Annotated in this window: 99 protein-coding genes, 5 pseudogenes and 1 riboswitch (2 of these 105 running past the window's edge); of the genes and pseudogenes, 38 read left to right on the top strand and 66 right to left on the bottom strand. The window is 50.3% G+C overall.

The genetic code is table 11. The annotated features are described in order from the left end of the window. The 5 genes from RFN81_RS06875 to dinG all read right to left on the bottom strand — a co-directional run. Positions 1-517, bottom strand: partial view of an HlyD family type I secretion periplasmic adaptor subunit gene (locus tag RFN81_RS06875; RefSeq protein WP_264498377.1) — the 5' end (the start) only. The gene continues 812 nt to the left of window position 1, outside the view; the window shows 517 of its 1,329 coding nt (coding positions 1-517); the start codon lies at positions 515-517; its stop codon lies off the left edge, out of view. A 21-nt stretch (positions 518-538) separates the two neighbouring features. After that, positions 539-2,266 carry a type I secretion system permease/ATPase gene (locus tag RFN81_RS06870; protein WP_264498376.1) on the bottom strand — a complete coding sequence of 576 codons (1,728 nt, stop codon included), beginning with the start codon at positions 2,264-2,266 and terminating at the stop codon, positions 539-541. Between the two features lie 17 nt (positions 2,267-2,283). Continuing rightward, positions 2,284-2,595, bottom strand: coding sequence for a protease inhibitor Inh/omp19 family protein (locus RFN81_RS06865; RefSeq protein ID WP_264498375.1), 312 nt, complete (start codon positions 2,593-2,595; stop codon positions 2,284-2,286). Between the two features lie 113 nt (positions 2,596-2,708). Continuing rightward, on the bottom strand, positions 2,709-4,139 hold the full coding sequence (locus RFN81_RS06860) for a serralysin family metalloprotease (RefSeq protein WP_264498374.1): 1,431 nt from the start codon (positions 4,137-4,139) through the stop codon (positions 2,709-2,711). A gap of 470 nt (positions 4,140-4,609) precedes the next feature. After that, positions 4,610-6,709: an ATP-dependent DNA helicase DinG gene (dinG, locus tag RFN81_RS06855; protein ID WP_264498373.1), complete on the bottom strand. Its 2,100-nt coding sequence runs from the start codon at positions 6,707-6,709 to the stop codon at positions 4,610-4,612. Between the two features lie 286 nt (positions 6,710-6,995). Here dinG and RFN81_RS06850 point away from each other — a divergent pair, with 286 nt between their 5' ends. After that, on the top strand, positions 6,996-7,115 hold the full coding sequence (locus tag RFN81_RS06850) for an AraC family ligand binding domain-containing protein (RefSeq protein WP_264498372.1): 120 nt from the start codon (positions 6,996-6,998) through the stop codon (positions 7,113-7,115). Positions 7,116-7,509: 394 nt separating this feature from the next. Here the strand turns inward: RFN81_RS06850 and bglX are convergent, their stop codons facing one another. Then, positions 7,510-9,816 (bottom strand): beta-glucosidase BglX, encoded by a 2,307-nt coding sequence (gene bglX / locus RFN81_RS06840; protein WP_264498370.1) that lies wholly within the window; start codon positions 9,814-9,816, stop codon positions 7,510-7,512. 340 nt (positions 9,817-10,156) lie between these two features. Beyond that, positions 10,157-11,503, bottom strand: a complete 1,347-nt coding sequence (locus tag RFN81_RS06835) for an aspartate aminotransferase family protein (protein ID WP_264498369.1) — start codon at positions 11,501-11,503, stop codon at positions 10,157-10,159. A 412-nt stretch (positions 11,504-11,915) separates the two neighbouring features. Between RFN81_RS06835 and RFN81_RS06830 the strand changes: the two genes are divergently transcribed. The 5 genes from RFN81_RS06830 (at position 11,916) to RFN81_RS06810 (ending at position 17,291) form a co-directional block, all read left to right on the top strand. Then, the gene (locus RFN81_RS06830; RefSeq protein ID WP_264498368.1) at positions 11,916-12,935 is read left to right on the top strand and encodes an ABC transporter substrate-binding protein; all 1,020 of its coding nucleotides are present in this window, start codon (positions 11,916-11,918) and stop codon (positions 12,933-12,935) included. 75 nt (positions 12,936-13,010) lie between these two features. Beyond that, the gene (locus tag RFN81_RS06825) at positions 13,011-14,021 is read left to right on the top strand and encodes an ABC transporter ATP-binding protein (protein ID WP_264498367.1); all 1,011 of its coding nucleotides are present in this window, start codon (positions 13,011-13,013) and stop codon (positions 14,019-14,021) included. Then, a complete protein-coding gene (locus RFN81_RS06820) occupies positions 14,018-15,670 on the top strand; it encodes an ABC transporter permease subunit (protein ID WP_264498366.1) in 1,653 nt (550 codons plus the stop codon). Before RFN81_RS06825 ends, RFN81_RS06820 begins: the two co-directional genes overlap by 4 nt. 31 nt (positions 15,671-15,701) lie before the next feature. Continuing rightward, positions 15,702-16,472: a DeoR/GlpR family DNA-binding transcription regulator gene (locus tag RFN81_RS06815; protein ID WP_264498365.1), complete on the top strand. Its 771-nt coding sequence runs from the start codon at positions 15,702-15,704 to the stop codon at positions 16,470-16,472. A gap of 132 nt (positions 16,473-16,604) precedes the next feature. Next, positions 16,605-17,291: a glutathione S-transferase family protein gene (locus RFN81_RS06810; RefSeq protein ID WP_264498364.1), complete on the top strand. Its 687-nt coding sequence runs from the start codon at positions 16,605-16,607 to the stop codon at positions 17,289-17,291. 83 nt (positions 17,292-17,374) lie between these two features. Here RFN81_RS06810 and pbpG read toward each other — a convergent pair whose 3' ends face one another. From pbpG to dusC, 8 genes are all read right to left on the bottom strand, one after another. Then, positions 17,375-18,322: a D-alanyl-D-alanine endopeptidase gene (gene pbpG, locus RFN81_RS06805; RefSeq protein ID WP_264498363.1), complete on the bottom strand. Its 948-nt coding sequence runs from the start codon at positions 18,320-18,322 to the stop codon at positions 17,375-17,377. Between the two features lie 149 nt (positions 18,323-18,471). Next, complete coding sequence (locus RFN81_RS06800; RefSeq protein ID WP_319800202.1) at positions 18,472-18,981, bottom strand: DUF6622 family protein; 510 nt, start codon at positions 18,979-18,981, stop codon at positions 18,472-18,474. A 63-nt stretch (positions 18,982-19,044) separates the two neighbouring features. Then, positions 19,045-19,401, bottom strand: a complete 357-nt coding sequence (locus RFN81_RS06795) for an FMN-binding protein (protein ID WP_264498361.1) — start codon at positions 19,399-19,401, stop codon at positions 19,045-19,047. A 59-nt stretch (positions 19,402-19,460) separates the two neighbouring features. Next, entirely contained in the window at positions 19,461-20,003 is a 543-nt protein-coding gene (cyaB, locus tag RFN81_RS06790; protein ID WP_264498360.1) for a class IV adenylate cyclase, read from the bottom strand. A 377-nt stretch (positions 20,004-20,380) separates the two neighbouring features. Beyond that, positions 20,381-20,929, bottom strand: a complete 549-nt coding sequence (locus RFN81_RS06785; RefSeq protein WP_264498359.1) for a hypothetical protein — start codon at positions 20,927-20,929, stop codon at positions 20,381-20,383. A gap of 16 nt (positions 20,930-20,945) precedes the next feature. Then, on the bottom strand, positions 20,946-21,896 hold the full coding sequence (gene mmuM / locus RFN81_RS06780; protein WP_264498358.1) for a homocysteine S-methyltransferase: 951 nt from the start codon (positions 21,894-21,896) through the stop codon (positions 20,946-20,948). Further along, positions 21,886-23,298, bottom strand: coding sequence for an S-methylmethionine permease (gene mmuP, locus RFN81_RS06775; RefSeq protein WP_264498357.1), 1,413 nt, complete (start codon positions 23,296-23,298; stop codon positions 21,886-21,888). Before mmuP ends, mmuM begins: the two co-directional genes overlap by 11 nt. Before the next feature lie 180 nt (positions 23,299-23,478). Continuing rightward, positions 23,479-24,411 carry a tRNA dihydrouridine(16) synthase DusC gene (dusC, locus tag RFN81_RS06770; RefSeq protein WP_264498356.1) on the bottom strand — a complete coding sequence of 311 codons (933 nt, stop codon included), beginning with the start codon at positions 24,409-24,411 and terminating at the stop codon, positions 23,479-23,481. Positions 24,412-24,619: 208 nt separating this feature from the next. Between dusC and RFN81_RS06765 the strand changes: the two genes are divergently transcribed. After that, entirely contained in the window at positions 24,620-25,291 is a 672-nt protein-coding gene (locus RFN81_RS06765) for an epoxyqueuosine reductase QueH (protein ID WP_264498355.1), read from the top strand. Positions 25,292-25,368: 77 nt separating this feature from the next. Here RFN81_RS06765 and rhlE read toward each other — a convergent pair whose 3' ends face one another. Further along, complete coding sequence (gene rhlE / locus RFN81_RS06760; RefSeq protein ID WP_264498354.1) at positions 25,369-26,751, bottom strand: ATP-dependent RNA helicase RhlE; 1,383 nt, start codon at positions 26,749-26,751, stop codon at positions 25,369-25,371. 388 nt (positions 26,752-27,139) lie between these two features. Between rhlE and hlyD the strand changes: the two genes are divergently transcribed. The 4 genes from hlyD to RFN81_RS06740 are packed head-to-tail and all read left to right on the top strand — an operon-like array spanning position 27,140 to position 32,208. Further along, positions 27,140-28,168 carry a secretion protein HlyD gene (gene hlyD / locus RFN81_RS06755; protein ID WP_264498353.1) on the top strand — a complete coding sequence of 343 codons (1,029 nt, stop codon included), beginning with the start codon at positions 27,140-27,142 and terminating at the stop codon, positions 28,166-28,168. Continuing rightward, on the top strand, positions 28,161-29,903 hold the full coding sequence (locus RFN81_RS06750) for an ATP-binding cassette domain-containing protein (RefSeq protein WP_264498352.1): 1,743 nt from the start codon (positions 28,161-28,163) through the stop codon (positions 29,901-29,903). The genes hlyD and RFN81_RS06750 overlap by 8 nt, the downstream gene beginning before the upstream one ends. After that, positions 29,896-31,071 (top strand): ABC transporter permease, encoded by a 1,176-nt coding sequence (locus RFN81_RS06745; protein WP_264498351.1) that lies wholly within the window; start codon positions 29,896-29,898, stop codon positions 31,069-31,071. Before RFN81_RS06750 ends, RFN81_RS06745 begins: the two co-directional genes overlap by 8 nt. A 9-nt stretch (positions 31,072-31,080) precedes the next feature. Next, complete coding sequence (locus RFN81_RS06740; protein ID WP_264498350.1) at positions 31,081-32,208, top strand: ABC transporter permease; 1,128 nt, start codon at positions 31,081-31,083, stop codon at positions 32,206-32,208. A gap of 25 nt (positions 32,209-32,233) precedes the next feature. On the opposite strand, the pseudogene RFN81_RS06735 reads toward RFN81_RS06740, so the two are convergent. Then, positions 32,234-32,398 (bottom strand): annotated as a pseudogene (locus RFN81_RS06735) (IS630 family transposase); the annotation flags it as partial. A gap of 327 nt (positions 32,399-32,725) precedes the next feature. On the opposite strand from RFN81_RS06735, the gene RFN81_RS06730 reads away from it, so the two are divergent. Beyond that, a complete protein-coding gene (locus RFN81_RS06730) occupies positions 32,726-33,520 on the top strand; it encodes a DUF4225 domain-containing protein (protein ID WP_264498349.1) in 795 nt (264 codons plus the stop codon). Positions 33,521-33,871: 351 nt separating this feature from the next. Here RFN81_RS06730 and RFN81_RS06725 read toward each other — a convergent pair whose 3' ends face one another. The 9 genes and pseudogenes from RFN81_RS06725 to moaA all read right to left on the bottom strand — a co-directional run bounded on the left by RFN81_RS06725 (position 33,872) and on the right by moaA (position 39,109). Next, positions 33,872-34,213 carry a hypothetical protein gene (locus RFN81_RS06725; protein WP_264498348.1) on the bottom strand — a complete coding sequence of 114 codons (342 nt, stop codon included), beginning with the start codon at positions 34,211-34,213 and terminating at the stop codon, positions 33,872-33,874. A gap of 71 nt (positions 34,214-34,284) precedes the next feature. Next, positions 34,285-34,764, bottom strand: coding sequence for an Hcp family type VI secretion system effector (locus tag RFN81_RS06720; RefSeq protein ID WP_264498347.1), 480 nt, complete (start codon positions 34,762-34,764; stop codon positions 34,285-34,287). 154 nt (positions 34,765-34,918) lie between these two features. Beyond that, a pseudogene (locus RFN81_RS06715) lies at positions 34,919-35,032 on the bottom strand (IS5/IS1182 family transposase); the annotation flags it as partial. 504 nt (positions 35,033-35,536) lie between these two features. Further along, positions 35,537-36,244 (bottom strand): Bax inhibitor-1/YccA family protein, encoded by a 708-nt coding sequence (locus RFN81_RS06710; protein ID WP_264498346.1) that lies wholly within the window; start codon positions 36,242-36,244, stop codon positions 35,537-35,539. A 112-nt stretch (positions 36,245-36,356) separates the two neighbouring features. Continuing rightward, positions 36,357-36,809 carry a molybdopterin synthase catalytic subunit MoaE gene (moaE, locus tag RFN81_RS06705; RefSeq protein WP_264498345.1) on the bottom strand — a complete coding sequence of 151 codons (453 nt, stop codon included), beginning with the start codon at positions 36,807-36,809 and terminating at the stop codon, positions 36,357-36,359. Positions 36,810-36,811: 2 nt separating this feature from the next. Next, positions 36,812-37,057 carry a molybdopterin synthase sulfur carrier subunit gene (gene moaD, locus RFN81_RS06700; protein WP_264498344.1) on the bottom strand — a complete coding sequence of 82 codons (246 nt, stop codon included), beginning with the start codon at positions 37,055-37,057 and terminating at the stop codon, positions 36,812-36,814. Next, a complete protein-coding gene (gene moaC / locus RFN81_RS06695; protein WP_264498343.1) occupies positions 37,054-37,548 on the bottom strand; it encodes a cyclic pyranopterin monophosphate synthase MoaC in 495 nt (164 codons plus the stop codon). The genes moaD and moaC overlap by 4 nt, the downstream gene beginning before the upstream one ends. An 18-nt stretch (positions 37,549-37,566) precedes the next feature. Then, positions 37,567-38,085: a molybdenum cofactor biosynthesis protein B gene (moaB, locus tag RFN81_RS06690; protein ID WP_264498342.1), complete on the bottom strand. Its 519-nt coding sequence runs from the start codon at positions 38,083-38,085 to the stop codon at positions 37,567-37,569. A 34-nt stretch (positions 38,086-38,119) separates the two neighbouring features. Continuing rightward, entirely contained in the window at positions 38,120-39,109 is a 990-nt protein-coding gene (moaA, locus tag RFN81_RS06685; RefSeq protein ID WP_338539456.1) for a GTP 3',8-cyclase MoaA, read from the bottom strand. Further along, positions 39,097-39,245: riboswitch (molybdenum cofactor riboswitch) on the bottom strand. It overlaps the preceding gene by 13 nt. A 285-nt stretch (positions 39,246-39,530) precedes the next feature. Between moaA and yvcK the strand changes: the two genes are divergently transcribed. Next, a complete protein-coding gene (gene yvcK / locus RFN81_RS06680; RefSeq protein ID WP_264498340.1) occupies positions 39,531-40,466 on the top strand; it encodes a uridine diphosphate-N-acetylglucosamine-binding protein YvcK in 936 nt (311 codons plus the stop codon). A 38-nt stretch (positions 40,467-40,504) separates the two neighbouring features. Here yvcK and uvrB read toward each other — a convergent pair whose 3' ends face one another. The 9 genes from uvrB to bioB form a co-directional block, all read right to left on the bottom strand. Beyond that, a complete protein-coding gene (gene uvrB / locus RFN81_RS06675; protein WP_264498339.1) occupies positions 40,505-42,517 on the bottom strand; it encodes an excinuclease ABC subunit UvrB in 2,013 nt (670 codons plus the stop codon). Between the two features lie 863 nt (positions 42,518-43,380). Next, positions 43,381-43,809: a hypothetical protein gene (locus tag RFN81_RS06670; protein WP_264498338.1), complete on the bottom strand. Its 429-nt coding sequence runs from the start codon at positions 43,807-43,809 to the stop codon at positions 43,381-43,383. Positions 43,810-43,845: 36 nt separating this feature from the next. Continuing rightward, the gene (locus tag RFN81_RS06665) at positions 43,846-44,292 is read right to left on the bottom strand and encodes a hypothetical protein (protein ID WP_264498337.1); all 447 of its coding nucleotides are present in this window, start codon (positions 44,290-44,292) and stop codon (positions 43,846-43,848) included. Beyond that, complete coding sequence (locus RFN81_RS06660) at positions 44,293-44,985, bottom strand: hypothetical protein (RefSeq protein WP_264498899.1); 693 nt, start codon at positions 44,983-44,985, stop codon at positions 44,293-44,295. A gap of 102 nt (positions 44,986-45,087) precedes the next feature. Next, positions 45,088-45,567, bottom strand: a complete 480-nt coding sequence (locus tag RFN81_RS06655) for an Hcp family type VI secretion system effector (RefSeq protein WP_264498336.1) — start codon at positions 45,565-45,567, stop codon at positions 45,088-45,090. Positions 45,568-45,885: 318 nt separating this feature from the next. After that, positions 45,886-46,560 (bottom strand): dethiobiotin synthase, encoded by a 675-nt coding sequence (gene bioD / locus RFN81_RS06650; RefSeq protein WP_264498335.1) that lies wholly within the window; start codon positions 46,558-46,560, stop codon positions 45,886-45,888. After that, entirely contained in the window at positions 46,553-47,317 is a 765-nt protein-coding gene (gene bioC / locus RFN81_RS06645; protein WP_264498334.1) for a malonyl-ACP O-methyltransferase BioC, read from the bottom strand. Before bioC ends, bioD begins: the two co-directional genes overlap by 8 nt. After that, entirely contained in the window at positions 47,298-48,455 is a 1,158-nt protein-coding gene (gene bioF, locus RFN81_RS06640; RefSeq protein WP_264498333.1) for an 8-amino-7-oxononanoate synthase, read from the bottom strand. The genes bioC and bioF overlap by 20 nt, the downstream gene beginning before the upstream one ends. 36 nt (positions 48,456-48,491) lie before the next feature. Continuing rightward, entirely contained in the window at positions 48,492-49,529 is a 1,038-nt protein-coding gene (gene bioB / locus RFN81_RS06635) for a biotin synthase BioB (protein WP_264498332.1), read from the bottom strand. 95 nt (positions 49,530-49,624) lie between these two features. On the opposite strand from bioB, the gene bioA reads away from it, so the two are divergent. From bioA to RFN81_RS06610, 5 genes are all read left to right on the top strand, one after another. Beyond that, the gene (gene bioA, locus RFN81_RS06630; protein WP_264498331.1) at positions 49,625-50,929 is read left to right on the top strand and encodes an adenosylmethionine--8-amino-7-oxononanoate transaminase; all 1,305 of its coding nucleotides are present in this window, start codon (positions 49,625-49,627) and stop codon (positions 50,927-50,929) included. A 423-nt stretch (positions 50,930-51,352) separates the two neighbouring features. After that, entirely contained in the window at positions 51,353-52,144 is a 792-nt protein-coding gene (locus RFN81_RS06625) for a GH12 family glycosyl hydrolase domain-containing protein (RefSeq protein ID WP_264498330.1), read from the top strand. Between the two features lie 251 nt (positions 52,145-52,395). Beyond that, positions 52,396-52,803 carry a CidA/LrgA family protein gene (locus tag RFN81_RS06620; protein ID WP_264498329.1) on the top strand — a complete coding sequence of 136 codons (408 nt, stop codon included), beginning with the start codon at positions 52,396-52,398 and terminating at the stop codon, positions 52,801-52,803. Then, entirely contained in the window at positions 52,803-53,498 is a 696-nt protein-coding gene (locus RFN81_RS06615) for a CidB/LrgB family autolysis modulator (protein ID WP_264498328.1), read from the top strand. Before RFN81_RS06620 ends, RFN81_RS06615 begins: the two co-directional genes overlap by 1 nt. 181 nt (positions 53,499-53,679) lie before the next feature. Then, the gene (locus RFN81_RS06610) at positions 53,680-55,377 is read left to right on the top strand and encodes an NAD-dependent malic enzyme (RefSeq protein ID WP_264498327.1); all 1,698 of its coding nucleotides are present in this window, start codon (positions 53,680-53,682) and stop codon (positions 55,375-55,377) included. 45 nt (positions 55,378-55,422) lie between these two features. On the opposite strand, the gene gsiD is transcribed toward RFN81_RS06610, so the two are convergent. From gsiD to RFN81_RS06590, 4 genes are all read right to left on the bottom strand, one after another. Then, entirely contained in the window at positions 55,423-56,328 is a 906-nt protein-coding gene (gene gsiD / locus RFN81_RS06605; protein ID WP_264498326.1) for a glutathione ABC transporter permease GsiD, read from the bottom strand. Between the two features lie 9 nt (positions 56,329-56,337). Next, complete coding sequence (gene gsiC, locus RFN81_RS06600; RefSeq protein WP_264498325.1) at positions 56,338-57,258, bottom strand: glutathione ABC transporter permease GsiC; 921 nt, start codon at positions 57,256-57,258, stop codon at positions 56,338-56,340. Positions 57,259-57,401: 143 nt separating this feature from the next. Continuing rightward, entirely contained in the window at positions 57,402-58,949 is a 1,548-nt protein-coding gene (gsiB, locus tag RFN81_RS06595; RefSeq protein WP_264498324.1) for a glutathione ABC transporter substrate-binding protein GsiB, read from the bottom strand. Positions 58,950-58,974: 25 nt separating this feature from the next. After that, positions 58,975-60,819 (bottom strand): dipeptide ABC transporter ATP-binding protein, encoded by a 1,845-nt coding sequence (locus RFN81_RS06590; protein WP_406626434.1) that lies wholly within the window; start codon positions 60,817-60,819, stop codon positions 58,975-58,977. Positions 60,820-61,394: 575 nt separating this feature from the next. Between RFN81_RS06590 and moeA the strand changes: the two genes are divergently transcribed. The 4 genes from moeA to RFN81_RS06570 all read left to right on the top strand — a co-directional run bounded on the left by moeA (position 61,395) and on the right by RFN81_RS06570 (position 65,795). Beyond that, entirely contained in the window at positions 61,395-62,630 is a 1,236-nt protein-coding gene (moeA, locus tag RFN81_RS06585) for a molybdopterin molybdotransferase MoeA (protein ID WP_264498322.1), read from the top strand. Positions 62,631-62,632: 2 nt separating this feature from the next. Then, positions 62,633-63,385 (top strand): molybdopterin-synthase adenylyltransferase MoeB, encoded by a 753-nt coding sequence (moeB, locus tag RFN81_RS06580; protein WP_264498321.1) that lies wholly within the window; start codon positions 62,633-62,635, stop codon positions 63,383-63,385. 104 nt (positions 63,386-63,489) lie between these two features. Next, on the top strand, positions 63,490-64,089 hold the full coding sequence (locus RFN81_RS06575; RefSeq protein WP_264498320.1) for a nitroreductase family protein: 600 nt from the start codon (positions 63,490-63,492) through the stop codon (positions 64,087-64,089). 230 nt (positions 64,090-64,319) lie between these two features. Beyond that, on the top strand, positions 64,320-65,795 hold the full coding sequence (locus RFN81_RS06570) for a sensor domain-containing diguanylate cyclase (RefSeq protein WP_264498898.1): 1,476 nt from the start codon (positions 64,320-64,322) through the stop codon (positions 65,793-65,795). A gap of 49 nt (positions 65,796-65,844) precedes the next feature. Here RFN81_RS06570 and RFN81_RS06565 read toward each other — a convergent pair whose 3' ends face one another. From RFN81_RS06565 to RFN81_RS06525, 9 genes and pseudogenes are all read right to left on the bottom strand, one after another. After that, complete coding sequence (locus tag RFN81_RS06565; protein WP_264498319.1) at positions 65,845-66,012, bottom strand: YqaE/Pmp3 family membrane protein; 168 nt, start codon at positions 66,010-66,012, stop codon at positions 65,845-65,847. 181 nt (positions 66,013-66,193) lie between these two features. Beyond that, entirely contained in the window at positions 66,194-67,255 is a 1,062-nt protein-coding gene (locus RFN81_RS06560; RefSeq protein ID WP_264498897.1) for a diguanylate cyclase, read from the bottom strand. Between the two features lie 178 nt (positions 67,256-67,433). Further along, positions 67,434-68,313, bottom strand: a pseudogene (gene licT, locus RFN81_RS06555) (BglG family transcription antiterminator LicT). Between the two features lie 455 nt (positions 68,314-68,768). Then, positions 68,769-70,910, bottom strand: a complete 2,142-nt coding sequence (locus RFN81_RS06550) for a YjbH domain-containing protein (RefSeq protein ID WP_264498318.1) — start codon at positions 70,908-70,910, stop codon at positions 68,769-68,771. After that, positions 70,907-71,689: a capsule biosynthesis GfcC family protein gene (locus RFN81_RS06545; protein ID WP_264498317.1), complete on the bottom strand. Its 783-nt coding sequence runs from the start codon at positions 71,687-71,689 to the stop codon at positions 70,907-70,909. The genes RFN81_RS06550 and RFN81_RS06545 overlap by 4 nt, the downstream gene beginning before the upstream one ends. Positions 71,690-71,698: 9 nt before the next feature. Next, positions 71,699-72,376, bottom strand: a complete 678-nt coding sequence (locus RFN81_RS06540) for a YjbF family lipoprotein (protein ID WP_264498316.1) — start codon at positions 72,374-72,376, stop codon at positions 71,699-71,701. Between the two features lie 76 nt (positions 72,377-72,452). Further along, a complete protein-coding gene (locus RFN81_RS06535) occupies positions 72,453-72,743 on the bottom strand; it encodes a hypothetical protein (protein ID WP_264498315.1) in 291 nt (96 codons plus the stop codon). 458 nt (positions 72,744-73,201) lie between these two features. Further along, a complete protein-coding gene (gndA, locus tag RFN81_RS06530) occupies positions 73,202-74,608 on the bottom strand; it encodes an NADP-dependent phosphogluconate dehydrogenase (RefSeq protein WP_264498314.1) in 1,407 nt (468 codons plus the stop codon). Between the two features lie 185 nt (positions 74,609-74,793). After that, positions 74,794-76,245: a M20 family metallo-hydrolase gene (locus RFN81_RS06525; protein WP_264498313.1), complete on the bottom strand. Its 1,452-nt coding sequence runs from the start codon at positions 76,243-76,245 to the stop codon at positions 74,794-74,796. Positions 76,246-76,751: 506 nt separating this feature from the next. On the opposite strand from RFN81_RS06525, the gene RFN81_RS06520 reads away from it, so the two are divergent. From RFN81_RS06520 to RFN81_RS06510, 3 genes are all read left to right on the top strand, one after another. Further along, positions 76,752-77,654, top strand: a complete 903-nt coding sequence (locus RFN81_RS06520; RefSeq protein WP_264498312.1) for an omptin family outer membrane protease — start codon at positions 76,752-76,754, stop codon at positions 77,652-77,654. 160 nt (positions 77,655-77,814) lie between these two features. Beyond that, the gene (locus RFN81_RS06515; RefSeq protein WP_264498311.1) at positions 77,815-78,714 is read left to right on the top strand and encodes a hypothetical protein; all 900 of its coding nucleotides are present in this window, start codon (positions 77,815-77,817) and stop codon (positions 78,712-78,714) included. Between the two features lie 54 nt (positions 78,715-78,768). Further along, positions 78,769-79,758 carry a hypothetical protein gene (locus RFN81_RS06510; protein WP_264498310.1) on the top strand — a complete coding sequence of 330 codons (990 nt, stop codon included), beginning with the start codon at positions 78,769-78,771 and terminating at the stop codon, positions 79,756-79,758. Between the two features lie 71 nt (positions 79,759-79,829). On the opposite strand, the gene RFN81_RS06505 is transcribed toward RFN81_RS06510, so the two are convergent. Further along, complete coding sequence (locus RFN81_RS06505; RefSeq protein ID WP_264498309.1) at positions 79,830-80,729, bottom strand: sugar phosphate nucleotidyltransferase; 900 nt, start codon at positions 80,727-80,729, stop codon at positions 79,830-79,832. Between the two features lie 235 nt (positions 80,730-80,964). Between RFN81_RS06505 and rfbA the strand changes: the two genes are divergently transcribed. The 3 genes from rfbA to rfbD are packed head-to-tail and all read left to right on the top strand — an operon-like array spanning position 80,965 to position 83,214. After that, a complete protein-coding gene (gene rfbA / locus RFN81_RS06500) occupies positions 80,965-81,834 on the top strand; it encodes a glucose-1-phosphate thymidylyltransferase RfbA (protein ID WP_264498896.1) in 870 nt (289 codons plus the stop codon). Position 81,835: 1 nt separating this feature from the next. Then, positions 81,836-82,372 (top strand): dTDP-4-dehydrorhamnose 3,5-epimerase, encoded by a 537-nt coding sequence (rfbC, locus tag RFN81_RS06495; RefSeq protein WP_264498308.1) that lies wholly within the window; start codon positions 81,836-81,838, stop codon positions 82,370-82,372. After that, positions 82,369-83,214 (top strand): dTDP-4-dehydrorhamnose reductase, encoded by an 846-nt coding sequence (gene rfbD / locus RFN81_RS06490; protein WP_264498307.1) that lies wholly within the window; start codon positions 82,369-82,371, stop codon positions 83,212-83,214. Before rfbC ends, rfbD begins: the two co-directional genes overlap by 4 nt. Before the next feature lie 208 nt (positions 83,215-83,422). Here rfbD and RFN81_RS06485 read toward each other — a convergent pair. From RFN81_RS06485 to wecA, 11 genes and pseudogenes are all read right to left on the bottom strand, one after another. Then, positions 83,423-83,784: pseudogene (locus RFN81_RS06485) on the bottom strand (ISAs1 family transposase); the annotation flags it as partial. Between the two features lie 44 nt (positions 83,785-83,828). Next, on the bottom strand, positions 83,829-85,049 hold the full coding sequence (locus tag RFN81_RS06480) for a flippase (RefSeq protein WP_264498306.1): 1,221 nt from the start codon (positions 85,047-85,049) through the stop codon (positions 83,829-83,831). After that, complete coding sequence (locus RFN81_RS06475; protein ID WP_264498305.1) at positions 85,033-86,073, bottom strand: glycosyltransferase family 4 protein; 1,041 nt, start codon at positions 86,071-86,073, stop codon at positions 85,033-85,035. The genes RFN81_RS06480 and RFN81_RS06475 overlap by 17 nt, the downstream gene beginning before the upstream one ends. Before the next feature lie 2 nt (positions 86,074-86,075). Then, positions 86,076-87,224 (bottom strand): oligosaccharide repeat unit polymerase, encoded by a 1,149-nt coding sequence (locus RFN81_RS06470; protein ID WP_264498304.1) that lies wholly within the window; start codon positions 87,222-87,224, stop codon positions 86,076-86,078. Between the two features lie 2 nt (positions 87,225-87,226). After that, a complete protein-coding gene (locus tag RFN81_RS06465; protein ID WP_264498303.1) occupies positions 87,227-88,096 on the bottom strand; it encodes a glycosyltransferase family 2 protein in 870 nt (289 codons plus the stop codon). Next, the gene (locus RFN81_RS06460) at positions 88,087-89,865 is read right to left on the bottom strand and encodes a hypothetical protein (RefSeq protein WP_264498302.1); all 1,779 of its coding nucleotides are present in this window, start codon (positions 89,863-89,865) and stop codon (positions 88,087-88,089) included. The genes RFN81_RS06465 and RFN81_RS06460 overlap by 10 nt, the downstream gene beginning before the upstream one ends. Before the next feature lie 636 nt (positions 89,866-90,501). After that, positions 90,502-91,329 carry a glycosyltransferase gene (locus RFN81_RS06455; protein WP_264498301.1) on the bottom strand — a complete coding sequence of 276 codons (828 nt, stop codon included), beginning with the start codon at positions 91,327-91,329 and terminating at the stop codon, positions 90,502-90,504. 45 nt (positions 91,330-91,374) lie between these two features. Continuing rightward, positions 91,375-93,537, bottom strand: a complete 2,163-nt coding sequence (gene wzc / locus RFN81_RS06450) for a tyrosine-protein kinase Wzc (RefSeq protein WP_264498300.1) — start codon at positions 93,535-93,537, stop codon at positions 91,375-91,377. 15 nt (positions 93,538-93,552) lie between these two features. Next, the gene (locus RFN81_RS06445; protein ID WP_264498299.1) at positions 93,553-93,987 is read right to left on the bottom strand and encodes a protein tyrosine phosphatase; all 435 of its coding nucleotides are present in this window, start codon (positions 93,985-93,987) and stop codon (positions 93,553-93,555) included. An 8-nt stretch (positions 93,988-93,995) separates the two neighbouring features. Beyond that, positions 93,996-95,132: a polysaccharide export protein gene (locus RFN81_RS06440; RefSeq protein ID WP_264498298.1), complete on the bottom strand. Its 1,137-nt coding sequence runs from the start codon at positions 95,130-95,132 to the stop codon at positions 93,996-93,998. Between the two features lie 158 nt (positions 95,133-95,290). Beyond that, entirely contained in the window at positions 95,291-96,346 is a 1,056-nt protein-coding gene (gene wecA, locus RFN81_RS06435; protein WP_264498297.1) for a UDP-N-acetylglucosamine--undecaprenyl-phosphate N-acetylglucosaminephosphotransferase, read from the bottom strand. 749 nt (positions 96,347-97,095) lie between these two features. On the opposite strand from wecA, the gene RFN81_RS06430 reads away from it, so the two are divergent. After that, positions 97,096-98,682 (top strand): TerC family protein, encoded by a 1,587-nt coding sequence (locus RFN81_RS06430; RefSeq protein WP_264498296.1) that lies wholly within the window; start codon positions 97,096-97,098, stop codon positions 98,680-98,682. A gap of 45 nt (positions 98,683-98,727) precedes the next feature. Here RFN81_RS06430 and asmA read toward each other — a convergent pair whose 3' ends face one another. From asmA to udk, 3 genes are all read right to left on the bottom strand, one after another. Beyond that, on the bottom strand, positions 98,728-100,578 hold the full coding sequence (gene asmA, locus RFN81_RS06425) for an outer membrane assembly protein AsmA (RefSeq protein ID WP_264498295.1): 1,851 nt from the start codon (positions 100,576-100,578) through the stop codon (positions 98,728-98,730). A gap of 60 nt (positions 100,579-100,638) precedes the next feature. Beyond that, positions 100,639-101,220 (bottom strand): dCTP deaminase, encoded by a 582-nt coding sequence (dcd, locus tag RFN81_RS06420; protein ID WP_264498294.1) that lies wholly within the window; start codon positions 101,218-101,220, stop codon positions 100,639-100,641. 115 nt (positions 101,221-101,335) lie between these two features. Then, positions 101,336-101,977 carry a uridine kinase gene (udk, locus tag RFN81_RS06415; RefSeq protein WP_264498293.1) on the bottom strand — a complete coding sequence of 214 codons (642 nt, stop codon included), beginning with the start codon at positions 101,975-101,977 and terminating at the stop codon, positions 101,336-101,338. Positions 101,978-102,207: 230 nt separating this feature from the next. Here udk and RFN81_RS06410 point away from each other — a divergent pair, with 230 nt between their 5' ends. The 5 genes and pseudogenes from RFN81_RS06410 to RFN81_RS06390 form a co-directional block, all read left to right on the top strand. Continuing rightward, positions 102,208-103,395, top strand: a complete 1,188-nt coding sequence (locus RFN81_RS06410; RefSeq protein WP_264498292.1) for a hypothetical protein — start codon at positions 102,208-102,210, stop codon at positions 103,393-103,395. 27 nt (positions 103,396-103,422) lie between these two features. Next, positions 103,423-103,641: a YecA family protein gene (locus RFN81_RS06405; protein ID WP_264498291.1), complete on the top strand. Its 219-nt coding sequence runs from the start codon at positions 103,423-103,425 to the stop codon at positions 103,639-103,641. Next, complete coding sequence (locus RFN81_RS06400) at positions 103,638-104,426, top strand: hypothetical protein (RefSeq protein WP_264498290.1); 789 nt, start codon at positions 103,638-103,640, stop codon at positions 104,424-104,426. The genes RFN81_RS06405 and RFN81_RS06400 overlap by 4 nt, the downstream gene beginning before the upstream one ends. A gap of 238 nt (positions 104,427-104,664) precedes the next feature. Continuing rightward, complete coding sequence (locus tag RFN81_RS06395) at positions 104,665-104,952, top strand: helix-turn-helix domain-containing protein (protein WP_264498289.1); 288 nt, start codon at positions 104,665-104,667, stop codon at positions 104,950-104,952. 16 nt (positions 104,953-104,968) lie between these two features. Next, positions 104,969-105,139, top strand: a pseudogene (locus tag RFN81_RS06390) (type II toxin-antitoxin system HipA family toxin); the annotation flags it as partial. A 113-nt stretch (positions 105,140-105,252) separates the two neighbouring features. Here the strand turns inward: RFN81_RS06390 and apbC are convergent. Beyond that, positions 105,253-106,362 (bottom strand): iron-sulfur cluster carrier protein ApbC, encoded by a 1,110-nt coding sequence (gene apbC / locus RFN81_RS06385; protein WP_264498288.1) that lies wholly within the window; start codon positions 106,360-106,362, stop codon positions 105,253-105,255. A 221-nt stretch (positions 106,363-106,583) separates the two neighbouring features. Here apbC and metG point away from each other — a divergent pair, with 221 nt between their 5' ends. The 4 genes from metG (at position 106,584) to fdnI (ending at position 113,596) form a co-directional block, all read left to right on the top strand. Beyond that, on the top strand, positions 106,584-108,614 hold the full coding sequence (gene metG / locus RFN81_RS06380; protein ID WP_264498287.1) for a methionine--tRNA ligase: 2,031 nt from the start codon (positions 106,584-106,586) through the stop codon (positions 108,612-108,614). A gap of 385 nt (positions 108,615-108,999) precedes the next feature. Continuing rightward, on the top strand, positions 109,000-112,047 hold the full coding sequence (gene fdnG, locus RFN81_RS06375; protein WP_264498286.1) for a formate dehydrogenase-N subunit alpha: 3,048 nt from the start codon (positions 109,000-109,002) through the stop codon (positions 112,045-112,047). A gap of 12 nt (positions 112,048-112,059) precedes the next feature. Then, entirely contained in the window at positions 112,060-112,968 is a 909-nt protein-coding gene (fdxH, locus tag RFN81_RS06370; RefSeq protein WP_264498285.1) for a formate dehydrogenase subunit beta, read from the top strand. Then, positions 112,961-113,596, top strand: a complete 636-nt coding sequence (gene fdnI, locus RFN81_RS06365) for a formate dehydrogenase-N subunit gamma (RefSeq protein ID WP_264498284.1) — start codon at positions 112,961-112,963, stop codon at positions 113,594-113,596. Before fdxH ends, fdnI begins: the two co-directional genes overlap by 8 nt. Before the next feature lie 90 nt (positions 113,597-113,686). Here the strand turns inward: fdnI and pgl are convergent, their stop codons facing one another. Together pgl and purK are read right to left on the bottom strand one after the other, a co-directional pair. Continuing rightward, positions 113,687-114,685 carry a 6-phosphogluconolactonase gene (gene pgl, locus RFN81_RS06360; RefSeq protein WP_264498895.1) on the bottom strand — a complete coding sequence of 333 codons (999 nt, stop codon included), beginning with the start codon at positions 114,683-114,685 and terminating at the stop codon, positions 113,687-113,689. A gap of 229 nt (positions 114,686-114,914) precedes the next feature. After that, positions 114,915-115,343 carry the 3' portion of a 5-(carboxyamino)imidazole ribonucleotide synthase gene (gene purK / locus RFN81_RS06355; protein WP_264498283.1) on the bottom strand. It continues 642 nt past the right edge of the window, so only the last 429 of its 1,071 coding nucleotides appear in the window; its start codon lies beyond the right edge, outside the window; its stop codon occupies positions 114,915-114,917.

Below are 115,343 nucleotides of genomic sequence, written 5' to 3'. Positions count from 1 at the left end.
TGCCCGAACGCATGCCATCCGCTTCAAGATTGAATGACTGCCGACGGCTACGCAGTAAATCTTGCTGTACTGCCGAGATCGCTCGCATTTCCGGCCTATCTGCGAGCGAATGCAGACGAGGCGTCATTACCATGTCACTACGATGCTGCTGCTCGGCGAGCAAGCGCCCTTCCCGCGCCGCCAACTGAAGATATTGCGCATCCAGCCCTTCACTCGCTGAACGCGCATCAACCTCATTCAACGTTAATAAAACCTGCCCTGCATCAACCCTGTCGCCCTCTCGCACGCGAATGCGATCGACCATACCGCCCAAATTATGCTGTACGACCTTACGATTGCCGGAAATCACCACGCTGCCATTCACCATGACGCCCTTATCCAGCGGCGCACAGAGTGACCATAGAAGAAATCCGCCGAAGCCGACAAGTACCAGCCCCCATCCCAGCTTCACGGCGCGCTTTTCCTCATGCTGCGCCATCTGCCTCATTCTCTCTTCACTTATTTCAGATGCAGACATGTTCTTCCTTGTTCTTATCACTTACTGCCGCGCGGCGGCAGACGGCACCATTGGCATCGGATTCGCGGCACGGCGCGGTTGCAACTCGCTCAGAACATCGCGTGCAGGCCCGAAGCGCTGTTGCCGCCCCTGATTGAGCACCAAGATCTTATGCGCTAGCGTGGTCAGTGCCGGTCGATGCGTAATGAGAATCACCGTCGCTCCCCGTCTTTGGAGATGAGATATCGCCTGTGCAAGGGCCAATTCACCGTCGTTATCCAGGCTGGCATTAGGCTCATCGAGCACCAGCAGGCAGGGATCGCCATATACCGCTCGCGCCAGGGCAATGCGCTGACGCTGCCCGCCCGACAACCCGTTGCCGTCAGCGCCAAGCGGCGTGTCATACCCTTGTGGCTGGCTTAAAATCATGTCGTGTACGCCCGCCAGTTGCGCTGCCGCCACAATTTTTTCCGCATTGTGTTCGCCAAAGCGACAAATATTCTCTGCCAACGTGCCTTTAAAGAGTTGTACGTCTTGTGGCAAGTAGCCCATAGCCGGGCCAAATACGGCTTTATCGATCTGGCTGAGATCGGCGCCATCCAGCCTCACTTTGCCGCGCGTCGGGGCTTGGGTTGCAACGAGTAAACGCGCCAATGTGGATTTACCGGAACCCGAAGCCCCCAAAATCGCCAGCGTTTCGCCTGCCTGAAGCGAAAAGTGAATGTCCTGCAACCGAATCCTGCCTTGCGGCGTCTGCAACACTACATGCTCAACGCTGAGTTGGCCGAGTGGCGCAGGCAACGCCATGACCTCAGATCTGGGCGGATAGGCTGTCATCATGCGGTTCAATCTATGCCAGGCTTGTCGCGCACTGCTCAATGGTTTCCAAATACCGATCAGTTGGTCAATAGGACTGAGCACGCGCCCCACCAGAATGGACCCTGCGATCATCATCCCCGGCGTAATCTCCCCTTTTATCGCTAACATGGCACCCACGCCAAGCATCAGCGATTGCAGTAAGATGCGAGCATGTTTTGACGCCGCGCCAATAACGGCGGCGCGTTCACTCGCTTGGTTTTGTAGCGTAATGAATCGGTAGTGTTGTCCCAGCCAGCGGCGGCGTAAATCAGGTAACATTCCCATTGATTCAATAACTTCCGCATTACGCAACTGCGTATCCGCAAGCTGGGTAGCCTGTAAGGCCTCATGGTTAGCCGCGGCCAAAGACGACGTGGTGAGAAACTGATTTAACCACGCCAACAACACCAGTACGATCGTTCCCCCCAGAGCCAGCAGGCCGAGCATCGGGTGAATCAGAAATAACACTAATAAAAAGAAAGGAAACCAGGGAAGATCGAAGAAGGCAAACAGCGAGTTGCCGGTAATAAACTGCCGTAATTGTGTGAGGTCATTCAGCGCCTGAGCGGCGCTTGCCTCGCCCGCGGCCAGATTGCGCTCAAATGTGGCGTTGAATACCCGTTGGTTCCATTGCAGATCGAGTCGTGTGCCGAGTCTGACAACGACCAGACTCCTTACCCACTCTAACGCCGCCAGAAAGAGCGCGACCCCAGCCATCAACAAGGTAAGCATCAACAGCGTCGTTTCGTTCCCCGAGGCCAGAACACGATCGTAAACCTGAAGCATATAAAGAGACGGCGACAACATCAGTAAATTCACAATGGCGCTGAAAACCCCGATGCTCCACATGCTGCGCCGAAATGGCCGTAATATACTCAACCACGAATGCGCCTGATTGGAAAGTTGACTCACTGCGAGTGTCTCTCCTTTCAGCGCTGTTTGAGCATAATATAAATACGCCCCTCTGGTAGCCGGTGAATATAGCCCTCTTTTTCCTTGCTAAAGAATGCCACCGACTGACCATGCTCTCTCGTCAACGTGATACCGTCCGGCGCTGGCCGCCAACCCACGGGTACAGAGGCGAACAACGCATTTAAACAATGTGCATCACCTTCAAGACGCCAGATACCTTCGGCTAGCCGTGTATCGCGTAGCACAATCTCGCACTGTTGCTCTTCACTACGCAACTGCCACTCGCCGCTCAGTTCATTGGCTGAAGGCAATTTCAAACTACTTGCCATAGCTCCTCCGCTTATTGCACTTAACATCGCCGCGATGATTAACGTTTTCATAGTGGCTCCAGGTTGATGATCGAAAAAGGACGGGGTACCCCGTCCTTACTGTCTTAACTGTCTTACACGATAAAATCGGTCGCCGCGGAAGGCTGGCCGACAATGTGCACCACAAAGTCTGGCGTGGTCTGACCGGCAAAATTCAGCCACAGGTTAGTCACATTGTTACCGGCGTCCCAGTCGAGCAATGCTTCATTGTGCTGCCCGGTAAACGTATCAACAAACTGTAAATCCCCTGTCTGATTCAGCGCGGACAGATCGATTTTGTCGATACCGCGTTCAAAATCCGTGATGGTGTCATAACCGGAGGTATAGGAGGAATCGCTCGCACTGGCGTAAACGAAAATATCGCGCCCCGCCCCCCCCGTCAGCGTATCGGCTCCCCCGCCGCCGTAAATGACATCGTCCCCCGCGCCGCCTTGCAAAATATTATTCGCCTCATTGCCGATAATAATATCGTTGCCAGAACCGCCTATCGCGTTTTCTATCGTCACCCCATGAGCGATGGACACATTGCCTTTCAGGCCACCGACATCAGAGAACCCCCCTTCATTCAGGTTGATGCGCTGATCGTCCCTGTAACCAGAGAAATCAAACGTATCATTGCCGCCAGCATCCCAAACGGAAAAGATCAGTTTGTCGCTGTTACTGCTCGCAGAGTAGAAATCACGATCGGTATTGGAATGGAACCCGTAAACCGTATCATCGGTACGCGTGTTCATATTGGCGCCATAAAGCGTTTGGATCGCCGCAATGTCATCAATCAGCGGGCCTGCGGCATAGTGCCACTGGAAATCGCCCCCGGTATTTTGCTCACTCCAATAGCTCATCAGGCTGAATTGGCGTGTATCCTCTGCATAGGTGACATCACGGTAGGACGGGTTACCTTCGCCCGCATTGTAGTCACCAGGGTGATTCAGGCCGAGCGTATGCCCGATTTCATGCGTCAGCGTCTGCTTACCGTATTCCGTCGTCGGGTCACGCACGGTATCGGAATTGTAGTTAAACCACGCACTACCCGATGCCGGGTGCTCGCCAGGCATATAGGCGTAAGCCTGAGTGTCATAGTCCATCCGGCCACTGGAATCACGCGTGTAGTTACCAAAGGTGATCGTCGCATTTTGATCAGGGCTCACCTGAGTAAAGGTGATATTGGCGACGTCCGCCCACGATTGCAGAGACAGCTTAGCCTGATGCTCCTGAGCGGGGCTGAATTTCATAAAGCCCTGATCGCCGGAAGGAATCGATCGCACGTTCTGTAAGAACGAATAGGTCAGATGGGCAGGTTGACCAAAGACATTAGCCCCATTCCAGGTCAGGCCATCGCGCACAATTTCGTGCGCGGCCTGCTCGCTGGTGAACGATGGTTTGCCATTAATCTGGCCGTCGCCGCGGGCATGGTAATAATACAAATCATATACGTCACGATACCCCGAACCGCTGGCATGCAATGCAGGTACGGCGGTATCCTTATCTTTATCTTGTAAAGCCATCTTTTCTTCTCCATAAGTCTGATCGGGATGATCAGAATCCTGAATCCCTTCATGCAATGGCGATATTGCAATTGCGTACCATAAAATACGATAGCGGGATAACCGTTTCCTGGTTTAATAATATTGTTCCAATTTTTTATCGCAGAAAATAATTGGCTATCGCATCCACCCTATTCGTTATTATTGAATAATAAATATCGAGCTATTTTATTGGCGGCAATAATATAAATAGTGAAATTGACGGATAATTACCGAAATAACACATTGAAAAACAATGTGTTTTATATTATCAATATTGTGATGCGACATAATACCTCTCCCTGGTGGATAAAAAAGGCGGCATAACCAAACTTGGTGTCAATCCTATTTACAGCATCCTACTGTCACAAGGAAAATCTAACAAATAAGATTAAAAAAATATAGCGCTAAATAGGGGGTAATTGCCCCGTTATTCTTCGGACGGAGATGCGTTACGTTATTTCCCGCTGTTCTATCGGGAAAACGGGAAGCGCCGCCAGCAACTGCGCACCATAGCCTTTGGTCAACAGTCGCCTATCGTAAATAACGATTTCACCGAAGCAGTCATGGCTGCGTATTAAACGGCCGACCTGTTGGATAAGGTTAAATGAAGCACTGGGCAAACTTTGTACGATAAACGGGTGGCGTTTGAGGCTTTTTAGCCATTCGCCTTCCGTCAGAATCACCGGGCTGTCGATGGGGGGAAACGCAATTTTATGGATATGTACCTGCGAAAGCAGTTCTCCTTTCAGATCCAGCCCTTCGGCAAAGGATTGTAACCCGATCAGCACGCTGGTCTGCCCTTCCTGTACGCGTTGACGATGCAACTCAACCAACCGGTAGCGTGGCTTATCGCCCTGAACCAAAAGCATCAAGCGTAAATCGCTGACCTGTGTTAAAAAAAGCTGCATAGCTCGCTGGCTGGCAAAGAGCATCAGTATTCCCTTATGCTTAGCCTGCTTTAATTCTGCCCGAAAAAACTGCGCCATTTCCGCAATATGCTGCGCTTCAAACGCCATAACCGGTTCATAGCGCATTTTCGGGATAACCAGACGCCCCTGCTCACGATGATTAAACGGCGAATCCAAGGCGATAAACGTGTCCCCTTCCTCCTCACTCAGGCCGGAAAGTTCCTGGATACGTGCAAAGCTATTGAGCGAGCGCAACGTCGCCGAGGTCACCACGACATGCGACACCTTACTCCATAGCAGTCTTTCAAGCTGATCGCAGACGCGTATTCCCGCGCAATGCAAATGAAGATGCGGATGGTTGTCGCGCATTTCCTGCGTGATCCATTTCGACACTGGCGCATTGGAGGATTTTTCCATCGCCGCTAGCCGCCACAGTTTACTCATCGATTCGAGGTAGCCCAGTTGACGACTCATTTTCAGCAACAGGTGGTAGAGCCGCGCGACATCATGCTTTCCGGTTTTTTCGCTGAGATCGTTGAGCATAAATTCCACTAATGCCCGAAGCGTGTCAGTCAACTTGAACAACCGCGCGCAGAGCTCATGCATATCATCCGGCATCTTGCCCATTGCAAACCGGTATTCGGTTTCCACTCCGTCAGACGGTAAAAATAATCCGCACATTTGTGAAAAGGACAATATGCACTCACGGATCTCCTCACAATGGCCGATTAACCGTTCGCTGTTCGCGAGCCGCGGCGGCGATTTAGGCGCGAATTGCGCCATACATTGCCCGATAAGCTGTACCGCTTGTTCGAGTTGCGTCATGACATAGGCGGGATGAATGTCACCGGACATCTCCAGCGTATCGCGGGCAACGTCGGGAATATGGTGCCCTTCATCGAGCACGAGCAGGAGGTTCTTAGGCGCTGGCAGCACCGATTCACTCTCCATTGCCGCCATCACCAGCGCATGATTGGTGACGACCACATCGGCCTGTTCGATCTCACGTCGCGCGATGAAGAAAGGACATTCGCGATAGTAAGGACAATTGTGCGCAAGACAATTCGCTTTATCAGTACACAATTTCGACCATAAGCTGTCGTCAATCGTCTCCTGGTAATGATCGCGCAGCCCATCCCATTCACGACGTTGTAACGCTTTTTCCAGCCGCACGCAGATGCGTTTTTCCTCGTTATTAGCGGATACCCGTTCATCATCGAGAAAGAGCGGCAAATCCCCTTGCGCGTCGGGATCGGTCGCCAGCATGGCTAAATTGCGCGGACACAGATATCGACGACGCCCAAATGCGGCAGTGAATGTTAATTCGGGGATAACTTTTTGCAGTAGCGGCAAATCTTTACTGTAAATCTGATCTTGCAACGCCACATTTGCCGTACTGACCACCAGCGTTTTCTCTTCTGCCCGCCCCACGGCAATCCCCGGAATCAGGTAAGAGAGCGTTTTACCGACGCCGGTTGGTGCTTCGATAGCGAGATGGCGCGGGTAATCACCAGCCAACGTTTTCGCCACGGCGGCAATCATTTGTCGCTGCGGCGCGCGAGAAATAAAATCCGGGATTTGCGTTTGCAGGGCCTTATACCATTGACCAATCTGCAATTTTATTGCGGGGGACAGCGTCATGCTCACTCTGTATCTGCGTAACCTGGCGGCTATTGTCCCACAGACGCCCAACGACGTCAGCCGTTATCACGGGTGATGCCGGTCTCGACAATCGTCCTTGCAGCAATTAAGGTAACGCCTAATTTTCATGCACAGCCACCATATCGTCGATAAATTATGATCCGCTCGACTGATCAATCGTACTGGTTTTCGCCACACTTACCGCATGTTGAGCTCCGAAGCACGTACCATAGCCATCATTGCTTATAAGACTCACAGCCATGCTCAATTCTCGATTGGGGCCATCATGGAAGGTGAGACGCAGTGCCACTACCGTCACACCCGCTATACGCTACGCGTCGGCGAGATGATTCTTATCGATCCCCAGCAGCCACACAGTTGTAACCCGTTGGCTTCAGTCAATTGAACGCGGAGCCGGTGTCATTCTGATTTTTTTTGGTCTGCTGTTATTACTGCGGTGACAAGGTTGAAACATAAGCGCCCTATTCCACCTTGTTTCATTGATGGAAGGCATTATAATCCTAAGCAATTAACAAAAGGATAACCTGATGACGCTGCAAAAACTCGGTATTATCGGCCTCTTTGCCATACTCGCTTTAGGAGGCATTTCCGGCATGATGTTGGTCGGTTACATTATCATCGTGCATTCAGGTTAAGGGGTTCCTGCCAGCGCGTTAATGACGATCGTGAGACCGTTCACCTGCGATAATCTGCTAATCACTCTCCACATTACCCCGCCGCCGGTATGATGGCAGCGGGCGAAGGTTGTTGTAGTAACGTAGAACGAAAACCGTGTGAAATTATAGCAGGGTAAAACTGCCATGCTTCACGCGTTGCGAATCCAAACCAATCATCACGTCGAATTTACCCGGCTCGACAACCTGCTGCATGCGGGCATTGTAAAATTTCAACGCGTCCTGGTTAAGCGTGAAGGTCACCGTGCGAGACTCCCCTGGCTGTAGCATGACTTTCTCGAAACCGCGCAGTTCTTTCACTGGACGACTGATGGAGGCAACGACATCGTGCAAGTAGAGCTGCACGACAGTTTCACCAGCACGCTTACCGGTGTTTTTTACCGTCACGCTGGCATTGATTGTGCCGTTACGCTTCATGGTCTGACTGGACAAACGCACGTCTGAGACGCTGAATGTCGTGTAGCTCAGGCCGTAACCAAACGGATAAAGCGGCCCGTTGGCCTCATCATAATAATGAGAGGTATATTTACCGGGGTTTTCCGGCGTATAAGGTCGACCGGTCGGCAAATGGTTATAGTAGATAGGAATCTGACCGACGGAACGCGGGAAAGACATGGGTAGCTTGCCGGACGGGTTATAGTCGCCGAATAATACGTCGGCAATGGCGTTGCCGCCTTCCGTGCCGCTGAACCAGGTTTCCAGTAACGCATCGGCCTGTTGATCTTCATGCACTAGCGCCAAAGGGCGACCATTCATCAGCACCAAGACCAGCGGTTTTCCCGTGGCTTTCAGCGCCGCAATCAAATCGCGCTGGCTTTGCGGCAAGTCGATATTAGAACGACTGGAGGCTTCATGCGCCATCCCGGCGGCTTCGCCGACCACCGCCACCACGACATCAGCCTTCTGCGCGACCGCCACGGCTTCATCGATCATCACCTGTGGTGGACGTTTATCCACCTGCACAGCCGTTTCATATTGATTGAGGAAGTCGATAATGCCTTTATGATTACTGACATTGGCGCCTTTGGCGTAGAGGATGGTGGCTTTATCGCCGACGGCATTCTTCAGCCCCTGATAAACGGTAATCGTTTGTTTTGCCACACCCGCGGCAGACCAGCTTCCCATGGTATCGCGCTGGCTGTCAGCCAATGGCCCGACGACGGCAATCGTCCCCTGCTTTTTCAGCGGCAGCGTTTGCAGGCGGTTTTTCAACAACACCAGACTTTTCCGCGCCACATCACGCGCCTCCAGCCGATGTAACCGACTTTCTGCATTGGTGTCCACCGGATCGGAACCTACTGGTCCCAGGTGGCGATAAGGATCGGCAAACAGCCCCATATCGTATTTTACGTTCAGCACCTGACGGCAGGCATCATCGATTTCCTGCGGGCTCACTGCACCGCTTTTCACCAGTTCGGGCAGGTAGCGCGCAAAATACTCGTCGCTCATGCTCATCCCGATACCCGATTTGATCGCCAAACGCGAAGCATCACGCGGACCGCTGGCGACGCCATGTTTAATTAGCTCTTTGATTGCACCATGGTCGGTAATCGTAATCCCCTTGAAATGCCAGTTATCACGCAGAACATCTTTCAGCAACCAGCTATTGGCGGTGGCGGGCGTGCCGTTAATGGAATTCAGCGCCACCATCACGCCGCCGCTGCCCGCGTCAATCGCTGCTTTATAGGGCGGCATATAGTCCTGGAACATACGCTGAGGGCTCATGTCCACCGTGTTATAATCGCGTCCGCCTTCAACCGCGCCATAGAGCGCGTAATGTTTTACACTGGTCATCAGCGAATGACGGCCGGTGACATCATCTCCCTGAAAGGCTTTCACGACCACGCCGGCGATTTTACTTGTCAGCCAGGTGTCTTCCCCGAAGCCTTCCGACACCCGGCCCCAGCGCGGATCGCGCGTGATATCCACCATCGGCGCCCAGGTCATATTCAGGCCGTCTTCCGTCGCTTCATACGCCGCCACGCGTGCGCTTTTTTCAATCGCAGCCATGTCCCAGCTCGACGCCAGCCCCAACGCAATCGGGAAAATGGTACGCTGCCCATGCACCACGTCATAGGCGAAAAACAACGGGATCTTCAGGCGGCTGAGTTGCATCACCTGATCCTGCATAGCGCGAATATCCGGGCGAGTTACCGTATTAAAAATCGCGCCGACCTGGCCGTTTTTGATCATCTCCCGGATGGCGGCTTTCGGATTATCAGCCCCGACACTGATTAATCGGAGCTGACCGACCTTCTCTTCCAGCGTCATTTTCTTCAGGAGATCGGTAACAAAGGCATCGCGCTGCGAATGTGAGGGGGATAAAGAGGTCGGCACAGGTGACAATTCCTGCGCCGCTAGCGGATTACAGGCAAGTCCTATTGCCATCGTCAGTGAAATCAACCATTTCATTCGTTATATAGACCCAATCAATCCAGATCTCCGCGCAAATTAGAACCGAGCGCTGGAGCACAGGACAGGTTAAAAATTCCGACGGCCGCATCCTTTCTCTGGCAAGGCGAGGAACGCCTTGCCCTACCCTGCGAAAAGGCTATCCATAGTGGTTGCCGCACCGACGCACTCAAATACACTGCGCGTAATATAGTGCATTGATTACAGTTTCATTGCATCAAAACCGTAAGAATAATGCCGAGCGACACGCCACATTGCCATGCAATCCGTGCGATTGGGGGAAAGTTAGCTGCGTGCAGACGTCAGACAACGGCCGACGCCTGCATATATAAGGGGGATGTTAACGCTGAGGTGAAAGCAGGCTCAGTGCTCGGTCGAGCGCGCCGACAAGCCAGTCGATATCCTGTGCCTGAAACGCCAGCGGCGGACGCAGCTTCAACACATTGCCGTGCGGGCCAGCCACTGACGTAAGGACATGATCGGCCCGAAGTTGCTCGACCACATCCAACGCCAGCGCTTTATCCGGCGTTTTGGTTTCGCGGTCGCTGACCAGTTCAAACCCGATGAACAGGCCCGCGCCGCGTACATCGCCGACACACGCGTGGCGCTCGGCAAGGCGCGCCAGTTCGCGCGTTAATTGTTCGCCCACCACTCGACTATGTTCCTGTAAACCTTCCTCTCGAATCACGTTGAGCACCGCCTGTGCGGCCGCTATCGATACCGGGTTACCACCAAAGGTATTGAAATAGGGAATTTCATCGCTGAACGCCGCTAGCACATCGTCTTTCGCTAACAGCGCCGATACCGGTATGCCATTCCCCATCGGTTTACCTAACGTCACCACATCAGGCACAATGCCATGACGGCCAAACCCCCAGAAATGTTCGCCAGTACGGGCAAACCCCGGCTGAACCTCATCCGCGATGAAGATCCCGCCATTGGCATGCACCACTTCTATCGCGGGTTGCAGATAGCCTGCGGGGCCAGGTAGTACGCCATCGGAAGAAAAAATAGAATCCGCCAGAAAACCAGCGAATTTAATGCCGTTCGCGGCCATATCATCAATTTGTATCTGGATTTGCTGCGCGAACCAGGTGCCCAAATCCGGCGCATTGACGCGATAGCGATCGGGCGCTGGCACAAGCCGCGTGGTCGCCGCCAGCGGCTGCCCACTGCCAAGCGCGGGCGACGCGCCAGAAGTTAATTCGCTGGTTCCGTGGTACGCCTCGCGGCTGACAATAATTCCCGTTCCGCCGCTGTAGGCACGCGCTACGCGAATCGCCAGATCGTTGGCTTCCGAGCCGGTACACATGTACATCGCCTTATTAATCTCGGCCGGTACGGTGCTGAGAATATCCGCCGAATAATCCAGAATGCGTTCGTGCAAATAGCGGGTATGGGTATTCAGTAAACACATTTGCTGATGCACGGCATCGATGACTGCGGGGTGGCAGTGTCCGATGCTGGCGACATTGTTGTAGACATCCAGGTATTTATGTCCCGCGGCATCCCACAAATATTGTCCCTCACCGCGAACCAGGTGTACCGGGTTACGGTAGAACAAGCGGTATGAGTTCCCCAACACCTGGGAACGCCTGTCCGTCAATCTGCGCGTATCCGCATCCAGCGCCTGCGCATGCTCGGTACGAAAGCTGTTGGTATCCATGATGGTAGATCGTGTCGCCATAATGACTCCTGTAACAAAAATAGTAGCCCGACTACGTCGCACCTAGGGAACGCATCGCGCAGGTTCAGATAATACTTACCCTACACCAAAAGCAACAAAATACACAAATACAAAAATATGCACTTCTTTAATGCACGTGAATGCCAAAAAAGTGCAACAAAAGCGTCATAAAAAATTAATTTCATGTCTATGCTAGCGGTCTATTTGCTTCAGACCATACCTATAAAATTAATAATGCATTGATTTATATAAAATATAAATCACAACATTTGACCAGATAAGATTTTGGCATGCTTCGTGCTAATTCGTCAGACGCCGCGCGATAAACACAAAAATGCACACCATGAGCTATTGACGTTCGCCGCGGGGAAAATAGCGATGCCCATATTTCCACAACCGTAGGGGAACCTGTATGAACCGTTCTTTATTTTGCCGCATTAGCCTGCTCGCCGTGTTGAGCTGTGCCACACTGTTTAACGCCGCCGCATATGCTGGCGCCATCACGGTCTATACCTCACTGGAAGAGGACGAGATTAAAGATTATGTCGCTCAGGCCAAAAAAGATTTACCCGACCTGACAATTAATGTGCTGCGTTTGTCCACCGGCGACCTTGGCCCACGGATTCTGGCCGAATCCAAGAATCCGCAACATGATGTCATTTGGGGTTGGGCGGTAACCAGCGTGATGGACCCGAGAATATCGGCCTTGCTGGAACCCTATGATGCCAAAGGCAGTGAGCAACTCCCGGCACGCTATCGGGCGGCGGATCATAAATGGTTTGCGGCGACCGGCTACATGGCGGCCTTCTGTGTCAACACTGAAGTGCTCAAAGCCAAAAACCTTCCTGTGCCTGCCTCCTGGCAAGATCTGACTAACCCAATCTATAAGGGTGAAATTGTGATGCCCAATCCTGTCTCGTCCGGTACGGGTTATCTACAAATCGCCGCATTGCTGCAAGCGAAAGGGGAACAAGACGGTTGGGCATTTCTGAAATCACTGGATGGCAATATCGCCCAATACACCAAGTCGGGCTCGCGTCCCTGCAAGGCGGCGCGGACGGGCGAATATGCCATTGGCATATCGTTAGCGTTTGCCGCCATGCAGTCGATTGAAGAAGGCTACCCACTCAAAATGGTGATTCCGCACGATGGCGCTGGCTATGAGTTGGAGGCTTCCGCCCTGATGGCCTCAGCGAAGAACAAACCGGATGCCAAACGCTTTCTTGACTGGACACTGTCTAGCCATGCTGCCGAGCTGTACACCAAATACAAAGAGATCGTGACAATCCCCGGCGTTGCGCAGTCTAAAGCCGCGACAATGGCGGGGCTGCCCGCCGACCTCTCATCGGTGCTCTACCCTGTGGATTTCACCCAAAGCGCCAACAGTCGCCACGCGACATTGACAACCTGGCAAAAAACCATCGGCCGATAATGGTCTGTATTCGCAGTAAACGCTGCCGCCCAACCTGTCTGACCCCGGCGGCAGTCGTGATTAAAGGGCATAGTTATGGCACTGGTTATTCACAATCTCTACAAAAGTTTTGACGGGTATGTCGCACTCGACCGCATTAATTTAGCGATCGAAAATGCCGAGTTCGTCTGTCTTCTTGGGCCCAGCGGCTGTGGCAAAACGACATTGCTGCGTATCATCGCCGGGTTACTCAGCTGCGATGGCGGGAAAATCACGCTGGACGATCGCGATCTGGTCAATGTTCCTGCCAAGGAGAGAGGATTTGGCATCGTCTTCCAATCCTATTCCTTGTTCCCTCATATGACGATTGCGCAGAATATTGGCTATGGGCTAAAAATTCGCCGGGTTCCCGCTGAAGAAATAGCGGCCCGTGTTAGTGACCTGCTGGACACCGTGCGGCTCAGCGGATTTGGCGATCGTTACCCTACTCAGCTTTCTGGCGGACAGCAGCAGCGCGTCGCTATCGCGCGGGCCTTGGCAGTCAACCCTGCGCTGCTATTGCTGGATGAACCGCTGTCGGCGCTGGATGCACGTGTGCGTGCCGGGTTGCGTCAGGAATTACGCGAGGTGCAACAGCGACTCGGCATTCCCACCCTGATGGTGACGCACGATCAGGAAGAAGCGATGAGCATGGCGGATAAAATCATTTGCATGCAAGCAGGCCGCATCGTACAGGAAGGGACACCGTATGAACTGTATACCCGACCGCGCACGCGTTTCGTCGCCGAATTTATGGGACACAGTAACCTGTTGTCGCGCGACGTTGTCGGCACGCTGATGCCGGAACTGCTCTCTCCGCCGCAGGAAACGGCACCGCCGGACGGCGCGGAATTATTTATTCGCCCAGAAAGGATCACACTACAGAAAACGGAAGGCGCAGCGGGAAGAGTCATCAATACCAGCTTCCTTGGCAGTATCCAGCGCGTGCAGGTGATGTGGAAATCGCAGCCGCTACTGGTCGAGACCAGCAGTACCAGACACTGGCATATCGGCGACCCTGTCCATCTCTCTATTCGTGCAGAAGACTGCGCCTGGGTGCAACCATGAGTCAGACCATGCTTCCTCCGCAAACGTCTCGCGATCGCTGGCTTTCTGGTCTATGTCTGTGGATCCCGCTGCTGACGTTACTGATGTTTTTTGCTATTCCGATGCTGAGTATTGTCTGGCATAGCCTGTTGGACGATCAAAACGGCAGTGTTGGGCTCGCCAATTATCGGGCGCTGATGGACTCGCCCGGTATCTGGCAGGCGACGCTCAACAGCCTGATTCTTGGCGTCATCACCACGCTGGTGACGCTATTTTTGGGATTTATTGTCGCCTATGGATTGGAATGCACCGTGATGCCCGCAAAACGCTTTATCGCCTTTGCGACCTCGTTGCCTATACTCGCCCCCTCGTTAGTGTTGGGGCTGGGTTTGATTTTTCTACTGGGGAGAAACGGTATCGTCGGCAATCTGCTTGGCGTGCGATTAGAGATTTATGGCTTCTGGGGGTTATTAATCGCCAATGTGCTTTACGCGCTACCGCAAGCGATCCTGATTATTCGAGCCACCCTGCGCCACAGCGATACGCGTCAGTATGAAGCCGCGAACGTTCTTGGCGCGTCTGACTGGCGACAATTCCTGGATATTACGCTCCCCGGCCTGCGCTATGGACTACTGAGTACAGCCTTTGTGGTCTTTACGATCACCATCACGGATTTCGGCAATGCCATGGTGATCGGCGGCAACTTCTCCGTGCTGGCAACCGAGATCTACAGCCAGGTCAGCGGCCAAATGAAATTCGGAATGGGGGCGGTCGTCGGGATTCTGCTGCTGTTGCCTGCGGCAGCGGCGATCTGGATAGAACGCGCGACAACCCAGCGGCAAAAAGCGATCGGGACGCAGGCGGCGATCCCCCACGTGCCACAACCGCTGCGCACGCGGGACATGTCGTTCTACCTGGCAACCATGACCATCGCACTGATGATTGTCGCCGTGATCGGCACCGTCATTATCGCCAGCATGATTCGCCTGTGGCCGTACCGATTGGATCTGACGCTTAAACATTACAATATCGATCTCGCGGGAGGCTATGCGCCTCTGTGGACATCCATCTGGATATCGGCGCTGACCGCGGTGGTTGGTACTGCGCTTCTCTTTCTGCTCACCTTCGGCATTCATCGCCAACCGGGTAAGTTGGCTAATGCCGCCGCGCTTCTTAGCGCCTTACCGGTGGCCGTACCAGGCCTGGTGTTGGGGTTGTCCTACGTATTCACGTTCAATACGGCCGATCTCCCCTGGGGCATGCTGTATGGATCGGCACTGCTGGTGGCACTCTGCAACTATTACCATTATCACACACAAGGCTACACCACGATGATGATGGGAATACGCCATGTTCCGCCTGCGATGGAAGACGCGACGACCGTTTTAGGCGGCGGCGTAGGGCGTATTATGCGCGATGTCTATCTCCCTGCGATGCGCGTAACGCTAATTTCGGTCGCCCTGTTTTTATTCATGCGCGCGATGGTTACACTGTCGGCGGTCATTTTTTTGGTCACGCCATCGTTGCCTTTGGCTGCCGTCACCGTCATGCGATTAGATGAAGCCGGTTTCACCTCGCAGGCGGCGGCTTTTTCGACCTGTATTATGGGTATCGTGGCCATGACCGCATTGCTTTTGCATCTGGTGACAGAGAAGTGGCAAGCGCGGTAATCGGTATTAGAACATCAATGAATGGACAGCTATGTTAGAAGAAACGCGGTTACATCGCATTCAGGCGTTGCTCTCGACGTTAAACCGGGTGAGTACTGAGAAAATCATTCAGCACCTTGGGGTTTCGCGCGAAACCGTCCGGCGCGATATTCTCAAACTGGAGGCGGCAGGGGTATTACGTCGCGTTCACGGCGGCATTGTGGCCGCCACGCTGGCGCCGGAACCGCCATTGTCTATTCGTAGCGCCGTGCGCGAGAAAGAAAAGCAGGCGATTGCTCAAGTCGCCGTGCAACAACTCAAAGCGGGGCAAACGTTGTTTATCGATGCGGGCAGCACCACGGCGCTGCTCGCCGACGAACTGCTCTCTATGCCCGGAATGACGGTGATTACCAATAGCCTCACCGTCGCCCAAAAGCTCAGTGCGACAGAGTCGATGGCGCAGCATAGCGTCATTCTTCTTGGCGGATATATGGGCGCGACGGCACAGGCCACCAGCGGCGATATTACGCTCAACGAGCTGGCGCGCTACCGTGCCGATGTCGCGCTACTTTCTCCCGTCGGGATTGACGCGGCCTCCGGCGCCACCAGTTTTGCCCACCATGAAGCCGCTATCGCCAGATCGATGGTGCAATATGCCAGAACACGCATCATCCTCGCGGATCACAGCAAGATCGGCGTCACCAGTCGGGTGGTCTATGCCACCGTACAAGAAATCGATATGGTGATCACCGATGCATTAAGCACGGAAAAAGCGGCCCTATCTTTACTACAGGCGCATTGCCAGCAGGTGATCGTGGCCTGACGCATCTTGATAGATCACCTTTTTCATCACTGCCATAGACTTAGAGCCTATCTCAATAGGAGACAAGATGCCGAGTGATTTTCACCGCCTTTCGTGCTAATGGTAATGCTCTCAGCATAAGGAGCATCAGATATGTATCAATTGTATATCGCTAATAAAAACTATTCGTCCTGGTCATTGCGTCCGTGGGTATTGTTGAAAACGCTGGCGATTCCTTTCACAGAGCAACTCGTCGCCTTTGCTCCAGGCATCGAGCAACCGGCATTTAAGGCTTTTTCGCCAACGGCAAAAGTTCCCTGCCTGATCGATGGCGAAACTACCGTGTGGGATTCATTGGCGATTACCGAATATCTGGCCGAACGACATGAAGGCGTGTGGCCGCGCGATGCCAACGCCCGCGCCTGGGCACGCTGCGCCGCTGCGGAAATGCATTCCGGCTTTACTGCGTTGCGTAATCACTGCGCCATGAGCTGCGGCGTGCGCGTAAAAATGAACGCTATCGCCCCGGCGCTCAGCAACGACCTTGAGCGTCTTTGCGAGCTGTGGCAGGAGGGTTTGACGCGCTTCGGCGGGCCATTTCTGGCAGGAAACGCGTTCACGGCAGTAGACGCCTTTTTTGCGCCCGTTGTCTTCCGTATCAACACTTATCAACTTCCCGTTTCTCCGCAAGCCGCTGCCTATGGCGCACGTCTATTAGCACAGCCCGCCATGCAGCGCTGGCTAGCAGATGCCTTAGCGGAAACCTGGCGTGAAGCCGCACATGAGGAAGAGGTGAAAAAGGCGGGTGAGGTGATAGAAGATTTACGCGCCCACGCGTAATGACGCCAAAGGCGGCAGATTTGTTCTCTACCGCCATGATGTCGCCACCCGGCCATCACCTCGGACAAATCATGAGTACGGGTCTACTCGGCTACGTTATTCGCCATACGCTGTGGTTGGCGGTAAGCCAATGATTTCTGTTTCTTATAGTTCAAAGCAACCGCAGGCACCTCACTTACCTTGCCCGTTTCCATCCATTTGCGCAGTCGGTTAGCGTCTGCAAAGTGCGTATACTTGCCGAAAGCATCCAACACCACCAGCGCCACCGGGCGCTGATTAATGATCGTGCGCATCACCAGACAGTGGCCAGCCTGATTCGTGAAGCCCGTTTTGGTCAGTTGAATGTGCCAATCTGCCTTGTAAATCAGATGATTGGTGTTTTTGAACGGCAAGCTATACGTCGGATGAGAAAACGTCGCCGTTTTCTCCCGCGTGGTGCTCAGTTGACTGAGCAGTGGATATTGCTTACTGGCAATCAGGAGTTTGATTAAATCACGGGCGGTCGAGACGTTGTGGATAGATAACCCAGTCGGCTCAACATAACGCGTATGGGTCATCCCCAGCGCCTGCGCTTTGGCGTTCATCGCACGGATAAACGCCTGATAGCCGCCGGGATAGTGGTGCGCCAGACTGGCAGCCGCGCGATTCTCCGATGACATTAGCGCCAGTTGCAACATGTCACGGCGGCTGATCTCGCTGTTGAGACGCACACGCGAGTACACGCCTTTCATTTCTTTCGTCTGGCTGATATCCACAGAAATGATCTCATCCAACGGCTGATTGGCATCCAACACCACCAGCGCCGTCATCAATTTCGTCACGGAGGCAATCGGCACCACCACATCGGGGTTACTGGAATACAGAATGTGGTTATCACGCAAATCCACCACCATGGCGCTACCGGAAGCAATTTCCTGGTGCGTAGCGCCGACGGAATAGGTCGGTGACTTCGCCATAACCGAAGGCAACATCACCACCTGAGTGGACAGCATCAATAGGCCACAAAGAGAAAGCTTAAAATTTTTAGTCATTCGGCAATAACTTAAACAGTACTCTGTTAAATGAACGGGATAGGCGTCGGCATTATAATTTACCGCCCTCCCCCGCGCACGGAGACAACAGAAAAGCTTTGTGACAAAGTCTGACAGGCGATTTAAGCGGCCCACTGTTTTGTATTCCTTTACATTAAGGACGATTTTATTTTACGCATCTGGTCCAGCAAGCGCAGGCTAACCCCGCTGAATATCCCCGCAGTAATCCCACTTGCTGCACCAGACAGCAAACAAAATGCGGGATCATGCGCCAATGCGGGAAAACGAGCCAGTTGAACGGAAAAATAAAAACGAGAACAAAACGTCAGCAGCATTAAGGCCAACGGCCACCACGAGCCATTACGCTGAAAAACGCGCGATTGCGGCAGATAAGCGCCTGAGCTATTCCCCCATATCCAACCTATTCCCACCCCAACAATCAACGTCAGCAGAAATCCCCCCACCGTCGCAAACGTGATCAGCGGCGTATGAAAAATCGCGCTAACACCCCATACCATGAACACAGCCGGCACCACCAGCATTCGTGCAAGCGATTGCTGTCTCGGCTGGCTGGCTTTTATTCCGGCATAAATCAGATACCCCAAAACGATCCACACCCAATAAGGCGTATGACGCAGAATAGTCAGTTGGTTTTCCACGACAATACTCATCCTTCAGTAATAAATCCTTTAACAACGATGATAGCCAGCAAGCCGGAGCGATCATGGCGTGACTTTTGCCTGTTCCAGCGCCTGTTTCACCGCGTTAATCACGCCCGTGCTGGATAGCGTGGCTCCCGTGACCGCATCAACCTGATTAATATCCTGCTTTTCAATCAGCTCAGGCACAATCTGATCTATCGCAATCAACATCATCGCTTTGGTATCACCATGCTTGAGTACCTCCGCATTAACAATTTTCCCTTCTTTAATACTGACCGCTACCTCAACTTCCGCTTCCTTGCCCTGCGCTTTCCCAACATAAGTGCCATCCTTATAATGCGTTGCATCATTGCCTGACACGGATAAAGAAAACGCCATAGCTAATGCAATCAGCATCCCTGAAATAGATTTATTCATTATTTCCCCACGCTTAAAAAAAACAATAAAACAACATTTCAATAACTAAGAAACAACAATTAATTCAATCCTAATAATTGGCAATAGGACTTCTCTTCAATATTATCTAATGACAACTGAAGACGTAAGGCACATTCTATACACCGATCCCGGAGCGTATTCAACTGCGTCTCGTCGTCGGTCATCATTGATATTTCAACAAAATAACCAAGCGATTCAATATAATCAACAGTAATATGGAAGGCATTGAGAAAGTAGATACTGCGTATTTTATGAATGGCAAAAAGCGGCTGATATCCTAAGGTCTGAAGCATACTGTCTGTCTTTTCAAAATCTTCAACGTTAACCGCTTCTCGACGCTCGACTAACGGCCCTTTAATAATCCAAAGTTTAATTCCCGAAGGTTCCATGCGGCGCACCAGCATTCTGATGCTCTTCTGTTGTAGCCGACTATCCGCGTCATCGTAATAAACATCATGTTCTTTATTTTCAAAGACAAAAGCTTGAGGGTGCAGACTAAAAAGGGTATTGCGAAAATTAGCGATATCATCAATGCGAAATTTAATTTTTATTTCATATTTCCCTGTGAAATGTTCAAGCATGTTTTTCCCCTCGCTGGATTCCCTGAAATAACATTGACTCTCCACCACATCGAACAGCGTTTTATTGCGCCATGATACGAAAATTCAAGACAATAATGATTCAGTCATCCGCAAATAGATCATATAGATAACATAATGTGGCACATTAGCCGCCCTCCCATCCTCCCTGACTCCTTATGCATCCTGCCACCGTGATAACATGAGTGCGATAATGACATCGCATTATTACCTTATAACGACTGATATACCGAGCACAATTTTTATTCAGCAAACGTCAATGGCTCTCTGCCGTCCACACGGTGAAAAATACGCTCAGCATGCTTTCGAATACTGACCGCCATTAATACTAGACGAGAAAGGAAAAACCGCGAGTTCTTCTATGCAACAATTGCCGGAAATGGCGATAGGAATACTGCATTAAAGCCGTGATGGTGCATAAACTCTCGTAAAATCAGGAGCCGGGCAGAAAAGCTATTATCAAGCGGAATTCCTTCCCAGGTCGACGGGCTCCCCAACATGACACGTTCCAGACGTTTAAATGTTCGCTCCAGGTCATCCAGTGGCAAACACCAACCGCCACCCTCCTCTTCCGCGCCTGAAACTTGTGCAAGGGAAACTAAATTAGGATCGAAAGAAAACAACGAGGAACCCGTTGGGATGTCGTGGCGAATACGCATGACTTCATCCTCAACCACCATAATCGCCCGCTCCATTTCATCCGGCGTCGGGGGAAGATGCTTGAAAAACATCGTCGCTATGTTGTTGACACCAAGAGCCAGTGACAACGTGGTCGGCGGTTGGCTCCCCGCCCCACAGATGACATTCGTCTGCTGCTCGCCGATGCATAACACCGTTACCGACGAATCGGGGGCAACGCCCTGTCGGGCTTGAATATAGGCCCGTTGCAGATTCACATTATTTCCCATCCCCCTACCTCCTTTTTTACATATTGACCTTATGCTGGCAGCAGCGTGCAATGCTGGCAATATCTGCGGGCGTGGTGCGACAGCAGCCGCCAATCAAACGCGCGCCTGCCGCCTGCCACTCGGGCAAATACGCCGTCAGGGAGCAAGCCGCACCATGAGCGCGACGCCAGGTTTTCGTTATTGCATCATACTGCTCGCCGGAATTAGGATAAACCACCAACGGTAAATCTGTCAGTGAGGACAGGTGCCTCAGCGCAGGCGTCACGTTTTCCAACGCGATGCAGTTGACACCCACGGCAATCGCCTGCGGGCAAGCGTTGACACTTGTCAGCACCGAGCGCAATGGCGTGCCGTCGCTGAGATGCTCGCTGTCGCGCAATGTGAAGGAGAACCAGGCCTGCGCCTGAGGGAATTCAGCCAGTAGTGCCACCAGCGCGTCAATTTCGGTAAAAGACGGCAATGTCTCACAGGCCAGAAGATCCGCACCAGCCTCAAGCAACGCCATCATACGCGGCCGATGGAACGCCATCATTTCGGCCTGTGATAGCTGATAATCGCCACGATACTCTGATCCATCCGCTAAGTAAGCGCCATATGGCCCCACCGATCCTGCCACCAGCAACGTCCCGCTCTGGGGATTATCGCGACGATAATCATCCCGCGCCTGTGCCGCAAGCTGTACACTCTTGGCAATCAGCGCTAGCGACGCCGCTTCGCTATAGCCGCGCGCCGTAAACCCTTGCGGTGTCGCCTGATAGCTGGCGGTAATCGCGCACTGTGCCCCAGCCTTGAAATAGTCAAGGTGGACCTGATAAATCAGATCTGGGTTTTCAACCAGTATTTTTGCCGACCACAGTGGGTCTGTTAAGTCACAGCCACGCGCTTCCAGTTCGGTCGCCAGCGCGCCATCCAACACTATCGTGTTTACCGTCGCCAGTAGGCCTGCCACGCTATTTTCACCCAACATTTTGCACTCCCGCTAAGGCACGTCGTTTCATCGACTGCGTGATGTAATAACTCCCATAACACAATGCGACAAACGGTACGCCACACCACAGTGCTATCCGCTGACTGGGGTCAAACGCCAACCCGACACAGGCAAGCAGGCACATTAGGAAACCAAGCACCGGTGTGAACGGATATCCCGGCGCACGATATTGCAGATCGGAGAGAGGCTTACCGGCATGGAGATAATGACGACGAAACTGATAATGTGAGGCACAAATGCTCAGCCACACCGCTACCACGGCAAAGCCGGAAATCGCAGAGAGCGCTACGTAAACAGTATCCGGCGCGACCACACTGGAAAACAGAGCCAATAACCCGCCCAACATACTAACGGAAATGGCAAAGAGCGGAATCCCACGACGCGTTAGACGAGAAAAACGACGTGGCAACGTGCCTTCATTGGACAACGACCACAGCATACGCCCCGAGGCATACAGCCCAGAGTTAGCCGCAGACAAGATCGCCGTCAAAATCACGAAATTAAAAATATCGGCGGCATAAGGGATGCCAATTTTTTCAAACACCAGCACAAACGGGCTTTTAGCGATGCCCGCTTCTTGCATCGGGATCAGCGCCGCCAACACCAGTACCGTTCCCAGAAAGAAGATTACCAGGCGCGCAACGGTCGTGCGGATCGCCATTGGCACCACTTTCTGCGGGTTCTCCGTTTCTCCCGCCGCGATACCAATCAGCTCCGTGCCAGAGAAGGCGAAATTGACCGCCACCATTGTCATTAAAATCGGCAATCCGCCGTGTGGGAACCAGCCAGACGCGGTCATATTCTGTAAAAACGGCGCAGGTGAGCCGTCCTGCATCGGAATAAAGCCAAACATCGCCCCCGTCCCCAGCACGATAAAGGCAAGAATCGTCACGACTTTCACGATAGAAAACCAAAATTCCCCCTCGGCAAAGAAGCGAGACGAGACGATGTTCAGTAGATATATCAATACACAAAACAGCAGGCACCAAATCCAGACGGGCACCTGTGGGAACCAATACTGCATACAAAAACCGGCGGCGGTCAGGCTGGAGCCCAGCGCGACCGTCCACGTCAGCCAATAGAGCCAAGCCACGGTATAACCTGTCGCCGGGCTGAGATAGCGGGAAGCATAGACGTGAAATGCACCGGTTTCCGGCATCGCGACGGACAGCTCCCCCAGACTCAGCATCACCAGATACACGACGAGCGCGCCAATTAAATACGCTAATAGTGTGCCCGCCGCACCGGTGGTAGAAATAATGTATCCCGTATTGAAAAACAGACCAGTGCCAATGACACCGCCAAGCGAAAGCATCACCAAATGACGCGCTTTCATGGTGCGTTTAAACTGCTCTCCCGAGCCTGTTGCACGTTGTTCCATGATGACCTTTTTTGATAAATATCCCCGCCATGCTGCGTGTTAACAAACAGTATAGACGTCTAAACCGCTAAATAGTGAGCGTGTTATACCGTTAACCGATTCGTAAAGTAAAGTATTGGACGGAGAAAAGATGGATATGCCCTTTAACGAAGAAAAATTGCCTGCCAGATGCGGTGAGCGCTAAGGCTCACCAATCACACGCGCGATATCCGCCGACGTTTTCAGCGTACGGATTTCGCTAAATAATGCCGCTGCCGCAGCATATTCTTTGCGCAAATAGCCAAGCCATTGTTTGATGCGCGCCACATGGTACATGCCGGTATCGCCCTGCTTTTCCAGCCGCACGTATTTTTGCAGCAGCAGCATCACCTCAGGCCACGGCATACGTGGTTCATGATACTTAATCACGCGGCTAAGATTCGGTACGTTCAGCGCGCCGCGGCCGATCATCACGGCGTCGCAACCTGTCACAGCCATACACTCCTGCGCGCTCTGCCAGTCCCAGATTTCGCCGTTAGCGATCACGGGGATTCGTAATCGCTGGCGAATTTCCCCTATCGCTTGCCAGTTAATGCGTTCGGCCTTGTAGCCGTCTTCTTTCGTGCGTCCATGCACAGCCAGTTCACTGGCGCCCGCCTGTTGTACCGCATCGGCAATTTCAAACTGCCGATCGCCGGAATCCCAACCCAGACGGATTTTCACAGTAACCGGCAAATGCGCAGGCACCGCCTCACGCATCGCCTTCGCGCCCTGATAAATCAGTTCAGGATCTTTTAACAGCGTCGCACCGCCGCCGCTGCCATTAACCACCTTTGACGGACAACCGCAGTTGAGATCGACGCCATACGACCCTAATTCCACCGCCCGCGCCGCATTTTCCGCCAGCCACTGCGGATACTGCCCCAGCAGTTGCACCCGAACCGGCGTACCTGACGGCGTGCGACTGGCGTGGTGTAACTCCGGGCAGAGACGATAAAAAGATTTAATCGGCAGGCATTGATCCACCACGCGCAAAAATTCAGTAATACACAGATCATAATCATTAACTTCGGTCAGCAGTTCTCGCACTAACGCGTCGAGAACCCCTTCCATCGGGGCAAGCAGAACACGCATAACATTACTCAGTAACCATTTTATCGTTAATTACAGCCATTATTGTCCGGCCCAAAAGGCAAGGAATGTCAGCGCCATTGTACGGAGAACATAACGAGAAAGATAACGCTGGATGGGCAGAGGTTGCCTCTTGTAAATACATCATCAATAATCCGTTACAAGTTTGTGCGACGCCGTTCCAACGAATCCTAACAAAGTGGTTATTTTTATGTCGACTGTCAAAACTACCCCATTACAACGCCCTATCCTTTCTTTACCGAACAATGCGGACAAGCTGCTATTGCATTCCTGCTGCGCGCCCTGCTCTGGCGAAGTCATGGAGGCGATTACCGCCTCTGGCATCGACTACACTATTTTCTTTTATAATCCCAACATCCATCCACAGCGCGAATACCTGATCCGCAAAGAAGAAAATATTCGTTTCGCCGATAAACACGGCGTCCCTTTTATTGACGCGGATTATGATACCGATAACTGGTTCGAACGTGCGAAAGGGATGGAAAGGGAACCCGAACGCGGTATTCGTTGCACCATGTGTTTTGATATGCGCTTCGAGCGCACCGCGCTTTATGCCGCGGAAAATGGCTTTAGCGTGATATCAAGTTCGCTGGGTATCTCGCGCTGGAAAAATATGCAGCAGATTAACGAATGCGGACATCAGGCCGCGCAGAAATATCCCGGCATCGTTTATTGGGATTACAACTGGCGTAAAGGGGGCGGCTCGTCGCGCATGATTGAAATCAGCAAGCGTGAACGGTTTTATCAACAGGAATATTGCGGCTGCATTTATTCCTTGCGCGATACCAATCAGCATCGTAAATCACAAGGTCGCGATATTATCCGCATTGGGAAGTTGTATTACGGTGATGAAACCGAATAACGAGATTGCCGCCCTTTCAGGCGGCTTGCGACGGCATCATACCGAACACGGGGGGCCAATTGACGCCGTCGAAGAGACTATTTTACAGCGACCTTACTGCGATTTTGCGGACGCGGCGCACGGCGCTGTCCTTCGCCCTGACTGTTGCCACTATTCCCCCACGGACTCGCGCCATTGCCGCCCGCTTTACGCGGGTTATCGGTCGAGCGGCGTCCGCTCTGGGGGCGTTCAGATGACGCGCGCGGAGCGCCACTACGCGCGCCACCGCCACGATTACCCTGACGGCCATTGACAATCGGCTCCGCCTTGATAGACGGATCTGGCTCATAGCCCTCAATAGCGATACGTGGGATCTCGCGCTTCAGCAGGCGTTCGATATCGCGCAGTAGTTTATGTTCATCCACACACACCAGCGACAGCGCTTCGCCAGTCGCTTCCGCACGACCGGTACGGCCTATACGGTGAACATAGTCTTCCGGCACGTTTGGCAACTCATAGTTCACCACATGCGGCAACTGGTCGATATCCAAACCGCGCGCGGCGATGTCGGTCGCAACCAGCACGCGAATGCTGCCGTCTTTAAAGTTCGCCAATGCGCGAGTCCGCGCGCCTTGGCTTTTATTACCGTGGATAGCCGCGGCGGTAATACCGTCTTTTTCCAGCAGTTCAGCCAGGTGGTTGGCGCCATGCTTGGTACGGGTAAATACCAGCACCTGCCGCCAGTTATTCTGGCCAATCAACTGCGATAACAGCTCACGTTTACGGCGCTTATCGACAAAATGCACATGCTGAGTCACTAGCTCGGACGGCGTATTGCGTCGCACCACTTCCACCGAAGCCGGATGCGTCAGCAATTTATTCGCCAACCCTTTAATCTCATCAGAGAAGGTCGCAGAGAACAGCAGGTTTTGCCGTTTGGCAGGCAATTTCGCTAACACACGGCGAATATCGTGGATGAACCCCATGTCAAGCATACGGTCGGCTTCATCCAACACCAGAATTTCTACCTGCGAGAGGTCAACGGCATTCTGATGTTCCAAATCGAGTAGACGTCCCGGCGTCGCAACCAGAATATCCACGCCGCTGCGTAGTTTCATCATCTGCGGGTTAATACTCACCCCGCCGAAAACAACCAGTGAACGCAAGGGTAAATATTTGCTATACGCTTTCACGTTCTCATCAATCTGTGCCGCCAGCTCGCGGGTTGGCGTCAAAATCAGCGCGCGTACCGGACGGCGGCCTTTCCCTTTATTCTGCGCTTCGCGACTCGTCAGCAATTGCAATAATGGCAGCGTAAAGCCCGCCGTTTTACCTGTACCCGTTTGGGCACTAGCCATCAAATCGCGCCCATCCAGCACGAGAGGAATGGCCTGACGCTGAACGGGCGTAGGATCGCGATAACCCTGCTCTTCAATCGCGCGCAGAATATCGGCACTCAGGCCGAGAGAATCAAATGACATAAAAAGAACAACTCCAGATCCGCTCTGACCGGACAGCCGCCGGTGTAGTTTTCAGAGGGTCAGTAAGATGGGTTTGGCTGATCGCTATTGACGCCATAACCACGGGGAACGAGCACAACTACGGTGCATGACTGACAGCAATTGTAGCAGAGATTTATCAGCCCTGAGGGATTTTTATCAGCATCGCTCCGGTTTGACGGCGATCTGCTAAATCTGCGCCGCAATACCGCGTATTTTGTGATGTTGATCATAACAATTTGCCATAAATCCCGGTAACCCGTCATATGATTAAAGGTTGTCTCAATATAAGGGATGATACGTCATCCAAACGCCTGCGGGATGACGGTCGCCGATGAACATACCGCAGATAAACAAGGAATCCTGCGTAATGAACAAGAGAAAATTGGCATTTGCCGCCCTCATTCTTGTCCTGCTCGGTGCAGGTTATGGCTTTTATCACCACCAGCAACAGCAGCAAAAACCGTTAACGCTCTACGGCAATGTCGATATCCGCACCGTCAATCTGGCCTTCCGAGTGGGTGGCAGAGTGGCCGAGCTGAAGGTCGATGAGGGCGATACGGTGCAAACCGGCCAATCGCTGGCAATACTTGATGCCGCGCCTTATCAGAATGCACAACATCAGGCGCAGGCCAACCTTGCCAGCGCACAGGCGCAGCTCCAGTTGGCGCAGGAAGGCTACCGACAGGAAGAGATCGCGCAGGTGCGATCTCAGGTAGTCCAGAGTCAGGCTGCCTATGATTACGCCAACCGTTTCTATCAGCGTCAGCAAGGGCTGTGGGATAAGCGCGCCATTTCCGCCAATATGCTGGACGACGCCAGAACCGCACGCAATCAGGCGCTTGCGACACTACAAGCCGCGAAAGACAAGCTGAGCCAGTTCGAACGCGGTAACCGGCCACAGGAAATTGCCGCCGCGCAGGCGGCCGTAGCTCAGGCCGAAGCCGGGCTGGCCCAGGCGGAACTGGATAGGCAGGATACCGAATTAGTGGCTCCCTCTCCCGGCGTAATCCTCACCCGCGCCGCCGAAAAGGGTAGCATGCTGGCAGCGGGCAGTACCGTTTTCACCCTTTCCCTGACGCGACCCGTTTGGGTACGCGCCTACGTGAGCGAGAAAGACCTCGGTCGCGTCGTGCCCGGTAGCTACATGCTGATTTACACCGATGGCCGCCCCAATCAGCCCTATCGCGGCAAAGTCGGTTTTGTCTCGCCAAGCGCCGAATTCACGCCGAAAAGCGTCGAGACCGAAGATCTCCGTACCGATTTAGTGTATCGCCTGCGCATTGTTGTTACCGATCCTGATGACGGTTTACGGCAAGGCATGCCCGTCACACTACGCCTTGAAGATGCCCGCACGGAGGATGCCAACCGCACGCACGAGCCCGCTCATCATGACTAATTTTCCCGCGCAGATCGCGTTGGACGGGCTGGAAAAACGCTTTGCCGGACAGGAAAAACCCGCGCTCGCCAGCCTCACCGCTGAGATAAGCAGCGGCGCCGTGACCGGACTGGTTGGCCCAGATGGTGCAGGGAAAACTACCCTGCTGCGCATGCTGGCGGGGCTATTAACGCCCAGCCGCGGTACGCTGCGCGTGGCGAATCTGGATCCCATCAAAGACGATCGCCAACTGCATGCCATTTTGGGCTACATGCCGCAAAAGTTTGGCCTGTATGAAGATCTGACGGTAATGGAGAACCTGACGCTGTATGCCGATCTGCGCGGTATTACTGGCGATCTACGTAAAGACACCTTCGATCGCCTGCTGTCGTTTACCGACCTGACCCGTTTTACCGACAGGCTGGCAGGCAAACTCTCCGGCGGCATGAAACAGAAACTGGGGCTGGCCTGTACGCTGCTCGGGCAGCCTAAGGTGCTGCTGCTGGATGAACCGGGCGTCGGCGTCGACCCCATTTCTCGCCGTGAACTGTGGCACATGGTGCACGAACTGGCCGATGACGGCATGTTGATCCTGTGGAGCACGTCGTATCTCGATGAGGCAGAGCAGTGTCGGGATGTGCTGCTACTGAACGAAGGCGAACTGCTGTATCGCGGCGCGCCGCGCGATCTGACCGCACGCATGGCGGGACGCTGCATTCTGATTGATACTGGCGATCGTCGACATCGGGATGTGTTGCAGGAAGCGCTGCGTTTGCCACAGGTGAGTGACGGCGTGATTCAGGGACAGTACGTCAGGTTAATACTGAAACCCGGTGCGGATCGGGCATCGCTGCTCGCCACCCTGCATCTGGAAGCGGGTTGTCTGCACGACACCGAGCCACGCTTCGAGGATGCCTTTATCGATCTGCTGGGTGGCGGCCCAGCCAGCGCATCATCACTGGCGCGCATCATGCCGCAGATTGACGTCAGCAGCGGCGAAACCGTCATTGAAGCTCAGGCACTGACGAAGAAATTTGGTGATTTCGCCGCCACCGATCACGTCAGTTTTCAGGTAAAGCGGGGAGAAATTTTCGGCCTGCTCGGCCCCAACGGGGCGGGGAAATCGACCACGTTCAAGATGATGTGCGGCCTGCTGGTGCCAACTGACGGCAAAGCGCTAGTGCTCGATATGGATCTGAAAACCAGTTCCGGCAAAGCTCGCCAGCATTTGGGGTACATGGCGCAAAAGTTTTCGCTCTACGGCAACCTGACCGTCGAACAAAATCTGCGCTTTTTTTCCGGCGTTTATGGACTCAAAGGCAAGGCACAGCGCGATAAAATGGCCGATATGAGCGACGCCTTCAACTTTCAGCCGATTTATCGTCAAACGCCGGACGCGCTGCCGCTGGGCTTTAAGCAGCGGCTGGCGCTGGCCTGCGCGCTGATGCATGAACCCGATATTCTGTTTCTCGACGAACCGACCTCCGGCGTCGATCCGCTGACCCGACGTGAATTCTGGATACATATCAACGGCATGGTTAACCGCGGCGTCACGGTGATGGTCACCACGCACTTTATGGACGAAGCCGAATATTGCGACCGCATCGGACTGGTGTATCGCGGTAAGCTGATCGCCAGCGGCACGCCGGACGAACTGAAACAGCAGGCAGCCAGCGCAGAGACGCCATCACCAACGATGGAAGAAGCGTTTATCGCACTGATTCAGGCATACGATGAGGAGGCGGAACATGGTTGAACAGAATAACGTTGAGCCGGACAACACCAACCAGCACGGCAGCACGCGTTTCTCGACGCGTCGCCTGCGGGCGCTGTGTCTGAAAGAAACCCGCCAGATCTTGCGCGACCCCAGCAGCGGACTGATCGCCTTCGTGATCCCGTTGTTGCTGCTGTTTATCTTCGGCTACGGCATTAATCTGGATTCCAGTCGCCTGCACGTCGGCATCCTGATGGAACAACAAAGTGAGGACGCGCGCGATCTGGCGCATACCTTTGCGGCATCGCCATTTATCGCGCCGACCATCAGCAATAATCGCCAGTACCTGATTCAGCAGATGCAGGCAGGCAGCATCCGCGGCCTGATCGTCATCCCCACTGATTTTGCCGAACGGTTGGCGCGGCCGGGCGATCGCGCCCCGATCCAGGTCATTACCGACGGCAGCGAACCCAATACGGCGAATTTTGTGCAGGGATACGCGGAAGGCATTTGGCTGCTGTGGCAACAGCAGCGGGCGGAAGATCGCGGTGAGACGTTCGAACAGCTTATCGAGGTACAGTCACGCTACTGGTTTAACCCGGCCGCCATCAGTCAACATTTCATCATCCCCGGCGCGATTACCATCATTATGACGGTGATTGGCGCTATTCTCACCTCGCTGGTTATCGCTCGCGAGTGGGAACGCGGGACAATGGAAGCGCTACTCTCAACGCAGGTCACCCGTACCGAACTGCTGCTGTCCAAACTCATCCCGTATTACTTTCTCGGGATGACGGCAATGACGCTGTGTATTCTGGTCTCAACGTTTATCATGCAGGTGCCCTATCGCGGCTCGCTGATTTTACTCTTTATTATCAGCAGCCTATTCCTGGCCAGTACGCTGGGCATGGGTCTGCTCATTTCCACTCTCACCCGTAACCAGTTCAACGCCGCCATGGTGGCGCTGAATGCGGCATTTCTGCCCGCCATCATGCTGTCCGGCTTTATTTTTGAAATCGACAGCATGCCGGAATTCGTCCGCGGCGTGTCATACCTCATCCCGGCGCGCTATTTCGTCAGCACGCTACAAACGCTGTTTCTCGCGGGCAACATCAGCACCGTGCTGATGACTAACCTGTTGTTTCTCATTCTCTCGGCGCTGGTCTTTATTGGCCTGACGGCCTGGCAAACCCGGCGCAGGCTGGATTAAGGAGCGACTATGCTGCATCGTCTGTGGACGTTGATTATTAAGGAACTGCAATCGCTGCTGCGCGATCCGCAAACGCGCTCCATTCTAGTGCTGCCCGTTATCCTTCAGGTTGCCCTGTTTCCTTTCGCCGCGACGCTCGACGTGACCAACGCGACCATTGCCATTTACAGCGAGGATAACGGCCCGCATGCGATTGAGTTGACGCAGCGCTTTGCCAAGGCGAAGTCCTTTTCCCAGGTGTTGATGCTGCATAGCCCGCAGGACGTGGCACCGACGCTGGATAATCAGCGTGCGCTTCTCATTCTGCGCTTCCCGCCGCAGTTCTCGCGTGATATCGCCAGCGGAAATAGCACCTCGATTCAGCTGATTCTGGATGGCCGACGCTCTAACAGCGCGCAGATCGCCGCTAACGATGTACAGCACATCGTGCGCGATTATCAGTTGGCATTGCTAGCGGCCAGCCCCGCTCAAATTAGTGCTACCCATAATCAGAACAACAGCGAGCTGGTGGTCCGCCACTGGTATAATCCCAATCTGGACTATAAATGGTTTGTGGTGCCGTCGCTGATTGCCATGATCGCGACGATCGGCGTACTGATTGTCACCGCCCTCTCCGTCGCGCGCGAGCGGGAACAAGGCACGCTGGAACAACTGCTGGTTTCGCCGCTGTCAACCAGTCAGATATTCATTGGTAAAGCCGTACCGGCGCTGATCGTCGCCACGTTTCAAGCCACGATCGTGCTGCTGGCAGGCATCCTGATTTTCCATATCCCCTTCGCCGGATCGCTACTGCTGTTTTACGCTACGATGCTGATCTACGGCCTATCGCTGGTGGGCTTTGGCCTACTGATATCCTCGCTCTGCGCCACACAGCAGCAGGCGTTCATCGGCGTGTTCGTCTTCCTGATGCCCGCGATCCTGCTTTCCGGCTATATTTCACCGGTTGAGAACATGCCGATCTGGTTGCAAGACCTCACCTGGATTAACCCGATCCGCCATTTCACCGATATAACAAAGCAAATTTACCTCAAGGACGCGGATTTCAGCATTATCTGGGGTAGCCTGTGGCCGTTGTTCATTATCACACTCACCACCGGCTCGGCGGCGTATGCCATTTTCCGACGGAATATCGCTTGAAGCTAAATAGCTGCGCCTAATACCGCTACACTTTTGCCTGACCATGTTTTCCTCCGGGGAATGGACTGGCGGTTTCCATAAAATGGCGGACCTTTTTCAGTAACTGCCACATTGAGCGGCACTGATGATTACAGGTTATCGTGTGATGAAGTGCCTGTCATAACCGTTCGACGTGGTTCACCCGTGGCGAGCCCCCTGTGCCAGGATGGCACAGGGATCTGATCCTCACGTGACAAGTTTGCGGCGGTGATTGAGAGGGCGACAGATATCTTGACAGTTACCGACAGTAAGAAAGGAAATGAAATGGTTGGTTGAGTGTTTAAGAGAGTCTTTCTTTTATCTGGTTCCAATTATAGCCATCGTTCTGGATGGCATTTTTTTTCGTTAGCATTTTCTCTGAGTATGGCTTATACCTTACCGTAATATAGGTTTTTATTGTTATGTATCTATATGTGAAATATACTAAATGGTATTGATGATTCTCAATATTCTCTAACGTCAAGGATGTGACTGAAATATGGATATCTATCTCAATAGGAATAGTTCAAACAATCAGTATTTTTTTGCTATGGCTCAGGCAGCAGCATTTGACCTAATGAAAACTGCCAGAATTGTCTCTTCTCGTCATATTAAGGATCTATTTCTTAAAACAAAATTCGAAGATGAAATCAGACGGTTTTCTAATGGAAATCTGGACGCTATTAGAAATGCCAGTAGTTCATCGGAATGCCAGATTGCTATTAATAACATTAGGGAGGAATGTGCCAATATTGAAAAACAAGGGACAATACTTTCTCTTGAGAAAGCCAAGATATTTATCTCCATCAACATGGAGAAAAGAGAAAAGGAGATTGGTTATACAATAAATGCTATCGGCGTTATTGTGGGAGGGGCTCAGGTTGTTTCTGGGTTTGGTGTTATTGCCAGTGCGACATCTTACGTCGGTAAGTTTATTGGGGCTCATATTATATTAAATGGTATTAGCTCATCTATGGAAAGTTTTTTACATCTTATTGGGCGTAATAATAGCGTCGGATTTATGAAATCTGGTTATATGCATACAGCTGAGTTCTTAGGTTTTGATAAAAAATCAGGCTTACTGGCTTATCATTCAGTCGATCTTATTACTTCATTTTATGGCATCGTTAAATTAACACTAAAACCCGATGCCTGGCGACTTTTCCGATATATCCCCAGTGATTATTATAGAAAGATAAATACGATGAGCAGAGCATCTCTTATGTTGAAGATAGCTGGTGCCGGAAATAAAATTCGAGTAATGTCAGATATATATAAAGATGACTCTCTTTAAGATAATGGGCTGAATCAGCCCATCTTACCCTTTCTCTTCAGGTAGGAATACGATTTATACGTCAAATTCATTGGACCTATATAATAAACAATGAAAAGCGAAAATATCATAAAAAATAAATACACCGAAGATTCAATTAAGTCAGCAGGGGTGTTAAAAATAAAATCAATGATAAATGCAGAAATTATAATTATAAATAAAAAACACCCGTTATAAAACCGTGATTTTAACGTATGAGTCAGGCTCTCTAGTGTCTCTTCATTATCCCCACTACGGGAAATTATTTTCCTCATGAAGTTAATATCTTTCTGAGAGAAACCATTCTCTAAAAGTTCTTTTTCCATTTCCTGATCATTCATGGTTTTTTCTCTTTAGATAGGAATATGATTTGTACGCTAAATCTACTGGCCCAAAATAACATGCAAGAGAAATGAAGAATCCTGTAAAAAGTAAATGAATTAATATTTCAACTATATCACCTGAAATATTAAATATAACGTTGATGAAAAATGCAGAAATCAGTGTAAATGATATAATACACTCATTGTAAAATGTTTTTTTTAAAGAATTTATTAATGTCATCAATGTTTCTTCACCATCCCCACTGCGAGAAATTATTTTTCTCATTTTGGCAATATCGTTTTGTGTAAACCCATTTCCTAGAAGTTCTTTTTCCATTTCCTGATCATTCATTTTTTATCTCGTTTTATCTCGTTTGATAGGGCGTAGAGACATTTTGGCACTATCGCCCATCGGCTCTTTATTTAGTAAGTCGAATCCGTCCATAGGAGGAAAGAACTGGTTCTTGCTACCACATGCTCCCATTCGATTGATGAAAATTTGAACGAAACACTTTCCTGTGGCTGGGTTTCATTATGTGTCAATGAGTTAGGATAGAAAAATTGAATGTCGTTGATAATAGCGTCTCTCAGCACCATTTTAAAATAGAGTTCATTACCACCCGCTTGAGAGGTTCTGTAAAATAGGAATTCACAGGTTAGTTTTTCGTTATCGCCTAATGCCTGGGCAATAAGTGGGGTGGCTTTATCTATCGGTTTTCTGATTTCTACGGGGTTGAGTGCAACATTATCTTGTCGGGTGACTCTGTTCATTAACTCATAAACAAAAATCTCATCTTCATGAGAAGCCTGAAATTTGTTACCAATCGAGTCTGCACTTGAACAGCCCGCAGAGATAAGACCTTGCTTGATGCCTGTGAGCTTTAGATAGATCAAATTTGCCATTACTTATTCCTTAATGTTGTCCATAATCCTCTCCCATAAATCCTTTTCCTTATGGGAGAAGTAATTTCTGCATTTTTTAGTCAATGAGTCAATAGTAACTATTGTGCAATATGTATGATTTCAAATGGTTTGTTTGAATTAATCAAGGGTGACAACTATCTTGACACTTACCGTGTGTCCCCAGTGGGTGATGAGTTTTGTGTTCTGGGATAAGATGAGCCGTTTTTTCCCAGAGCTCGTCACTGATCTGCCATTTATTATCCACGATGTTCCCCCATCATTTGTGCTTATTATTTATTAATGATAAATCCTATTGAGATAGACTTTTAGTGTTGCTGAGCAGAGTCATCAGTCAATTTTTATACCTATTAATAAATGCTATTTTCTACGTTTTTACGCTTCACACCAAAATCAACTTTTTGATGTTGGTAAAATTCAAGTGAGAGTGAATGTGTATAGAAATGCGTATAGTTACAGCGGGCGTAGGTGAATAATGTATTTTAATATCAATGTATTATACTTTTTGTTCTATGCACTCCCTACCAAACGGTTAACGCCAATCAAACTACGCCGAATCTGGTTAACGTTGCCAATTTATCAACCATGTCCATTTTAGATGGAAGTAGCCAACAAGGCGTTATGGAAATCGATGCGTTGGAGAAAAAATGGGCAAGTATCAAATAGCCCTTGTTAACCTGCGCCCATAATGGCACTTATTTAACGATATACCCGAAATAGCGTCTTCTATTTCGGGTATATAATGAAGGACAAGTTAACGACGGTTACCAAAAATGCGCAGCAGCATCAGGAACAGGTTGATGAAGTCGAGGTACAACGTCAACGCGCCCACAATGGCGTATTTGCGGAAGCTGTCTTTATCATCAACGGACAGTTGCTCGCCGATGTTTTTCAGCTTCTGGGTGTCATAGGCGGTCAGACCGACAAACACCACCACGCCAATATAGGTCACTGCCCACATCAGCGCTTCACTCTTCAGCCACAGGTTCACCAGCGACGCCAGCACAATCCCGATGACCCCCATAAACAACAGACTGCCGAAGCCGCTCAAATCACGCTTCGTGGTATAGCCGTACAGGCTCATCGCGCCGAACATCCCCGCCGTAATGACAAAGGTACTGGCGATAGATTCACCGGAATACAGGATAAAAATACTGGAAAGCGTCAGCCCCGTCAGTGCGGAATAGAGCATAAACAGCGACGTGGCGACTGCACCGCTCAGGCGCTGTACCATGCCGGAAATCACAAAGACCAGCCCCAGTTGGGCAATGATCAGGCCAAAGAAGGTGATCTGGCTGGAGAAAACAAAATTCAGTACAGCAGGCGTATTCGCCGCGTACCAGGACACGAACGCGGTCAGCAGCAGGCCACAGGTCATCCAGCCATAGACTTGCGCCATATAAACCTGAAGACCTGACTGCGAGCGCTCAACAATAGAGTCCGAGCGTGGATATCTGTCCATGATGTTACCTTTGCATAAGTTATCTGATTAACGCGGCGTGAACCGCCTCGTGGTAGGGAGCGAGACTGTCTGTTTTCTCCCCGCCGTCCTTTTATCCTAACACAGAAATCGGCTACCAGCGCTGCGCCGCTTGTTTATCACTGTCGCGTGATTCCACCCAGCGTTCGCCTTCCGGCGTCGCTTCGCGCTTCCAGAATGGCGCACGGGTTTTCAGGTAATCCATAATAAATTGGGCGGCATCAAACGCCGCGCTGCGATGGGCGGCACTGACGCCAACGAACACAATTTCATCCCCCGGATAGAGTGCGCCCACCCGATGAATCACGCTCACGCGTGGCAGTTCCCAGCGCGCGCGAGCCAGATCGACAATCTCCGCCAGCGCTTTTTCCGTCATACCGGGGTAATGTTCCAGCGTCAACACGCTGACGTCTTGCGCCAGGTTGTGATTACGCACCTTACCCGTGAACGTCACCACCGCGCCATCTTCATCACACTGCGCCAGCCACTGATATTCATCCCCTACCTTGAAGTTCTCTTCACCTACCCGAATCCGCGTTTCTGCCACGATCAGCCCCCTGTCACCGGTGGAAAAAACGCCACTTCATCACCGTCCTGTAGTGGGTGAGTCAGCTCAACCAGCGTCTGATTAACCGCCGCCAGCAGCTTGCCCGATTCCAGCGCCAGCGCCCAGCGCGCGCCACGCTGGCACAGCGCCTGGCGCACATCCTCTACGGTGGCATACTCAGCAGGCAGCGACAGGTTGTCTGTCTCGATCAGTTCACGAACTTGTGCAAAAAACAGCACCTTAATCATGCTCCCTCCGCCGTAAAATCACCGGATTTGCCGCCGCTCTTCGCCAGCAGGCGCACCGGACCAATGACCATATCCTTCTGCACGGCCTTGCACATATCATAGATGGTCAGCGCCGCGACGGAAGCTGCCGTCAGCGCTTCCATTTCTACGCCGGTTTTGCCCGTCAGACGGCATACCGATTCAATGCGTACCCGATGGTGTTCCGGCTGCGCTTCCAGCTCGACCGCCACCTTGCTCAGCAGCAGCGGGTGACAGAGCGGAATCAGCTCCCAGGTGCGTTTCGCAGCCTGAATGCCGGCGATACGTGCGGTGGCGAACACATCACCTTTGTGATGACTGCCGGCAATAATCATTGCCAGCGTCTGCGGCGCCATTTCAACGAAGGCTTCCGCGCGGGCTTCGCGCACGGTTTCCGCTTTGGCGGAAACATCCACCATGGCGGCTTCGCCAGCGGCGTTAATGTGGGTCAATTGTGGCTTAGATGATGGCATAATGAACAATGCTTACCGTTAAGACGTTTTTTTCACGTGTGGATAGAAATTGCACGGTTTCTGGCGCGCATCCAGCTGTTCCTGAATGATGCGTTCCCAGGCGGTGCGACAGGCGCGTGTCGAACCCGGCATGGCGAAAATCACCGTCTGATTCGCCAAACCGGCCAATGCACGCGATTGTAGCGTCGCCGTGCCAATATCTTCATACGACACCATGCGGAACAGTTCGCCGAAACCTTCAATTTCCCGATCGAACAAAACGCCGATGGCTTCCGGCACCACATCCCCGGCGGTAAAGCCTGTTCCGCCATTAATCAGAATGCCCTGCACCTTGTCGCTGGCAATCCACGCCGAGATCTGTGCCCGAATCTGGTACAGGTTCTCTTTCACAATGGCGCTATCGACGATGCAATGGCCCGCTGACTGCGCAGCTTCGCGCAGATAGTCGCCGGAGGTGTCATCTTCCGCCGTCCGGCGATCGGAAACGGTGAGTACCGCAAGGTTGAGAGAAACAAATTCGCTACTGGCTTTGCTCATACCAGGCTCCTTTAATAATCAGTGATGTCGCGGATTAACCGCCGATAAATGACAGGTTTTGCGTCATGCCGCTATTCCCTTCATGCAGGAAGTGGGTCTGCTTCTTCGCCGACAGCCCGCCCGAGATACGCATCTTCAAATCGTCAAGATGACGATCGTCGCCCAGTAAATCGCGTAGTGGAATACCCTGTTCGCCAAAGAGACACAGATGCAGGTTACCAATAGCAGACACACGCAGGCGGTTGCAACTCAGGCAGAAATCTTTCTCATACGGCATAATCAGCCCGATTTCACCTTGATAATCAGGATGGCGGAAAACCTGTGCCGGGCCGTCGCTGCGGCCGCGTTGCTGCTGTAGCCACCCTTGCTGCACCAGTTGTTGACGGATCACATCACCCGAAACGTGGCGGCGACGAAACAGCTCTCTTCCCTCTCCCGTTTCCATCAGCTCGATAAAACGTAGTTGAATCGGGCGGTGTTTAATCCAGTCGAGAAAGGTTTGCAGGCTGCCCGCGTTCACATCACGCATTAACACCGTGTTGACTTTGACCTTGGCAAAGCCACAGTCAAATGCGGCGTCGATGCCGTCCATCACCTGGCGGAATTTATCCTGCCCGGTAATTGCATGAAACTGACGCGCATCCAGACTGTCCACGCTCACATTCAGCGCCGTTAGCCCTGCTTCTCGCCATTGAGCAACGTCGCGAGCCAAACGGTAGCCGTTAGTGGTTACCGCCAGCGTACGAATCGCCGGATTTTCACGGATGGCAGCGATAATATCGACAAAGTCACGCCGCAAAGACGGTTCACCGCCGGTGAGACGGACTTTTTCCGTCCCCAGTTCGGCAAAAGCGCGGCTGACGCGACGAATCTCATCGAGTGACAAAAAACAATGCGGATTGGTGCCATTGGCCTGATAGCCATTCGGCAGACAATAGGTACAGCGAAAATTGCAGACGTCTGTGATAGACAGACGCAAATAGTAGAACTTGCGCGCAAACGCATCGGTCAGTTGACTCACCATAAACACCTTTCCAAATACGGGAGATGCAGGCATTTCTACCTCGCACCCTGGTGACCGCGAAGGTCACGGCCAGGGCACCGTATCACGCGCACGACGCGCATCACTTAGGCACCAAGGCTAGGAGTTTGATTCCTATCGGTTATCCGTCAAACAACGACCTAATAGCCGAGAAAGAACCGTGATTGTGTCGGATAGTTTACTGCGAAAATGCACAGCCAACCACTTTCAAAATCGATATGTAAAGAAATATATAACGAATTTTCAATACGTTATGGTGCACAGCATACGGGAAAATGTGCAGCAGAAGTTGTTTCAGGTCATGCCTGTGTAAGGATTTTTCGCCTTTTACCGTGAAATCGGCTACCGTAACGCCGCTAATCATTAGTTACTATTTTACTACGCTTTATTCATAAGGTTTTCTATGCACAATCGCACGTTGGCCGACCTCGACAGGGTTGTCGCACTGGGAGGCGGGCACGGTTTAGGCCGTGTGATGTCTTCGCTCTCTTCCCTAGGTTCACGGCTAACCGGCATTGTCACGACAACCGATAACGGCGGTTCGACTGGCCGTATCCGTCGTTCCGAAGGCGGTATTGCCTGGGGCGATACCCGCAACTGCCTGAACCAACTGATCACCACGCCCAGCGTGGCATCTGCGATGTTTGAGTACCGGTTTAGCGGTAACGGTGAACTTGCCGGACACAATCTGGGGAATCTGATGCTGAAAGCACTGGATCACCTAAGCGTGCGGCCGCTGGAAGCCATCAATCTGATTCGCAACCTGCTCAAAGTCGATGCCTTATTGATTCCGATGTCCGAGCATCCGGTCGATTTGATGGCGATTGATGAACAGGGTAACCCCGTTTATGGCGAAGTCGAGATCGATCAATTGGCAGTGTTACCGCAAGATTTGCTGCTATACCCAACGGTGCAGGCTACGCACGAAGCGATTGATGCCATCGCCGCAGCCGATCTGATTTTGATTGGCCCCGGCAGCTTTCTTACCAGCATAATGCCGCTCATGTTATTGGAAGATCTCACTAGCGCCCTGTGTAACACAGCAGCACCTATGATCTACATCGACAATCTGGGAAGTGAATTAAGTAACCCCGCCGCGCAACTGACGCCGGCGAAGAAATTGCGCTGGATAGAACGCAAAATAGGGAAACGTTTGGTCGATGCGGCAATCGTCGGTCCGACAGTCGATGTCAGTCAGATCGGCGATCGCCTGATCGTGCAACAAGCGCTGGCCGCCGCCGATGTGCCTCACCACCATGACCGTGGGCTACTGCGCCAGGCTATCGATCGCGCGCTACTGATGCTGGATGCTAAACCCTGCTTAACCCCTACTCGGTGAAAACGGCTATTTCTGCCCCCCAGTGAACGCTGGCATCGTTAGGATATCGCTATAAATTGTGCGCGTAGTGCCTGCACCTCGTCGCGTAAGGCGGCTGCCTCTTCAAATTCAAGGTTCTGCGCGTGTGCCAACATTTTGCTTTCCAACTCGCGGATTTTCAGTTCCAGCGCCTTCGGCGTCATCAGTTCATAACGAGCAGCGGGTTCTGCCGCTTTACGGTTAGTACGCCCCTTGCCTTTGTTTGTCGGCTGACCCAATTGAAGAATATCGGAAATTTTCTTATTAAGCCCCTGCGGCACAATCCCGTGTTCGGTATTATACGCCTGCTGCTTTTCACGGCGGCGTTCCGTTTCGCCAATCGCTTTCGCCATGGATGGCGTAATCTTGTCACCGTAGAGAATCGCCTTACCACGCAGGTTACGCGCCGCACGACCAATGGTTTGGATCAGCGAACGCTCGGAACGCAGAAAGCCTTCCTTATCGGCATCCAGAATCGCCACCAGCGACACTTCTGGCATATCCAACCCTTCACGCAACAGGTTGATACCCACCAACACGTCGAACTCGCCAAGGCGTAAATCACGGATAATCTCCACACGTTCAACGGTATCAATATCCGAGTGCAGATAGCGTACCCGCTCACCGTGCTCTTCCAGATATTCCGTTAGGTCTTCCGCCATGCGCTTGGTCAACGTCGTGACCAGCACGCGTTCGTTAATCGCGGCACGCTGGCGAATCTCGGAAAGCAGGTCGTCAACCTGTGTCGCCACCGGCCGCACTTCAATAATCGGATCGAGTAATCCAGTGGGGCGAACAACCTGATCGATCACTTCACCACCCGATTTTTCCAGCTCATAGTTACCCGGCGTCGCGGACACATAGATCGTTTGCGGCGCTAACGCTTCGAATTCCTCAAATTTCATCGGACGGTTATCCAGCGCCGAAGGGAGCCGGAAACCATATTCGACCAGCGTCTCTTTGCGCGCGCGGTCGCCGCGATACATACCGCCGATTTGCGGGACGGTGACGTGGGATTCATCGATGACTAACAGTCCATCGGCAGGCAGATAGTCAAACAGGGTCGGTGGCGGTTCACCGGGGCCACGCCCGGACAGGTAGCGCGAGTAGTTTTCAATGCCGGAGCAGTAGCCCAGTTCGTTCATCATTTCCAGATCGAACTGCGTACGCTGGCTCAGCCGCTGCTCCTCCACCAGCTTATTATTCGCCAGTAACACTTTTCGGCGATCGGCCAATTCGACTTTAATCTCTTCCATCGCCTGTAAAATCCGCTCCCGCGGCGTCACGTAGTGCGTTTTAGGATAGATGGTATAGCGCGGCACCGTCTGGAGAACGTGTCCCGTCAGCGGGTCAAACAGCGACAACCGTTCCACTTCTTCATCAAACAGTTCAACCCGCAGCGCGACGTCGTCGGATTCCGCAGGGAAAATATCGATCACTTCGCCGCGTACGCGGAAGGTACCACGCTGAAACGCCTGATCGTTGCGGGAATACTGCAACTCGGCCAGACGTCGCAAAATCGCGCGCTGGTCAATCAGCATCCCTTGCGTCAGGTGCAGCATCATTTTCAGATAGAGATCGGGATCGCCCAGACCATAGATCGCCGAGACGGAAGCCACGACGATCACGTCGCGCCTTTCCAATAGCGCTTTGGTGGCGGAAAGACGCATCTGTTCGATGTGTTCGTTAACCGAGGCGTCTTTCTCAATAAAGGTGTCGGAGCTCGGAACATAGGCTTCCGGCTGATAATAGTCGTAGTACGAGACGAAGTACTCGACGGCATTGTTGGGGAAAAAGGCCTTCATTTCCCCATACAATTGGGCCGCCAGCGTTTTGTTAGGCGCCAGCATCATGGTCGGCCGATTAAGGTCGGCAATCACATTCGCGATGGTAAACGTTTTGCCAGATCCCGTCACGCCAAGCAGCGTTTGGTGCGCTAACCCGTCTTCCAATCCTTCTTTTAAACGACGAATGGCTTCAGGCTGGTCGCCCGCTGGTTTAAAGTCGGAATGCAGTGTAAATACTTTACTCATCGCTAGACACGCTACTTATCATTTTTAGCCATCGCGCAATACGCGAGGTTTGTGAATGGATGCCTGAAGGCAGGTAAACGGCACAGCAAACAATTTCAGTCTCTCGCATTGTCGCCCCTACACGCTGGCGACGCACGTCGAGTCCTGTATTCTGAATGCCAATCAGGGAATTCGCCACCGCCATGATACTGGATATAAAAACAGCATCAAGACATTATCACTCGATTGAATTATTCATCGGCGAATGAATTCGCTAGCACATTTATCTTTATTCTAGCAAATAAAATCTGCATGATTTATCCCCAGAATAGATAAAGTTGTAACATTACTGGATAGACGGAGAGGTTAATTTATACAGCGATCGGGTATTGATGATCAAGACGCTTGATTTTACCTAACTACATGATAATAAATATATTATAAAAACAGTGGAGAATAGCGCCAACCCGGCGGCAACCCGCGTCAGTTCTCGGTTGGCGCACGTTGTCTATCCCTAATACACATGGTTATCCACAGAAATGGTGGATAACTCCCACAACCCCGCATCAGCACTGAGTTAACGAAATGCCACCGTCATTCATGATGCTCTCTGATAGGAATTTTCTTCACACGTCTTCTGTGATTTTTCGTATGACGATTAGACAGGAAAAGCATAAAACGGCGAAGTACTACACCACGCCATTGGGTGATTAGAGGGCAATAAAATAGGTTTATCCTATTAATGTCGGTAAAATATTATATTTTTTATATAAAAACAGTTGAATGTCGTAAACAACACCAACCGTGATGTGATTTCACGCTGCCGAAGTAAACTCCCCCCTATCCCATCAGGGCGACTGGAATAGGCTCTACAATTGTCATCGCTATATTGATGGCAGCAGTACCACCTGCATACTGACCGTTTTCCTCGTCAGATCCACCGCGAGTATGATTCTCTTGGCACCATCCTGACTCAACCATACTTCCCCATCATCTGGCGATCGCTTTTCCAGGGTACAGCCTATTGAAACAAGGTAGCGCCGTAACGCTGCGATATCCGTGGTATCGGTAAAATAAACCGCACTCACTTCCGAAGCAGGGCCATCAGCCGGCGCGTTCACAAACCGATAGCTCGCCGATATTCGCGGCGCGCCTTTGATGATATCGTCTGTGAGCGTTTCATAAAGGGCCTTGTCTTCCATCGTGTAATCTTCACTTTCGAATTGAAAACCTGAGAAAAACCACCACAACAACCCCGTCGCGATGATACAGGCCATACATAGGTCGCACAGTAATCGATAGGCTTTTGCCATTTATCCTTCCCAAGGGCGCTAATGCCTTCCGGTTTATCATCTCCACCACGGCGGCGGCGGCGATCGAATTTCTAAAGCGACGGTTCTTCCCTCTACGTCAACAGCAAGGGTTATCGCTTTGCTCTTATCGTGACTTAGCCACATTTCGACATTGGCTTCTGTCATCTCAAGGGTACAGCCGAGGGAGGCAAGGTAGCCTTTCAGTGTGGCAATATCCGTAATGTTTTCAAAATACACCGCACTCACTTCCGCAGCAGCTCCCACGGGAGAATAATGAACAAACCGATAAACTGGCGAAATACGCGGAGCGCCCTTAACAATATCGTCTGTGAGCCTTTCGTATAGGGTGTTGTCCTCCTGGCTATAAAATTCAACATTTGGACCGGAATCAGAACCAGACCCGAAAATAAACCAGATCCCGGCCCCCACGGCGATGATGACCCCCATGACCAGATTTCTCAGTAAACGATATAACGTCGCCATTTATCCCCCTGAGAATTTCAGGTGCAGCCCTGTCCCATCATCAACCACGATATCCACCCGCTCAGAGGGAGCCGAGAGGTAGGGTTTAATCCTGGTCATAAAGGCAGGCAACGTTCCAAAGTAGGGGCGCGCATTAGGATGCTTATCGGGATCGGGGAAAAGTAATGGTTTGAATGATTCATTCTTAAACGAGCCAATCGGTCCATAAAAATCCCAGCGCTTTAATGCTTCATCCCTGCTAACGGGCTTGAGCTCAGAGAAATAATGTATGCCATCAATGACGCGATAAAAGCCTAATAAATCCGAGACGAGATCTTCTCCACTAAACCCACTATCAGTAAGAAGATTAAACGGAAAGCCAGCTTGCAGGCTCTCAAAACGGCGAGCCACGGTCATCATCATCGCAAGCGCAATAGTCAGGCGCTCGCGACGTGATACCCCTTTTCGAATGCGCCAGACAGTATGTTTAGCTATGCCGATTCTTTTTCTGAATTTCTGCATATCCTGGAAATATTTTACATAATAATACGGCTGATTCCCGCGTTCCCCCGCCTCAAATTGCAGTAATAACCTTCTGATGTCACCACCTTGCGCATGACCTAAATCAACCCAGCCAAGCACTTCGGTATAGACTAAGCCATAAATTAGCGTGCTTGCCGTTACTCCCTCAACAATATCCGATCGTTTACTCATAACATTCTCACATATCCCTATTTGCAGATAACCGCGCAGAAAAAAATAATAAGATTCCATACCATTAAGACTATTGGGATAGCGTCTAAACGTGTAATCCATTCATATAACGGTATCTTGCCAAAACAAATAGGAACTGGTGCGTGCTGTCACATGTTCCCACTCAATCGTATTAAATTTAAAGGAGAGGCTTTCGCTCGGTTGCAAATCATTATGCGTTAAAGAATTAGGGTATATCGCATTAATATCCGTAATCAGCCCGCCTAACAGTTTTATTTTGAAATAACATTCATTACCGCCCGCCATAGCGGTCCGATAAAGCGAAAACGTACAGGTTAATACTTCTTTATCGCCCAAGGCTTGGGAGAGTAGCGGCGTAGATTTATCAATCGGTTTTCTGATTTGCAGGGGGTAGCAGGCGATATTATCTTCCCGCGTAACGCTGGTGTTTAACTCGTAAACAAAAATCTCATCTTCATGTCCAGATTGATGCAGGTTGCCGACGGAGGCCATGGTAGAACACCCAGCCGATATCAATCCTTGCTTATCACCGCTTAATGACAGGTAAATAATATTCGCCATGATACATTCCTTGAATCACGTTAATTGTTCTCATAATCATTTCTAATAAAAGCATTTCCAACAAAATATCTTCATTGAAATAAAGGCTACTGAAATGAGTCTATCACCATTATTCTCCCTGAGACCAGATATTAATAAAAAACCGTTCTCAGAATAAGGCAGCATTAGCGATATCATTAATCATGGCAAGCTGGTCTTCTCTATAATAAATGAATGATTTCATTATTATGCAATATGAGATAATTAGCCAAAAATAAATAGCCCGCACTCGCTACTTCATCACGTTAGTTATTTCGCTAACTCTTACTTCTATCATCCTTATAACCATCCAATCGTTAGGTATTGCCCCAGATTATGCTGATGAATATCTGGTAAGTAAGGAATCTCCCCCAGCATCGGCGCGGACAGGCGCTGTTGTAGCGTTTGCAGATACGGCTGATGCCATTTACCGGGGGGGATGACGTCGTTGGCAATCCAGCCGCCAAGGTGCAGCCCCGCATGCCGAATAGCGTTAGCGGTTAGCAGCGCGTGGTTGATACACCCCAGTTTGATACCCACCACCAAAATTACGGGAAGTTGTTCCCTAATCACCCAATCGGCAAACGTCACCCGATCGGACAGCGGCGTAAACCACCCGCCCGCTCCCTCAACCAGCAACCAGTCTGCCTGTGTTTCTAACGCCCGCAGACCGGCGGATAACGTCGAAAGAGAGATCGGCCGCTGCGCTACCGCGCTGATAATATGCGGTGAAGTCGGTTCCATAAATGCCAGCGGGTTCACGGCCTCATAATCGAGCCGGACGCTGCTATTCGCCTGAAGCGCCAGCGCATCGCCGTTGCGCATGCCTGCAGCCGTCATTTGACAGCCGGAAGCGACGGGTTTGTAACCGGCGGTGCGATATCCCGCCTGATTCGCCGCCTGAAGCAACGCCATGCTGGCGACCGTTTTCCCCACGTCGGTGTCCGTTCCCGTCACAAACCAACGCTTAATCACGATAAATAATTCCATAAACCAGTTGATAACTGAGCGGATAACCGCCCTGTTCTTGCGGATAGTGGGCAGAGAGCGCCGCCAGGCGCGCCCGACTCAATAACCCCGGCGCCCGTCCTTCATGCAGCCAGGTCGCGCCAATCCCTTTTAGCGATTTCATTAGCGCCACGACATCAGGGAACAGGCAGACCTCATGTTCTTGCACCAGGTGATGCCTATAGCGCTGACAGGCCGCGTCAATAGCGGCAAACGATAGGAAGCGATTCGTCCGCCGCGTGCCGTCTACCCGCTGCCACGCCTGTGATAGCTCGCACAAAGACCCTTCTGCCAACGTAGAAAAGGCCATGATCCCCCCTGACCGCGTCACCCGGTAGAACTCCGCCAACGTCCGAGGTAAGTCGTCACACCATTGCACCGCAAGATTGCTGTAGCTGATATCCACGCTGCCATCCGCCAGCGGCAAGTTTTCAATATCGCCCGCTAAGTAGTAGTCGGCCACCTGCCGCTCACGTGCGTAGCCGAGCATTTCCGCCGATAAATCCAGCGCAATGACCTTTTTTCCGTGTTGACGCCAGTACCGACTGAAGTGCCCGGTTCCGCACCCGGCATCCAATACCTGTAGTAATCCGCTGTGAGAGGGCATTAGCGCCAACAGGCGATCGCCGCTGATGCGCTGCAACGCGGCAAAACGGTCGTAGCCCGACGCCGCGCGGCCAAATGCCAGCGCTATTGCCTGCTTGTTATCGTTCAGTGTCGGCATGATGTAATTCCGTCAGCAAACGGTGGATATCTTCAGGCTGATGCTGCGCCGTCAGCGTAATTCGCAGGCGCGCGCTACCGGGCGGCACCGTCGGCGGCCGCATGGCGCTGACCCACACTCCTTGTTCGCGCAGGCGGCTTGTCAACGCCAACGCGCGCGCGTTCTCGCCAACAATGAGCGGTTGAATTGCGCTCTGTGAATCCATCAGTTGATAGGACGAGTTGGAAAAGCCTGCGCGGAACTGCTCAATATTGCACCGTAACGCTCTACGCTGCGCGTCGCCCTGACGAATGCAGTTAACCGCTGCGCTCAGCGCGCAGGCCTGCGCGGCGGGCATCGCGGTGCTGTAAATCAAATGACGGGCAAATTGCAGGAAGTATTCAGCAAGCGGCTCAGCGCACAATACCGCCGCACCACTGACACCAAACGCTTTGCCAAACGTGACGATCAACAGTTCCGGTTTGACGCCCTGCGCCCAGCAACTCCCCCGGCCTTCATCACCGAGTACGCCAATGCCATGCGCATCATCCACCATTAGCCAGGCGGCGTGTGCCCGGCACTGCTCAGCCAACGCAGGCAGCGGCGCCGTGTCGCCATCCATACTGAAAACCCCCTCGGTCACCACCAGCGTCTGGCCGTCAGTCGTTTTTTTTAGCAGCGCTCGCAGACTATCGGCCTGATTGTGTTGGAAGCGCCTCAGCGTTGCCGGACACTGCGCTGCCGCTTCCAGCAACGAAGCGTGGCTCAACCTGTCGGCCAAAATACGATCTTCCGCCTGTGCCAGCGCGGCTACCACGGCCTGATTCGCGGCATAGCCGGAAATAAACAACAGCGCTCGCGGGTAGCCCAGCCAATCGGCAAGCTGGCTCTCCAGCATTGCATGAGCATCGGTATACCCGACGACATGACCTGAACCGCCGCTGCCAACCCCGTAGCGTTCAGCCCCCTGCTGCCAGGCATGGACAATTTCAGGGTGATGGCTTAGCCCCAGATAGTCATTGCTGGAAAAATTCAGATAGCGGCGATCGCCCTGCATCAGCCAGCGCCCGCTGCCGCCTTGATTCGCGATCCTCGATCGGTAAGCGTCCTCGTAACGGCGCTGTGCCAGCGCAGTTTCGATACGTTGCAGCCAGCTCATGATGCTCCCCTTACCTGGCGATGGGCGTGCAGGGCGTTACATTGCGGCATTATAAAATTGCTCGTTATCCGCGTTAATCAGCTGTTCCGCCAACCGCTGTTGCTGTTGGTTGTCACCATAGTCGGTGGACGCCTGCTGCGGGTTGAGCCCTAGTTTGAGGAACAACGCCAGATCTTTATCCTCTTTCGGATTGGGGGTCGTAAGCAGTTTACAGCCGTAGAAAATCGAATTGGCGCCGGCCATAAAGCACATCGCCTGCGTTTGTTCACTCATTTGCTCGCGACCGGCGGACAAGCGCACATAGGAGGTCGGCATCATGATACGCGCCACGGCGATAGTACGAATGAAATCAAACGGATCGACATCCTCATTCTCCGCCAGCGGCGTCCCTTTCACTTTGACCAACATGTTAATCGGCACACTTTCTGGCGGCGTCGGTAGGTTAGCCAGTTGCACCAGCAGCCCGGCGCGATCGCGCACGGTTTCTCCCAACCCCACGATGCCGCCTGAGCACACTTTAATCCCCGCGTCGCGCACCTTATCCAACGTATCGAGGCGTTCCTGGTAGGTGCGAGTCGTGATAATGCTGCCGTAGAATTCCGGCGAGGTGTCGAGATTATGGTTGTAGAAGTCCAGCCCGGCCGCCGCCAGACGTTCAGCCTGATCGCGGTGCAATGTCCCCAACGTCATACAGGTTTCCATGCCCATCGCTTTGACACCTTGCACCATCTGTTCCAGATAGGGCATATCACGCTCATGGGGGTTTTTCCACGCGGCCCCCATACAGAAACGTGTCGACCCGGCAGCTTTTGCCTGACGAGCCGATTCCAACACCTGTTCGACCTGCATCAGACGCTCAGTCTCAATTCCGGTGCGATAGCGGGAACTCTGCGGACAATATTTACAGTCCTCTGGGCACGCGCCTGTCTTTATAGACAGTAACGTACTTACCTGCACCTGGCGGGGATCAAAATGCTGGCGGTGAACCTGCTGCGCCTCAAACATCAGTTCCAGAAACGGCCTATTAAATAAGTCTTGCGCTTGCTCCAGCGTCCAAACAATGCGGTCAGACATCCTGATATCTCCACACAAAAAACGTTTCATCAGTGTAAATTAACCCGCTACACTGTCAACCAATTTAACATATATATGGTTTACAATGGATCACTATGAACGCAGAAGAGATTACGTTTGACCAGCGCCATATCTGGCATCCCTACACGTCGATGACCGCGCCGCTGCCCTGCTATCCCGTGGTATCAGCCAGCGGCGTGATGCTTACGTTGGCAGACGGGCGTCACCTGATTGACGGCATGTCATCCTGGTGGTCTGCCATTCACGGCTATAATCACCCCGTCATTAATCAGGCGGTACAAGCCCAACTCGGTCAGATGGCGCACGTCATGTTTGGCGGTATCACCCATCCGGCGGCGGTGGCGCTATGCCGCCGACTCGTGGATATCACGCCGCAAGGACTGGAATGCGTTTTTCTGGCAGATTCCGGGTCGGTCGCCGTCGAAGTAGCAATGAAAATGGCGCTGCAATATTGGCAGGCGCGCGGTGAAAAGCGTCAACGCTTTCTTACCCTGCGCCACGGCTATCATGGCGATACATTTGGCGCGATGTCCGTATGCGACCCGCAGAATTCCATGCATAGCCTGTATCAGGGGTACTTGCCAGCCCATCTGTTTGTCTCCGCCCCGCCGTTAGCGCTTACTGGCGAAGGCGGATTTGCCGACGAATGGCAGGAAGCCGAGATTGCCCCGTTTCAGTCTCTGCTAGAGACGCACGCTCACGCTATTGCCGCAGTAATACTGGAACCTATCGTGCAGGGCGCTGGCGGAATGCGGTTTTACCATCCGGCCTACCTGCGCCGCGTACGGGAACTGTGCGATCAATGGGGCGTGTTATTGATTGCCGATGAGATTGCCACGGGGTTTGGTCGCACGGGTAAGCTATTTGCCTGTGAACATGCGGGAATCGCACCCGATATCCTGTGTCTGGGGAAAGCGCTGACCGGCGGTTATATGACGCTCTCCGCCACGTTAACCACGCGCACAGTGGCGGAAACCATCAGCAACGGCACCGCTGGCTGCTTTATGCATGGCCCGACGTTTATGGGTAACCCGCTCGCCTGCGCGGCAGCCAATGCCAGCTTATCGCTACTGGCGGAAAATCGCTGGCCGGAATACGTCCTAAATATAGAAAGGCAACTACGCGAGTCGTTGGCCCCTTGCACCCATTCCCCATTAGTCGCAAACGTTCGTGTGCTGGGCGCTATTGGCGTGGTGGAAACACGGCGTCCGGTTAATATGGCGCGACTCCAGCGTTTCTTCGTCCAACGCGGCGTGTGGATCCGTCCCTTTGGCCGCCTCATTTATCTGATGCCACCGTTTATCATTCAGCCCGCGGAGTTGCGTAAGCTGACCAACGCCATCCATGACGCGGTTCGTGACGAACAATTATTTGAATAATCGACAGCCAAGGCGCACATAAACGTGCGCTTCTAAAGCGCACACTGCGTTTTATTTCATCTTATTACTATTTATTATCGATCTTATAATTATTTTTACGAATAAGATTTTCATTTTATTGGTGAATGACACGTTGAATTATGCTGATATTCGATGAAATAATAATAACTGTTAACCACACCACACTTTATATTCGTTCTGCCATAGATACTGACTAAGATCCTATCCCAGTAGGCGTCATTGTCGCAGTCAGTTTGGTCACGGACAGCGCGCAGAAACCGGAGCGTACACGGAGTACGCGAGGATTTCGAGCACTGCCCAGGGCCAAAATGGCAAGTAAAATAGCCCTAATGGGATAGGGTCTACATACGCACTAAATTTCACCATGAAACATCCTAAGCATATATTAAAAGGAGATTTATTATGCTTATTATGCAGACTCAATCGCAGCAAACTTTGCGCACTTTGCTTCCCGTATTCCTCTCTGCTTTATTACTCTCACCATTAACCGCTTCTGCGGCCAGTTCATCAAAGGATGCTGACAAACTCTATTTTGAAAAAAATAAATATTATGTATTCAATAATGTCTGGGGAAAAGATGAAGTAAAGGGGTGGCAGCAAACCGTTTTCTACAACAGCCCAACCAGCATGGGATGGCGCTGGCACTGGCCAAGCAACAGTTCCAGCGTCAAAGCCTATCCATCGCTGGTGAGCGGCTGGCACTGGACTGCAGGCTATACCGCCAATAGCGGGCTGCCGATAAGGTTATCCAGCAACAAGAGCATCACCAGCAACGTCACCTATTCCATCAACGCCACGGGGACTTATAACGCGGCATATGATATTTGGTTCCACACGACCAATAAAGCCAGTTGGGACACGGCCCCGACCGACGAATTGATGATCTGGCTAAATAATACCCATGCCGGCCCTGCGGGCGACTATTTTGAAACGGTTTTCCTCGGCGGCAGTAGCTGGAACGTATTCAAAGGCTGGATCAATTCGGGTAATGGCAAAGGTTGGAATGTCTTCTCATTTGTCCGCACCTCCAACAGCAATAAGGCGTCGCTCAATATTCGCCATTTCACCAACTATCTGGTGGGAAAGAACTGGATGAGCAATACAAAATATATCAGTAGCGTGGAGTTTGGCACCGAGATCTTTGGCGGTGACGGGCAGATCGACATCACAAAGTGGAGCGTAGACGTTAAATAGCGCCCCTGTCGTTTCCTTTATTCTTTTCGGTTCAGTCCCGACGATCGCGCTGCGCGGGCTGAACCGAATCACGCGTTCCCTCACGCTTTTTCATTTCCAGCTCGGCCCTGGGCCAACATGGCAAGTAAAATAGCCTTAATCGGATAGGTTCTAAGCAGGAATGCCTGCCCTTCCCCACCAAGATTCGTGATCTGTGGCACGCCAATTCCATTAGCGTTATGATAATCCCCTCTGTTAATCAGGAATTTCCCATGCGTAATACATTCATCGTTTGCTGGCAGTATCTACGCGCTTTCGCATTGATTTATCTCTGCCTGCTGGCAGGCAATGCGGTATCCGCGTTACTCCCGTTCTCTATCCCCGGCAGCATCATTGGTATGCTTGTGCTTTTCGCTCTTCTGGCTTCGCAAATTCTGCCTGCGCAGTGGGTAAAACCTGGGTGCCAACTCCTTATCCGTCATATGGCGCTGCTGTTCGTCCCTATCGGCGTCGGCGTTATGAATTATTATGATCTGGTGAGCCAACAGTTTGGCCCTATCGTGGTTTCCTGCCTGATCAGTACGTTTATTGTGATGTTGGTGGTGGGTTTCAGTACCCAGATCATGCAGCGCGAACGCGCCATGGCGGGCGATCGCGCAGCGTCGAAGGAAAATAAATAATGTTCAGCTATTTGTGGTGGTCTTTGCCCCTGACTCTCGTGGTGTTTTTTGCCGCACGCAAACTCGCGGTGTTAAGCAAAATGTCCCTGCTAAACCCGCTGCTGGTCTCAATGGCGATTATTATTCCGCTATTGCTGGTGTTGAAGATTCCCTATGAGCACTATTTTCAAGGCAGCAAGGTACTTAACGATTTGCTACAACCGGCGGTAGTCGCCCTGGCCTTCCCGTTGTATGAACAACTACACCAGATCCGCGCCCGCTGGAAATCGATCATCAGCGTATGCTTCATCGGCAGTCTGAGCGCCATCACCTCCGGCACGCTCGTGGCGCTGTGGATGGGCGCATCGCCGGAAATTGCGGCTTCGGTATTGCCCAAGTCCGTCACTACGCCGATTGCGATGGCCGTCGCCAGCACGATCGGTGGTATACCGGCGATCAGCGCGGTTTGCGTCATTTTTGTTGGTATTGTGGGTGCCGTTTTCGGCCATAGTCTGTTCGATCGCATCGGTATTAAAACCAAAGCGGCCCGTGGGCTGTCAATGGGCACCGCCTCGCACGCCCTTGGCACTGCTCGCTGTGCGGAGGTGGATTATCAGGAAGGCGCATTCAGTTCTCTGGCGCTAGTCATCTGCGGGATTATCACCTCGCTCGTTGCGCCGTTTATCTTCCCCCTGCTCCTGCACCTGGCAGGGTGATCACAGAAGGGAACGGCGTAAACCTGCGTCGTTCCTTAGCGTCGCATCATGTTTAAGGGGCCGGTTCTCTGTAACTATTTTAATTAACAATTTCTGTACATATTCTCTAAGTAATTTAAGATCCCCCGCAGTCTTATCGACAACACCTGAGTTTTTCCTGTCATCCGAAGAGTGAAAAGTCATGGAATTAGAATACGAAAGCAAACGTCCTCTCCATATTCCTTACGCTGGCCCTATCTTGCTTGAATTCCCCTTGCTCAACAAAGGCAGCGCATTTACCGCAGAAGAGCGCGCTAATTTTAACCTGCACGGTCTGCTGCCTGAAGCCGTTGAAACCATTGAAGAACAAGCAGAACGTGCCTGGCGTCAATATCAGGAATTCCAAAACGATATTGATAAACATGTTTATCTACGCAACATTCAGGATACTAACGAAACCCTGTTCTATCGCCTATTGGATGGGCATCTGAGTGAAATGATGCCCATTATCTACACCCCTACCGTGGGTGAGGCTTGTGAGCACTTCTCCGATATCTATCGCCGCGCCCGTGGCCTGTTTATCGCTTATCCAAATCGCGCTTATATCGACGATATGCTGCAAAACGCCACTAAACAAAATGTGAAGGTCATCGTGGTGACCGACGGTGAGCGTATTCTGGGTTTAGGCGATCAGGGTATCGGCGGTATGGGGATCCCCATCGGTAAGCTGTCGCTCTACACCGCCTGCGGCGGTATCAGCCCGGCCTACACCCTGCCCGTGGTTCTGGATGTCGGTACGAATAATCCTCAACGCCTTAACGATCCGCTGTATATGGGCTGGCGTCACCCGCGTATCACGGGCGATGAATATTATGCCTTCGTGGATGAGTTCATTCAGGCCGTTAAGCGCCGTTGGCCAAACGTGTTGTTGCAGTTTGAAGATTTTGCTCAGAAAAACGCCACTCCGCTGCTAAATCGCTATCGCGATGAAATCTGTAGCTTTAACGATGATATCCAGGGAACCGCGGCGGTCGCGTTGGGTAGCCTGATTGCCGCCAGCCGTGCGGCGGGTACGCAGTTGCGCGATCAGACAGTCGCGTTTCTGGGCGCGGGTTCCGCCGGTTGTGGCATCGCGGAACAAATTATCGCGCAGATGAAATCGGAAGGGCTCAGCGAGGAAGAAGCGCGCGCGCGCGTGTTCATGGTGGATCGTTTTGGTCTGCTGACCGATAAGCTGCCGAATCTGCTCGATTTTCAGAGCAAGCTGGTGCAGAAAAGCGATCGTCTGGCCGGATGGGACTGCAACAGCGACGCGATCTCACTACTCGAAGTGGTGCGTAATGCCAAGCCGACGATTCTGATCGGCGTGTCCGGTCAACCGGGCTTGTTTACGGAAGAGATCATCCGTGAAATGCACAAACACTGCGCTCGCCCTATTGTCATGCCGTTGTCTAATCCGACGTCGCGCGTGGAAGCCCGCCCTGAGGATATTATCAACTGGACCGCAGGTGCGGCGTTGGTTGCGACCGGTAGCCCGTTCTCTCCGGTACGCTATCAGGATAAGGTCTACCCTATCGCCCAGTGCAATAACTCTTATATTTTCCCAGGCATTGGGTTAGGGGTGCTAGCATCCGGCGCCAAACGTATCACTGACGGCATGCTGATGGCCGCCAGCCGCGCACTGGCTGACTGCTCGCCGTTGGCGAATGACGGTGAAGGCGCGCTACTGCCCGATCTGTCCAACATTCAGCAGGTGTCCAGACGTATTGCACTGGAAGTAGGTAAAGCGGCACAGTTGCAAGGGGTTGCCGTTGTCACCTCGTCGGATGCGCTACAGCAGGCGATTGAGCACAACTTCTGGCAACCGCAATACCGTAGCTACAAACGGACCTCATTCTAAGCCTCCTTACGATTGAAAAGCGCGGCATGACATGCCGCGCTTTTTTTATGTTCTCAACTTTGGATCGAGCGCATCGCGCAGGCCATCGCCTAAGAGGTTAAACGCCAGCACCGTTAAAAAGATCGCCAGGCTGGGAAAGATGGCGACATGTGGCGCGATCACCATATCGGATCGTGCCTCATTGAGCATTGCCCCCCATTCCGGCATCGGCGGCTGGGCGCCAAGCCCTAAAAAAGAAAGACTGGCGGCGGTGATGATCGACATGCCGATGCGCATTGAGAAAAACACTACGATAGAGGAGACCGAACCAGGCAAAATATGCCGAAAGAGGATCGCCGCGTCACTCGCGCCTATGCTGCGGGCGGATTCGATGTAGGTAAGCTGTTTCAGCACGAGCGTATTGCCCCGCACCAGTCGGGCAAAGGCGGGAATACTGAAAATCGCTACGGCGACAATGACATTCGCCATTCCGCTGCCCATGATGGCAACGACGGCAATCGCCAGCAGAATCCCAGGAAAGGCAAACAGCACATCGCAAATGCGCATAATGATTCTGTCCGACCACCCTTCGTAATAGCCAGCCAGTAGGCCCAGTGTCGTACCGATCACCATTCCTACCAGCACGGAAAAAATCCCGGCCGCCAGAGAGACTCTGGCCCCCATGAGAATGCGACTGAAAATATCACGCCCCAGTGAATCGACCCCCAGCCAGTGAACGGCCGTAGGGCCTTCATTCAGACGGTCATAATCGAAATAGTTTTCCGCGTCATAGGGTGTCAGATACGGTGCCAGAAAGGCGACCAGAATCAGTAACAGCACAAAGATGCCCGCGGCAACGGCCACCGGCTGCTGAAGAAAACGCCGCCCAAACTCACGCCACGGTGTACGAGCAGCTTGCTCGCTCATCACCGGGAGCGCCGTCAACATCATTTTACGTCGCCAGTCTTTCATTCCCTTCCCTTATCGATAGCGAATCGCTGGGTTAATCGCGGCGTAGAGCATATCGACGAACAGATTAATCAAAATAAATTCCAGGGAAAACAGCAGCACTTCGGCCTGAATCACCGGATAATCGCGCATCTCCACCGCATCCACCAGCAACCTTCCCAGCCCCGGCCAGTTGAATACCTTCTCCACAACAATGGAGCCACCGAGCAAAAAACCAAACTGCAAGCCCATCATCGTGACGACGGGAATCAACGCATTACGCAGCCCGTGCTTCACCACCACCAGCGATTCGCGCACGCCCTTCGCCCGTGCCGTGCGCATGTAATCTTCCTGCAAAACATCAATAAAGGAGGCGCGGGTAAAACGCGCCATCACCGCCGCGACCGCCGCGCCTAGCGTTATGGAGGGTAAAATATAGTGTAACCACGTGTCCGCGCCCACGGTCGGCAGCCAGCCTAATTCAACCGAAAAAATTTGCATTAACAACATACCCAGCGCAAACGCGGGGAAAGAGAGCCCGGTCACCGCCAGCGTCATCCCAATCCGGTCAGGCCAGCGGTTACGCCACACGGCCGATATCATGCCGATGGTCATGCCAAAGATCACCGCCCAGGCCATACTGCACACCGTCAACCAGAAGGTCGGCATAAAGCGCGTGGCGATCTCCTCCGTGACCGGGCGCTTCGACGCTATCGACGTGCCGAAATCGCCTTGCAGGCTGCGGGTAAAGAAATGCCAAAACTGCTGTGGCAACGGTTTATCCAATCCCAAATCCTGCCGTACCATCTCGATAACGGCGGCATCCGCTTCCCGCCCGGCGGCTAAACGCGCCGGATCGCCGGGCAGCAGATGGACGAACAGAAACACCAATACCATCACGATCAGGAGCGTGGGAATCAGTCCCAGTAGTCGTTTAATAAAATAATTGAGCATGACCTGTTTTCCACAAACCTGTATCACTCTCCCTCAGAAAGGGCAAACGCCGTCCACGGCGGATAGCCTGATGACGTTATCAAACGCGCCAACAATACCCGCCGTGCTCGTCCTGCTGCGTACTCGTCCTGCTGATAGGAGACTTATTCCGTCAGATCCGCATCATCAAAACTGAACAGGGTATCCGGCATGACATAAAACCCTGTCAGCTTTTTACTGTTAGCCGAGACCAGACGTTCGGTGACAAGAAAAATCCACGGGGCATCGGCCCAGATTTTGTCCTGCGCGTCCTTGTAGAGCTGCTGTTTCTCCGCTCGATCCGTCGTTTTCAATGCATTCGCCAGATCGGCGTCAACCTGAGGATTACTGTAAAACGCCGTATTGAACTGCGCCGGTGGCCAGGATGCCGTAGCAAATAGCGGCGTCAACGCCCAGTCGGCTTCACCTGTCGATGCCGACCAACCGGTGTAGAACAGACGTACTCCGGTTTCTTTCACACTCTTCCCTTCCACTTCCGCCGCACGCTGACCGGCATCCATCGCAGTCACCTGCACTTTCACGCCAACCTGCGCCAGTTGCTGCTGTGTGAACTGTAAGACTTTCTGCGCCGTGCTGTGATTATGTGATGACCAGAGCGTGGTGGTGAAACCATTCGGGTAGCCGGCCTCCTTTAACAGCTCGCGCGCTTTAGCGGGATCGTAAGGCCACGGATGATATTTCACCGCATAATCAATGCTGCTCGGCAACGGCCCTTCGGCTGGCGTCGCGTAGCCGGAAAATGCCACCTTAATCAGCGCCTCTTTATTAATGGCATAATTCAACGCCTGGCGGACTTTGGGGTTATCGAACGGTTTCTGCGTCACATTCATGCTGATGTAACGATGCAGAATCGACGGTGCCGCTACCAGCGTCAACCGATCATTTTTCTCTAACAGCTTGGCCTGCTCGAACGGGATCGGATAAGCGAACTGCGCTTCGCCGGTTTGCAACAGCGCGGCACGCGTATTGTTATCCACCACGGGACGCCAGGTGATGCTGTCCAGCTTCGGTAGCCCGGCTTTCCAATAGCCGTTGAACTTCTCGACTTTGACAAAATCGGTCTGATTCCAGGTCACAAAACGGTACGGGCCGGTGCCAACCGGGTGGAAACCGATATCCTTGCCATACTGTTTTAATGCCGCTGGCGAAATCATTACCGCCGCCGGATGCGCCAAATTATTGACAAACGCCGAGAACGGTGTTTTCAGCACGATCTTGACCGTCAGATCGTCCACGACCTCGGTTTTATCAATCATCTTAAACAGGTTATACCGCTTCAGGCGATTATCTGGGTTACTGGCGCGATCCAGATTGACTTTAACGGCGGCGGCATTAAACGCCGATCCGTCGTGGAATTTCACGCCGGGATGTAGTTTGATGGTGTACGTCAGTCCGTCCGGGCTAACGTCATAACTGTCCGCCAGGACATTCACCAGCTTCATGTCCTTATCGAAACCAAATAGCCCCTGATAGAAGGATTTGGCGACCGCCTGCGAGAGTGAATCGTTGGCATCATATGGGTCCAGGCTGGTGAACGTGGACCCCACGGCGATAACAACATCTTTGGCCGCCCAGACCGGGGAAGCCGCCATCATGGCCATCGTTACACCTGCGGCGGCTAACCAGCGCCGTTGTTTCGTCATTATGCTCATACTACGTTCTCCTTATGAATCCCTGTCAATACGCACCGGCTATCGGATGGTGCGCAACGAAATGCCGTTCACCCACCTGTACTAACGGTGCCGTGATCGGCTCATCGCCCAGCGCGCGGATCGGGCTAGGTATATCATCAACCAGTAACACCTGCTCACGCTGGCGGCGTGACGGGTCGGCTACCGGTACGGCCGACATCAGCTTGCGGGTATAGGGGTGCTGAGGCCGTTCGAAAACATCTTGCCGCGAGCCGATCTCGACAATTTGCCCCATATACATCACCGCGACGCGGTGGCTTATGCGTTCAACCACCGCCATATCGTGGGAAATAAACAAAAATGCGATGCCGTATTCACGTTGCAGATCCATCATCAGATTAATGATCTGCGCCTGAATCGACACATCCAGCGCGGATACGGCTTCATCGGCAATCACCACGTTGGGATTGAGCGCCAGCGCTCTGGCGATACAGATACGCTGACGCTGGCCGCCGGAAAATTCATGCGGATAGCGACGCGCATATTCCGGGGCTAATCCGACGCGAGACAGCAACGCCGCCACTCGCCTCTCAGCCTCCTGCCGACGGCAAATATTGTGCACGAGCAGCGGCTCCATGATCGAAAACCCGACCGTGAGACGCGGATCGAGCGACGCATAAGGGTCCTGGAAAATGAGTTGGATATCGCGGCGCAGATGCTGTAGTGCCGCGCCGCTGAGTTGATGAATGCGCTGCCCCTTAAAGGTTATCTCGCCTTTCTGGCTTTTCACCAACTGAAGTAATGCCCGTCCGGTAGTCGATTTACCACATCCCGATTCGCCAACCAGCGCAAGCGTTTCGCCCGGCCAGAGATCGAAACTAACATTTTCAACGGCATGCACCTGATGGGTGACGCGGTTTAACACCCCGCTGCGTATCGGAAATCGCGTGACCAACTGGCTCACCTGCAAGATTGGCGCTGCCTGAGCGGAAACCGTATCCTGCGGGGCGCTATCTGCAGCAGATGCCGAATCTTGATCCAATAAGGGAAATTTTTCCGGAAAAGGCCGACCCCGCATCGACCCTAGCGCCGGTACCGCCGCCAACAGCCTCTGCGTGTACGGATGCTGCGGGGCGGTAAAGATCTGCACTGCGTTCCCCGTTTCAACACTTTCCCCGCGGTGCATAACCAACACGCGGTCGGCCATTTCCGCCACCACGCCCATATCGTGAGTGATAAAAATCACCGCCATGTTCATTTCGCGCTGCAGCACCCGGATCAGTTGCAGGATTTGCGCCTGAATGGTCACATCCAGCGCGGTCGTCGGCTCATCGGCAATCAGCAGCGACGGTTTGCAAGACAGCGCCATCGCAATCATCACGCGCTGGCGCATGCCGCCAGACAACTGATGTGGGTAGCGATCCAACACATTGTGCGCCTCCGGTATCCTGACCAGATCCAGCATATGCAGGGTCTCCGCACGGGCGGCGCGTCTGTCCATACCCTGATGCAGGCGAATCGACTCGGCGATCTGTTCACCGATGGGAAACACCGGATTGAGTGACGTCATCGGTTCCTGAAATATCATCGCCAGGTCCGCACCACGCAGCGTGCGCATGATCGACTGACGGGCGCTGCGCAGTTCCACCACGCGCCCATCGCGACGACGCAATTGCATCTCGCCCTGATGAATAACGCCCCCCGCCTGCTCAACTAACCGCATTAGCGCCAGAGAGGTGACGGACTTCCCTGACCCCGATTCCCCCACGATAGCCAGCGTTTCCCCACGATCGACGTTAAAGGTTAGCTGCTTTACCGCGTCCGATCGCCGCCCATGCTGCTCAAAATACACACTCAGGTTGCGCACCGCTAACACCCGATTTTCGGGCATCACAACCCCTGAAACCGGGGAAGACGGTAAAGTAGAATAATCCGGTGTGGGCAACATGAAGGCGACTCTCCTAAAACGCGCCTTAAATCAGCGCAAAACAATCACAAATAAACGATCACAGATAAACGATCAATTGTTTTCGACTATATTTAGCGCACGGTATGATGTAAAGCGGAAACTGAAATTGTCATTCCGGAAAATTTCTTTTATAACATTAGGTTAATTGCTATAAGCAGGTGTTATAAGGTACAAAAAACCATCGATTCTGTTCTTTGAACCGATTCTATTATTTAAACCATAAAAGTTCGCCGCCTGGATAAACGTCGCCGTTTTCCGCCCTGACGCTTTCATCTTATCTGGTGACGTTGCCTACGCCAAAAGCGGTGTTCATTGACCTGCATACATTCACCCCCGTGACGAACTCTGACATAATCCATAGTGGCATAGAAAACGCGTTTTCGCCTAATAAGCACCGGATTGACAGAACTCACTTTTCAGGCATAAACCCCGTCTTATGACGAGAATACGCGCTATTAATGAAACAGACCGTATTAATGATAAATGGTGGAGTGAAGATGGAAGGCATGACTTCAGGTTTACTGACTCTTGAACAGGCGCTGGAAAAGATGTTGTCTCAGGTATCTCCTCTCAGCGCCACAGAACGCGTCTCCTTATTTGACGCCACCGGACGCATCACCGCTCACGCCATCGCTTCACCTATTAACGTCCCGCCCTTCGCCAGCTCCGCGATGGATGGCTACGCCGTCCGCTGCGCCGATGTCGCCGTTGCTACCACTCTGCCGCTGGCGGGGAAAGCCTTCGCGGGGGCGCCTTTCAGCGGCACATGGCCCGCCGGAACCTGCATTCGTATCATGACCGGCGCGCCGGTTCCCGCTGGCGCTGATGCCGTCATCATGCAAGAGCAGGCTGAAGTGAACGAAGACGGTATTCATTTCCTTCATCCGGTAAAGCCCGGCCAGAATATTCGACTGGCGGGAGAAGATATTCGCGCGGGCGCCAGCGTGTTGCCAGCAGGCTGCAAACTGGGCGCGGCGGAACTGCCGCTGCTGGCGTCGCTGGGAATTGCGCACATTGACGTCGTGCGTCGCCTGAAAGTCGCCGTGTTTTCCACCGGAGATGAACTACAGCCCGTCGGCAATGCGTTAGCTGAGGGGCAGATTTATGACACCAACCGCTTCGCCGTCCGTTTAATGCTGGAACAGTGGGGCTGCGAGGTGCACGATCTGGGCATCATCCGCGACAACCCGGACGCCCTGCGCGCCGCATTCCATCAAGCCGACCAGATCGCCGATCTGGTGATTAGCAGCGGCGGCGTTTCCGTCGGTGAAGCCGATTATACTAGGCAGATGTTAGAGGAACTGGGTGACATCCATTTCTGGAAGCTGGCAATTAAACCCGGTAAACCCTTCGCCTTCGGCAAATTGCAGCATGCATGGTTCTGCGGCCTGCCAGGCAACCCCGTCTCCGCCACGCTGACGTTCTATCAACTGGTGCAGCCGCTGTTAGCCCGCCTATCTGGCTATAGCCAGTGGCGTCTGCCGCCGCGCCTGCGCGTCAGAACCACCAGCGCATTGAAGAAAACGCCGGGGCGCACCGATTTCCAACGCGGTATTGTTAGCCCTAACGCACAGGGTGAACTGACAGTAAAAACCACCGGACATCAGGGATCGCACGTCTTTAGCGCTTTCAGTCTCGCGAATTGCTTCATCGTGCTTGAGCAGGATCGCGGTAATGTCGCCATCGGCGAGTGGGTCGAGATCGAACCCTTCAACGCACTGCTGGGGCACTGAGTATGCTGCCGGAACTGAGTGATGAAGAAATGCTGCGCTACAATCGACAGATTGTGCTACGCGGCTTTGATTTTGACGGACAGGAAAGGCTGAAAGCGTCGCGTCTGCTGATTGTCGGGCTGGGGGGATTAGGCTGTGCCGCCGCGCAGTATCTGGCAGCGGCTGGCGTCGGCCATCTGACGCTGCTGGATTTTGATACTGTCTCGCGCTCTAACCTGCAACGTCAGGTTCTGCACCGCGATAGTCGCATCGGAATGGCGAAGGTAGAATCGGCGCGCCTGACGCTAGCCGAAATGAATCCACACCTTACGCTAGATACGGTGAATGACGATGTGGATGACGACACGCTCAGCGAATTGGTCAGCAGGCACGACGCCGTACTGGACTGCACCGATAACGTCGCCATCCGCAATCGCCTCAACCGCATTGGCTTTCAGCGCCAAAAACCGCTGATTTCCGGTGCGGCCATTCGCATGGAAGGCCAACTGTGTGTGTTCACCTACCAACCCGATGAACCCTGCTATCATTGCCTGAGCCGCCTGTTCGGGGATAATGCCCTAACCTGCGTGGAAGCAGGGGTGATGTCGCCGCTGGTGGGAACGATCGGGAGCCTACAAGCCCTGGAAGCCATTAAGTTGCTGACGGGGTATGGCAAGGTGATCACCGGGCGCGTACTGCTCTTTGATGCGATGACACTCCAATTTCGCGCCATCACACTCCCGAAAAATCCGCACTGTGACGTCTGTGGCGGATAAAGCGGGCATCTTAAGATCCACTTCCGCCACGATAAGCGATTGAATGCGGAAAAAATCAGTGACACAGTAATACGGTAAGTATCATGTCAACCGAGGAACACACCATGAGTAATGCTTTTTTGCAGTCCATCAAGGCCCGTCGTTCTATTTATGCCATCGGCAATACGCTGCCGGTATCCGAAGATCGGGTAATAGCCATCGTTACCGAAGCCGTGAATGAAAGCCCCTCCTCTTTTAATTCGCAAAGTTCCCGTGCGGTTATTCTGTTCGGCGCACAGCACCACAAACTGTGGGATATTGTGAAACAGCAGTTGCAGAAGATCGTGCCTGCAGACGCGTTCGCTGCGACAGAAAATAAACTGGCCTCTTTTGCAGCTGGCGCAGGGACGGTGCTGTTCTTTGAAGACACCAAGGTCATCGAAGGGCTACAGGAAAAATTCGCGCTTTATGCTGACAATTTCCCTATCTGGTCAGAACAATCAAGCGGCATTGCCCAATTTGCCGTCTGGTCCGCGCTGGCACAGGAAAAAATTGGCGCGTCACTTCAGCACTACAATCCGCTGATCGATGAAGATGTTAAAGCGCAATGGGATCTCCCCGCCAGCTGGAAATTGCGCGCGCAACTGCCCTTTGGCTCCATTGAGCAACCGGCCGGCGAGAAAAGCTACATTGCTTTTGACGAGCGTTTCCGCGTCTTTAAATAATCTACCGCTCCAGGCGTTAAAAACAGGGCACCGCAGGGTGTTCTGTTTATATTCGCATCGCCAGAACCACAATATTTTAACAAATATGTTAACGCGTTTCGCTAGCTTGTACTCTCGCCGCGTTACAGTAAAATACCGCACCACTTTTTTCAGGTGAAAATAGTTCCATTTAAAAATACATAATTATCGTTATTCACCGCGCTTATTACTGGTTTTCTGGGGAAATTATGTTGCACACTGGGTTCACGAATAATTCACGTTGGTTAGACAAAACCCGCGCAACCGTCGTACTTGGAATCCTGTTACTCGCGGCCTTTCTGGCGATCAGTTGGACCAGTTACCAGGTGGCTAAAGAATCACTGGAAGATGAAATCGCAGAAAATACCCTACCGCTCACCAGCGACAACGTTTATTCCGAAATCCAGCAAGATTTATTAAAACCCATCTTTATTTCATCGTTAATGGCGCACGATACCTTTTTACGCGATTGGGTGCTGGACAACGAACGCGATCCACAAGCGATGTTTCGCTATTTAAAAGAGATCGATCGTCGTTTTAATACCGTATTTTCTTTTTTCATCTCGGACAAAACGGGTTTTTATTACGATCAACTGCGCATTTTGAAAACCATTTCGCCAGATTCGCCCGACGATCAATGGTATTTTCAGCACAAAGCGCTCGCGAATAGCACGCCCTATATTGTCGATCTTCGCGTCGATCCTGAAGTACGCTCGCGTCTGGATATTTTTATTAACCATATCGTCAGGGATTATGACGACAATTTTATTGGCATGACGGGCGTAGGCATTCCGGTTGAGCGCGTTAAGCATCTCATTGAGAAATATGAGAAACGCTATAACCGAACCATCTATTTTGTGGATAAAGAAGGCAATATTACGTTGCATGGGGAAGGCTATCGTCGGCCATTACACATTCAGCAACAACAAGGGTTGAAACGCATCGCCACCATGATTCTGACCTCTCCCGGCGGGGCTTATGAATATCAGTCAAACGGGGAGCCGATCTTCCTTAATACTCGTTTAATCCCTGAATTCGGCTGGTATTTGATGGTTGAACAAACCAGCCACCCGAGTGAAAAGCGGCTATTTACCACACTGCTTAACAATCTGGGCATCAGTTCCTTGGTGAGCGTCCTCTTTCTGTTACTGCTGTGGCTGACGATAGGCGGGTATCAACGCCGTCTGGAGCACATGGCCACTACCGATAAACTCACCGGCCTGATGAACCGCCAGGCGTTTGATTATCTCTTCCGTCGCGTCAGTATGAAAAAAGCGCTCCAGGACAAAACGCTCTCCCTGATTCTTATGGATATTGATCACTTTAAAGACATCAATGACCAGTACGGCCATAACGTTGGCGATAATGTATTAAAAGCCGTATCTGCCGTGCTACCAACACAAACCCGATCCAGCGATTATTCGTGTCGATGGGGCGGAGAGGAATTCGTTATTTTGCTCGATAATTGCGACATCAACGCCGCATACCAACGTGCCGAAGCCCTGCGTCAGCGTATTGAAATCACCTCACTACCCCACCGCGGAAAGGCTATTCAGATAACGGTGAGTTGCGGCGTCGCTGAATATCGGGCAGGGGAAACGCTCAATACGCTGATTAATCGCGCCGATATCGCGCTTTATCAGGCTAAGCAGCACGGACGCAATCAGGTGGTCGTTGCCGAAAAGTAACCCGGACGCCCCCCATCACTCATTATTGCGTCGACTTTATTATTGGCGCTTAAATGCCATCGTCTTTTGTCTGCACCCAGAACGCATGCACCAAACCGGGGAAATACCCTAACAGCGTGAGAATAATATTCAGAATAAATGCCCCACCGATGCCTTTACCCAGTAACACGCCTAACGGCGGCAAAATAATCGTCAGTACAATACGCCAGAACCCCATATCAACCTCCGTAACGTGATGATCACTTATGAAAATAGTTCAATGTTCAGCGTTTGTCAGTATTCTTCGCGCGGCATCCATTATGGATGCTGGGATTTTACCGCCGGATAAATAGCGTGAAGCACCAGGGTGATTAATATTCTCGTCCGAACAGGGTTTACCATTGAGGCGCTCAACGTTGTCAGGCAATTTCGGTACGGCGACGACCCTTATTTTTCGCACGGTAGAGTGCGACATCCGCCGCCTTTAACCAATCCGTATATTGTCCCATTTGCGACGAAACCTCTGCGATGCCCGCGCTAATAAAAACCGCTAACTGTGGCGTCTGATGGAGGAGTTTCAGCGATAAACGTTCCCGAATACGATTCACGGCCTCTAACGCCTCCTTCGCGCCGGTTTTCGGTAAAATAACGCCAAATTCATCCCCGCCAAACCGCCCGATGACATCCGTTTCCCGAAAGCCTGCCACCAACTCGCGCGCCAGCAGCACGATGGCCTGATCGCCGACGCCATGTCCAAAATTATCGTTAAAGGATTTAAAATGGTCGATATCAAACAGCACCAACGTCGCTGTTTGCTGATAACGCCGACACACGTCGTATTCATGCTTTAGCAGGCGCTCCCAATGATGGCGATTATAGAGGTTCGTCATACCGTCATGGGTGCTGATCTCGATCAGCAAACGCTTGTGTTCAGCCAGTTTCAGCGCGGTGGTATAAGTCACGTAGCCGAGGAAAATCGGGTAAATCAGCAGCATCGGCAAGCAGGCGTAAAGTTGCCTCGGCGTTGTGACCCACGAAATAGGCACGGCAAACAGCACGAGCACCACGATACAGGCCAGGCTCTGTAATAAGATCCCCTGCACCAACAGTTTTATTCCGCCACTTGCGACGCTGTTCATCCCCACCATCGCAGCAATCAGCGCGCTGGGTAAAACGTTCATCCCCATCGCGCCCATCCAGATCCCGCCAAACACAACATCCGCTAATAAATTGCGTTTTTCACACCGCATCGGTTCGGATGACCGTTGCGACAACCGATAGGCGATATGCGGCCAGGCAAAAGCATTCAACAGGAGTAATCCCCACACCGGCAGCGGCGTAGGTTTGACAATAAGTACGGAGGTAATAAACAGAGCACATAATAACGTGCCTACTATACGCGGAATATAGACTCGTTGAGAAAAACGCAGCCCAGAGCGACGCACATCTCCCGCCAAACATGTCGGTGGAGGGGTGGGTATAACGGCCCCCATAAGGTTCACTACCTCATAGCGCTAAAAATGCATATTATGGCTGAAAATGGGCCAGTCGCAGTAAGTCATTATTAATTTATTTTAGCCTAACAATGCGATCGGGCATTACATCGCTCTGAGGACGTCACTCATGTGGAACCGACTCGAAACAGGCCGGTGGTATTACCTACCTGCGAACGCCCGTGTCTGCGCCATCATGCCTCATGTCCTGCGAGGAAGAGGAATGTAATCGGTTGATATGAATAGTCAGAAACATGATCTCATCGGTAGTCAGCTGGCAATGATAGTTTTTTTTCCACGTAATCATACACCTTCATTGCACAGGCGTAGGCTCGCGGCATCAGCTCCGTAATCCCTTGATAAATTGAATCATCACCGTGGTTCACCGTTTCCCGATTTAATAACCGTAGGGCAAAAAATTTCAGATGCGTAATTAAACGCTGATAATTGAGGGACTGCTCATCAAATGTGAGGTGAAGATCGTACTTCAGAATGGTTAAGATATCTTTAATGATTCCCGCGCTTTGCATCGTACTCTGCATATCGCTGTTATTCGCCGCATTCGCCAGATGCAACGCGATAAACCCCGCTTCGTCCTCCGGTAAATCAATCTCTAACCTCATGCGGATCAATGCTAACGCCTCCAGCCCAACGGTAAATTCGGCGCTATAGAATTGGCGAATATCCCATAGCATCAGGTTTTTGATCGCTTGCCCTTTTTTATAGCGCTGAATCGCAAAGTTAATATGGTCGCTCAAGGCCAGAAACAGCGTATCCTGAACATCAAGCCGCAATGTTTTTTGCGCCAGAGTAATAATTTGCTGCGTCACGGCAAGACAGTCAGCGGGAATATCCGCCAATAACTGTGACAATACATCCGCGATACCGTCGCTCTTCTTTACAAACTGGCTTTCAATACGTTGCGGATCGACGACATCACCGACTTTTTTACCAAAGCCAACGCCCTTCCCTATCGCCACGATTTCCCGTTGGTCATCCGCCTGCATAAGCACGGCATTATTGCTCAATATTTTTTTAACTATCATCGCATCAGCTGCTCTGTCTGATAGGAAAACCATATTGGTCTTCCTGTCCGCCTAACGCCTCAATGCAGTACCGGGGAGACGCCTCTTTTCTCACTTGCCTTTCAATCAACCTACTCACGATGTTCACTGAGATCAACATAGCGGTAAGCTGGATAACGGCCAAAAAAAAACCTGATACGAACATGTCTGGAAAGCATGCACCGTATCAGGTTTCGCTCGGAGTTTAGCCCGATGACGTCCTGCTTATTGGGTTATATCCGTTAAACGCGCCAGACTCAAACCAGGAACCAACGATCTGTGATGAACATCACCGATCATCACCTCAGTTGGCGATGGCGTGTACTTATCCCGTGTCACAGAAATGCACATCCCCTGCCCATTAGCGATAGCGCTAGAAGCCCGTCATGACGGGCGACCATGACGGGCTAAATGCGTTGCTAAAACCGTCAGGGCGCTTAGTGATCGGTCACACCATACAACGGGTTGCGACGCTGTAGCATCTGCCCACCATCACGCGTCAGCGGCACCCAACCCACGGCCCCGCGTTTCACCGTCGGTTCCGTGAACAGCAGGTCAAACGGTATGGAGATATAGAAGCCTTTGGTAAAGCTGCCCTCGCCATATTCATCGGCGCTAACGTCGGTTTTGGTGGCAAAAGCGCCGGCAATAATGCCGCTGTCAAAGCGACGCGATAAATCGAGGGTGACGCCCTTATCCCCCGCGAGATAGCGCCCTACGCTCACTTTCGCCATCGCCCCGTCGACAAACGGCAGTTCCCAGTAGGCGGTGAGATGCCCGGTCACCACATCGTAATCGGCCATGCGCAGGGTGTCATTCCAGTCACGCTGTTTGACATAGTTAACATCCAGCCCCAGCGCCCAGCTTTTACCGAACGGACGATACAGCACTTCCGACCCGACACCCGCGTACATCATTTCCAGATAGCCGCCGTAAACCTGGGTATACCAGTCCTGCGCCGGGTTATCGCGACGGGTCAATTGCAAATTGGTCAACAAAAGATCTGACGAGGTCACATATTCGCGCACCCAGGTTCTGACACGCGGCAACGCGGCACCATCCGCCGGTGGCGTCTTGTAGTTGAACTTATCGTAGTTATCCAGCAGGTTCAGCGTCGCGGTGCCGCCCAGACTCCAGTGGTCACTCAGGCGATAGTCGGCATTTCCTTTCAGCGCGATCTGGTACATGTAGAAAGATTCCGGGCCGCCGAACGACTGCGTGAGTGTCGGCTCGAACGAATAAGAGAGACGATCGGGATCCGTGCGCAACACCTGCTGGCCGCGAATATCCGCGACCGGCTCTTGACGCAGCGAGGTCGGGAGAGGCTGACCCAGCGGAACGGCGGCCTGTTCCACCTGGCGAAATGCGTTGGCATCAACGGCCGTACTCGCTATCGGCAAACGCTGGCTACGCTGCATAATATGGTATTCATCAATGCTGTCCGGCACATGGTTTGCCAAAACCGTCGCGGCGCGCTGTGCCGCCTGCTCGCCGTCCCGGTATTTGGTCTGATCGGCGACAACAGTGACCTGTTGCCGATCCGCGTAGATATCGGCATCCTTAAAGCCCGCCTTATCATTCAGATCTTTTGCTACAAGCTGCCAGTTAGTCCCCTTACCATCTTGCACGGGCGCATAAACGGGCGGCGCATCATTCAAATAGTTAGGTTTCAGGCTGTTAAAGTTGGTACGCAGGGTAAACCCCCACATCAGGGTATTGCCGCGCTGCCAGGACAACGTGGTGTCAAGGATATCGCCAACCCGGTACACCGCGCCGACGTTGAAGGGAGAATCATGCGGTAACTGTTGTGGCCGACCATCGCGCGAAGTTCGTTCAGCGCTGTAATCGTTGCCGTCATATTCGAGCTTCAGGCGCAGCGCGTCCCACGGGGTCTGGTATTCAATCCCGCCGAACAGCGCCGCCGGGCCATGGAAGAAGTTCCCCACTTCGAACTGTCCGCCTTTGCCTGAATAATCTTCACCACGCTGGCAAAAACTGGCCTTCAGGGAGCAGGCCGGGTTCTTAATATTGCCGCTCTCGGCCATATTGCCCCAGCCCATCCCCAGCGTGAAATCCAACGGGCCAAAGCGCTTGCTGGCAACCAGATACTCGCTGTCGAATAATCCGGTCCCGGCGATGTCACGAAAACCTAAGGAGACATCCGGCAGCCACTGGCTTTCCTGCCACAGACGAGCTTTAAGATCGAACGATTTATCTTTATAACTTTGATTACCACTAAAGGCAGGATTATTGCTATAAGGACGAGTACGAATATCGGTATAACGCACTGTGGTTTCCAGCCAGTCAAAAAGCTGGAGCGACACCGAATAGCGCCGATATTCCTCGTTATCGCGGTAGTTCAGGCTAAATTCGCCCGTTTCCGCCATACGCGCCGTCGGCATTTGCAACAGCCCCGTACCACCAAAATCATACTGCGACACGCCGGCTGGCTGAAAACGCAGGTTCGGGTTAGTCGCATTACGGAGGTTTGCGGTTTCCGCCGCCAGTGCCTGCGCACTTAAGATGCCGCCAATCGCCAACGACAGACAGCTTAGTTTTATGTTTCTGTTCTTAGTCATTCGAGTGGAGTCCGGTTAGCGAGGTAATCCGCGAGCTGATCGTTAAGCGTTGACATATCCGAAGGGAGTACGGCGGGATCGAAGCCGATAAACAGCGTTTCACCTGCGGCAGGTTCGATATGCTGACGGTTCCACAACGCCAGCGGCACCTTACGCCAAGAGCCATTCCCTGCGATCAGATAACCCTCGCTGTTATCCGCGCCCGCTAACAGACGCCGCCCGGAAAGGTAATCCTCTACCGACCATCCGGCACGCAGCGCCACGTTCCCTGACGTCTCCAGTTCCCCTACATCGGCGGCGGTATTCAGCAGACCGATCAACGTTAACGTGTCCTCATGGGGCGCCACATACAGCGCATATTCCCCCACCAGCGGACGATTATTTTCGGCATAAACACGGACGCTATCCGGGTCCAGATCCGTATGGATGCGCCCGGCAACGTTAATGGGAGCCAGCGTCTTCCTCAGTAGCCAGGCGGAGATCGCCAGATCGCCATCTCCTGAATTACGCCAGCGCGTTTCCAGTTCGGCCAGTTTTTGCAGCAAGACATCGCCTTGCGCCCGCACTTTCTGCGTGGTGGCGAAATCGGAAATAAACGCGGTTTGCCAGTTGATATTCCGTGGCCAGGGAACCTGCTGATAAAATTGTTCAAGACGCGTACCGTCGTCCAGTTTCACCACGGCGATCGTCTCCTGCGGGGACTTCACCGTCAGTTGCGCGGCGGTCGCAACGCCGGAAACCAGCAGCAATAAGGTAGCGATACGATTAAGTGCCAACATGACAGCCCTTTATTGTCCGTAAGGTTTTAATATCGTGAAGGTGACCAACGCCATATCCGGCCCCATATACTGCTGACTTCGCACCACGTGTCCAGTCGCGGGATCGAGCCAATAATGATTGGTATAAGAGGTCTGCAAGGCGGGGACGGTGACCTGCTCATCAAAACGCAGCAACTCACGCGGCGCATCGAGAATGGTTACCGTTTCTTTGCCACGCGCCCGGAAAACAGACTGCGTATCGTAACCGCCGCGGAAAACCTGCGACCATGCCACCCGGCTGTGCCACGTCATGGGCGTCGAGGGCTTCAATAAGCCCAGCGTAAGGGGATCCTGTTGCAGATTAGCCACATAGCTGATGTCTTCCCCAAAGCCCTGGGTTTTCACCAAACGCCCATTTTGGGTCGAGACACGGTTTTTATCCGCGCCAATCCAAGTCAGTTGCCCGTGTTCGGCAAAGGCCAGCACTACAAACGCCTGCGGCGCTTTACCCACTTTCAGGTAGGCTGAAGCATAGGGCGTATCGGCGACCTGTTTAGCCGTAACGTGGGTATCATCCTGCCCAAATAACGCCAATTTAAAGATCTTCCCCACCTGTTCCACATTTTGGGAGCACCCCGTTAGCACAAGCGATAAAAGCGGGATGGCAACCAGCGCTTTCATCTTTGCCAGTCGTTTTATTTTTGTCATCAAATGCAGTTCTCGTTGAACGGCGTTGCCTGGAAAAAGAAAGGCCACCGAAGTGGCCTTAGCATAAAACACGAGATTAACTACCAGTACCATTTGTCACTGACGTCGTACCGGTGCTGCCGTTGTCGTCATCATTGGCAACAGCCACAGCGACACCCGCAGCAACCGCTGCAGCAACACCTACCGCAACCAGCGCGGTAGTGCCCGCAGCCGCGCCCGCAGCCGCGCCAGCCGTACCGGCAGCAACGCCAGCACTGGTCGTTGAGGTTGTGGTGCCTGCAGCAGTCGCGCTAGAAACGCCATCAACAGCAAACGCGTTTGACGACATGGCCAGTACGGCAGCCAATGCGATTAACGTTTTCTTCATTACGATTTCCTTTTTTACATGAAGTACTTCAGGGTGGAGTACCGTCGCAGGACCATACCCCGTCCTCTATTCCGGCCGATATAAAAGCAAAAATACTTTTTTACTTTATATTCACAGGCCGTTATCAGGATTTTTCCAGATCTGAGTTACCGTCCGATGGCAGCCAAACACGTAAAACACCGCGTATGCTGGCGGGGAACCCCGCCGTCAGCGCGCCAACAAATCAAAACGGCAACCCAATTTCTGCAACACCGTTAAAAATAGCAAGATCCTGACACAATAAACAGCAAGTCTCGTAGAATTGAAACAGTTATCTTTAGATTAATTTACCGTATTTCTGGAAAAAAGCCATAGATATCCTGATGATACCAATCTACTGATTCACCAATAAAAAACGCCAGATATTTCTTAATCTGACGTTTTATTAATGAAACGTATTAACTCATCATAAGATACGGTTATTCCAACCATTCGGTATGGAATACGCCGTCTTTGTCCGTACGCTTATAAGTATGCGCACCAAAATAATCGCGCTGCGCCTGAATCAGGTTAGCGGGCAACACCGCTGAGCGGTAGCTATCGTAATAGGCGATAGCGGCCGAGAACGTTGGCGTCGGGATGCCTTGCTGTACCGCATAGGACACCACATCGCGCAGCGCTTGCTGGTATTCATCCGCCACGTTTTTGAAATAAGGCGCTAACAGCAGGTTAGCGATATCGGCATCTTGCGCATAGGCGTCGGTGATTTTTTGCAGGAACTGTGCACGGATGATACAGCCAGCGCGGAAGATCTTAGCGATCTCACCGTAGTTGAGATCCCAGTTGTTCTCAACCGACGCGGCTTTCAACTGTGAAAAACCTTGCGCATAAGAGACGATTTTGCCCAGATACAACGCCCGGCGCACTTTCTCGACAAATTCGGCTTTATCCCCGGCGAACGGCTGCGCTGTCGGCCCGCTCAACACCTTAGCTGCCGCAACACGTTGATCCTTCAGTGAAGAAAGATAGCGGGCAAAAACAGATTCGGTGATCAGCGACAGCGGTTCGCCCAGATCCAGCGCACTTTGGCTGGTCCACTTACCGGTGCCTTTATTCGCCGCTTCATCCAGAATCACGTCAACCAGATACTTACCATCTTCATCTTTCTTGGTGAAGATATCGGCAGTAATCTCGATCAGATAGCTGCTCAGTTCGCCTTTGTTCCATTCAGAGAACGTCGCGGCAAGTTCATCATTACTCAGATTCAACGCATGTTTGAGTAGAGAATACGCCTCGGCAATCAGTTGCATATCGCCGTATTCAATACCGTTATGCACCATCTTGACATAGTGCCCCGCACCATCCGCGCCGATATAGGTGACACAGGCTTCGCCATCGGCACGGGCGGCGATCTGTTCCAGAATCGGCGCCACCAGCTCATAGGCTTCTTTCTGCCCACCCGGCATAATAGAAGGCCCTTTTAACGCGCCCTCTTCGCCACCGGAAACACCGGTGCCGATGAAGTTAAAGCCTTCGGCAGACAGCTCGCGGTTGCGGCGAATAGTATCTTTATAGAAGGTGTTACCGCCGTCGATCAGAATATCGCCCTTTTCCAGGTAAGGTTTCAGCGACGCAATCGTTTTATCGGTTGCTTCCCCTGCCTTCACCATCAGCAGAATACGGCGAGGTTTTTCCAGGGAGTTAACAAACTCCTCAACCGTATAAGAAGGCACCAGTTTTTTACCCGGATTTTCCGCGATCACTTCATCGGTTTTATCGGAAGAACGGTTGAAGATGGAAACGCTATAGCCACGGCTTTCAATGTTAAGCGCCAAATTGCGCCCCATCACCGCCATACCCACAACGCCAATTTGCTGTTTGGACATTCAAGCAACTCCTGTCTGAGGGATAACCTGCCAGCGACGGCGGCAACGTCACGTGTTGCGCCCGCGCGAGCACTTTAAAAACAGGCCAACATGGTAACTCAGCTTCGCCTGAGTGGATAGTGATTGGTGTGCTGGTGATCGTCCCACCTCACTCCCCTGATAGAACAGTACGTGAAGGCCTGGGTTTATTGCACAATAAACAACCGTTGCAACTCACGCCGATTACGTGCGCCCGTCTTACGATACAGGTTTTTCAGGTGTGTTCGAATCGTGTTGACACTCACACTGAGCTGTTCGCCAATATCCTCATTATTCATACCAAGCCCCACCAGCTTGGCGACAGCCTGTTCCGCCGGCGTGATATGCGGCGTTTTCTCTGCGGTGAGCAAATCAGGCGACGGCTTGGCGCGCTTTTGCGGTGAGGCATATAACATCCGGGCAAAAATACGCGTTTGCGCCAGTTGCGCTTTCAGGCTGATGCTCTCATTGATCTGGTTTTTACGGGATTGCTGGATCCCCCACACCGCCACAGGCAACCCCAGAGAACGGATCACCGACACCATGGTCACGCCGCCAACGCCAACCAGACGGGGCATCACCCCTAATTCCTGCTCTATGGCGTCGGAAAGCAAGCGAATGACCGGCGCGTGACGGGGCGTAATCGGCGCGTCTGGCGTAATCTCGACATAGGAAAAGGTAAATAGCACTCCGTCCTGTTTTTCAATATGACGCGCCAACTGTTGAAGATCGGCCATGACGGGTTCCAACGCGCAGTTCGGCATCAGGCGAATGTCGAGGTAGAACACAAAATTGGCAGGAACGTGGTTTAACCCCGTGCAGTTCGTTTCGGCATGCGTCGGCGTGATCGTTGATGTCGGCGGGAAAAAGAACGGATCGGGACACGCGTATCGGCGGCGGATAGGCTTTAGGCGGGCAATAAAGCGGGCAGCGGCTTCAAAACAGTTGGCCCCTTCGCTAAAACCCGCATGGTATTCCCGCCCTTTGACATCGATACGCACCCACGCGTTACGCTTTTCGCCAATCTCAATAATGCTGCCGTTCTCATTGCCATAATCCGGCACCACAATCAGATCGTCGGCCCGGAACAACTGCGGAACCTTACGTAAAATATGGCCGATGCCTTTGGTGTAATCAGTAATACCGGCGCTGGTAAAAATTACCCCTATTCCCATCGGGGGCGTAATGTCCAGTTGTTTCATGGCATCCAGCAGTAATAACGCCGACACAATTCCCTGATTATTGTCCTCGACGCCCCGGCCATATAATCGGTCGCCATCAATACGTAATGTAAAGGGGTCGCTCACCCAATGCGCCAGTGGCCCAGGGGCGGCGACATCCAGATGCGTCACGATCCATAGCGTATGTTTCGCCCCCGCCGGAAGAAAATGCGCGACCAGATTGGGCCTTAATTTATTATTTGCCTGCACATCTAAAGCATCCATTCGTTGCACGCGGCACAGCGCATTATCATAGAGCCATTCTTCTATCCAACGCGCCTTGACTTCTTCCCCTTCACCACCGTGTTCAGGGTTAATGGCCGGGCGGCAGACCAATTCTCGATGCAGATTGATCGCCTCCCCTTCCCGCTGTGTAATAAAATTTAACAACCTATTCATAATGGAGAACCAAATAACCAACAATTTGATTAATATATAAATACTTATTTTTACTTCATTCCCTATTTACCGCGATTTTCCGCGATCTGTAAATATAAAAAACGGATATCACCTCCCTGTAGCCAGAAAAAGTCGGCACCGAGGAGGTGAATTATTCCAAAAAAACAAACAAATCATTTAAAAACATCGAGTTAAATAAATCACCAGGAAAATAAAGGTGAACATATTCTTTGTTTTCCCCGCTATAACCAAGGTTAAAAATGGGCTAATGCCATGAGAAAACGCACACAATTCAGTAAAGGGGGGTGAAAGGCAAATCAGAAAGAAGGGGATGGTAAAGGAGGTTAATTTGCCTAATCTGGGAAGCACGCAGCAACCGTTGTTGAGCGAATATAAAAACGGATTATCAATAAAAAGTCATCAATATGAAAACACAGCGCTCGCTATCAAGGAAACGCCACATAAAAGCCCCGCTGATATTTATTATTCTAACCAGCGGAATGGTCATGTCTGGAATAACGCTAGCAAAGGAAAAAACACTCCGCCTTAATCACGTCAATGCCCTTACGGGCAGCCTGGCATTCGGCTTCCTGGCAGGGGAATCAAAAGAATTCCTCTATCACCCGCCGAGCGGGGGACAAAAAGCCAGTGAACTGGACTGGAAAATCGACAATGCCCTGATTATCAAAGGTGAGTTGAGTTACGACTTTTCTCCCCGTTTCAGCGTGGGAATCCGCGGCTGGAGCACGCTGGCACCGGGCAATGGCACTATGGACGATTACGATTGGACTTATGCCAACCGCCCAGAATGGTCCCACTGGAGCCACCACGAACGCACGGATTTAAATTACGGCAATGAAATCGATCTGAACGTTATCGGCTGGATGATAAAAACGCCGGATTACAAAGTAGGCCTGACCGTAGGCTACCAAAAAACTGCCTTTAGCTGGTCTGCCTTCGGCGGCGAATTTGACTATGACGATCGACATGGCGGGCGCGAAAAATTCACCCTCCCCGACAGTATTAAAATCATCGGTTATCAACAACGCTATAGCATGCCTTACATCGGGTTCATCGGTTCCTGGCGTAAGCAGGACATCGAATTTGGCGGCATGGTGAAATTCAGCAACCTGGTACGGGCGAAAAATAAGGATAACCACTACGACAGGGATATAACCCTCCGCGCCAAAGGAAGAAACTCGCTGCATTTTTCAGCGACATTAAACGCCGGTTACTACATCCTTCCCCAAACAAAGCTCTATGCGGAAGCGGTTTATGCCCGCTATGAAGAAGCTAAAAGCGCGATGACATGGCAAGAGAGGGACTACACCGAGTATTACGACGGCGACTGGAACGGAATGGATAATAAGCACTATACGTTGTCGTTAGGTATTCAGCATATATTCTAACCACACGGCGACGTAAAGAGTAGAAATGGACGCGTTCACAGCGTATGACGCGCCTGACTTACCGAGGTAAAGCGACTGTGACTATGCGGCATTATTGCCGTGCGAACAAAGCAGCCATAATTAATATCAACGTTTATTGATTAACTTAAAGGAAGCTATTATGCCCGATCAGAAAATTACCAATGTGATTGCCGCATTCGACAAAATAAAAACGACCCCCGAGGTAAGAAGAATCGCAGGGTTTAACACCAAATGGAAAACCGATGCATACCATATGCAAGGCATGGCCAGACATGACAATTATTACTTTTTTACGCATAATGATATCGGTAATGATGGCGCGCTCATTTATGTAGCGGATATAACAAAAAATGATTATAACAACACAATAAAAACCAATACCGGACGATTTAATCACCCTGGAGGCTGTCAGATTGTTGATAATTATTTGATAACGGCTTCACAGGAACATACCTTTCTGACGTCTAAATATGAAGATACGCAATTAGCACTCTTTGATATCAGTGATCCCAGTCGCTCTCGAAAAAAGGTTCTCTGGGAAAACGAAAAAATATCATGTATGGCTGCGGCAATGACCCGCATCCAAGATAATCAAAACAATACAATCTATTTCGTGATGGCCTACGAAAGTGGTACCAAGTTCCATTTTTTTAGCTGTCATATTCCCGGAACAATCGATAAGAGTAGCATTCAGAAAATTACGTTGAAAAGCCCTGATTCATTTAAAGGTTATGCGGCACAAGAAGGGAAAAACATTCAAAACTTCAATTTAATTAGTGACAATGAGAATCGCATTTATATGGTTGAGTTCGCGACTTCTGGCAGCGATAACTATCTCTACCTTTCGTTAATAGAGTGGGACGGCGCAACGAATCAGTCAATAATGGTATCAACGCCGCTTTCTTATAAAAAATTATCGATGCAAGAAAATGCCAGTTTTGACTACGGCGCAGGGCTATATTGTAATAATGAAAAAATATCCGTTTTCGCCTGCGGGAGAAATTCCGTAAACGGAATGTTGATCGTCAATGAATTTTAATTATTTCTGACGACAAGCCTTACCGCGCCATCCACTGGATAACAAGGAAACATCATGAACGCTAGCGATAAGTTGATCGATAATAGGGAACAATATTTAGCGCCTGAACTGACAAAAACACTGTCACTTCAGGCCTTGCAGGAAGGTGATGTATTACTTTTTTCCCCGGAAAAAGGGAGTTTTATCTCATGGGCAATAACTTTTCTCACCAACGCGCCAGTTAGCCACGCGGCAATGCTATACCAAAAGCAGCCGCTTACTATTATTGAGGAAAGTCCTCCTCAGGTTACGGTAAATGAGGCATTAGCCCGTTTTCACGACCGAATTATCTATGTTTTTCGTCATACATCACAGCAGGAACTATCACCAGTGATCGATGCTGGCACGCAACATCTTAATAATTTGGAGCCTTATGATAATGCCAGCCTATATATTATCGGTCTATTACTGCTGTATAAAAAGGTTTCTCTCCCGACTCTCGCGCAGAAGGTCACTTTGCGTATTCTGAAGAAATTAACCGCCACTCTGAGCGAATATCTTCAGCGGCATAAAAACCCTGGGAAATTGCCGATGGTTTGCTCACAGTTTGTCGCGCAATGCTTCGAAGAGGCTGGGGATGCATACCAACTACATTTCCGGCATCCGCTACTAAACAGCGCAGACAACAAAAGTTTACTGGATAAAACCGTCGCATTTATTGCACAGCAACCGCTAGCCGCGAGAAATACGGCCAAGTTACTGACCGGAAATGTAGCATATGAAAGCGATGAAGATCTTTGCCAGGCTCTTCATACCGCCATAGCGGCGGATCCCGCCGTTGAAGAGAACCTCGTCAGTAATCGTAACCAACCCATTGATCCGGAATTGGCCCAAGCCATTGAAGATTTTGCTTACGTCGCCGTCCAGCTATCGGGCGCATCAAACGCTAGCGCGTCGCTAAGCTCAACTCATCAATTACAAGCCAATATGAATATGTTCGTTTTCCCTGGCGATTTGTTGCAACACTGCATTAACTTAGAGCCGATAGGCAAGATTAACATTTAATCTGAGATATTCTCCAAGACGGACAGTGAACTGCGGGTCAGTGGCTAACACCTCCCCCGCATTATCACGCGTTATTTCGCCAGCAGCGCCTTAATACTGTCTTTAAACGCATCGCCAAATTCCGGGTTACGCAACCCATAGGCGACGAAAGCCTGCATATAACCTAACTTGCGGCCACAGTTAAAGTTTTTGCCTGACATCTGCACCGCGTCCACCGGGTGCTGTTTTTCAATCAATTCGGCGATGACATCGGTTAACTGAATTCGCCCCCACGCGCCGGGTTTCGCCTGCGCAAGCAGTGGCCAGGCATCGGCGGTTAACACATAACGCCCCACCGCAGAAAGGTCAGACCCCGTATCCGACGGTGCTTCCGGCTTTTCGATCATCGACGTGATCGCGGCGGCATCCCCTGGGTTCACCAGCGGCGTTTCGCACTCCACCACCGAATATTCCGGCAACACTTCATAAGGGCGATGCTTCACCAATACCTGGCTGCGCCCGGTTTGTTCAAAACGCGCGATCAAGCGTGCCAAATTTTCCTGAGATTGATCGGCCGTGCTTTCATCCAACACCACATCCGGCAGCACCACCACAAAAGGATTATCCCCGACGATGGGGTGCGCACAGGATACCGCATGGCCAAGCCCCAGCGTTTCCCCCTGGCGCACATTCATGATCGTCACGCCTTTGGGGCAAATTGACTGCACTTCGGCCAGCAACTGACGTTTAGCGCGTTCCTCCAGCAGGGATTCCAACTCAAACGAGGTATCGAAGTGGTTCTCAATGGCATTCTTGGACGCGTGCGTCACCAGCACGATATCTTTAATGCCGGCGTTAACGCATTCGTTAACGATTTTCTCGATGACAGGCCGATCAACCAGCGGCAGCATTTCCTTAGGAATGGCCTTGGTCACCGGTAACAAATTCATCCCTAAACCCGCTACGGGGATAACCGCTTTTAATGATGTCATGAATTGACTCTCTTCAATCTGATGGTTTTTATTTAAAGATTTGTGTTGATCGAACCGATCGATGTTACTTGGTAGCTTAGCGTCGCTGCGCCACACATGGCAGTAAGATTACACCTAATCAGCGACAAAGCGATCGTGGGGGGTAGACTTTTTCTACGACATCAGACCATTCTGGTGAAGTAGGATGATACACTACGGCAACGCGTTGAAAGCGATTTTAAAGGTAGAGTTATTGATGAAAGGGATCGTACTTGCGGGGGGGAGTGGCACTCGCCTCTACCCGATTACTCGCGGAATTTCTAAGCAGTTGCTGCCGATCTACGATAAGCCGATGGTCTATTACCCTATTTCGGTTCTAATGCTCGCGGGCATTCGTGAAATACTGATTATCACCACGCCTGACGATATGCCCGCTTTTCAGCGCCTTTTAGGCGACGGCAGCCATTTTGGCATTGAACTCAGCTACGCGATACAACCCAGCCCAGATGGATTAGCACAAGCCTTTATCATCGGCGAGGAGTTTATCAACGGTGAACGTTGCGCGTTGGTTCTTGGCGATAATATCTATTTCGGTCAGAGTTTTGGAAAAAAACTTGAAACCGTGGCAGCCAAAGAAGAAGGCGCGACAATCTTCGGCTATCAAGTCACCGATGCTGAACGCTTTGGCGTGGTCGAATTTGATCATGATTTCAGAGCGTTATCAATAGAAGAAAAACCGCTCAAACCGAAATCAAACTGGGCGGTGACAGGGTTATATTTCTATGATAAGCATGTCGTGGAGATGGCAAAACAAGTCAAGCCTTCAGCACGCGGCGAGTTAGAAATTACCACCTTGAACCAGATGTATCTTGAACAGGGTACTCTGAACGTTGAATTGCTAGGACGCGGCTTTGCGTGGCTCGATACTGGTACGCACGATAGCCTGATTGAAGCCTCGCAGTTTATTCACACCATCGAAAAACGGCAGGGGCTGAAGGTGGCTTGTCTGGAAGAGATTGCGTTTCGCAAGGGATGGATTTCTCGTGAACAGCTTGCGGAAGACGCCAACGTGATGAATAAAACAGCCTATGGGCAGTATTTAACTCAGCTAATTGCAGAAAAATAATATGCAAGTTATTGGTACCGCCATTCATGGCGCAAAAATCATTCAGCCGAAAGTCTTTGGCGACTCTCGCGGTTTCTTCCTAGAAACCTTTGAAAAAAAACGTTATCAACAGATGTTGAATATCGATCTGGACTTTGTCCAGGATAACTATTCACGTTCAGGAAAGGGAGTGCTACGCGGCTTACATTTCCAGAAAACAAACCCGCAAGGAAAATTGGTTCGGGTCGTGCGCGGAGAGGTTTTTGATGTCGCCGTGGACCTACGACCCGATTCCCCTAGTTTTGGCCAGTGGGAAGGCATCATTTTGTCAGAAGAGAACAAAACTCAATTCTGGCTACCGCCTGGGCTGGCGCATGGGTTTGCCGTGCTCTCTGACGTTGCTGATTTTGAATACAAATGCACGGATTATTATAATCCTGCCGATGAAGGATGCCTGCTGTGGAACGACCCTGACATTGGTATTGAATGGCCGATTTCATCCCCACTGCTGTCCGAAAAAGATAAGCTGGGGAAACTATTCAGGGAATTGAAATCATGAAGATATTACTCACCGGCGCGAACGGTCAACTGGGGCGCTGTTTTCAGGATCGTCTGCCAGCAGAATGGAAAATATTGGCGACAGATTCCGATAAACTCGATATTACCGACATTACACAGGTAGAACAAACCGTCAGTCAATTTCAACCTGACGCCATTGTAAACGCTGCCGCGTATACCGCCGTAGATAAAGCCGAATCAGAGCCTGAGTTGGCAGCACGAATTAACGTTAACGGCCCGGCCAATTTGGCGACCGTGGCACATAAACACAACATTCGCCTTATTCATGTTTCCACAGACTATGTGTTCGATGGCAAGGCCACGCAACCCTATACAGAAACCAGCCCCACGAACCCATTAAGCGTATATGGCAAGACCAAGCTGGCCGGTGAACAGGCGGTGGTGGAAGCTGCACCGAATTCCATTATCGTTCGTACCGCATGGGTATTCAGCGAATACGGCAATAACTTCGTCAAGACCATGCTTAGACTGGCCCAAGAGCGGGAAACGCTAAGCATTGTTAACGATCAGCGTGGCTGCCCAACTTATGCAGGGGATTTAGCACAGGCGATTATCATGCTGCTACAAATAAAAGCCAAAAGTGGACTTTATCACTATTGTGGTGACAAAGAGGTAAGTTGGTATGAGTTTGCTGAAGTAATTTTCAAAATTGCAGCGCAAAAAACAACAGTAGCCAAGATCCCCGCGCTTAAACCGATAACGACAGAACAATATCCGACCCCGGCTCACCGCCCTACTTTCTCAACACTATCCTGCGAGAAAATAAAGGAATTGGGTATTAATTTATCCTGCTGGGAAAACAGGGTAGCAATGATAATTTGACCACTAAAAATATCCCCAATATAGTAAATATTCTCACTAAGTTGGGGCTTCCTCGGTTGAAAAAAGTGCCGCATACCCGCTATCATCGCCGCACAATAGCGGAAACGTCGATGTTCCTCATCAAGATCTAAATAACTTCGCAAAATAATAGATCACGTAAAAGGAACTCAGCCCTGATTGCAGGGCGGGATTCCACTTTGTCGATAAATCAACCAAAGATAACCTCGCTGCGAAAATCTCCTGACCACCCGGCACACTGCCGTTTGCCTGCAATGCTGTCTTTTTTTCCTCCATGCTGCTTCAGTACGCTTAACGCTACTCGGTTGAACAGTGCCATATGCGCCGCCCCTTCCGGGTCCTTCAGGTTCATTTGATCCTCCCTGAAAACCACATCCAATACCCAATGCAGTTGATTTTCAATGCACCAATGTCACGTATCATTTGTGATGCTGCACGAGCTTACACCGCCAATGAACTGACGTACCAGCGTGATTCTCTGTGTACCGTTTTCCCCCGTTCTCCATGCTCACTCACCACTTCTATTAACGTACGTATTGTCGGCCAGCGTTGTTCGGTAACTGTCATTCCATCAACGTGATGGAACGCTCTACTTATTATCTGAATTCGCGCTCTTTTATAATATTCTTGCTAACAAAAAAACACATAATTAATACCAAAGACTCTGATAATACAGACGAAAAAATTGCTCCATATCCATGAAATAGATAGACTAGCAAGGGAGACAAAACCAAGGATAACATAGAGACTTTAATAAAAATTTTTGATAAAGAACCTATATTGCCAGTACATGGCAAGTAAACCATCCCCCAAAAGTTGCTAAGTATAACAATAGGTATTATCGCTGTCATCAGAATCAAAAAATCTTTCAGCATTATTATATTTCCAAAAAACTTTTCGCCCCCCCATAGCGCAAAGCACATTAAAAAAATTGTTTCTACTAAAGCAACTGAAACAAGAAAAGTAAGTATCAGAAAAAAATTCCTTTTGGTAATGTTCGCATTTAATTTCAAAAAGTAGACCTGAATAATTTGAATAAAAATATAATTCGCAGAAATAACCGAACGTACAATCTTATCCGATAGAGCATAAGCAGGCAAATACATGGGGCTTAATAAGCCTAAAAGGACCTGATAATATGTAGTGTAAAGAGTAATGCTAAAATTTGATAAAAAATAGTTGAAATTCCCTTTCACAATAAAAACAAAACCAACCTTACAACCAGATGATAACTTAATTTTATATTTTATAAAAAAATAAACCGCTGTAATTAAGTTTGGCATTAAATTAAACAAAGAATAAATAATAGCCAAACTAAAAAAATCATTAAAAAGAACAATAAAGGGGAAAAAAAACAATTTAACCAGCGTGGAGATTACGTAAAAAGTTCTTAGATCATCTACAACTTGAAATAAAAATTGATATGAAAAAACACTGCTTAACAGCACAAATATAATATAAAAGTTATATATCTCATCTTTAAAAAATAAATATAATAAAATCATGACAAGAAGAATAAAAAAAATGACAAACCTAAATATAAATGAAGCACTTATTATTTTAGAGAAACCATCAACGTCATTATTTTTAAAGGAATGATGCAATCGTTTAAGTAAAGACGTTTGAAAACCAAATTCAATAATAAACTGAAAGTAATAAACTATTGCCAATAAGAAAAAGAAAGAAATTAGGAATTGATTTTCAGATGAAATCGCTATTTTTTTTAAAGAATAAATAGGCATGGCAAAGCCTATCGCATAACAAAAAATTATTACAAGCTTATCTTTAAAAAATTCATTCTTAAATAAACTTCTCATACCACTCCATATATTTCTTCACCATGCCGCTCTCAGAATACTCATCAGCAACTTTTTTATATGCCATATCAATACGGTTGTCGCTATATTTATATGCTTTAACTATAGCATAATAGAGTGATGAGATATCATTAATTGAAAAAAACTCGACCTCATTACTATTAAACATTTCTTTAAAAACAGGTATATCAGAACAAACCACTGGGGTTTTATTAAGAATTGCTTCAATAACAGCAAGGCCAAACCCCTCACTTAATGAAGGCTGAACATAAACATCGAATAAACTTGAATAGATAGCACCATTTTTCACTTTCCCATATAAGATAACCTGTTTTTCAAGATCTAATCTTTTAATATAATTCTTAAAAAACTCTCTCTGTGAGCCATCACCAATAATAACAATATTAATATCAGGGTTATTAGCTGCAAGATCGATTAATTGTGAAATGCCCTTTATCTTTTCTAAGGCAGCTACAGTCCCTACAACAATTTTATTTTGTTGTTTCTTTTCATGAATGATTTGTTGCAGAGAGAAATATTCGTCACTCTTGCAAAAAGATGATTTATCAATCCCATTAGGAATAACACAACAAGAAATTTTGGAATAGTAATTACTAGCATAATTACTCATAACTGCACATGAATTAAATTTAGCCAGAAAAAAAAGCCAAATTTTAGAAAAAACAAAACCTTTTATGCCATATTTTTCTGTTAAATCTTTAGTGATAAAACTATGAATAGTAGATAATTTTATCTTTTTTGTGTAAAAAAAATTCACAATATCTGGTCTTAATCCATGGGAATGAACAATGTCGAATTCTTTTAAAATATTTTTATCCGTAAGATGAATAGCGTCGGTTGCATCAATAAATTCTTTTCCAGAATTAACTACAGGATCCAAATAATATAGAGAAACATCGCCATAACGCGCTTTAGCATATCTGTATAGCGTTAAGGCTATCATATTAGGAGCAGTTTTAATTAATGATGGAATTAGAATAGCCATTTTAAAATCTTTTTTCATAATTATTTCAACTTAATAAAAACAATTAGCAACAAATACACAACAATAACGGACGAAAATATATTTATAACCACTGGCGCAAATAAAGATTCCAACAATAGCACAGCAAAAAAAACACATGAAGCAGCATATTTTTTAGAATACTTTGATCTTTCGTATAAATAAAACAAAAAGAAACCAGAAAAAAAACTCAACAGTAAACATCCAACTAAACCAAAATCAATATAGATTAAAGAAAGGGAGGTGTAGTAAGCATTATACGGCTGATATAAAAATTTTCCTAAGTCATAAAATACAGATATCTGTTCTCTTAAGTCATTTATAGATTTCATTATATCGGGTTCAAAAGGATACATTATGATATTATATATACCAAGAGATGCCATACCCAAGCCATTATAATGAATAACCTGATTAGATATAATATTTTTATCAAACAATATAAATGGTGCAATATGATAATTCAACACAGAGTTGGATATTGACACAATAATGTCGTCTACCGAATCCCTAAAAAAACTAATTAGTAATGCAATAAATAACACCCCTCCCCCACACAAAACGACACGAATAATACTTTTCCCTCTTACGAGATTAGAGCATAGGTATACTAAAAGAAAATAATAAATGCCAGTCCTAGATAAAAATACAATATCATATAGAAGAAAACAGAAGAACAGGAAAATAAATTTCCTTCTTGAAGAGAATAAGAAAACCATAGGCGTAATAGCATATAATAATAAACTCAGAAAATAATAAAAATAGAAAAAAAAACCACCGCCAAAATATTTTACATTATCTCGCGAACCATCAAAAAATGCTTTTCTATATTCATCCAAATCAAAGTTATTGAAAAAATAGATATTCATTACAATAAAAACAGAGTAACCAAAAAACAGAAAAATAAATCTATCAATTTTTTTTTCCGTCTTATCCTCTAAAGAAAAATCATGATCATCCAACAAAGATTCTAAATATCTTTTTTTATGGGGAGAGATTTTTGCTAGAATAACCCCCATAGAATAAAAAAATAGAATAGAACTAAATACAAATATAGATCTAGTTGTCAAATCGACTAAGTTACTAAATCCTAAGCATGCTATAATAAAAAAAGTAAAATACCAGAAAAAAATAAAAAAAGAAATTCTCATATTCAATGATTCCATGCCATATTAAAAAAACCTTTTATAAAATAAATTTGCCTAAGAACAAAAACCTTCTTGTTTTTTTTGAATAAAGCATATGGGAGAATTGTTAAAAGTTTTATAAGAAAATAAAATATTTTATAAATCTTTCTTTTATTCAATAATGTATATGTCGCCACTCCGAAAGAATAAGATAGTTTATACAAGTATTTTGGCTCTAATCTTTTTTTATCCATATAATGAATAAAAGTGTGGTTTTCAGCATAAAGAGTATAACCCTGCGCCTTGACATAATTACATAATAAATTATCTTCTCCAGAATCTAAATTCTCACCGGTCCTACCTACTAAACGTGATGACTTCTCTGAATGATAGAAGTCACACATTACCCTTTTCCGAATAGCCAAAGCTGCACCATATAAAGCACTATTAGTCTTTTGCAAGGAGCATGCATAAGCATCAAGATTGTCGAAAAACCATTCGGGGATCGGCATATCAGCAACAGGAATACCTCTGCCACCAACAGCAGCAATAGTCTGATCCTGAAAAATTTCATTGATACGAGCCAAATATCCAGGCAATAACCAATTATCATCATCACAAAATAGAACTATATCATATAATGCCGACAGAAGACCTCTCTTCCTAGCATGAGCAAGCCCAGGTTTCGGTTCTTCAACTATTTTAAAGGGAGTAATATTTAACGGGCCACTTAATAAATTTTTAGCAACGTTTGCTGTATCATCTGTAGAATTATTATCAACCAATATAATTTCTGCACAGCCATCATAACATTTTAAAGCATCAAAAAGATGATAAAGAGTGTTAGTAATACGACTCGAACTATTGAAACAACATAAAATTATACTTATTTCCATATACTACCTACTAGTATAGATGCAATCTTAGTTGGTAAGGTAGTTAATCTCGATTTAAGCACACCCTCACGCCAACCATTCCTCTTTATATGTTCGACAACAACTTTTCTTTTTTTTGTTGATATTATTGACGACATTAAGTCAAAAAATGATATATCAACATTTTTTTCAATAAAGCTATTATTTCCATAAATTTCATTTTGTAATGAGCCCATATAAATATCTGCGATATTTGATGATGGGTTAACAACTATTTTTTTATATCCTCTAACCGCTTGTTTTTTCACTTCCCAAACATCAAGCTTAGAGATTGCCAAGTCATTAACTATACGTTCAGTCACACTATATAGTATATTTTGATATTCAATCACATTTTTTATGAATTTTTCTTCATTGCTATTTATTTTCGTAACAACCTTTCCTTGCTCATAGCCAATGACACTTCCGCCACATGAACCAAATATCGTTTCCCAAAATGAAACACCTTTAGACATCCATTTTTCTTTTTTTTCATTCTGATTAAAAACTGATGCTACTTTATTATTTTTTGACTGTGTACTAAAAAACTCAAACAAACCAATATAACAACCTGCTTTTATTTTTGCATTTGGAATGCATGCTAGATTATCTTGAATACTCCCTCTCCAACCTATATCTACAACAATACTATCTTTTAATGCAAAACCAGTCTCATTAATATACGATAGCGTTTTCTTTCGCTTATCTTCTATCTCAGAAAACAGTTGTAAGATCATATTGTCATTTTTATTACACACAATAGATTCCACAGTATCGTAAGTATCTATTATATGTTTGAATTTATCATTTAATCCAAAAAAACTTAAAAATGAATCTGTTGAATTTCCATATTGTTCAATTGCATCAGAATAACCTAAGTATGCATCGTCTTTATCGAAACGTAAGCACGATGTAGCAACTCGACTTACGTAGAGTATATGTGTATTAATTTCTATAGCTGGGAGAAAATTATATTTATTAATAAAAAGGTCAAATATTCTTTTAAAAAAGATCCCTTCTCGAGTTAAAAACCACACGCTATAACACTTTTTCTCATGGCAAGTTTCAATGATCTTCAAACATAAAGATATTAATATAAAACTAATTCTCACTTCATCATCAAGCTTAAATCTAGTCAAATATCCAGACGATTTTTTTGATATATGCCTTGTTGTAATCCCCTTTTTTTTTGCTATTTTTATATCGGAGTAAATATTGTCCCCTGTATGAACCCATTTATTAGGACTGAATTTTTTAAAAACAATGTCATATAGATCTCCTCTATGTTTACTTTTCCCTGTATTGCAAGAAGAAAACCCATCATCAAGAATAACGCCATGAAATTTTAGCAAGTCAGATAAAAAACTCGATGAAGAATAAAAATCAGATATAAATATTTTCACTCCAGCATCATTTTTGAGCATCTCTAATACGTGATTATTTACATAAGTAGCATTTCTTTCGACGAGATAATATATAGCATCCCACTCATCTCTAATATCATATGGTGAATAGTCAGAACACAGTCCCAACTCATCCATAACATTAAACACCAATTCGCTAATAAAATATTCCTGCCCGTTATTGTACAGTAAAGACTCTCTTTTCCTAACCTCACAAAAAACTTCAGGCAATGAACTAAGAACTCCCAACTTTAAGCACAACCAGTATAAGGCTGTGTGTATGGTATTTTCTGGTTTACAATAACGTTTTAACAAGGTGTCCCAAACATCATAACTAAATAAATTCATAAAAAACCTGCATAAAAGGTGCCTGAATTATTAACTCGAAAATATTGATTCCATAGAAATGTTAATCTTCTCGATAAATATCATATTTATCAGTTTTCCGGAACTTAAAATATAAAATTTATCCATAAACTCATTTGTCGAAATTTTTCGAGATATTCGCTAGTATCTAAATAGCTTCGCACATTGATGCTTCACTTCCCATTGTGCAAGGCCAACGCTGACGGGAGATAGCACCTACCCAAGTGTAGCGCTATTACACGAAGCTATTTAGTTTCGGTTCAGGGTAAGATCTAACTCATTTTGTATGGTTATTATGGTCAAGATGAATACAATTTAAGTTCAGAAAACGCACACTGATGACATGATTATTGATTGATAAAAGGTTCATTAATATGCGGAGATTATCAAAACCCTCAAGTTGTACGTTTTGCGAACAAAGTGGAATCCCGCCCTGAGTTTCGGTCAGCTTCGATTAGTTACTGGTACTTCATGGTCATTCACTCATCTTTGATTCAGGAGAGAATTATAGCTTATCAGCAGTTAACACTCCTTCCATCGATATGGCCAAGCGTTGCAATTATCATCTGAATTTGTGAATAACGAGGCATAATATAAATAGCTTAAATTTAAATAACTTTAATTATTTCTATATATCACATTAAATAATTTAGCCGGTAATATCCTAACGATATAATGTAAAAGAACATATGCTATATCCGAAACAATAAAACGTTTAAGCTTGATTAGATAATATAATCTTATTTTAAGCTCAGTAAAAGCCTTTGATAAGCCACGTCTCCGTAGTAAAGTTTCATCATCAATTCTGAATAAAATTATTTCTTCCTCAATATTAGCAAATTTCATTCCAAGAAAAGCCAGAGAATACCATAGAGCAAGATCTTCAGTTTTCGGCTTATCTGTTGGATATCTAGCACCACTATCAAAAACACGCCGTCTAAAAATCACTGTCGGGTGGATGAACGGACACTTCTTAAACATATTTTTAACTATGTCTTCATGATTCGAATATACTTTTCTAACTCCTCTAGCAATCACACCACCAAATTCGCGGCAAAAACCACCAGATACATCAATTTCTGGATTTGATTGCATAAAATCGACTTGGAGCTGTAAACGTTTATCAATCGCTATGTCATCTGCATCCATTCTCGCAAGATATTCTATCTCCTTATCGTTTAGCGCCAGTTGAATTAACTCATTAAGTGAATATGCCAATCCTCGATTATCATCGCGTTGAAATAGTATTACTTTACTCTTATCTAGTTTTTCCAGATAATTCTTATTATCTGTAGGAACAATTCCATCAACACATATATATATAACAAAATTGCCATAGGTTTGGTTCAAAAGGCTTTCTACAGACTCAATTAAATGCTCTAGTTTGTCATTTTTATAAACAGACATTAGTATGGCAATTTTTGGTTTTTTCCCATCAAAACACATTATGTCTCCTCAAACTAAAAAATTTGCAAACTATACTTTAAATGACTACTTATAATCATAGGTATAATAATGATAATTTCCATACCCATAATAGCTGGCAGCTCGTTTCATTATTGCATTCAGTATTACGCCTTTGATCTCGGTGCCATTCTGTTCAAAGCGGCGAATACTCACCTCAATCTCTTTTGCCGTATTCATTTCAAAACGTGCCACCAGTAGCGAAGTACCGGCATGGCGGCTGATTACCGCTGCATCGGTTACCGCCAGGATCGGCGGCGTATCCAACAGTACCAGATCGTAGTGTTCATTAGCCCACTGAAGAAACTCGGCAAAGCGAGGGTGCATTAATAGTTCAGACGGATTTGGCGGGACCTGACCGCGTGGAATGAAGTCCATATTTTCTACCGCCGTTTTGCGCACACATTTCGCCACATCACACTGGCCGGATAAGATATCCGATAAGCCGTCCGTGCCATGTGTCCCCATCAATTCGTGCGCGTATCCTTTGCGCATGTCGCAGTCAACGATTAGCACCCGTTGCCCACTCTGCGCAATCACCGCTCCCAAGTTAGCGCTCACAAAGGTTTTACCGATCGCCGGACTGGCCCCGGAGATCATTAATACGTTGTTCTTCGCTTCCATCATGGCGAAATGCAGACTGGTACGTAGGCTGCGGATGGCTTCAATCGCCAGATCGGCCGGGTTGCCCACGGCCAGCAGATCGATGGCGCGCGTGTTGTCTTTTTTACCTTTCTTCGATAACAAGGCCCGATCTTTTTTCTGCTGCCATTCAGACAACGGAATACTAGCGTAGACGTTGATGCCCAATTCTTCCAATTGTTCAGGGTTTTCGATGCCTTTATGCAGTAAGGTTTTCAGCACCACATAGGCGGTGGAAACCATGCCGCCCAGAATCATTGCCAACAGCACAATTAATGGTTTCTTGGGTTTTACCGGTTTCGGTTGGACGACGGCGTTATCCACGATGCGCACGTTGCCCACTGTACTGGCCTTGTTGATGCTCAGTTCCTGCTGCTTATTCAGCAGTTGCATATAAACTTCCTGCCCGGCCTGCACATCACGCGTTAAGCGCAGGATCTCCTGCTGGGTTTTCGGCATTGCACCGATACGCTTATTGAGCTTGGCACGTTCTTGTTCTAACGTTTTACGTTTTTCCAGCAAGGCGCGGTAGGCTGGGTGCTCAGGGGTGTACAGTTTCGATATTTCTGCTTCTTTAAATGTCAGTTCATTTAACTGTGCTTCCACTGAGACGGTGGTATCTAATACCGCCTTGGCTTCTAAAGAGAGATCGACCGAATCATTCTGCTGACGGTATTGATTGAGCTTATTTTCTGCTTCATTGAGAGCGTTACGCACCGTTGGCAGTTGTTCTTTGAGAAATTCCAGGCTCTTACCCGCTTCCTCAGACTTACGCTCTACATTCTGTTGCAGGTAATTTTGACTGATACTGCTGAGTATCTTGGCGGTCAGCGTCGGATCTTCCCCTTCCAGACTGAGAGCCAGTACACCGGTGTCTTTACCTTTATCCGCCACGCTGAAATTATCCAGCAGGTCATTAATCGCCGTAAGCTGATTAAGTTTGGTCACGCGGAAAACTGTACCCGGTTCGGCCGCGATATCACTGACCAGCAGCGTAATACCGTTATGGCTCTCCAATTGGCCTACGTTGCCAGTGAAGGTGACCACATCACCCGCCTCTACGCGATAACTGTTGTCGGATAATACTTCCAGCGACAGGGTTTCATCCTGCCAGGACGCGGGTACTTCCAGGCGCGATACCGCTATCTTACCCGGCTCCACTCCCATCAGGCGCGCAATGCCTTTACCCACCAGCGGAAAATACTTTTGTTCGACGCGGATATCCAGCCCCAGATCGTTGACCGTTTTGCCGATGACCATACGCGATTTAATCAGTTCGATCTCCGCAGCGGACTGCGGCTTGCCTTCAGGCAGCATACTGGAGAAATCTTTGAGCAGTGAATCGCCGCCGCTCTGCTCCACCTGAATTAACGCATCCGCTTTGTAAATCGGCGTGGACAGGATGGCGAACATGATGCCCAGCGCAGTAAAAACTGCGGTGACGCCGATAATCAGCCAGCGGTTATCCAGTAAGGTGCCTAATAAACGCCCTAAATCGATCTCATCTGTATTGGTTTCAGATACTTTTACTGCGGTTTTCTCTGTCATCGGATTCTCTGATGATTAACGATTCAACGCCTGCGCCCATTTTTGCGCAGACTGCTCAAGTTGTGTGTACACGAATTCAAAGGCTTCGCGGCTTTTACGATAGGGATCGGCGATTTCCTGTTGGTTCAGCCAGTGACCAAACAACATGGTTTTCCCGCGTACCTCGGGTGCCAGGCGACTGACCCCATCAATATGGCCTTTCTCCATCACCAGAATCAGATCGTACTGGCGACACAAGGCCGATGTGAGTTGCTGCGCCCTGTGCCCTTCCAGCGAAAGGCCATGGTGCAGGGCAACCTCACTCGCGGTGGCATCGGCTGGCTTATCGACCAACGCCCCTAACCCCGCGGAGGCGATTTTTATCGTCGGCAACGCCCGTTTCAGCAAGCGCTCCCCGGTAGGGGAACGGCAGATATTGCCCACGCAAACGACCAGAATGGAATCAAACATGGTTACCTCTATGGCCAGGTACGAACACGCAAGGAACCTTCGGTTAATTCATTGAAGCCGGAAATCGTCGGTACGAGCTGACTGATCACGCGGTTCCAACGCACGATTGGGGCGGTAGTCACGTAGACGATGTCATAGGGCTGTAGCTGGAATTCCGTCCCCATTACCATCGCGGTGGCATCTTTAGCATTTAGCTGATAGATATCGGCCAGCTTCGGCCCTTGGGTGCCGCGTAACGAACGAATCACGAAGATTCCGGTAGCGTCGGAAAAAGTTTGATCTATGCCTTCCGCGTTGCCCAACGCTTCCGTTAGCGTCATGCCGCTGCGGTCCATTTTGAGGGTACTTTGTTTCTTGACTTCCCCCATCACGAAGACTTTAAGATCATCGTTGCGAGGAACGTAGAGGATATCACCGGGATAGAGGAGGTGATTTTGTGACAGGTCGCCGTTTTGCATCAGCGCCTGAAGTGAGATACGTTTTTCCTGCCCATTGTGTGTTAACACAATGTTGCGCCAGTCGGCGTTTTCGGTCAGCCCGCCCGCTTTGTTAATGGCATCCAACACCGTCAATGGCACATTGGTGATCGGCTGCTGACCGGAGGTGGCGACTTCGCCAGAAACATAGGCTTTTTGTGAACGGAAGGCAGCGATGCTGACATCCACCTGCGGCGATTCGATGTATTGCGCTAAGCGTCCCATAATCTGATCGCGCACTTCAGTGACCGTTTTACCAGCTACATTTACTTTGCCAATATAGGGGTAAAAAATCGTCCCATCAGAATGCACCCAGTTACCGGTGTCCGCAGCCGTACGGTATGTCCCGGCGGGCGTCGTCAATTCAGGGTGATCCCATACGGTAACCATGATGACATCACCAATTCCGATGCGATACTCATAGCTCTGCAATTCTTTTTCCAGCGCTGGATTTGTCTGTGCGATCAATGGCTTAGGTCGCATTTTTTCGACGAGATAAGGTGTCAATGGGTAAACATTAACCAGCTTATCAAGATTGAAATCCGCATCTTGCTGCTCAATTACATTTTTGCCACTTGTGGAAAGGTGGGAACCAGGAACCAAGGTACAACCGCTAAGTAGCGCTATTGACACCATCAAGGGCATCAACTTTCGTTTGTGCTTTATCATCCTATCTATGCCATCGCTCTTAATTGAATAGTGCGCAAATCCCTACAGAACTGTTCATCATTATAGAGAATAAATTATTAGCCTACCCGGTGGTTTACGGTATAAAGCACCAGCAATTCACCGTTTTGACGGTGCAATGCCGTGGTTATCAACGTATATTACACAGAGCCTGGGTTGTGCGTCGCTTTACGAAACCAGGTTAATACCCGCCATATTCGGCTAATCATCCAGAAATAACCACAGAAAACCAAAAGAAATACGCTCAACATAATAGACTCAGAAATGCCAACACGCTCGCTGAGCACACCGATTGCTGAACAGACTATCGCCGCAAGCAGGATCACCACCAGCGCCTGATGGGGCGTCAGGCCTGCACGCATTAAGATGTGGTGCAAATGTTCACGATCGGGTTTAAATGGACTATAGCCGCGTCGAATGCGGCGAACCATGATTGTTACCATATCCATAAGCGGAATAGCAATAAACCAGAGCGCCGTGACCGGACGAATTACCGCGTTTTCCCCTTGCGTGGCCAGCATCAGCAACCATATTACGGTAAAACCAATTAACGTGCTGCCAGCATCCCCCATGAAGACTTTAAATTTCCGCCCCCATAAGACCCCTAAATTCAGCAGGATGTAGGGTACGGTCGCCACAAGCAGGCACGTACTCCAAAACGCTAACTCACGATGACCGCCAAGATAAAATACGATAGCGAGCGCGCCGAACGTCACACAGGACAGCGCGCCGAGCAACCCATCAATGCCATCAACCATATTGAACGCATTGATTGCGCCCCAGACAGCAAACAGGGTTACCGTGTAGCCAAAGATACCGAGAAATAACTCATAGCCAAACAGGATGTGTCCTAATGTTTGTAAGTATAGCCCCGCGAACATCATCAGACCGGCGACAGCTGCTTGCAACCCCACACGGGGTAAGACAGGGAGATCAAAACGGTCATCCAGCACACCAATCACGATAAGTGCAGTGGCACAGGCCATATAAAGCGAGAAATTTGGTAACCAATCCGGCTGTAACGCGTAGAGAACCCAGAGTGCGAGGTAAATGGAGACTCCCCCCACCAGCGGAATATGGCCTTGATGCTTTTTACGTACATTCGGTTTATCAACCAAACCTACGCGAATTGCGACTTTCCTTGCCAGAAACAGCGCGGCAAAAGCGCTGAGAAAGATCACGATAAATTCTTGCATTTTTACACCATCATCAACCGTTTATATTGCTGCAACAGGCACGCTACCGCCCTTGGCTTGTAGCTACCAATGCACTATCAAAGTACGGCCCCGATCCTGTGGTTTCGATTTTGGAGCTTTACGTTATGTATTTATTATGCGTTATCTTTTTGTATCAACAGGCCGGGCATATCTTTTGCGATACACGCCCGGTAATAAGCAGACCGGGCAACCTACTATCAGGATAGGACTTAACACCAAGATAAAGGATAGACCGTTCTGGAAACGGCATCATAGTATTAACCACGGGAGTGAGAGCACAAGAACAAGATGTTTCAGGAGAGGGCTTTTCAGAATAAGACTATGAGGTTCCATCAGGTACTCCCTCCCGGAGGATAAAAAATCGACTAAACGAATAATGCAAGCCTATTCAGCTATAAAGAACAGCGTGCTCGCCGCTAAACGCTATGATTATGCCTGAATATGACACTACTACGATTAGCAACAGCGCCATTCTATGCGCGAGTATAGGCCGTGATCAAATGTTACGGCCTGTGTCCCTGTTATACAGAATAAAATTTTACTTAATACTGATAACGTAAATTTTTAACATTAATTAATGGCGCAGGGGTACATGAAAATCAAGCGGCTTAGGCCAGAATTACTCTTGCGAAATGTCATGTAAAAGAAACCCGTGCAAATTCTGGTTCATCTGCGTTTGCCCTGATACGCTATCGGGGTCATGTTCATAATAAAGGTGAAAAACAGCTATGGAGTGGATCGCTGATCCAACGATTTGGGCCGGGTTGGCCACGCTGGTTGTCCTGGAACTGGTTCTGGGTATTGATAATCTTATTTTTATTGCCATTCTGGCGGAAAAACTCCCTAAAGAGCAGCGCGACAAGGCTCGCATCGTCGGTTTGCTACTGGCTCTGCTTATGCGGCTGTGTTTGCTGACGTCGATTTCCTGGCTTGCATCCTTAACAACGCCGCTTTTTACTCTCTTCGAGCATACCTTTAGCGCCCGCGATGTCATCATGCTGGTGGGTGGGGTTTTCCTACTCTTTAAAGCTACCATGGAACTTAATGAACGCCTCGAAGGGAAAGATGAAGAGCAGCACGCCCCACGTAAAGGCGCGCGTTTCTGGCCGGTCGTCGCGCAAATCGTGGTACTGGATGCCATATTCTCCTTGGATTCCGTGATTACCGCCGTTGGCATGACCGATCATCTGTTGGTGATGATGTCTGCGGTGACCATCGCCATCTTCCTGATGCTGCTGGCCAGTAAACCGCTGGCGCGTTTTGTCGCGGAACATCCGACTATCGTTATTCTGTGCCTCAGCTTCCTGTTGATGATTGGTTTCAGTCTGGTCGCCGACGCCTTTGGCTATCACATCCCTAAGGGCTACCTCTATTCTGCGATAGGCTTCTCGGTGCTAATCGAGCTACTCAACCAGGTTTCCATGTTTAACCGCCGACGTTTTCTCTCCTCCTCGATTCCATTACGTCAACGAACCGCCGAGGTTGTGTTGCGGATTTTGAGCGGCAAACATGAAGAAGCGGAACTGGATAACCAAACGTCCGCCATGATTGCAGACGGCGCGCGGGCGGGTCAGGAGGTGTTCAATATTCAGGAACGTCGGATGATCAAGCAGGTGCTGGGGCTGGCGCAGCGCACCATCAGTAGCATTATGACCTCAAGGCACGATATCGATCCGGTGGAACTGGATATCACCCAGGAAGCGTTGGCTAAATTATTAACGACCAACCAGCATCCTCGCCTGGTGGTCACTGATAGCAACACCTCTGACGAGCCGTTGGGGATTGTCTATGTGTCTGATTTACTGCAACAACAGTTGAACGGCGAGCCATTTAACTTGCGCAGCCTGATTCATCAGCCGCTGGTGTTCCCTGAACAACTCTCGCTGCTACAGGCTTTAGAACAGTTTAGAGCAGGAAGGACGCACTTTGCCTTTGTTGTTGACGAGTTTGGTTCGATGGAAGGGATAGTGACATTAAGTGACGTGATGGAAACTATCGCAGGCAGCCTGCCGCGCGAAGGCGAAGATCACGATGCGCGTCACGCGGTTCAGCAAAACAGCGATGGTAGTTTAACGGTCAATGGCTACATCCCGCTGGAAGATCTGACCCTGTACATTCCATTAACGCTGGACGAAAAACGCGAGTATTACACGTTGGCTGGGCTACTGATGGAACACGCGCAGCAAATTCCGCAGGTTGGCGATACCCTATCGATTGACGGCTATCAGTTCACGATTTTAGCGGTAGAAAGCCATCGGATCGTGGAAGTTCGTATTACGCCGAACCAGGAACCGCAAACTGATTTTGAAGTGTAAACGAATCGGGTGGGGAATCTCCTCCCACCCGCTTTTCCGTTCTCGCTACAGCCGATCGAGAAGTTGCTTCAGATCTTTACCCTTCTGGCTCTGCTGGTTTTGGCTCGCCCACTCGTTCAGGCGTTTCTTCAGTTCATTCTGCAACCGCTTACGCAGCAGTTGATCCACCTGTAACTGATAGTTCAGCTTGTCCCAGCTGCCGTAGACGCGTAACGGGATCGCCGTGTTTTTCAGTACGTCGATCAGTTTATCATCCCCCTGCCACCCCTGAGTGACCGAGACATCCACGTTAACGTCACACGTGCGCGCAGGCAGGTCGAATTGCCCTGCGCCGCTAAGCGACAACAGCGCCGAATGCCCGTTGAGATGCGTTAGCCGTAATTTCCCCGCGCTCAACTGAATATTTCCCTCCAGTTGCTGCAACTCAGTGTAGCGTTCATAGCGTTCTTGCCCTCGGACATTACCATTGCTACGTGCCACCGCCATCTGCACCATCTGCTGAATATTCAGCCCCTGTAGACGCACATGCTGGGCATGCAGCGTCGCCGTTCCCTGCCATTGTTCCAGTAGATCCGGTAGCGCCAGAGTGTTGCCGCTGAACTGCCCCGCCATCGATACCTTGCCATCAATCGTATTTCCCGGTAGCGCAAACGCGGTCATCAGTTGCGACAGCGCAATATTCTTAAGTTCTGGTCGTAGTGTTAGGGTGGTCGCTGGCGTCGTCACGACGTTACCTGGTATTGAGAAACGACCATCGCCGAGTTCACCGCTCAATGTCGTCATCTCCAGCGAGCCCGGCTGGTTTTCCGCTTGTAGCGTAAATTGGCGAATATCAAGCCCGCGGTAGAGCACTGAGTCAGCCTGTAATGACACCCGCGCCGTGAAAGCCTTTAACCGCTCCGCCAGCGTGATCGGCGTAGTTTCATTCGAAATCACCGGCGCCGGTGATTTAACTTGTACCGCCGGGGCATTTACCTCCGAGACATTATTTTCATGCGTCACGGTGATGCCCAGTAAAGAATCCACATCCAGTTTCTCAGCGGTGAGCGCCAATTCATAATGGGGAATATCCCCCAGCGTGACGCTGCCCGTCCCGGATAGCTGGCTATTATTGGTCGTCAGAGCAAGCTGGCTAAAGGCGATTTTTTCGGGCTGCTGCTGATAGCTTGCCTGCACTCTTCCCGCCCCGCTAATGCCATTGGTCGGGATTCCCGCGCCTGATAGCTGGAAGTCAAGTTGGGTGATATTAGCGCTCGCCTGCTGAGGGAAGTTCTGTAGATCAACATCAGCGGTAAGAGAGAACGCTAAATCTCGCTGATCGCGAGTGATGCGGCTGGAGAGTTCAACGCTCACCTGACGGGCGCTATTTTGTTCCATCGCCAGATTAATATCGCGCACATTAATCTGTTCATTATTGCCGCGTTGCAGAACTAATAGACTATCGACGACTTTTACCTTCGCGATATCCAGCCGCCAACGCGCTTCCTCTGCTGGCGAAGGCGAGCCTGCTGGCGCGATCGGGCCGGGCGTAGTCTGTCGAGCCTCGCTCTCGGGCGTCAGGCGAATGACCGCGCCTTTTAACATGGCCTGTTTGACCACTAGCTTATGCGACAACAGCGGCCACAGTTGCACATCGAGACGCATGTTTTCCGCGCTGACTATCGGTGCGCTGGAGCCCGGCGCGCTTAGCGACATCCCGCCGGATAAAATGCTCAGTTGCGGCCAGACGTGCCAGCGCAACTCACTATCTAACTGGAGGCGATAGCCGCTGCGTTCCTCGACTTGCTTCACCATGTAGGCGCGGAAATCATTAGGATTAACCAGCAAGACCAGAGTCGTCATTCCTGCTACCAACACGACAAGCAGAATTGCCAGCGTCGTCAGAAATCTTCTCATGCCATCCTCATTGCGAAATATCCGGCCACAGGCTTACCTTACAGACGGGTCGCCAGACACTCAATCTTTATCGATTCGGCTCGCCACCGCACCCTGCTGGTCTTTATATTTGGCATCCTGACGACGGTTGTAAGGGCGAGCCGCCGGCCCGGAAAGCGGTTCAAAACTCAACGCGCCGATCATCATGCCGGGGCGCAACGCCAGCGGCAACTTACCTGAATTATAGAACTCCAATACAATTCTGCCTTGCCAACCTGGGTCGATGCGGTGGGCGGTAACGTGAACCATTAACCCCAGTCGGGCAAGCGAAGAACGCCCATCCAGCCAGCCCACCAAATTATCGGGCAGGGTAACGGATTCGAGCGTAACGGCCAACGCGAGTTCTCCCGGGTGCAGGAAGAAAGCCTCGCCTTCCGGCAAAATAATCTCATCGCTCATCACGCGATCCAGCGCGGCGCTGACTTCATCCTTTGGGCCGCTCAAATCAATGAAAGCCGCCGTGTGCCCGCGAAAGACGCGGAATTGGTTACCCAGTCGGACATCAACGGTCGCGCCGGAGATCCTCTCGGTGGGCGGACGGGGCGTAATCACCAGTCGGCCATCATCCAGCCAGGCTTCAATATCACGGTCACACAGTCTCATTCTATTCTCCATTCGGCAGAGGTATCTTCAGATACCCCGCTTACCTTCGTTATCTATCACATCTATCACGTTGCTGCCACACAGGCTACGCAGTCGGGATGCGTGAGAGTCTTTGTTACTCAAAAAACTGGCTTATCTTGGCTTTTAAAATATCGATCGCAATACGGTTCTTGCCGCCGCGCGGCACGATAATATCGGCGTACTGTTTGGACGGCTCAATGAATTGCAGGAACATCGGGCGCACCGTCTTCTGGTATTGTTCCATTACGGATTCTAACGAACGTCCGCGTTCATTAACGTCACGCCGCAGGCGACGCAACAGGCAAATATCCAAGGGGGTATCGACAAAAATAGAGAAGTTAAGCTCATCGCGCAGGCGCGCATCCGTTAGCAACAAAATCCCTTCCAGGAGAATGACTTTTTTTAACGCGATATGCACCGTGTCTTGTTGACGAGTATGCTCGACATAGCTGTATTGGGGCACTTCGATCGCCTGACCGGCCTTCAGCATCTGCAAATGCTGGATAAGTAAGTCATGGTCCATCGAACTCGGATGGTCATAATTGGTTTTTATCCGTTCTTCCATCGTCAGGTGGCTTTGATCTTTATAGTAGCTATCCTCAGAGATCACACCGATATGCCGATCGCCCACCTGATCGCGTAATTCGCGATACAGGGTGCTGGAAATAAGACTTTTACCCGAAGCCGATGCTCCTGAGATCCCGATGATAACGCACTGGTGAGACTGATCAGTCATGGTATAAACGGCCTGATTAACATGTAAAAGAGGGGAATCCGCCAAACGGCGCTTTAACGTGCGATTATAGGGAGTTAGCCCGCGTCACGCCACCCTTTCCACGTTTACCCACATTGGCGCTGGCGGGCCGTCGCCGTCGATTGATTACGATGAAATGCGCGTAGACATTGATAAAAAAAAGCCAGTATGATTCCCATCAAACATTTCTCATAAACACTTCTAAGTAGACTATGGCCCATTCAAAGCTCATAAAGAAAAAGGCAACGAACAAAACAAAGAAAAAACAGCAACCTATAACTCCCCTGGAGAAATTTCAACATTTCTGGGCCACCATCGAAAAATATCAGCGCCAACTCGTCAAATTACAGCAAGATCAGGAAGCGCTGTATGCGCGCTTTCAGCAAGATGTTCTGCCGTTAGAGCATCAATATATTCAGTCCGTTTTTGATAAAACAGAGCGCCTACTTTCTTTTGCCGACAAAAAATCGCTCAGCAAAAACCAGCGTGAGACGCTATTTGAGTGGATCGAAGAGGAATTGTCTCGCTTGCAGTCCTACCCTTTCAATAGTCAGCTTGATATGACGCCATTAGTTGACCGGTTTATATCTGTCGCTTCGCAATATACCCCACCGCCTTCTAACGAGGACATCGCTCAATTCAGAGAAGCGCTCGACACTAAATTTGACTTTTCCTACGCCTTCTCCGATGACGAAATAAGCGAGATGATTAGAAACCCCGATAAACTGCAGGCCGCATTGGAGCAACTTTCTCAAGAATGGCATTCCCGTAATCAGCAAGATAGTGCCTTTGATGCTGAGGAAGACGACGATGACTGGCAAGAGAGCGAATACGCGGAAACAGACGGGGAGGAGAGTAAGCGTACAGCGGCGTCAACCGACGGTAATCTATTGGATACCAAACATATTACCCTGCTATATCGTAGGATTGCTAAGGCGCTTCATCCCGATCGCGAACAAGATCCCGCAGAGAAAGAGAAAAAACATCACCTCATGACCATGTTGTCAAAAGCCAAACAGGAACATGACATCTGGACCCTTCTAACGCTTTATCATCAATATGTTGATGCTTCATTTGCTTTTGACGAAAGTACGATCCCGTCGATTAATACGCTGCTTGAAAGCCGAGTGAACACGTTGAAAAATGCGCTGGCGGATCAAAAGCACGATCCATCCCTTCCTGGTATGGTGTGGCAAGAAATGGGGGCCGCAACGGCAAAGACGCGAGAAAAGAAAATCGCGGAACATCAGCGCTATTTGCGCGAGTCGACAGCAATTGAATTGGCACAAACGCAAAGCCTACGCTCTCTGGCGGTACTGAAACAGTATTTAGCCGAGCGTAACGAAGACGATAATATGGATTTCCTTATGGATTTATTCGATCAAGATTACCGTTTTTGAGCATCAACACGATAAGAGAGGTCAATAATGAAGCTTGGTCATAACGATCCTTGCCATTGCGGCAGTGGAAAAAAATTTAAACATTGTTGTATGAACAACACGGATAAGCTACGTGCGCAATTCATTGATGATGTTGAAGGCATGTTGGCACTGAACCCTAATTTGAGCTTTGATGAACTCAATGTGGTTTTACAGCACAAAATGCAGGATCGTATAGTCAACCTCATCCCGATTTTTGTGGTATGACGCCAACGCAAATGGCCAATTGGCTTTATGCCCCTCTCGATGAACTTCAATGGGTAACAATCAACACGCCGGACAGCTTTTCTGCCAGCCCCGTGATGCACTATTTAAGCCTGATTATTGATGAAGCCATGGCGCAAGGAGGATCATTCAAAGCCACAAGCAAGGGCAACTTACCGGCTAAGTTAGTCAAGCAGGCCTGTGCATTGCTGCCAGAGCTTTCAGTTGCTCAATTCGAACGTGACATCCGTATCAGTGAGTTTGCAGGCAGTAACGAAGATAAATTTAATGCCTTGCACTACACCAGAGTGCTAGCCGAAATTAGCGGTATTATTTATCGACGTAGCGGTCACTACCATGTGAAAAAAGCAGCGCAAAATCAGTATCAGACATTAGGTATTAAGGCATTTTTCAAACCGATGTTAGAAGCCGCAACCAGAAAATATAACTGGGGGTATTTGGACCGCTTTGAATACGATGTCGATTTGCGTACCTTTTGGTTGTTTATGTTGTGGCGTCTGCAAAGCCACAGCAGTGTAGCTCAGTTGGTTAAAGAGGTGATGACGGCTTTCCCCGATTTACTATTGGCATTCCCTACGGACGAATACTTTCCACCGGAAAAATACTTATGCTCGCTAATTGAATCCAGGTTTATTGAGCGGTTTTTACAGTTTTGGGGGTTTGTGACAATTGATCCAAGACGTTATATCGACGCTAAGCCTGTCAATAGAATGGTTAAGATCCAACCTTTATTAACACAATCCTTTCAGTTCACTATTAACATATAAGGCATCAGGCTATCTGCATCAGTTGTTCGAAGCCTATCAGTTCAAAGGAGATTGGTTATTACCCCTACCCTATCAGCCCACGGAAAGTAAGTAGGCGTGTAATCGACAATCTATAATGACATATCAAGCACTATCTTCTGATATGTCATAAGTAATCATTATTGCGTTCGGGGGTTTAGTTAGGTTGATATGTTTTAATATATAATTATTCTTTAATGATGCATTTAGGCATATCAACATGCGCTATGTAACAGAACAGATACTGGAAAGCCTTCGAGAAGCTCGGATACATAAAGGGCTTAGCCAAAGAGATCTGAGCACGCGTTCGGGGGGGCCTCAAAGTCATATATCAAAAATCGAATCGGGTGGCGTCGATTTAAGAATATCCAGTTTGATTGCGCTTGCCCGTTCGCTCGACTTAGAGCGGTTTGTTGCACCTAAAAAGTCCATTCCTGCCATCACGTCGATCATTCGCAGTAGCAAAGGGATTAGCGATGAAGGTGAGCAAATGTCGCCTGCATACTAATTAGATGGGGACGATGATGACTAACAATGTCTCTACGCTAAACGTTTTGCTTTATGGTGACCCCATCGCCACTATCACCCATGTGGGCAATGACAGAACACTATTTGCCTTTACGGATTCGTACCTTAATGACGAATCGCGACCTGTGTTAGGGCTCGGTTTTAAAGATTCGCTAGGTGGCTTGCTGATAAGAAGCCTATCGCTACGCCACTGTTAATTAGCGCGCTTATAGAACCTGCATGCCGAGTGCGGGCGCAAGCTCGGCATGCAATAGTTGAGTCATTCACTCGCCACTACGTATCACAGCGCCCGGAAAGCGATTTCGCCGGGGATCACTTCGCCCTGCCAGTAAAGCTGCGCGGCTACCTGCCCCGCCAGTTCGCGATACAGAGAAGTGAATTCGCTGTCCGGGTGACTGACCACTGTCGGCTCACCGCGATCCAGATCTTCACGTAGGGAGATATGCAGTGGAAGCTGGCCCAGCAGGCAACAGTGATATTTTTCCGCCAGCTTCTGCGCACCACCCGTGCCGAAGATCGGCTCCAGATGGCCACAGTGGCTACAGATATGCACGCTCATATTCTCCACGATACCCAGCACGGGTACGCCGACTTTTTCAAACATCGCGATGCCTTTCATGGCATCCATCAACGCGATATCTTGCGGCGTGGTCACGACAACCGCGCCAGTGACCGGAATGTTCTGCGCCAGCGTTAGTTGAATATCCCCCGTCCCCGGCGGCATATCGATGACCAAATAATCCAAGTCCGGCCACAGCGTATCTTGTAGCAGTTGCAATAGCGCTTTACTCGCCATCGGCCCACGCCACACCATCGCGTTATCGTCCGTCACCAGATAACCGATCGAGTTGGTAGCCAGACCGTGGGCGATAATCGGCGTCATGTGCTGACCATCCGGCGAGGTGGGCCGTTCACTGGCCGCCCCCAACATGGTGGGAATCGACGGACCATAGATATCGGCATCCAGAATGCCCACATTTGCGCCTTCCGCCGCCAGCGCCAGCGCCATGTTGACCGCCGTACTTGATTTGCCAACGCCGCCTTTCCCGGAGCTGACGGCAATGATATTTTTTACACCTTTCACCCCAGCCTGGTTATTTACCCGCCGCAGTGTCGCGATATCCTGCGTTAAACGCCACTCGACCGCCTCAGCGCCGGACAGGCGTAATAATTCATCGCTGACCGTTTCTTTTAACACGGCTAATCCACTCAGCCAGACAAACGGCATCGTCAGTTCGATGTGTAACACATCGTCCAGCAATGCGCAGTGGCGCAACGCATTAAGCGTCGTTAGGTTGTTTTTCAGTGTCGGGTGCTGAAAAGTAGATAAAACCCCGGCGACCATCGCACGCAATGCTTCTGGTCGTTGTTCGGGGACTGTCGCATTCATTCCGGCTCCTTGAAATTCTCATATTGACCGTTGAGACTGGGTATAGCATATCAGAGCCATTGCCGCCTGACGCTCTTCATGAACAAAAATGGGGAAGCGCCGCGCAAAATGGGCTCTGCAATGTAACGCCTTGCCGTTTTAACCCTGTCAGCGGTTTACGCAGCAAGGCGCTATCGGTTAACATCGGGTTTCCTCTATTCACAAAAGAAAGCAAGTTCCTCATGACTCAAGTCGCAAAGAAAATCCTGGTAACGTGCGCGCTGCCTTACGCTAATGGTTCGATTCACCTCGGTCATATGCTTGAACATATTCAGGCGGATATTTGGGTACGTTATCAGCGAATGCGCGGCAATCAGGTTCACTTTATCTGTGCAGATGACGCCCACGGCACACCCATTATGCTGAAGGCCCAGCAGATGGGCGTCGCGCCAGAGCAGATGATTGCGGCGATGAGTCAGGAGCATCAGCAGGACTTCGCCGGTTTCGCCATCAGCTACGATAACTATCACTCAACCCATAGCGAAGAGAACCGCGAGCTGTCAGGCCTGATTTATCGCCGTCTGAAAGAGAACGGCTTTATTAAAACTCGCACGATTTCTCAGTTATACGACCCAGAAAAGGGCATGTTTTTGCCGGATCGCTTTGTGAAAGGCACCTGCCCGAAATGTCAGGCTGCCGACCAGTACGGCGATAACTGTGAAGTTTGCGGTGCGACCTACAGCCCGACAGAATTGATCAATCCTAAATCCGCCGTTTCCGGCGCCACGCCAGAGATGCGCGAATCCGAGCACTTTTTCTTTGACCTGCCGGCATTCAGCGACATGCTGCAAACCTGGACACGCTCCGGTGCGTTGCAGGAACAGGTTGCCAATAAGATGCAGGAGTGGTTCGATGCGGGTCTGCAACAGTGGGACATTACCCGCGATGCGCCCTATTTCGGTTTTGAAATTCCCGATGCGCCGGGCAAGTATTTTTACGTCTGGCTGGATGCGCCCATCGGCTATATGGGCGCGTTCAAGAACCTGTGCGATAAGCGTGGCGATCTGAATTTCGACGATTTCTGGAACACCGGCTCAGATGCCGATTTGTATCACTTTATCGGTAAAGATATCGTTTATTTCCATAGTCTGTTCTGGCCCGCCATGCTGGAAGGCAGTGGTTTCCGTAAACCGACTAATCTGTTCGTACACGGTTACGTCACGGTCAACGGCGCCAAGATGTCGAAATCGCGCGGCACCTTTATTAAGGCCAGCACGTATCTGCAACATCTGGATGCCGACTGCCTGCGCTATTACTACGCGGCAAAATTATCTTCGCGCATTGATGATATCGATCTCAACCTGGAGGATTTTGTCCAGCGCGTGAATGCCGATATCGTCAATAAGGTCGTGAATCTCGCCTCGCGTAATGCGGGTTTTATCAACAAGCGCTTTGACGGCAAGCTGGCGGGCACGCTGGCCGACGCCGATCTGTACAAAACCTTCACCGACGCCGCCGCCAGTATTGCGGAAGCCTACAACAGCCGGGAATCCGGCCGCGCGATTCGTGAGATCATGGCGCTGGCGGATATCGCCAACCGCTATGTTGACGAACAGGCGCCGTGGGTTGTGGCAAAAGCAGAAGGGCGGGATGCCGATCTACAGGCCATTTGCTCAATGGGCATCCATCTGTTCCGCGTGTTGATGACGTATCTGAAACCGGTTTTGCCTGCGCTGGCGCAGCGAACAGAGGCGTTTTTGCAGACGGAACTGCGCTGGGACACTATCACAACCCCGTTGTTAAACCATCAAATTAGCCCCTTTAAAGCCTTGTTCAACCGCATTGATGTCGATAACGTCAACGCGATGGTAAATGCATCCAAGGAAGATATGGTCACGGCGCAAAAAGTCGTGTCTGGCCCGCTGGCCGATCATCCAGTGCAGGACACCATTAGCTTTGACGATTTTGCCAAGGTCGATATGCGTATCGCCTTGATTAAACAAGCTGAATTGGTCGACGGTTCTGACAAGCTACTACGGCTGACGCTGGATCTCGGCGGCGAAACCCGTCAGGTGTTCTCCGGCATTCGTGAAGCCTACCCTGACCCGGCTGAACTGGAAGGCCGTTTAACCGTCATGGTCGCGAATCTGGCCGCACGTAAAATGCGGTTTGGCGTTTCGGAAGGCATGGTGATGGCAGCAGGCCCCGGCGGTAAAGAAATTTTCCTGCTGAGCCCTGATAGCGGCGCGCAGCCCGGTATGCAGGTCAAGTAATCATTGTATCAAGCCAAGCCGGATTCCTATCCGGCTTTTTTATTTATCCGGCTTTTTAACTCATCTGGATTTTTAACCCATCCGCCCCTTCACTCACCCAACTTTTTAACATCAATACCCATTGCTTAACATTGCAACCACTTGTAACACGCTATCGACAATCATTCGCATCCCCCTGTTAATAGACACATTTACCTTTCAATACTTTAACTAAAAAACAACAATATCGTTATGAATTACAATATATATCGCATAAAAAACATACCTATTTGGAGGTGCAACAGCCAGTTAACGACGTAAATTTTGATTTTGCGCAAAAGTCCACATTTTATGTGTTGTTAAATTACTCGCAACAAAAATGATACATAATTACACAGGGAAACTAATGCAAGTTAATAGAAGAGGTTTCTTTAAAGTTTGCGCGGGGGGGATGGCGGGAACCACTCTCGCAGTATTGGGCTTTACGCCCACGGAAGCAATGGCATCAGTACGTCAATATAAACTGCTGCGCGCGAAAGAAACGCGTAATAACTGCACCTATTGTTCTGTCGGCTGTGGCGTGCTGATGTACAGCCTCGGCGATGGCGCCAAGAATGCCAAACCCTCCATCTTTCATATCGAAGGCGATCCCGATCATCCCGTCAGCCGGGGTTCCCTGTGTCCAAAAGGCGCCGGCCTGGTCGATTATATTCATAGTGATAACCGCCTGCTTTACCCCGAATATCGCGCGCCGGGCTCTGACAAATGGCAGCGTATTAGTTGGGACGATGCCATAGAGCGCATCGCGCGCCTGATGAAAGCCGATCGCGACGCTAACTTCCAGCGTACCAACGAGAAAGGCGAAACCGTCAACCGCTGGCTCACCACCGGCATGCTGTGCTCATCAGCCGCCAGCAATGAAACCGGTGTCCTCGATCAGAAATTTGCCCGCGCGCTTGGCATGGTCGCCATCGACTGTCAGGCACGCTTATGTCACGGGCCTACTGTCGCGGCGCTCGCACCGACCTTTGGCCGCGGCGCGATGACCAACAACTGGGTAGATATCAAGAATGCCAACGTCATTATCGTGATGGGTGGCAATCCGGCGGAAGCGCATCCGGTCGGTTTTAAATGGGCTGTAGAAGCGAAAACGCATAATAATGCCAAACTGATTGTGGTCGATCCGCGTTTCAACCGCTCCGCCGCCGTTGCCGATCTCTACGCGCCCGTGCGGGCGGGTTCCGACGCCGCATTTCTGTTAGGCATCGTTAATTACCTGATTACCAATAATAAGATTCATCGCGAATATGTCGTTTCGTATACCAACGCCAGCCTGATCGTGCGCGAGGATTTTCATTTCGACGAAGGGTTGTTCAGCGGTTACGATGCGCAAAAACGCCAATACGATAAAGCCAGTTGGCAGTATGAGCTTGATGCATCCGGCTTTGCTAAACGCGATAATACGCTCTCCCACCCCCGTTGTGTCTGGAACCTCCTGAAAAAACATGTTTCCCGTTATACATTGGAGATGGTGACCTCGCTGTGCGGCACGCCAGCCAAAGATTATGAAGAGATTTGCCGCACGCTGGCGGAAACCTGCGTGCCGAATAAAACCGCCACCTTTATGTACGCATTAGGGTGGACGCACCACACCAACGGCGCGCAGATTATCCGTTCCGCCGCCATGATCCAGCTCTTGCTTGGCAACATCGGTATGCCGGGCGGCGGGATTAACGCCCTGCGCGGTCACTCTAATATTCAGGGATATACCGATCTCGGCCTATTGTCATTGAATCTACCGGGCTATATGCCGCTGCCGTCGGAAAAGCAGCAAGATCTGAAAACCTATCTGGGCCAGATCACACCCGCCGCCGCCCTGCCCGATCAGGTTAACTATTGGAAAAATACGCCCAAATTCTTTATCAGTATGATGAAGAGCTTTTACGGCGATAACGCCCAAGCCGCGAATAATTGGGGGTATGACTGGTTGCCGAAATGGGATCGCAGCTACGACGTGATGGCGCAAGCCGAACTTATGGTAGAAGGCAAAATGAACGGTTATATCGTTCAGGGTTTTAACCCCGTCGCGGCGTTTTCCAACAAGAACAAGGCCACCGAGGCGCTGTCCAAACTCAAGTATATGGTCATTATCGATCCGCTGATTACGGAAACGTCGACATTTTGGCAGAACTATGGCGAATTCAATGACGTGGATACAGCGTCGATTCAGACGGAAGTCTTCCGCCTCCCCTCTTCCTGCTTTGCCGAAGAGAATGGATCTATCGCCAACTCTGGCCGTTGGCTCCAATGGCACTGGGCGGCGGCCGAGCCACCAGGGGAAGCCCTGCACGACGGTAAAATTATCGGCAAGCTGTTGGTACGCCTACGTGAATTGTATCAAGAAGAGGGCGGCGCTTACCCCGATCCGTTGATGAATATCAACTGGAACTATAAAAATCCGCAAGATCCTACGCCGGAAGAGATCGCTCGCGAAGCCAACGGTATCGCACTGGCGGATATCTACGATGACAGCGGTAAATTGATCCTGCACAAGGGCCAACAGATTGCTGATTTCTCACAGTTACGCGATGACGGTACGACATCCAGCTTCTGCTGGATCTATGCCGGGAGCTGGACAGAAGCGGGTAACCAGATGGATCGGCGCGACAATGCGGATGCCGGGCTGGGCTGTACGCCAAACTGGGCATGGAGTTGGCCGCAAAACCGTCGCATTCTATACAACCGCGCCTCTGCCGACCTGCAAGGAAAACCGTGGGACAGCAAGCGCAAATTACTGGAATGGACGGGTAAGAAATGGCAAGGCATCGATGTACCCGATTTTGCCGCCACCGTGCCGCCAGGCCAAGATACCGGCCCGTTCATTATGCTGCCGGAAGGTGTGGCGCGCCTGTTCTCCGTAGACAAATTAGTCGACGGGCCATTCCCTGAACACTATGAACCGATCGAGTCCCCTATCGGCACTAACCCGCTGCATCCGGCGGTGATCTCCAGCCCGGTCGCGCGCCTGTTTGCCCGCGACGCGAAGACTATGGGCACCGCGAAGGATTTCCCTTACGTCGCGACCACCTACTCGATTACCGAGTTGTTCCGTCACTGGACAAAACACGCGCGACTAAACGCTATTGTGCAGCCAGAGCAGTTTATTGAGATCGGCGAAAATCTGGCACAGAGCAAAGGCATTAAGGCGGGTGATGAAGTCAAAGTCTCCTGTCAGCGAGGCTACATCAAAGCCAAAGCGGTGGTGACCAAACGGATTAAGACACTGCACATTGCCGGTCATAGCGTAGAAACCATTGGCATCCCTTGTCACTGGGGCTTTGAGGGTGCCACGCGCAAGGGCTTCCTGGCGAACACACTCACGCCCAGCGTCGGCGACGCTAATTCACAAACGCCAGAATATAAAGCGTTTTTGGTTAATGTAGAGAAGGTGTAAGGGTAGCCAACTATGTCAATGCAATCACAAGATATTATTAAACGTTCGGCCACCAACGGCTTTACACCGCCCCCGCATGTGCGTGATGACAAAAGCGAAGTGGCGAAACTCATTGATGTTACGACCTGCATCGGCTGCAAAGGCTGTCAGGTAGCCTGTTCAGAGTGGAACGATATTCGCGATGACGTCAGCCATAACCTCGGGGTTTATGATAACCCGGCGGACTTAAGCGCTAAATCCTGGACATTGATGCGTTTTTCCGAAGTGGAAGAGAACGATCGTCTGGAATGGTTGATCCGTAAAGATGGGTGTATGCACTGTAGCGATCCCGGCTGTTTGAAGGCCTGTCCATCTGCAGGCGCTGTTATCCAATATGCCAATGGCATCGTCGATTTTCAGTCCGAGCAGTGTATCGGCTGCGGCTATTGCATCGCCGGTTGCCCGTTCAATATCCCACGGCTGAATAAAGAGGATAATCGGGTCTATAAATGTACGCTGTGTGTCGACAGAGTTAATGTCGGGCAAGAACCCGCCTGTGTGAAAACCTGCCCGACCGGCGCCATTCGTTTCGGCACAAAAGCGGAGATGAAACAGCTAGCGGAAGAACGCATCGCCGACCTGAAAAGCCGCGGTTATGAGAACGCCGGCCTCTACGATCCGCAGGGCGTGGGCGGTACGCACGTCATGTATGTTCTACACCACGCCGACCGGCCTTCGCTCTACCACAACCTGCCGGACGATCCGCAGATTTCCACGCCGGTCAACCTGTGGAAAGGCATTCTGAAGCCGCTCTCGGCGCTTGGGTTTGTCGCTACATTCGCCGGGCTGATGTTCCACTACGTCGGCATTGGTCCGAATACGGAAGAGATGGAGCATGACCCCGAAGCAGAAGAAAAAGAAGGGGGAGACAAACATGAGTAAGCCACAAATGATTTTGCGTACCAAGTTTATCGATCGCATCTGTCACTGGATTGTGGTTATCAGTTTTTTCCTGGTCGCCCTCTCAGGGATTGCGCTGTTCTTCCCCACGCTGCAATGGCTGACGCAGACATTTGGTACGCCACAGATGGGGCGTATTCTGCACCCCTTTTTTGGCGTACTGATCATTATTTGCCTGATCCCGATGTTCTTCCGTTTTGTGAGCCATAACATCCCGAAGAAACGCGATCTCCCCTGGTTCATCAACATTATTGAAGTGTTGAAAGGTAATGAACATGAAGTGGCTCAGGTCGGTAAATACAACCCAGGTCAGAAGCTCATGTTCTGGAGCATCATGGGGCTGGCGCTGGTGCTGCTGATTACCGGGGTCATCATGTGGCGGCCTTACTTTGCTCATCTGTTCCCGATTGACATCGTGCGCTATGCCATTCTGATTCATGCGGTTGCCGCTATCGTGCTAATCCATGCCATTTTGATCCACATGTATATGGCGTTTTGGGTCAAAGGGTCGATTAAAGGCATGATTGAAGGCAAAGTCTCCAAACGCTGGGCGCGAAAACATCACCCGCGCTGGGCGCGTGAAATGGAAGAGAAGGAAGCGGAGAAATAACCCGAGCGCTTTCGGTTGACTCATTTCTTCAAACGCCCGTGACAAAAAAGCCCTGCGAATAAATGCAGGGCTTTTTGTCGTGCAGGGGGATTAATCGAGCGCCAGCACCGACACCCACATCGGCCCTTGACCGACCGCGTATCGCGCCAGCGGTTGTAGATCGCCGGTATTTTGGTCGATGCGATACACCTCGATGTGCTGCGATTTTTGCCCGGCGGAAATCAGATATTCTCCGGTGTGATCGATGTTAAAACCGCGCGGCTGCGTTTCAGTTGGCTGATGTCCAGTCAGCGTTAACGCGCTGCCGTCTTCAGATACCTGGAAAACACTTAACAGGCTGGCAGTACGATCGCTGGTATACAGAAAACGGCCATTCGGCGTAATGTGAATATCGGCCGCCCAGCGCGTATCGTTAAAACCCGCAGGCATAGCATCCAGCGTTTGCACCTTCTGTAATTCACCGTTGGCGGCATCCAACTGATACACATCCACCGAACTGTCCAGTTCATTCACACAATAGGCGAAACGCTGATTGGGATGAAAAGCCATGTGGCGCGGACCCGCGCCCGATACCGTCGTCATGGCAGACTGACGATGTTCGCTCAATTTGCCATCCGGCGCGAGATCGTACAGACGGATACGGTCCTCCTTCAGGCACGGCGCCCATACCACGCGATTGGTCGGATCGATATTGGTCGAGTGACACCCTTCCAGCCCGTTCAATTGCTGCAGTGGCTCACCGGCGACACCTTCAGCATCAATCGGGCTTACGCTCACACAGGCGCCGCTGTATGACGCACTAAACAGAAAACGGCCATCACGATCGGTGGACAGATGCGTCGGGCTACCCGGTAAAGACGCGGAGCCTACTTGCGTCAGTTTCCCCGATTTATCAATACGATAGCTCAATACCCTGAAATCCGGGCGAACCCCGGCATACAGATGACGTTTGTTCGGCGCAATAGCCATCGGTTGCACCTGCCCAGGGACATCAACGGTTTGCAATAATGTCAGCCCCCCTTGAGCACCGAGTTGCCAAACGTGAATCTGCTGGCTTTCCGGGCTGGCGACATAAACAACTTGCTGCATCATATTCTCCTTGTTTTATGCGAAGGTAGCGGTGGTACAGGAAAACGCGAAAAACATTCCTTGAAAGGGTGACAGACGGGCTCGGCTTAACGTGCCACGCGCTAATGAGATCGACTTGATAGCGGCCAGAATGCTCAAAACACGCGCTTCAGGAAAACTGCGGCGGTTTGTTTCATCATGGAACGTTACCCGATAGGCCGTCACCAAACGGGTAACAGGCGCCAGGCAATCAGGCCGAGAGCGCCCCTTCCGCCCATGCCAGGCCACTGTGATATTCTGCTGGCAGGAGCGGCGCTAGCGATTTCAATGTGCGTTGCAGCTGCGCGATATCTGGCGATGAAAGGTTAAGGTGGCCCACTTTGCGACCGGGACGAACGTCTTTCTCATACCAATGTAAATGTACCAACGGCAACGCGAGCCACTCAGTGTTCAACTCAGTGCCGATCAGATTGACCATGACCGATGGCACGTCAACGACTGGCGTGGGTAACGGCAAATCCAGAATGGCGCGCAGATGCAGCTCAAACTGGCTGATTGAGGCGCCGTTTTGCGTCCAATGCCCGCTATTGTGAACGCGTGGGGCCAACTCGTTAATCAGCAGTCGGTCGCCGACGATAAAACATTCCATCGCCATCACGCCAATATAATTCAGCGCGTT

The organism is Pectobacterium cacticida, assembly GCF_036885195.1.
GTDB classification, from domain to species: Bacteria; Pseudomonadota; Gammaproteobacteria; order Enterobacterales; family Enterobacteriaceae; genus Pectobacterium; species Pectobacterium cacticida.
The sequence above is the reverse complement of the archived record's forward strand: the minus strand, read 5'-3'. Positions and strand labels throughout refer to the sequence as shown.

What these genes read in the sequence shown, in the direction of transcription:
- RFN81_RS06865 (WP_264498375.1), bottom strand. Translation starts at nt 2,595, where the DNA reads ATGGCAAGTAGTTTGAAATTGCCTTCAGCCAATGAACTGAGCGGCGAG.
- RFN81_RS06860 (WP_264498374.1), bottom strand. Translation starts at nt 4,139, where the DNA reads ATGGCTTTACAAGATAAAGATAAGGATACCGCCGTACCTGCATTGCAT.
- dinG (WP_264498373.1), bottom strand. Translation starts at nt 6,709, where the DNA reads ATGACGCTGTCCCCCGCAATAAAATTGCAGATTGGTCAATGGTATAAG.
- RFN81_RS06850 (WP_264498372.1), top strand. Translation starts at nt 6,996, where the DNA reads ATGGAAGGTGAGACGCAGTGCCACTACCGTCACACCCGCTATACGCTA.
- bglX (WP_264498370.1), bottom strand. Translation starts at nt 9,816, where the DNA reads ATGAAATGGTTGATTTCACTGACGATGGCAATAGGACTTGCCTGTAAT.
- RFN81_RS06835 (WP_264498369.1), bottom strand. Translation starts at nt 11,503, where the DNA reads ATGGCGACACGATCTACCATCATGGATACCAACAGCTTTCGTACCGAG.
- RFN81_RS06830 (WP_264498368.1), top strand. Translation starts at nt 11,916, where the DNA reads ATGAACCGTTCTTTATTTTGCCGCATTAGCCTGCTCGCCGTGTTGAGC.
- RFN81_RS06825 (WP_264498367.1), top strand. Translation starts at nt 13,011, where the DNA reads ATGGCACTGGTTATTCACAATCTCTACAAAAGTTTTGACGGGTATGTC.
- RFN81_RS06820 (WP_264498366.1), top strand. Translation starts at nt 14,018, where the DNA reads ATGAGTCAGACCATGCTTCCTCCGCAAACGTCTCGCGATCGCTGGCTT.
- RFN81_RS06815 (WP_264498365.1), top strand. Translation starts at nt 15,702, where the DNA reads ATGTTAGAAGAAACGCGGTTACATCGCATTCAGGCGTTGCTCTCGACG.
- RFN81_RS06810 (WP_264498364.1), top strand. Translation starts at nt 16,605, where the DNA reads ATGTATCAATTGTATATCGCTAATAAAAACTATTCGTCCTGGTCATTG.
- pbpG (WP_264498363.1), bottom strand. Translation starts at nt 18,322, where the DNA reads ATGACTAAAAATTTTAAGCTTTCTCTTTGTGGCCTATTGATGCTGTCC.
- RFN81_RS06795 (WP_264498361.1), bottom strand. Translation starts at nt 19,401, where the DNA reads ATGAATAAATCTATTTCAGGGATGCTGATTGCATTAGCTATGGCGTTT.
- cyaB (WP_264498360.1), bottom strand. Translation starts at nt 20,003, where the DNA reads ATGCTTGAACATTTCACAGGGAAATATGAAATAAAAATTAAATTTCGC.
- RFN81_RS06785 (WP_264498359.1), bottom strand. Translation starts at nt 20,929, where the DNA reads ATGGGAAATAATGTGAATCTGCAACGGGCCTATATTCAAGCCCGACAG.
- mmuM (WP_264498358.1), bottom strand. Translation starts at nt 21,896, where the DNA reads ATGTTGGGTGAAAATAGCGTGGCAGGCCTACTGGCGACGGTAAACACG.
- mmuP (WP_264498357.1), bottom strand. Translation starts at nt 23,298, where the DNA reads ATGGAACAACGTGCAACAGGCTCGGGAGAGCAGTTTAAACGCACCATG.
- dusC (WP_264498356.1), bottom strand. Translation starts at nt 24,411, where the DNA reads ATGCGTGTTCTGCTTGCCCCGATGGAAGGGGTTCTCGACGCGTTAGTG.
- RFN81_RS06765 (WP_264498355.1), top strand. Translation starts at nt 24,620, where the DNA reads ATGTCGACTGTCAAAACTACCCCATTACAACGCCCTATCCTTTCTTTA.
- rhlE (WP_264498354.1), bottom strand. Translation starts at nt 26,751, where the DNA reads ATGTCATTTGATTCTCTCGGCCTGAGTGCCGATATTCTGCGCGCGATT.
- hlyD (WP_264498353.1), top strand. Translation starts at nt 27,140, where the DNA reads ATGAACAAGAGAAAATTGGCATTTGCCGCCCTCATTCTTGTCCTGCTC.
- RFN81_RS06750 (WP_264498352.1), top strand. Translation starts at nt 28,161, where the DNA reads ATGACTAATTTTCCCGCGCAGATCGCGTTGGACGGGCTGGAAAAACGC.
- RFN81_RS06745 (WP_264498351.1), top strand. Translation starts at nt 29,896, where the DNA reads ATGGTTGAACAGAATAACGTTGAGCCGGACAACACCAACCAGCACGGC.
- RFN81_RS06740 (WP_264498350.1), top strand. Translation starts at nt 31,081, where the DNA reads ATGCTGCATCGTCTGTGGACGTTGATTATTAAGGAACTGCAATCGCTG.
- RFN81_RS06730 (WP_264498349.1), top strand. Translation starts at nt 32,726, where the DNA reads ATGGATATCTATCTCAATAGGAATAGTTCAAACAATCAGTATTTTTTT.
- RFN81_RS06725 (WP_264498348.1), bottom strand. Translation starts at nt 34,213, where the DNA reads ATGAATGATCAGGAAATGGAAAAAGAACTTCTAGGAAATGGGTTTACA.
- RFN81_RS06720 (WP_264498347.1), bottom strand. Translation starts at nt 34,764, where the DNA reads ATGGCAAATTTGATCTATCTAAAGCTCACAGGCATCAAGCAAGGTCTT.
- RFN81_RS06710 (WP_264498346.1), bottom strand. Translation starts at nt 36,244, where the DNA reads ATGGACAGATATCCACGCTCGGACTCTATTGTTGAGCGCTCGCAGTCA.
- moaD (WP_264498344.1), bottom strand. Translation starts at nt 37,057, where the DNA reads ATGATTAAGGTGCTGTTTTTTGCACAAGTTCGTGAACTGATCGAGACA.
- moaC (WP_264498343.1), bottom strand. Translation starts at nt 37,548, where the DNA reads ATGCCATCATCTAAGCCACAATTGACCCACATTAACGCCGCTGGCGAA.
- moaB (WP_264498342.1), bottom strand. Translation starts at nt 38,085, where the DNA reads ATGAGCAAAGCCAGTAGCGAATTTGTTTCTCTCAACCTTGCGGTACTC.
- moaA (WP_338539456.1), bottom strand. Translation starts at nt 39,109, where the DNA reads ATGGTGAGTCAACTGACCGATGCGTTTGCGCGCAAGTTCTACTATTTG.
- yvcK (WP_264498340.1), top strand. Translation starts at nt 39,531, where the DNA reads ATGCACAATCGCACGTTGGCCGACCTCGACAGGGTTGTCGCACTGGGA.
- uvrB (WP_264498339.1), bottom strand. Translation starts at nt 42,517, where the DNA reads ATGAGTAAAGTATTTACACTGCATTCCGACTTTAAACCAGCGGGCGAC.
- RFN81_RS06670 (WP_264498338.1), bottom strand. Translation starts at nt 43,809, where the DNA reads ATGGCAAAAGCCTATCGATTACTGTGCGACCTATGTATGGCCTGTATC.
- RFN81_RS06665 (WP_264498337.1), bottom strand. Translation starts at nt 44,292, where the DNA reads ATGGCGACGTTATATCGTTTACTGAGAAATCTGGTCATGGGGGTCATC.
- RFN81_RS06660 (WP_264498899.1), bottom strand. Translation starts at nt 44,985, where the DNA reads ATGAGTAAACGATCGGATATTGTTGAGGGAGTAACGGCAAGCACGCTA.
- RFN81_RS06655 (WP_264498336.1), bottom strand. Translation starts at nt 45,567, where the DNA reads ATGGCGAATATTATTTACCTGTCATTAAGCGGTGATAAGCAAGGATTG.
- bioC (WP_264498334.1), bottom strand. Translation starts at nt 47,317, where the DNA reads ATGCCGACACTGAACGATAACAAGCAGGCAATAGCGCTGGCATTTGGC.
- bioF (WP_264498333.1), bottom strand. Translation starts at nt 48,455, where the DNA reads ATGAGCTGGCTGCAACGTATCGAAACTGCGCTGGCACAGCGCCGTTAC.
- bioB (WP_264498332.1), bottom strand. Translation starts at nt 49,529, where the DNA reads ATGTCTGACCGCATTGTTTGGACGCTGGAGCAAGCGCAAGACTTATTT.
- bioA (WP_264498331.1), top strand. Translation starts at nt 49,625, where the DNA reads ATGAACGCAGAAGAGATTACGTTTGACCAGCGCCATATCTGGCATCCC.
- RFN81_RS06625 (WP_264498330.1), top strand. Translation starts at nt 51,353, where the DNA reads ATGCTTATTATGCAGACTCAATCGCAGCAAACTTTGCGCACTTTGCTT.
- RFN81_RS06620 (WP_264498329.1), top strand. Translation starts at nt 52,396, where the DNA reads ATGCGTAATACATTCATCGTTTGCTGGCAGTATCTACGCGCTTTCGCA.
- RFN81_RS06615 (WP_264498328.1), top strand. Translation starts at nt 52,803, where the DNA reads ATGTTCAGCTATTTGTGGTGGTCTTTGCCCCTGACTCTCGTGGTGTTT.
- RFN81_RS06610 (WP_264498327.1), top strand. Translation starts at nt 53,680, where the DNA reads ATGGAATTAGAATACGAAAGCAAACGTCCTCTCCATATTCCTTACGCT.
- gsiD (WP_264498326.1), bottom strand. Translation starts at nt 56,328, where the DNA reads ATGAAAGACTGGCGACGTAAAATGATGTTGACGGCGCTCCCGGTGATG.
- gsiC (WP_264498325.1), bottom strand. Translation starts at nt 57,258, where the DNA reads ATGCTCAATTATTTTATTAAACGACTACTGGGACTGATTCCCACGCTC.
- gsiB (WP_264498324.1), bottom strand. Translation starts at nt 58,949, where the DNA reads ATGAGCATAATGACGAAACAACGGCGCTGGTTAGCCGCCGCAGGTGTA.
- RFN81_RS06590 (WP_406626434.1), bottom strand. Translation starts at nt 60,819, where the DNA reads ATGCCCGAAAATCGGGTGTTAGCGGTGCGCAACCTGAGTGTGTATTTT.
- moeA (WP_264498322.1), top strand. Translation starts at nt 61,395, where the DNA reads ATGGAAGGCATGACTTCAGGTTTACTGACTCTTGAACAGGCGCTGGAA.
- moeB (WP_264498321.1), top strand. Translation starts at nt 62,633, where the DNA reads ATGCTGCCGGAACTGAGTGATGAAGAAATGCTGCGCTACAATCGACAG.
- RFN81_RS06575 (WP_264498320.1), top strand. Translation starts at nt 63,490, where the DNA reads ATGAGTAATGCTTTTTTGCAGTCCATCAAGGCCCGTCGTTCTATTTAT.
- RFN81_RS06565 (WP_264498319.1), bottom strand. Translation starts at nt 66,012, where the DNA reads ATGGGGTTCTGGCGTATTGTACTGACGATTATTTTGCCGCCGTTAGGC.
- RFN81_RS06550 (WP_264498318.1), bottom strand. Translation starts at nt 70,910, where the DNA reads ATGACTAAGAACAGAAACATAAAACTAAGCTGTCTGTCGTTGGCGATT.
- RFN81_RS06545 (WP_264498317.1), bottom strand. Translation starts at nt 71,689, where the DNA reads ATGTTGGCACTTAATCGTATCGCTACCTTATTGCTGCTGGTTTCCGGC.
- RFN81_RS06540 (WP_264498316.1), bottom strand. Translation starts at nt 72,376, where the DNA reads ATGACAAAAATAAAACGACTGGCAAAGATGAAAGCGCTGGTTGCCATC.
- RFN81_RS06535 (WP_264498315.1), bottom strand. Translation starts at nt 72,743, where the DNA reads ATGAAGAAAACGTTAATCGCATTGGCTGCCGTACTGGCCATGTCGTCA.
- gndA (WP_264498314.1), bottom strand. Translation starts at nt 74,608, where the DNA reads ATGTCCAAACAGCAAATTGGCGTTGTGGGTATGGCGGTGATGGGGCGC.
- RFN81_RS06525 (WP_264498313.1), bottom strand. Translation starts at nt 76,245, where the DNA reads ATGAATAGGTTGTTAAATTTTATTACACAGCGGGAAGGGGAGGCGATC.
- RFN81_RS06520 (WP_264498312.1), top strand. Translation starts at nt 76,752, where the DNA reads ATGTCTGGAATAACGCTAGCAAAGGAAAAAACACTCCGCCTTAATCAC.
- RFN81_RS06515 (WP_264498311.1), top strand. Translation starts at nt 77,815, where the DNA reads ATGCCCGATCAGAAAATTACCAATGTGATTGCCGCATTCGACAAAATA.
- RFN81_RS06510 (WP_264498310.1), top strand. Translation starts at nt 78,769, where the DNA reads ATGAACGCTAGCGATAAGTTGATCGATAATAGGGAACAATATTTAGCG.
- RFN81_RS06505 (WP_264498309.1), bottom strand. Translation starts at nt 80,729, where the DNA reads ATGACATCATTAAAAGCGGTTATCCCCGTAGCGGGTTTAGGGATGAAT.
- rfbA (WP_264498896.1), top strand. Translation starts at nt 80,965, where the DNA reads ATGAAAGGGATCGTACTTGCGGGGGGGAGTGGCACTCGCCTCTACCCG.
- rfbC (WP_264498308.1), top strand. Translation starts at nt 81,836, where the DNA reads ATGCAAGTTATTGGTACCGCCATTCATGGCGCAAAAATCATTCAGCCG.
- rfbD (WP_264498307.1), top strand. Translation starts at nt 82,369, where the DNA reads ATGAAGATATTACTCACCGGCGCGAACGGTCAACTGGGGCGCTGTTTT.
- RFN81_RS06480 (WP_264498306.1), bottom strand. Translation starts at nt 85,049, where the DNA reads ATGAGAAGTTTATTTAAGAATGAATTTTTTAAAGATAAGCTTGTAATA.
- RFN81_RS06475 (WP_264498305.1), bottom strand. Translation starts at nt 86,073, where the DNA reads ATGAAAAAAGATTTTAAAATGGCTATTCTAATTCCATCATTAATTAAA.
- RFN81_RS06470 (WP_264498304.1), bottom strand. Translation starts at nt 87,224, where the DNA reads ATGAGAATTTCTTTTTTTATTTTTTTCTGGTATTTTACTTTTTTTATT.
- RFN81_RS06465 (WP_264498303.1), bottom strand. Translation starts at nt 88,096, where the DNA reads ATGGAAATAAGTATAATTTTATGTTGTTTCAATAGTTCGAGTCGTATT.
- RFN81_RS06460 (WP_264498302.1), bottom strand. Translation starts at nt 89,865, where the DNA reads ATGAATTTATTTAGTTATGATGTTTGGGACACCTTGTTAAAACGTTAT.
- RFN81_RS06455 (WP_264498301.1), bottom strand. Translation starts at nt 91,329, where the DNA reads ATGTGTTTTGATGGGAAAAAACCAAAAATTGCCATACTAATGTCTGTT.
- wzc (WP_264498300.1), bottom strand. Translation starts at nt 93,537, where the DNA reads ATGACAGAGAAAACCGCAGTAAAAGTATCTGAAACCAATACAGATGAG.
- RFN81_RS06445 (WP_264498299.1), bottom strand. Translation starts at nt 93,987, where the DNA reads ATGTTTGATTCCATTCTGGTCGTTTGCGTGGGCAATATCTGCCGTTCC.
- RFN81_RS06440 (WP_264498298.1), bottom strand. Translation starts at nt 95,132, where the DNA reads ATGATAAAGCACAAACGAAAGTTGATGCCCTTGATGGTGTCAATAGCG.
- wecA (WP_264498297.1), bottom strand. Translation starts at nt 96,346, where the DNA reads ATGCAAGAATTTATCGTGATCTTTCTCAGCGCTTTTGCCGCGCTGTTT.
- RFN81_RS06430 (WP_264498296.1), top strand. Translation starts at nt 97,096, where the DNA reads ATGGAGTGGATCGCTGATCCAACGATTTGGGCCGGGTTGGCCACGCTG.
- asmA (WP_264498295.1), bottom strand. Translation starts at nt 100,578, where the DNA reads ATGAGAAGATTTCTGACGACGCTGGCAATTCTGCTTGTCGTGTTGGTA.
- dcd (WP_264498294.1), bottom strand. Translation starts at nt 101,220, where the DNA reads ATGAGACTGTGTGACCGTGATATTGAAGCCTGGCTGGATGATGGCCGA.
- udk (WP_264498293.1), bottom strand. Translation starts at nt 101,977, where the DNA reads ATGACTGATCAGTCTCACCAGTGCGTTATCATCGGGATCTCAGGAGCA.
- RFN81_RS06410 (WP_264498292.1), top strand. Translation starts at nt 102,208, where the DNA reads ATGGCCCATTCAAAGCTCATAAAGAAAAAGGCAACGAACAAAACAAAG.
- RFN81_RS06405 (WP_264498291.1), top strand. Translation starts at nt 103,423, where the DNA reads ATGAAGCTTGGTCATAACGATCCTTGCCATTGCGGCAGTGGAAAAAAA.
- RFN81_RS06400 (WP_264498290.1), top strand. Translation starts at nt 103,638, where the DNA reads ATGACGCCAACGCAAATGGCCAATTGGCTTTATGCCCCTCTCGATGAA.
- RFN81_RS06395 (WP_264498289.1), top strand. Translation starts at nt 104,665, where the DNA reads ATGCGCTATGTAACAGAACAGATACTGGAAAGCCTTCGAGAAGCTCGG.
- apbC (WP_264498288.1), bottom strand. Translation starts at nt 106,362, where the DNA reads ATGAATGCGACAGTCCCCGAACAACGACCAGAAGCATTGCGTGCGATG.
- metG (WP_264498287.1), top strand. Translation starts at nt 106,584, where the DNA reads ATGACTCAAGTCGCAAAGAAAATCCTGGTAACGTGCGCGCTGCCTTAC.
- fdnG (WP_264498286.1), top strand. Translation starts at nt 109,000, where the DNA reads ATGCAAGTTAATAGAAGAGGTTTCTTTAAAGTTTGCGCGGGGGGGATG.
- fdxH (WP_264498285.1), top strand. Translation starts at nt 112,060, where the DNA reads ATGTCAATGCAATCACAAGATATTATTAAACGTTCGGCCACCAACGGC.
- fdnI (WP_264498284.1), top strand. Translation starts at nt 112,961, where the DNA reads ATGAGTAAGCCACAAATGATTTTGCGTACCAAGTTTATCGATCGCATC.
- pgl (WP_264498895.1), bottom strand. Translation starts at nt 114,685, where the DNA reads ATGCAGCAAGTTGTTTATGTCGCCAGCCCGGAAAGCCAGCAGATTCAC.